Source organism: Archangium lansingense (assembly GCF_026626635.1).
Taxonomy (GTDB): Bacteria; Myxococcota; Myxococcia; order Myxococcales; family Myxococcaceae; genus Archangium; species Archangium lansingense.
The window spans coordinates 1,205,621-1,319,527 of record NZ_JAPNKA010000001.1 but is presented as its reverse complement, the minus strand read 5'-3'; the positions used below and the strand labels follow the sequence as shown (position 1 = coordinate 1,319,527).

Annotated in this window: 97 protein-coding genes and 1 pseudogene (2 of these 98 only partly in view); 47 read left to right on the top strand and 51 right to left on the bottom strand. The window is 68.5% G+C overall.

The features are described 5' to 3' along the window. Both dnaJ and OV287_RS05390 read right to left on the bottom strand, forming a co-directional pair. Nucleotides 1-540: the beginning of a molecular chaperone DnaJ gene (gene dnaJ, locus OV287_RS05395; RefSeq protein ID WP_267532900.1), read on the bottom strand. 588 nt of this gene lie to the left of the window's left edge; only the first 540 of its 1,128 coding nucleotides appear in the window; it begins with the start codon at nucleotides 538-540; the stop codon falls past the left edge of the window. A 121-nt stretch (nucleotides 541-661) separates the two neighbouring features. After that, the gene (locus tag OV287_RS05390; protein WP_267532899.1) at nucleotides 662-1,105 is read right to left on the bottom strand and encodes a hypothetical protein; all 444 of its coding nucleotides are present in this window, start codon (nucleotides 1,103-1,105) and stop codon (nucleotides 662-664) included. 139 nt (nucleotides 1,106-1,244) lie between these two features. Between OV287_RS05390 and OV287_RS05385 the strand changes: the two genes are divergently transcribed. After that, a complete protein-coding gene (locus OV287_RS05385; protein ID WP_267532898.1) occupies nucleotides 1,245-3,008 on the top strand; it encodes an ABC transporter ATP-binding protein in 1,764 nt (587 codons plus the stop codon). Between the two features lie 127 nt (nucleotides 3,009-3,135). On the opposite strand, the gene OV287_RS05380 is transcribed toward OV287_RS05385, so the two are convergent. Next, nucleotides 3,136-3,792, bottom strand: coding sequence for a hypothetical protein (locus tag OV287_RS05380; RefSeq protein WP_267532897.1), 657 nt, complete (start codon nucleotides 3,790-3,792; stop codon nucleotides 3,136-3,138). A 178-nt stretch (nucleotides 3,793-3,970) separates the two neighbouring features. On the opposite strand from OV287_RS05380, the gene OV287_RS05375 reads away from it, so the two are divergent. From OV287_RS05375 to OV287_RS05365, 3 genes are read left to right on the top strand one after another with little or no spacing between them, the layout of a single operon-like run. Beyond that, nucleotides 3,971-4,210 carry a hypothetical protein gene (locus tag OV287_RS05375; RefSeq protein WP_267532896.1) on the top strand — a complete coding sequence of 80 codons (240 nt, stop codon included), beginning with the start codon at nucleotides 3,971-3,973 and terminating at the stop codon, nucleotides 4,208-4,210. 43 nt (nucleotides 4,211-4,253) lie between these two features. Further along, complete coding sequence (locus OV287_RS05370) at nucleotides 4,254-5,018, top strand: hypothetical protein (RefSeq protein WP_267532895.1); 765 nt, start codon at nucleotides 4,254-4,256, stop codon at nucleotides 5,016-5,018. A 3-nt stretch (nucleotides 5,019-5,021) separates the two neighbouring features. Beyond that, nucleotides 5,022-5,594 carry a hypothetical protein gene (locus OV287_RS05365; RefSeq protein WP_267532894.1) on the top strand — a complete coding sequence of 191 codons (573 nt, stop codon included), beginning with the start codon at nucleotides 5,022-5,024 and terminating at the stop codon, nucleotides 5,592-5,594. A gap of 295 nt (nucleotides 5,595-5,889) precedes the next feature. On the opposite strand, the gene OV287_RS05360 is transcribed toward OV287_RS05365, so the two are convergent. The 4 genes from OV287_RS05360 to OV287_RS05345 all read right to left on the bottom strand — a co-directional run bounded on the left by OV287_RS05360 (nucleotide 5,890) and on the right by OV287_RS05345 (nucleotide 12,850). After that, nucleotides 5,890-6,453: an imm11 family protein gene (locus tag OV287_RS05360; RefSeq protein WP_267532893.1), complete on the bottom strand. Its 564-nt coding sequence runs from the start codon at nucleotides 6,451-6,453 to the stop codon at nucleotides 5,890-5,892. Nucleotides 6,454-6,473: 20 nt separating this feature from the next. After that, on the bottom strand, nucleotides 6,474-7,784 hold the full coding sequence (locus OV287_RS05355; RefSeq protein ID WP_444546327.1) for an AHH domain-containing protein: 1,311 nt from the start codon (nucleotides 7,782-7,784) through the stop codon (nucleotides 6,474-6,476). Between the two features lie 113 nt (nucleotides 7,785-7,897). Next, complete coding sequence (locus OV287_RS05350) at nucleotides 7,898-9,400, bottom strand: sensor histidine kinase (RefSeq protein WP_267532891.1); 1,503 nt, start codon at nucleotides 9,398-9,400, stop codon at nucleotides 7,898-7,900. 411 nt (nucleotides 9,401-9,811) lie between these two features. Further along, the gene (locus OV287_RS05345; RefSeq protein ID WP_267532890.1) at nucleotides 9,812-12,850 is read right to left on the bottom strand and encodes a helicase-related protein; all 3,039 of its coding nucleotides are present in this window, start codon (nucleotides 12,848-12,850) and stop codon (nucleotides 9,812-9,814) included. 234 nt (nucleotides 12,851-13,084) lie between these two features. Between OV287_RS05345 and OV287_RS05340 the strand changes: the two genes are divergently transcribed. From OV287_RS05340 to OV287_RS05300, 9 genes are all read left to right on the top strand, one after another. Beyond that, nucleotides 13,085-14,047 (top strand): sensor histidine kinase, encoded by a 963-nt coding sequence (locus OV287_RS05340; RefSeq protein ID WP_267532889.1) that lies wholly within the window; start codon nucleotides 13,085-13,087, stop codon nucleotides 14,045-14,047. 298 nt (nucleotides 14,048-14,345) lie between these two features. Continuing rightward, nucleotides 14,346-16,160: a cytochrome c3 family protein gene (locus tag OV287_RS05335; protein WP_267532888.1), complete on the top strand. Its 1,815-nt coding sequence runs from the start codon at nucleotides 14,346-14,348 to the stop codon at nucleotides 16,158-16,160. A 29-nt stretch (nucleotides 16,161-16,189) separates the two neighbouring features. Next, on the top strand, nucleotides 16,190-17,353 hold the full coding sequence (locus OV287_RS05330; RefSeq protein WP_267532887.1) for an FIST signal transduction protein: 1,164 nt from the start codon (nucleotides 16,190-16,192) through the stop codon (nucleotides 17,351-17,353). Nucleotides 17,354-17,356: 3 nt separating this feature from the next. Next, complete coding sequence (locus OV287_RS05325; RefSeq protein WP_267532886.1) at nucleotides 17,357-20,284, top strand: response regulator; 2,928 nt, start codon at nucleotides 17,357-17,359, stop codon at nucleotides 20,282-20,284. Beyond that, nucleotides 20,277-20,675 (top strand): response regulator, encoded by a 399-nt coding sequence (locus tag OV287_RS05320; protein WP_373371804.1) that lies wholly within the window; start codon nucleotides 20,277-20,279, stop codon nucleotides 20,673-20,675. The genes OV287_RS05325 and OV287_RS05320 overlap by 8 nt, the downstream gene beginning before the upstream one ends. Before the next feature lie 50 nt (nucleotides 20,676-20,725). After that, complete coding sequence (locus OV287_RS05315; protein WP_267532885.1) at nucleotides 20,726-21,580, top strand: tryptophan 2,3-dioxygenase family protein; 855 nt, start codon at nucleotides 20,726-20,728, stop codon at nucleotides 21,578-21,580. Further along, nucleotides 21,577-22,599, top strand: a complete 1,023-nt coding sequence (locus OV287_RS05310; RefSeq protein WP_267532884.1) for a methyltransferase — start codon at nucleotides 21,577-21,579, stop codon at nucleotides 22,597-22,599. Before OV287_RS05315 ends, OV287_RS05310 begins: the two co-directional genes overlap by 4 nt. A gap of 169 nt (nucleotides 22,600-22,768) precedes the next feature. After that, on the top strand, nucleotides 22,769-24,733 hold the full coding sequence (locus OV287_RS05305) for a sensor histidine kinase (protein WP_267532883.1): 1,965 nt from the start codon (nucleotides 22,769-22,771) through the stop codon (nucleotides 24,731-24,733). A gap of 213 nt (nucleotides 24,734-24,946) precedes the next feature. Continuing rightward, on the top strand, nucleotides 24,947-25,354 hold the full coding sequence (locus OV287_RS05300; protein WP_267532882.1) for a response regulator: 408 nt from the start codon (nucleotides 24,947-24,949) through the stop codon (nucleotides 25,352-25,354). A 19-nt stretch (nucleotides 25,355-25,373) separates the two neighbouring features. On the opposite strand, the gene OV287_RS05295 is transcribed toward OV287_RS05300, so the two are convergent. The 4 genes from OV287_RS05295 to OV287_RS05280 all read right to left on the bottom strand — a co-directional run bounded on the left by OV287_RS05295 (nucleotide 25,374) and on the right by OV287_RS05280 (nucleotide 29,434). After that, nucleotides 25,374-26,684: an ABC1 kinase family protein gene (locus OV287_RS05295; protein WP_267532881.1), complete on the bottom strand. Its 1,311-nt coding sequence runs from the start codon at nucleotides 26,682-26,684 to the stop codon at nucleotides 25,374-25,376. Between the two features lie 14 nt (nucleotides 26,685-26,698). Continuing rightward, nucleotides 26,699-28,510, bottom strand: a complete 1,812-nt coding sequence (locus tag OV287_RS05290; RefSeq protein WP_267532880.1) for a protein kinase domain-containing protein — start codon at nucleotides 28,508-28,510, stop codon at nucleotides 26,699-26,701. A 457-nt stretch (nucleotides 28,511-28,967) separates the two neighbouring features. Then, nucleotides 28,968-29,096 (bottom strand): hypothetical protein, encoded by a 129-nt coding sequence (locus OV287_RS05285; protein ID WP_267532879.1) that lies wholly within the window; start codon nucleotides 29,094-29,096, stop codon nucleotides 28,968-28,970. Between the two features lie 65 nt (nucleotides 29,097-29,161). Continuing rightward, nucleotides 29,162-29,434: a type II toxin-antitoxin system RelE family toxin gene (locus OV287_RS05280; protein WP_267532878.1), complete on the bottom strand. Its 273-nt coding sequence runs from the start codon at nucleotides 29,432-29,434 to the stop codon at nucleotides 29,162-29,164. A gap of 296 nt (nucleotides 29,435-29,730) precedes the next feature. Here OV287_RS05280 and OV287_RS05275 point away from each other — a divergent pair, with 296 nt between their 5' ends. The 3 genes from OV287_RS05275 to OV287_RS05265 all read left to right on the top strand — a co-directional run bounded on the left by OV287_RS05275 (nucleotide 29,731) and on the right by OV287_RS05265 (nucleotide 34,579). Next, the gene (locus OV287_RS05275; RefSeq protein WP_267532877.1) at nucleotides 29,731-31,071 is read left to right on the top strand and encodes a short-chain fatty acid transporter; all 1,341 of its coding nucleotides are present in this window, start codon (nucleotides 29,731-29,733) and stop codon (nucleotides 31,069-31,071) included. Nucleotides 31,072-31,138: 67 nt separating this feature from the next. Next, on the top strand, nucleotides 31,139-31,651 hold the full coding sequence (locus tag OV287_RS05270) for a hypothetical protein (protein ID WP_267532876.1): 513 nt from the start codon (nucleotides 31,139-31,141) through the stop codon (nucleotides 31,649-31,651). 426 nt (nucleotides 31,652-32,077) lie between these two features. Next, the gene (locus OV287_RS05265; RefSeq protein WP_267532875.1) at nucleotides 32,078-34,579 is read left to right on the top strand and encodes a sodium-translocating pyrophosphatase; all 2,502 of its coding nucleotides are present in this window, start codon (nucleotides 32,078-32,080) and stop codon (nucleotides 34,577-34,579) included. A gap of 108 nt (nucleotides 34,580-34,687) precedes the next feature. Here the strand turns inward: OV287_RS05265 and OV287_RS05260 are convergent, their stop codons facing one another. Then, the gene (locus OV287_RS05260) at nucleotides 34,688-35,008 is read right to left on the bottom strand and encodes a transcriptional regulator (protein ID WP_267532874.1); all 321 of its coding nucleotides are present in this window, start codon (nucleotides 35,006-35,008) and stop codon (nucleotides 34,688-34,690) included. 196 nt (nucleotides 35,009-35,204) lie between these two features. On the opposite strand from OV287_RS05260, the gene OV287_RS05255 reads away from it, so the two are divergent. From OV287_RS05255 to OV287_RS05245, 3 genes are all read left to right on the top strand, one after another. Then, complete coding sequence (locus OV287_RS05255; protein ID WP_267532873.1) at nucleotides 35,205-36,119, top strand: fatty acid desaturase family protein; 915 nt, start codon at nucleotides 35,205-35,207, stop codon at nucleotides 36,117-36,119. Between the two features lie 118 nt (nucleotides 36,120-36,237). Continuing rightward, a complete protein-coding gene (locus OV287_RS05250) occupies nucleotides 36,238-36,444 on the top strand; it encodes a cold-shock protein (RefSeq protein ID WP_047854950.1) in 207 nt (68 codons plus the stop codon). 69 nt (nucleotides 36,445-36,513) lie between these two features. Then, nucleotides 36,514-37,080, top strand: a complete 567-nt coding sequence (locus OV287_RS05245) for an endonuclease dU (protein ID WP_267532872.1) — start codon at nucleotides 36,514-36,516, stop codon at nucleotides 37,078-37,080. A 5-nt stretch (nucleotides 37,081-37,085) separates the two neighbouring features. Here OV287_RS05245 and OV287_RS05240 read toward each other — a convergent pair whose 3' ends face one another. Together OV287_RS05240 and OV287_RS05235 are read right to left on the bottom strand one after the other, a co-directional pair. Further along, nucleotides 37,086-37,574, bottom strand: a complete 489-nt coding sequence (locus OV287_RS05240; RefSeq protein ID WP_267532871.1) for a hypothetical protein — start codon at nucleotides 37,572-37,574, stop codon at nucleotides 37,086-37,088. Beyond that, nucleotides 37,571-38,128 (bottom strand): DUF2378 family protein, encoded by a 558-nt coding sequence (locus tag OV287_RS05235; RefSeq protein WP_267532870.1) that lies wholly within the window; start codon nucleotides 38,126-38,128, stop codon nucleotides 37,571-37,573. The genes OV287_RS05240 and OV287_RS05235 overlap by 4 nt, the downstream gene beginning before the upstream one ends. Before the next feature lie 36 nt (nucleotides 38,129-38,164). On the opposite strand from OV287_RS05235, the gene OV287_RS05230 reads away from it, so the two are divergent. Further along, on the top strand, nucleotides 38,165-38,917 hold the full coding sequence (locus OV287_RS05230; protein ID WP_267532869.1) for a hypothetical protein: 753 nt from the start codon (nucleotides 38,165-38,167) through the stop codon (nucleotides 38,915-38,917). A 46-nt stretch (nucleotides 38,918-38,963) separates the two neighbouring features. Here the strand turns inward: OV287_RS05230 and OV287_RS05225 are convergent, their stop codons facing one another. Genes OV287_RS05225 through OV287_RS05210 form a run of 4 tightly spaced genes read right to left on the bottom strand, consistent with a single transcriptional unit; the run spans nucleotide 38,964 to nucleotide 45,456 of the window. Next, the gene (locus tag OV287_RS05225; RefSeq protein WP_267532868.1) at nucleotides 38,964-40,400 is read right to left on the bottom strand and encodes a TolC family protein; all 1,437 of its coding nucleotides are present in this window, start codon (nucleotides 40,398-40,400) and stop codon (nucleotides 38,964-38,966) included. A gap of 53 nt (nucleotides 40,401-40,453) precedes the next feature. Continuing rightward, entirely contained in the window at nucleotides 40,454-43,570 is a 3,117-nt protein-coding gene (locus OV287_RS05220) for an efflux RND transporter permease subunit (RefSeq protein ID WP_267532867.1), read from the bottom strand. Between the two features lie 30 nt (nucleotides 43,571-43,600). Next, a complete protein-coding gene (locus tag OV287_RS05215; RefSeq protein WP_267532866.1) occupies nucleotides 43,601-44,704 on the bottom strand; it encodes an efflux RND transporter periplasmic adaptor subunit in 1,104 nt (367 codons plus the stop codon). Beyond that, nucleotides 44,701-45,456: a TetR family transcriptional regulator gene (locus OV287_RS05210; protein WP_267532865.1), complete on the bottom strand. Its 756-nt coding sequence runs from the start codon at nucleotides 45,454-45,456 to the stop codon at nucleotides 44,701-44,703. The genes OV287_RS05215 and OV287_RS05210 overlap by 4 nt, the downstream gene beginning before the upstream one ends. Nucleotides 45,457-45,670: 214 nt before the next feature. Between OV287_RS05210 and OV287_RS56360 the strand changes: the two genes are divergently transcribed. Continuing rightward, the gene (locus tag OV287_RS56360) at nucleotides 45,671-46,069 is read left to right on the top strand and encodes a hypothetical protein (protein ID WP_373371803.1); all 399 of its coding nucleotides are present in this window, start codon (nucleotides 45,671-45,673) and stop codon (nucleotides 46,067-46,069) included. Nucleotides 46,070-46,075: 6 nt separating this feature from the next. Beyond that, the gene (locus tag OV287_RS05205) at nucleotides 46,076-46,558 is read left to right on the top strand and encodes a DUF6714 family protein (RefSeq protein WP_267532864.1); all 483 of its coding nucleotides are present in this window, start codon (nucleotides 46,076-46,078) and stop codon (nucleotides 46,556-46,558) included. 27 nt (nucleotides 46,559-46,585) lie between these two features. Here the strand turns inward: OV287_RS05205 and OV287_RS05200 are convergent, their stop codons facing one another. Then, nucleotides 46,586-47,278: a DUF2293 domain-containing protein gene (locus OV287_RS05200; RefSeq protein WP_267532863.1), complete on the bottom strand. Its 693-nt coding sequence runs from the start codon at nucleotides 47,276-47,278 to the stop codon at nucleotides 46,586-46,588. A 136-nt stretch (nucleotides 47,279-47,414) separates the two neighbouring features. Between OV287_RS05200 and rnz the strand changes: the two genes are divergently transcribed. Then, on the top strand, nucleotides 47,415-48,338 hold the full coding sequence (gene rnz, locus OV287_RS05195; RefSeq protein ID WP_267532862.1) for a ribonuclease Z: 924 nt from the start codon (nucleotides 47,415-47,417) through the stop codon (nucleotides 48,336-48,338). Between the two features lie 18 nt (nucleotides 48,339-48,356). On the opposite strand, the gene OV287_RS05190 is transcribed toward rnz, so the two are convergent. Continuing rightward, nucleotides 48,357-48,872 (bottom strand): hypothetical protein, encoded by a 516-nt coding sequence (locus OV287_RS05190; protein WP_267532861.1) that lies wholly within the window; start codon nucleotides 48,870-48,872, stop codon nucleotides 48,357-48,359. Between the two features lie 190 nt (nucleotides 48,873-49,062). Between OV287_RS05190 and OV287_RS05185 the strand changes: the two genes are divergently transcribed. The 7 genes from OV287_RS05185 to OV287_RS05155 all read left to right on the top strand — a co-directional run bounded on the left by OV287_RS05185 (nucleotide 49,063) and on the right by OV287_RS05155 (nucleotide 60,490). Further along, entirely contained in the window at nucleotides 49,063-49,584 is a 522-nt protein-coding gene (locus tag OV287_RS05185) for a YkgJ family cysteine cluster protein (RefSeq protein WP_267532860.1), read from the top strand. 84 nt (nucleotides 49,585-49,668) lie between these two features. Continuing rightward, a complete protein-coding gene (locus tag OV287_RS05180) occupies nucleotides 49,669-50,436 on the top strand; it encodes a rhomboid family intramembrane serine protease (RefSeq protein ID WP_267532859.1) in 768 nt (255 codons plus the stop codon). A 162-nt stretch (nucleotides 50,437-50,598) separates the two neighbouring features. Beyond that, the gene (locus tag OV287_RS05175; protein WP_267532858.1) at nucleotides 50,599-52,329 is read left to right on the top strand and encodes a hypothetical protein; all 1,731 of its coding nucleotides are present in this window, start codon (nucleotides 50,599-50,601) and stop codon (nucleotides 52,327-52,329) included. Between the two features lie 120 nt (nucleotides 52,330-52,449). Further along, on the top strand, nucleotides 52,450-52,836 hold the full coding sequence (locus OV287_RS05170) for a BlaI/MecI/CopY family transcriptional regulator (RefSeq protein WP_267532857.1): 387 nt from the start codon (nucleotides 52,450-52,452) through the stop codon (nucleotides 52,834-52,836). Then, on the top strand, nucleotides 52,833-54,860 hold the full coding sequence (locus OV287_RS05165) for a M56 family metallopeptidase (RefSeq protein ID WP_267532856.1): 2,028 nt from the start codon (nucleotides 52,833-52,835) through the stop codon (nucleotides 54,858-54,860). Before OV287_RS05170 ends, OV287_RS05165 begins: the two co-directional genes overlap by 4 nt. Before the next feature lie 89 nt (nucleotides 54,861-54,949). Further along, nucleotides 54,950-56,638: an amidohydrolase gene (locus tag OV287_RS05160; protein WP_267532855.1), complete on the top strand. Its 1,689-nt coding sequence runs from the start codon at nucleotides 54,950-54,952 to the stop codon at nucleotides 56,636-56,638. A gap of 129 nt (nucleotides 56,639-56,767) precedes the next feature. Beyond that, nucleotides 56,768-60,490, top strand: coding sequence for a serine/threonine-protein kinase (locus OV287_RS05155; RefSeq protein WP_267532854.1), 3,723 nt, complete (start codon nucleotides 56,768-56,770; stop codon nucleotides 60,488-60,490). A gap of 37 nt (nucleotides 60,491-60,527) precedes the next feature. Here OV287_RS05155 and OV287_RS05150 read toward each other — a convergent pair whose 3' ends face one another. The 3 genes from OV287_RS05150 to OV287_RS05140 form a co-directional block, all read right to left on the bottom strand. After that, nucleotides 60,528-60,692: a hypothetical protein gene (locus tag OV287_RS05150; protein WP_267532853.1), complete on the bottom strand. Its 165-nt coding sequence runs from the start codon at nucleotides 60,690-60,692 to the stop codon at nucleotides 60,528-60,530. A gap of 251 nt (nucleotides 60,693-60,943) precedes the next feature. Next, a complete protein-coding gene (locus OV287_RS05145) occupies nucleotides 60,944-62,566 on the bottom strand; it encodes a sigma 54-interacting transcriptional regulator (RefSeq protein WP_267532852.1) in 1,623 nt (540 codons plus the stop codon). Nucleotides 62,567-62,623: 57 nt separating this feature from the next. Beyond that, nucleotides 62,624-62,914, bottom strand: a complete 291-nt coding sequence (locus OV287_RS05140; RefSeq protein WP_267532851.1) for a hypothetical protein — start codon at nucleotides 62,912-62,914, stop codon at nucleotides 62,624-62,626. A gap of 115 nt (nucleotides 62,915-63,029) precedes the next feature. Here OV287_RS05140 and OV287_RS05135 point away from each other — a divergent pair, with 115 nt between their 5' ends. From OV287_RS05135 to OV287_RS05115, 5 genes are all read left to right on the top strand, one after another. Further along, nucleotides 63,030-63,380, top strand: coding sequence for a DUF4286 family protein (locus tag OV287_RS05135; protein WP_267532850.1), 351 nt, complete (start codon nucleotides 63,030-63,032; stop codon nucleotides 63,378-63,380). A 125-nt stretch (nucleotides 63,381-63,505) separates the two neighbouring features. After that, nucleotides 63,506-63,913 (top strand): immunoglobulin-like domain-containing protein, encoded by a 408-nt coding sequence (locus OV287_RS05130; protein ID WP_267532849.1) that lies wholly within the window; start codon nucleotides 63,506-63,508, stop codon nucleotides 63,911-63,913. Nucleotides 63,914-63,922: 9 nt separating this feature from the next. After that, on the top strand, nucleotides 63,923-64,096 hold the full coding sequence (locus OV287_RS05125) for a hypothetical protein (RefSeq protein WP_267532848.1): 174 nt from the start codon (nucleotides 63,923-63,925) through the stop codon (nucleotides 64,094-64,096). 222 nt (nucleotides 64,097-64,318) lie between these two features. Next, a complete protein-coding gene (locus OV287_RS05120) occupies nucleotides 64,319-65,512 on the top strand; it encodes an alpha-hydroxy acid oxidase (protein ID WP_267532847.1) in 1,194 nt (397 codons plus the stop codon). 39 nt (nucleotides 65,513-65,551) lie between these two features. Further along, nucleotides 65,552-66,982 carry a serine hydrolase domain-containing protein gene (locus OV287_RS05115; RefSeq protein ID WP_267532846.1) on the top strand — a complete coding sequence of 477 codons (1,431 nt, stop codon included), beginning with the start codon at nucleotides 65,552-65,554 and terminating at the stop codon, nucleotides 66,980-66,982. Nucleotides 66,983-67,148: 166 nt separating this feature from the next. Here OV287_RS05115 and OV287_RS05110 read toward each other — a convergent pair whose 3' ends face one another. From OV287_RS05110 to OV287_RS05085, 6 genes are all read right to left on the bottom strand, one after another. Continuing rightward, the gene (locus OV287_RS05110) at nucleotides 67,149-67,589 is read right to left on the bottom strand and encodes an organic hydroperoxide resistance protein (protein WP_267532845.1); all 441 of its coding nucleotides are present in this window, start codon (nucleotides 67,587-67,589) and stop codon (nucleotides 67,149-67,151) included. A gap of 109 nt (nucleotides 67,590-67,698) precedes the next feature. Next, nucleotides 67,699-68,562: an SDR family oxidoreductase gene (locus OV287_RS05105; protein WP_267532844.1), complete on the bottom strand. Its 864-nt coding sequence runs from the start codon at nucleotides 68,560-68,562 to the stop codon at nucleotides 67,699-67,701. Between the two features lie 71 nt (nucleotides 68,563-68,633). Continuing rightward, nucleotides 68,634-69,833: a vWA domain-containing protein gene (locus OV287_RS05100; protein WP_267532843.1), complete on the bottom strand. Its 1,200-nt coding sequence runs from the start codon at nucleotides 69,831-69,833 to the stop codon at nucleotides 68,634-68,636. A 13-nt stretch (nucleotides 69,834-69,846) separates the two neighbouring features. Beyond that, a complete protein-coding gene (locus OV287_RS05095; RefSeq protein WP_267532842.1) occupies nucleotides 69,847-70,689 on the bottom strand; it encodes an AAA family ATPase in 843 nt (280 codons plus the stop codon). A 138-nt stretch (nucleotides 70,690-70,827) separates the two neighbouring features. Further along, nucleotides 70,828-73,839, bottom strand: a complete 3,012-nt coding sequence (locus OV287_RS05090; protein ID WP_267532841.1) for an HYR domain-containing protein — start codon at nucleotides 73,837-73,839, stop codon at nucleotides 70,828-70,830. A gap of 381 nt (nucleotides 73,840-74,220) precedes the next feature. Next, nucleotides 74,221-74,766, bottom strand: a complete 546-nt coding sequence (locus OV287_RS05085) for a hypothetical protein (RefSeq protein ID WP_267532840.1) — start codon at nucleotides 74,764-74,766, stop codon at nucleotides 74,221-74,223. Nucleotides 74,767-74,955: 189 nt separating this feature from the next. Here OV287_RS05085 and OV287_RS05080 point away from each other — a divergent pair, with 189 nt between their 5' ends. After that, on the top strand, nucleotides 74,956-75,945 hold the full coding sequence (locus tag OV287_RS05080; protein WP_267532839.1) for an endonuclease/exonuclease/phosphatase family protein: 990 nt from the start codon (nucleotides 74,956-74,958) through the stop codon (nucleotides 75,943-75,945). A 1-nt stretch (nucleotide 75,946) separates the two neighbouring features. Here OV287_RS05080 and OV287_RS05075 read toward each other — a convergent pair whose 3' ends face one another. Beyond that, complete coding sequence (locus tag OV287_RS05075; RefSeq protein WP_267532838.1) at nucleotides 75,947-76,444, bottom strand: DUF421 domain-containing protein; 498 nt, start codon at nucleotides 76,442-76,444, stop codon at nucleotides 75,947-75,949. 206 nt (nucleotides 76,445-76,650) lie between these two features. Between OV287_RS05075 and OV287_RS05070 the strand changes: the two genes are divergently transcribed. Then, complete coding sequence (locus OV287_RS05070; protein WP_267532837.1) at nucleotides 76,651-78,219, top strand: sensor histidine kinase; 1,569 nt, start codon at nucleotides 76,651-76,653, stop codon at nucleotides 78,217-78,219. A 72-nt stretch (nucleotides 78,220-78,291) separates the two neighbouring features. On the opposite strand, the gene agmC is transcribed toward OV287_RS05070, so the two are convergent. Together agmC and OV287_RS05060 are read right to left on the bottom strand one after the other, a co-directional pair. Further along, the gene (gene agmC / locus OV287_RS05065; RefSeq protein WP_267532836.1) at nucleotides 78,292-81,882 is read right to left on the bottom strand and encodes an adventurous gliding motility protein AgmC; all 3,591 of its coding nucleotides are present in this window, start codon (nucleotides 81,880-81,882) and stop codon (nucleotides 78,292-78,294) included. 18 nt (nucleotides 81,883-81,900) lie between these two features. Then, entirely contained in the window at nucleotides 81,901-83,754 is a 1,854-nt protein-coding gene (locus tag OV287_RS05060) for a thrombospondin type 3 repeat-containing protein (RefSeq protein WP_267532835.1), read from the bottom strand. 256 nt (nucleotides 83,755-84,010) lie between these two features. On the opposite strand from OV287_RS05060, the gene OV287_RS05055 reads away from it, so the two are divergent. Beyond that, nucleotides 84,011-86,395: an ATP-binding protein gene (locus tag OV287_RS05055; RefSeq protein ID WP_267532834.1), complete on the top strand. Its 2,385-nt coding sequence runs from the start codon at nucleotides 84,011-84,013 to the stop codon at nucleotides 86,393-86,395. Between the two features lie 15 nt (nucleotides 86,396-86,410). Here OV287_RS05055 and OV287_RS05050 read toward each other — a convergent pair whose 3' ends face one another. The 3 genes from OV287_RS05050 to OV287_RS05040 form a co-directional block, all read right to left on the bottom strand. Next, complete coding sequence (locus tag OV287_RS05050) at nucleotides 86,411-87,064, bottom strand: hypothetical protein (protein ID WP_267532833.1); 654 nt, start codon at nucleotides 87,062-87,064, stop codon at nucleotides 86,411-86,413. An 11-nt stretch (nucleotides 87,065-87,075) separates the two neighbouring features. Continuing rightward, nucleotides 87,076-88,497: a hypothetical protein gene (locus tag OV287_RS05045; RefSeq protein ID WP_267532832.1), complete on the bottom strand. Its 1,422-nt coding sequence runs from the start codon at nucleotides 88,495-88,497 to the stop codon at nucleotides 87,076-87,078. Nucleotides 88,498-88,768: 271 nt separating this feature from the next. Beyond that, nucleotides 88,769-90,982 carry a methyltransferase domain-containing protein gene (locus tag OV287_RS05040; protein ID WP_267532831.1) on the bottom strand — a complete coding sequence of 738 codons (2,214 nt, stop codon included), beginning with the start codon at nucleotides 90,980-90,982 and terminating at the stop codon, nucleotides 88,769-88,771. 58 nt (nucleotides 90,983-91,040) lie between these two features. Between OV287_RS05040 and OV287_RS05035 the strand changes: the two genes are divergently transcribed. Continuing rightward, the gene (locus tag OV287_RS05035) at nucleotides 91,041-92,318 is read left to right on the top strand and encodes an alpha/beta hydrolase family protein (RefSeq protein WP_267532830.1); all 1,278 of its coding nucleotides are present in this window, start codon (nucleotides 91,041-91,043) and stop codon (nucleotides 92,316-92,318) included. Then, a complete protein-coding gene (locus tag OV287_RS05030) occupies nucleotides 92,213-92,992 on the top strand; it encodes a M50 family metallopeptidase (RefSeq protein ID WP_267532829.1) in 780 nt (259 codons plus the stop codon). Before OV287_RS05035 ends, OV287_RS05030 begins: the two co-directional genes overlap by 106 nt. 13 nt (nucleotides 92,993-93,005) lie before the next feature. Here OV287_RS05030 and OV287_RS05025 read toward each other — a convergent pair whose 3' ends face one another. From OV287_RS05025 to OV287_RS05005, 6 genes are all read right to left on the bottom strand, one after another. Then, complete coding sequence (locus OV287_RS05025) at nucleotides 93,006-93,560, bottom strand: hypothetical protein (RefSeq protein WP_267532828.1); 555 nt, start codon at nucleotides 93,558-93,560, stop codon at nucleotides 93,006-93,008. Next, nucleotides 93,557-93,997 (bottom strand): restriction endonuclease, encoded by a 441-nt coding sequence (locus tag OV287_RS56355; protein WP_373371802.1) that lies wholly within the window; start codon nucleotides 93,995-93,997, stop codon nucleotides 93,557-93,559. The genes OV287_RS05025 and OV287_RS56355 overlap by 4 nt, the downstream gene beginning before the upstream one ends. A 142-nt stretch (nucleotides 93,998-94,139) precedes the next feature. Continuing rightward, the gene (locus OV287_RS05020; protein WP_267532827.1) at nucleotides 94,140-95,060 is read right to left on the bottom strand and encodes an MBL fold metallo-hydrolase; all 921 of its coding nucleotides are present in this window, start codon (nucleotides 95,058-95,060) and stop codon (nucleotides 94,140-94,142) included. Nucleotides 95,061-95,204: 144 nt separating this feature from the next. Then, on the bottom strand, nucleotides 95,205-98,777 hold the full coding sequence (locus OV287_RS05015; protein ID WP_267532826.1) for a M1 family aminopeptidase: 3,573 nt from the start codon (nucleotides 98,775-98,777) through the stop codon (nucleotides 95,205-95,207). Nucleotides 98,778-98,790: 13 nt separating this feature from the next. Continuing rightward, nucleotides 98,791-99,702 carry an ABC transporter ATP-binding protein gene (locus tag OV287_RS05010; RefSeq protein WP_267532825.1) on the bottom strand — a complete coding sequence of 304 codons (912 nt, stop codon included), beginning with the start codon at nucleotides 99,700-99,702 and terminating at the stop codon, nucleotides 98,791-98,793. 34 nt (nucleotides 99,703-99,736) lie between these two features. After that, entirely contained in the window at nucleotides 99,737-100,267 is a 531-nt protein-coding gene (locus OV287_RS05005; RefSeq protein ID WP_267532824.1) for a TspO/MBR family protein, read from the bottom strand. 109 nt (nucleotides 100,268-100,376) lie between these two features. Between OV287_RS05005 and OV287_RS05000 the strand changes: the two genes are divergently transcribed. Further along, nucleotides 100,377-100,958, top strand: coding sequence for a DUF924 family protein (locus OV287_RS05000; protein ID WP_267532823.1), 582 nt, complete (start codon nucleotides 100,377-100,379; stop codon nucleotides 100,956-100,958). Nucleotides 100,959-100,961: 3 nt separating this feature from the next. Here the strand turns inward: OV287_RS05000 and OV287_RS04995 are convergent, their stop codons facing one another. From OV287_RS04995 to OV287_RS04970, 6 genes are all read right to left on the bottom strand, one after another. Then, the gene (locus tag OV287_RS04995; RefSeq protein WP_267532822.1) at nucleotides 100,962-101,717 is read right to left on the bottom strand and encodes a ferritin-like domain-containing protein; all 756 of its coding nucleotides are present in this window, start codon (nucleotides 101,715-101,717) and stop codon (nucleotides 100,962-100,964) included. Next, a complete protein-coding gene (locus tag OV287_RS04990) occupies nucleotides 101,717-102,913 on the bottom strand; it encodes a hypothetical protein (protein WP_267532821.1) in 1,197 nt (398 codons plus the stop codon). Before OV287_RS04990 ends, OV287_RS04995 begins: the two co-directional genes overlap by 1 nt. A gap of 216 nt (nucleotides 102,914-103,129) precedes the next feature. Then, the gene (locus OV287_RS04985) at nucleotides 103,130-104,179 is read right to left on the bottom strand and encodes an extensin-like protein (RefSeq protein ID WP_267532820.1); all 1,050 of its coding nucleotides are present in this window, start codon (nucleotides 104,177-104,179) and stop codon (nucleotides 103,130-103,132) included. A gap of 36 nt (nucleotides 104,180-104,215) precedes the next feature. Then, complete coding sequence (locus OV287_RS04980) at nucleotides 104,216-105,175, bottom strand: ParA family protein (protein WP_267532819.1); 960 nt, start codon at nucleotides 105,173-105,175, stop codon at nucleotides 104,216-104,218. A gap of 40 nt (nucleotides 105,176-105,215) precedes the next feature. After that, nucleotides 105,216-106,949 carry a HEAT repeat domain-containing protein gene (locus OV287_RS04975; RefSeq protein WP_267532818.1) on the bottom strand — a complete coding sequence of 578 codons (1,734 nt, stop codon included), beginning with the start codon at nucleotides 106,947-106,949 and terminating at the stop codon, nucleotides 105,216-105,218. Nucleotides 106,950-107,160: 211 nt separating this feature from the next. Continuing rightward, the gene (locus OV287_RS04970; RefSeq protein ID WP_267532817.1) at nucleotides 107,161-107,322 is read right to left on the bottom strand and encodes a DUF5953 family protein; all 162 of its coding nucleotides are present in this window, start codon (nucleotides 107,320-107,322) and stop codon (nucleotides 107,161-107,163) included. A gap of 150 nt (nucleotides 107,323-107,472) precedes the next feature. On the opposite strand from OV287_RS04970, the gene OV287_RS04965 reads away from it, so the two are divergent. The 4 genes from OV287_RS04965 (at nucleotide 107,473) to OV287_RS04950 (ending at nucleotide 110,879) form a co-directional block, all read left to right on the top strand. Further along, nucleotides 107,473-108,225: a hypothetical protein gene (locus tag OV287_RS04965; protein WP_267532816.1), complete on the top strand. Its 753-nt coding sequence runs from the start codon at nucleotides 107,473-107,475 to the stop codon at nucleotides 108,223-108,225. Between the two features lie 389 nt (nucleotides 108,226-108,614). Next, a complete protein-coding gene (locus tag OV287_RS04960; RefSeq protein WP_308809547.1) occupies nucleotides 108,615-109,109 on the top strand; it encodes a helix-turn-helix domain-containing protein in 495 nt (164 codons plus the stop codon). Nucleotides 109,110-109,329: 220 nt separating this feature from the next. Then, the gene (locus OV287_RS04955) at nucleotides 109,330-110,121 is read left to right on the top strand and encodes a fatty acid desaturase family protein (RefSeq protein WP_267532815.1); all 792 of its coding nucleotides are present in this window, start codon (nucleotides 109,330-109,332) and stop codon (nucleotides 110,119-110,121) included. Between the two features lie 80 nt (nucleotides 110,122-110,201). After that, nucleotides 110,202-110,879 (top strand): helix-turn-helix domain-containing protein, encoded by a 678-nt coding sequence (locus OV287_RS04950; RefSeq protein WP_267542293.1) that lies wholly within the window; start codon nucleotides 110,202-110,204, stop codon nucleotides 110,877-110,879. Between the two features lie 26 nt (nucleotides 110,880-110,905). Here the strand turns inward: OV287_RS04950 and OV287_RS04945 are convergent, their stop codons facing one another. The 3 genes and pseudogenes from OV287_RS04945 to OV287_RS56350 all read right to left on the bottom strand — a co-directional run. Continuing rightward, on the bottom strand, nucleotides 110,906-111,430 hold the full coding sequence (locus tag OV287_RS04945; RefSeq protein ID WP_267532814.1) for a DUF1993 domain-containing protein: 525 nt from the start codon (nucleotides 111,428-111,430) through the stop codon (nucleotides 110,906-110,908). Nucleotides 111,431-111,729: 299 nt separating this feature from the next. Beyond that, on the bottom strand, nucleotides 111,730-113,043 hold the full coding sequence (locus tag OV287_RS04940) for a WD40 repeat domain-containing protein (protein ID WP_267532813.1): 1,314 nt from the start codon (nucleotides 113,041-113,043) through the stop codon (nucleotides 111,730-111,732). Nucleotides 113,044-113,046: 3 nt separating this feature from the next. After that, nucleotides 113,047-113,196, bottom strand: a pseudogene (locus OV287_RS56350) (hypothetical protein); the annotation flags it as partial. 24 nt (nucleotides 113,197-113,220) lie between these two features. On the opposite strand from OV287_RS56350, the gene OV287_RS04935 reads away from it, so the two are divergent. Both OV287_RS04935 and OV287_RS04930 read left to right on the top strand, forming a co-directional pair. Next, complete coding sequence (locus tag OV287_RS04935; protein WP_267532812.1) at nucleotides 113,221-113,571, top strand: DUF8817 family protein; 351 nt, start codon at nucleotides 113,221-113,223, stop codon at nucleotides 113,569-113,571. 9 nt (nucleotides 113,572-113,580) lie between these two features. Then, on the top strand, nucleotides 113,581-113,775 hold the full coding sequence (locus OV287_RS04930) for a hypothetical protein (RefSeq protein ID WP_267532811.1): 195 nt from the start codon (nucleotides 113,581-113,583) through the stop codon (nucleotides 113,773-113,775). 81 nt (nucleotides 113,776-113,856) lie between these two features. Here OV287_RS04930 and OV287_RS56790 read toward each other — a convergent pair whose 3' ends face one another. After that, nucleotides 113,857-113,907: the final stretch of a DUF5372 family protein gene (locus OV287_RS56790; protein WP_506344821.1), read on the bottom strand. The gene runs 300 nt beyond the window's last position; 51 of the gene's 351 nt are visible here — the last part of the coding sequence; its start codon lies beyond the right edge, outside the window; its stop codon occupies nucleotides 113,857-113,859.

Below are 113,907 nucleotides of genomic sequence, written 5' to 3'. Positions count from 1 at the left end.
GGTGAAGCGCAGCTCGCCCGTGCCACCGCACGTGCCGCACGCCTTGGGCGCCGAGCCGCTCTTGCTCCCCGAGCCGCTGCACAGGTCGCACTTCTTCGGGCGCGGAATCGGCACCTTCGGCCGGCAGCCGAACGCCGCCTCCTCGAAGGAAATCTCCAGGTTGAAGCGCAGGTCCGCGCCGCGGTTGCTCACCCGGCCTCGGCCACCCCGCCCACCGAAGATGTCTCCGAAAATCTCCCCGAAGATGTCGTTGATGTTGACGCCCTGGAACCCGCTGAATGGGTCTCCCCCGGCGGCGCCACCCACGCCCGCGTGGCCGAACCGGTCGTACCGGGCCCGGCGCTCGGGATCGCTCAGCACCTCATAGGCTTCCGAGGCCTCCTTGAACTTCTCCTCGGCATCCGTGTTCCCGGGGTTCCGGTCCGGGTGGTACTGCAGGGCCACCTTGCGGAACGCGCTCTTGAGCTCCTGCCCCGAGACGCTCTTCTGGACCCCCAGTACCTCGTAGTAGTCGCGCTTCTGGCCCGCAGCCGCTGGCATTGCGTTCAAACCCCTGGATTTATTGGACTTTCTACGCTCGCGTAGTCTTCGAAATCACTATAACGCAGGCGAGAGGTCCGGCAATCCGCGCCCGCCCCATCTCTGGGGCGGGCGCTGGGGCTCAAACCGTCCAAACCCGGTTGGCCGTCAGCTCCATCCGGGCCAACCGCCGTTTGAGCACGGGGTCGACCGCTCCCCTGGGAGCCCACTTGGGGACCACGAAGTGCAGCTCCGCGTTGTAGAGCTTGGCGGCGCTGGACAGCAGGCTCCAGCGGTTCTCCGTGGTGGGGTCTTCCACCATGCCCGGCGTGACAATCTCCAGGATGATGGGGGTGCGAGCTGAATCGGACTGACGGCACGTGAAGTCTGGCCGATGGTCCTCGATGGTGCCCGAAAGAATGGGCGGTGGCATGAAGCCGGGCAGCCGGGCCTTGAGGTCCGTGCAGCCGATGGTGCGGAAGTACTCCGCCATCAGCCACAGGAGCCGGCGGCGCTCTTCATCCTCGACCACCGGCTCACAGCCCGGACTGAACAGCGCCTCTTTCCCCGTGTTGGTGTTGTCCATGGCTAGCGAAAAGCTGTCCGCCGCTTCCCGCCGGGGCAATGAAAGGGCCTACATGGACCGAGTGCCGGGCAGCACGGCAGGCGGGCGGACGCGGGGCTTTGCCCGGGGCGCTTGACGGTGAGAGAGTGAGCGCTCCGCCGTGGCCCCCCGTCCTTCTCCGAACGTCTATCGCCGCCTGCTGGGCTACCTCCGTCCCTACCGGCGGCTGCTGCTGTGCGGCATGAGCGCCTCTCTGGCCGCCGCGGCTGCCACCTCGGGTTACGCATGGTTGGTGGGGCCGTTGCTGCACGCTGTCCTCACTGGAACACCGGTAAAGCTCGCGGGATTCACGCTGCCGGGCGAGCAGCTGCTCCGTGTGCTGCCCCTGCTGGTGGTGGCCATGGCGGCGGTCAAGGCCACGGCTGGCTTCCTCCAGGGCGGGTGGATGCAGCGGCTGGGGCAGCGGGTGATGGCAGACCTGCGGGCCTACCTCTACGCCAGGCTGCTCTCCCAGCCGCCAGCCTTCTTCGAGCGGCAGCACTCGGGCGAGCTGCTCACCCGCTTCACCGCGGACGTGCCGCTGGTGGAGTTCTCCGTGACGCAGGCGCTCTCCTCCTATGTGAAGGACGGGCTGCAGATTCTGGCGCTGCTCGTCTCGTGCCTGCTCATCGACGCGAAGCTCTTCCTCATCACCTTCGTGGTGATGCCGCTGACGGTGTTGCCAGTGCGCAGCTTCGCCCGCTCGCTGAAGAAGGTGGCCAACCGCTCTCAGACGAGCCTGGGCGCCCTCACGGCGCTCACCGCGGAGCAGCTGCAGGCCCTGCCCGTGGTGCAGGCCTATGGAGGCACGTCCCGAGCGCTGGAGTCCTTCGAGGCCGAGTCGGAGCGCTACCTCGGGCAGATGCGCCGCTCGCTCTTCCTGCGCGGGGCGTACAGCCCCACGGTGGAGGTGATGGGGATTGTCGGCGTGGCGCTCGCGGTGGCGTGGGGCGCGCGGGCCATCTCCGCGGACCCGTCGCTCTCCGGGCGTCTGCTGTCCTTCCTCGCCGCGGTGCTGCTCCTCTACCAGCCGGTGAAGTCACTCAGCGGCACGCTCTCCCAGGTGCTCATCGGACTGGTGGCCGCCGAGCGCCTCTTCGCGCTGGCGGACGTGCCGGTGCCACCGGACGAGGGCGAGCAGGCCGCTCCCCTCACCCGCGCGCTGACGCTCGAGGGCGTGCGCGCCACCTACCCGGACGGCCGCGAGGCACTGCGCGGGGTGGACCTCACGGTGCCCGCGGGGGCCCGGGTGGCATTGGTGGGAGCCTCGGGGGCGGGCAAGACGACGCTCTTCTCCGTGCTGCTGGGCTTCGTGCCCCCGAGCGGCGGCGCAGTGACGTGGGACGGCATGCCGATGTCCCAGCTGAAGCCCTCCAGCGTACGCGCGCAGATGGCGTGGGTACCGCAGGAGCCGGTGCTCTTCTCGGGCAGCGTGCGGCACAACCTGCTGCTGGGACGACCTGAGGCCACCGACGCAGAACTGTGGGAGGCCCTGCGCTTGGCGCACGCGGAGGACTTCGTGGGCGCCCTACCGGGTGGCCTGGACGAGCCGGTGGGTGAGCGTGGGGCGCGGCTGTCGGGTGGACAGAGGCAGCGGCTCGCCCTGGCCCGAGCCTTCCTGTGCCGGCCTTCGGTGCTGCTGCTGGATGAGCCCACCAGTGCGCTGGACGCGCAGAGCGAGGCCGCGGTGGGGGCGGGGCTGGCGGCGCTGATGAAGGGACGCACGGTGCTCGTCATTGCGCACCGCCTGTCCACGGTCAGGGACGCGGACCTCATCGTCGTCATGGACGCCGGCCAGGTGGTGGAGGCGGGCACCCATGCGGAGCTCACCGCCCGAGGTGGCCGCTATGCCCAGTTGCTCGGAGAGGGCGCTGTCGCCGCCTGAGTTGCGCATGCCCCCTCTCCCTCTGGGAGAGGGCGGGGGGTGAGGGTAGTCGCCCGAGCATTCCCTCGTCACAGCGAGGCAAACCCTCACCCTGACCCTCTCCCAGAGGGAGAGGGGATGTCGACGGTCACAAGAGCCAGTACAGCAGCAGCACGCTGAACAGCAGACCCATGCCGAGGACAATGAGCATCGTCAGGCCCTCCGTCTTCTGCCTGCGCAGCATGACGGGGTCGATGGCGGGAACCTGCAGCGGCAGCGGAGACGGAGCCGTGGGCACCGGCCCCTGAGCCTTGAGAGCCGGTACAGCAGACGCAGAAGCCACCGGCGCGGAGGCCACCGGGGCAGCCGGCCCGGGCGCGGGGTTGGCGCCTCCAGCGAGCACGAGGCCCTGGCGCGCGAGCGCGAGCACGCGCTGGATATGGAGGATGTAACGGTCCTCACCCTGGTAGTGCTCGAGGGCGAGCGCGGCACGCAACAGCCGGGCGGGGACGGGCTGGGCATCCGGGTGGACGACGCTCGTCTCGGTGCGCACGGCCCCGTCCTGTTCCACCCGTCCGGTGCGCAGGCCCACGCCGCTGGACCACACACAGTGCTCATCCAGCAACGTCAGCTCCTGGCGCTGGACGCGGCCCTCGGGGTCCACGAAGGAGAGCAGCTCCGCCCCCTGGGTGGACAGGTGCCAGACGGAGCGCTGGCCGTCGTCACCGGGAGGCCCTTCCACCGGGCGCGCCTGGTACAGCGCCAGCACCGCGGCCTTCAATCTCTCCGACGACAGTTCGCTCATGGACGGGGCGTCAGCCTAGGGTCGGAGGGGCGGAAACGGAAGGTGCAAAGGGGGTGAGCCGGGTCTCGTCCAGGACAGGACGGGTCGGGCATGCCGCTGGCTCCCCGGCCGGTCTCCCCAGGGCGACCCGGGCCACCTGCCGGAATCATCCCTATGGTTGGGCGGGAGGAGTCTGCTCATGGCGATCATCAAATCCGATAAACCCATCGAGGCCCCCTTCGTGGTGCCCCCCAACCGCCCGGAGATAACGGACGAGCCAGAGCCGTACAACGCGAGCCACGATCCGCGCTTCCCGGACGTGAGCTGGATCGGCTCGGCCCAGCAGGGCGGGGGCCACGTGCCCGAGGACTACGAATGGCCCACCAACCCCAAGCAACGCCAGGACGATTTGATGGGCGAGTGGGAAGAGCCGCATTGAGCCGCGTGCCTCCCCGCCGTCCGGGCGCTACGGTGTGCACCTCATGAGTCGCTCCCGATCCAAACAGATGGAATTCGTCCACCACTTCGAGGGTGCGCAGGTGCTCGACGGGCTGCTGGAGCTCGCAGGCACTTCGCACGACAGCCTCACGGTGCTGACCCACATGCGGCAGGCCCACGCCGAGGGACGCCCCTCGCAGGAGGTGATTCCCAGCCTCTTCAGCCAGGAGCCGCGCTTCGAGTCCCCCGAGCTGGCCCGCCGCCTCTTCCAGAACCTGCTGGGGTTGTGGGACCTGGTGCAGGAAGGCAAGCAGGTGAGGCTGGAGGACGGGCCCCGCCCCCCGCGCCCGAAGAAGCAGAAGACAGAGCCCCCCAGGCCCTTTGCCCCGGACGAGCCGGACACGGCATTCGTGGAGGCGGCCTGGCGTTACCTGGAAGACGACGAAAAGGCGCGCACCCGCCTGCACGATGCGTTCGAAAACAAGCAGGACGCCCTGCTGGGTGTGCTTGACGCCGCGGGGCTGACGGACGAAGGATACGGCGTTGCCCGCCACCTGCTCTTCGAGCTGCATGCCATGCTGGAGCTCGGTTGGCCGCAGGGGCTGGCGAGCGTGGCTCCGGCGGCACTGGAGACACCGGGCATGGAGACTTCGCCAGTGCCCACGGCCCTGGCCGCGTACGCGGACGAGGCGCTGTTCGAGGCGGAGCAGGACGAGGAGCACCCCCTGTCACCCGAGGAGCTTGCGAAGGTACGCACCCTGGTGAAGCGCGGACTGGCGGCGCTGTGGAGTGCTCGGAAGGGAAAGTGACGAATGGCACGTGACAAGGACGACGATCGGGGCGGCGGGGGCTTCTCCGGCAAACGGACGAAGAGCTGGCGGGAGATCGACGCTTCGCGCGGCAAGGGCCGGGGCCCCACCTCCCGGCAGGATGATCCGGCGCAGCAGCGCATCGAGCGCAGCGCGTCCTACCAGAAGTACAAGGCGGCCGCCGACGCGCTCTTCACCGGCGGCGAGCTGCCCGAGGGCCTGGCGAAGGCCTTCGACCCCGAGGGCAAGCGCAAGGCGCAGAAGCAGGCGATGCAGAAGCTGATGGAGTCCGCCGAGGACCCGCGGGCCTGGGCCCAGGGCGTGCTGGACTACCTGGAGAAGTATCCCGAGCTGCCCGAGGACCCGTACTTCCTGGACAGCCTGCTGGGCCATCCGCGCGAGCGCATCGTCGACAAGGCGCTGGCCAGGCTGGAGGGGCTGGAGGCCGAGGGCAAGCTGGTGAAGACGAAGGTGCCCAAGAGCATGGATCAGCGGCTGAAGGGCATCGAGCTCACCAGCCTGGATCCGGACATGCAGAGCCGGGCCAAGGCGCTGCGCGAGAAGCTGCGAGTCTGAGCCGAATCCTCCCCTCTCCCGCCGGGAGAGGGACGGGGTGAGGGTGCCCGTCACCCGGGTTGGCCCCTGTGTGCTCTCTCTCCCTCTGGGAGAGGGTTGGGGTGAGGGTCTACCCTTAGGCTCTCTTGGATAATCAGCGCGTACACTGACTATGAGCGAGATACCCTTACGCTACCCGCGAGAAGCCCTGCGAGACTGGTGGCAGCAGAAGAACCACGGGAAGCCACCCAGCGAGGCGGAGCTCCATCCCCTCGGAGAACTCGCCGATACACTCTTCTTCGCCAGTTTAGCCAAGTCAGGCCTCGACGTACTTCATACCGGTGATACCTTCCTGCTCCAGGGCCTGCTTGAGCGTGTCAGAGACGATGATGGCCACGTCCCATCCCCATGGGCGAAAGATGTGCGCGTCCCCTACTTTCGTCGGGTCCACCTTCAGCCCGTGTATGTAACTGTACTGGCCTATCTTCTCTGGCTGCCCATCCTCCGGCTTCCAGTATTCCACCTCGCCGCACCGCGCATCATCGATACAACGAATGATGCGAAGGACGTTGAGGATGAACCAAGGCTCCGTCTGGCCTTCCACCCTGGCCGGAAGCAACTGCACATCCTGAATGGCCAGGCGCCCGAGGATGGCAGCCACTCGACCATGGACCACGGGGACCCCTAGACCCGTCTGGCTGAAGTCGACAGCGCCCCCAACATGGGACAAGGTGAAGCGCGGTACGCATTCCAGTTCTATCCGCTGGCCGTTGCCAAACTGCCAGGAGTCGAGCTCGGTGCCTTGCTCGTCGAAAGGGCCGTCCAGCACCCAACGTCCTGGAATGCTCATGTGGTCACGAAGCTTGAAGTACCTGGACATGTCCGCTCGCGTTCCCGGTGCTACGACTTCTTCGTAAGAAGTTCGTGGAGTTTTGAGCCGGGGGTGCAGATCCTACCCGCCAGTTTGTCGAGCGCCCCCTCCAGCATGCGCCGACACCCGACCTGGTCCTGACAGCCCTTCATCGCTCGCCGGAGCACCTCGAAGATCTCCGCATGGTATTCCTCTGGATGAGGGCCCTTGTGGCCTTGGAGATAGATGCGATTCGCCGAGTCGTCGAGGCTCATGCCCGCCTGCTCGAAGAGCTTCTTGAACACCGGAGTCCACGGGCCTCCACGGAGCTCGCAGGTGTCATTCTTGTTGGTGGCGATGTGATGCCAGTGGCCATCCTTCTTCGAGCCATCCCCACAGGCTCCGGTCACGCGCGCCGCCACAGGTGCCGTGCCCACCGACGCCCCCATCAGCACCACTGTGCCGTCCGCCACGGCCTGAGCAGTGGTTGACGTGCTCATCGTCAGACCCCCGGGCAATGCGTACCGGCGGGGCGCCAACATCCGCCACAGCCCGCCTTCGGGCACTTTCGGCAACCCCTTGCCCACACCCGCGCTCGCCACCATCACCAGCGCCCTCAGCGCCGTTCCGCCCATCGCCTTGCCGAAGCGCTCGGCCACCGCCTCCAGTTCCTCCGGCGTGCTGGCCTTCTCCGCCTCCTCGTATAGCCGCAGGCAGGCCAACCCCAGATTGCGGAGCTCCACCACTCCAAAGGCCAGCACCAGCCCTACCGTCACCGTCGCCGCGAAGGACTTGCTGAACAGGGGCTCGGGTACGGCCCAGGCCAGGAAGTAGGCCACCACCGACGTAGAAACTCCCGCCAGGAAGAGCGGATCGCTGAACAGCTCGGCCGCTGCTTCCCGTACTCCCGCCTTCATATAACGCGGAGACAGTCGCAGGACCTCTGCCAAGCGCCAGTACCCAAGCTGCAGTGGCAGCTTCACCTTCGGTTCGCCATACCGTGAGAGGTATTCCTCGCGCAGCACCGTCTCCCGGCTCGCCGCAGGACAACCGCCCACTCCCGCCAGAGCCAATACAGGTCCCGATTCCCCAGCACATGGCCGAACAGAGCGCAGCTGGCCAAAGTCTTCTCGGAAGATGTCAAGCACGAGCCTCGCGTCCTCCAAGGTCAGCCTGTCCATTTCCGGTGATCGTGCCAGCGGAGCGAAGACAAGCTCGAGCCCTCTTCCTGGCAGCTCACGCACCTCGACGGACCCACTCGGCTGCCTTGCACCGAATGCTTCCGCCGGTGCCGCACGCAGCACGAGGGTGACCACCGCCACCAACAGGAACCGGAAGCCGAGAGACCCTTTCAGGAGCATGAGCTCTCTCCTACCTCCCAGCGAACCGCTGCCAGCAGCGACGGGCAGTGCGGCTCGCTCGCCTGATCGTGTACCCGGCGAGCTTGATGGACTTCCGAGTGGTGTTTCGAGCCTCACGTGGGCAGGCGCACCGTGAAGCGCGCCCCGCCCTCCGCCAGGTTCTCCACCGAGATGTGTCCACCGTGGGCCTGGACGATCTCCCGGGTCACGTACAGCCCCAGGCCCAGCCCGCCGTAGTGATTGATGGACGCGGCGCGCTCGAACCTGTTGAACAACCGAGACAGGGCGCTCTCCGGAATGCCGGGCCCCTTGTCCCGGATGACGAGGAGCGCGTCCGAGCCCTCCCGCGAGACCGAGAGCTCGACCGGGCTTCCCGCCGCGTATTTGAACGCGTTGGACAGCAGGTTGATGACGACCTGCTCAATGCGGAGGCGATCCCAGGTCCCCTCGACAGGCGTCCCCTCCTGGAAGAGGACCTGACAGTCCGCATGGGCCGCCGCCTCGTGCAGCCGATCGATCACATCCCTCACCGTGGCGCACAGCTCCATCCGTTCCGGCTTGAGCGTGAGCTGGCCAGTGCTGAGCCGCGAGACGTCGAGCAACGTCTCGATGAGGCCCGCCAGCCGCTCGGTGCTGTGCACCGCACGGTCGAGCTTCGAGGTGACTCCGGGCTCGAGCGGCCCACCTCGCAACTTCAGGCTCTGGAGCTGGAGTTGGAGCGCTGTGAGCGGCGTCTTCAGCTCGTGCGAGGCAATGGCGAGGAACTCATCACGCAGCCGGACGGCCTCCTCGGCCTGGGCGAGTCGCAGGCGCTCCGCCTCGGCCCGCTGACGCTCGGTGAGATCTCTCGTCACCTTGGCGTAGCCTCGAAGCTGCCCGCGCTCATCGCGCACGGCGGTGATGACCACGTCCGCCCAGAAGAGCGACCCGTCCTTGCGCACGCGCCAGCCCTCGTCCTCGACGCGGCCCACCTCCGCCGCCTCGCGCAGCAGCGCCCACGGCTTGCCATGGGCCACCGCCTCCTCCGGGTAGAAGCGCGTGATGGGCTCGCCGATGATCTCCCCAGCCTCGTAGCCCTTCATGCGCTGAGCCCCCGCGTTCCAGCTCTGCACACGCCCATCCGGCCCCACCATGAAGATGGCGTAGTCCTTCACGCTCGTGACCAGCAGCCGGAAGCGCTCCTCGCTGTGCCGGAGCCGCTCCTCCGTCTTGCGGCGCTCGGTGAGATCCCTCGTCACCTTGGCGAACCCGACAACCTGACCCGCGGCGTCGCGCATCGCGGTGAGGACCACGTTGGCCCAGTAGCGCTCGCCGTTCTTGCGGACGCGCCAGCCCTCCTCCTCGAAGCGGCCCTCCGTCTCGGCGGTCTGCAGCTCGCGCTCGCACCTGCCGTCGATGATGTCCCCGGGTGGGTAGAAGATGGAGAAGTGCTTCCCGAGGATCTCCTCCCGGGAGTAGCCGTTGACGCGCTCCGCACCACGGTTCCAGCTCCGCACCCGCCCCGTGAGGTCGAGCATGAAGATGGCGTAGTCCTGGATGCTGTCGAGAAGGGTCCGAGCCTGATCATCCTGCGGCTCCACCATCTCCAGGACTGCCTGCGAGTTCTGTTCGAACATGGTGTCTCCCCGGCTCAGTTCCCGGCGCTCGCGCCAGAGCGGGAAGAAGCGCTCGGCAGGCCGCGGCCACTGGAGCGGGTGTGCTGCTCAACGATGTCGTGACTCAGTGGAGGGGCGTGCATGGTGCGGTTCTAGAGAGATGTATCGCCGCGGAGGCTCGCGGAAACTGGGATTAAAAGGACTCGTTTTTGTCCCAACAGATACGCCTCCGATCACGAGTCTCTTCCATGAGTCTCGCAGCGCCAGCAAGCGGCCAGGCACTCGGTAGTCCGTTTGAATTTTCCAATCCCGCGGCACGGGGGAGGAGCACGGGGACTCGATACCCTCACCCCGTCCCTCTCCCGGAGGGAGAGGGGAAATCGGTGTCTGGGAATGGCTGTCCGCGAATGGGCTGGGGGGAGGCGAGCGAGCTCAGCGGTTGATGACGAAGCCGCAGGCCGAGTCCAGCACCACCTTCGCCCCCGCCAACGCCGTCAGCAGCCGCTCATAGTGCGTGCGCTCCGCCGAGAGTTGGGACTCCACCGCATCCGCTTCCAGCCCCTGGTGTGTCAGCGACAGCTTCATCCGCTCCAGCGCAGCGTCCCGCTCTGCTTCAATCGCCTTGCGCGCCCGCGCCTGCAGCTTCGCCAGCTCCGCCTCGGCCGCCTTCTGCGCCACCGGCACGCCATTGTCCACGAACGCCCCGAAGCCCGGGAACACGCGCAGCACCTCGTCTCCCTTCAACCCCTTGCCCTCGGCCTCCAGCGCCGGCAGCACTGACGTGTCCGCCTTCGGGCCCGTGGGGCTCTCCACCACCGCCACGTGCACCAGCGTGCGCTCCAGGAAGCGGGCGATCTGCCGGCTCGGCACTCGCGCTCCTGGCGAGGTGTCCTCGGGCTCCGGCATCTGCACGTGGTAGAGCAGCTCCACGCCCTTGGCCTTCATCGGCCCGCGTTTCTCGATGAAGCGCGCTCCACTGCGCCCGTACGGCCCGTCCCTCAGGAAGCCAAACAGCGCCTCGACAATCGGGTGGCCCGTCGCGAAGTACTCCAGCTCCTCCGCCTCCACCGCCGTGTCCCGCCAGAAGGTGCCCAGCACCGTCCGGTCCTCGTTGATGTCGATGCCCGGCAGGCCCTCCACCTTCAGCGCATGGCCGAACTGGAACGCGCACTGGAAGGCATCCACCTGCTCGTCCGTGTCCACGCCAATGCCCACCCGGCGCGCCAGCTCCGTCACCGTCTCCTCGAGCTTCTCATCGAGGTCTCTCGCCACGCTCCACAGGCCCTCCTCGAGGCTCTGCTCCTCCTCCTCGTCGGCCTCCACGCCCATGCGCTCCTGCGCCCGCGTCACCAGCCGCGCCACCGCGTCCTTGTCGAACGAGCGGATGTCCAGCAGCGGATCATACGCGCGCTTCACCTGCGCCCGCGCCGCCTCCACCCGCGCCTTCAGCTCCGAGGCGTACGCCACCCGCGACTCGCGCGGCAGCAGCGCCATCTCCGTGAGCCGCTCCTCCACCTCCTCCAGCACCGCGTCCAGGCCACCCACCGTCTCGCCAAACACGCCCACCGCGTCCGCCAGCAGCATCAGCACGTCCGACGCCAGCGTCCCCGCGGGGTCGAAGACGTGGATCTCCACCGGGTGGTTCTGGCCAATGCGGTCCAGGCGTCCAATCCGCTGCTCCACCGTGGACGGGCTCCACGGCAGGTCGTAGTGCACCAGGTGGTGCGAGAACTGGAAGTTGCGGCCCTCGCCGCCCACCTCCGTGCACAGCAGCATCTTGGGGCCCTCCGGGTCCCGGAAGCGCGCCACCTGCCGGTCCCGCTCCACCATGGGCAGGTCTCCATGGTAGGCGAGCGCCTCCACGCCCTCACGGCCCAGCTCCGTACGCAGCGCCTCCAGCGTGTCCCGGCTCTCCGTGAAGACGAGCACCTTCGCGTTGGGCTCCGCACTCCAGATGCGGCCGCGCAGCACCTCCAGGAAGGCGCCGAACTTCGCATCGCGCGTGGGCAGCTTGAGGCTCCCCGCCACGCTCGCCAACGCCTTGTTGGTGCGCAGCGCCTCGCCAAAGGCCGCGGGGCTGGACTCCAGCCGGCGCAGCAGGTTGCCCAGCGGCGCGCCGCGCAGGTTGCTCTCCGCCAGCGCCTCCAGCGCCGCATCCCGCGTCTTCAGCTCCTCGCCCGACAGCTTCACCGGGTGCCGGTGCAGACGCCGCGTGGAGAAGCCTCCCACCACCGCGCGCCGGTTGCGCACCAGCCGGTCCGACAGGCTGTACGTCTCCGCCAGGTGCTGCATCAGCGCGTCGCGATCCTTCAGCCCCTTCAGCTTCGGATCATCCGGGAAGCGCGCCGCCAGGGCCTTCACCGCCCCCGCCGCGTCCTTGCCCTCCAGCAGCCCGCGCACCGCGGCGCTCAGCTCCTCCTGACGCGCCAGCCGCTGCTCGAAGCCCTTCACCGTGGGCGCCGTCGTCGCGTCGATGAGCGTCAGCAGCCCGTGGTACTCGGCCGGGTCCAACTGCATGGGCGTGGCCGTCAGCAGCAGCAGGCCCCAGCTATTGCCCGCCAGCGCCTCGGCCGCCTCGAAGGCCTTCTCGCCCTTGAGGTGGTGCGCCTCGTCGATGATGACCAGGTCCCAGAAGGCGTCCTCGCCCGCCACCGCCCGCCGGTGCTCCTCGCCTCGCGCGAGCATCTCCAGGCTCGTCACCACCAGCGGGAAGCGCGCCCACGGCGACACTCCCGGCATCTCCTTGAGCGACTGGGCGTAGCGCTCCGAGTCCATCAGCGTGAAGAGCTGGTTGAACTTGTGGAAGAGCTCCACCAACCACTGCACCGTCAGGTGGCTGGGGGCCACCACCAGCACGCGCCTCGCCAGGCCCGACAGACGCAGGGCGCTGAACACCATGCCCGCCTCGATCGTCTTGCCCAGACCCACCTCGTCGGCGAGCACGAAGCGCGGCCGGCGAGCGCTCAGCACACGCTGCACCACGCCCACCTGGTGCGGCTTCACCATCACCCGGCTGGCCAGCAGCGCGCCCAGCGCGTCACACCGCCGCTCGTCGTCCAGCACCAGCGCCTGCTTGCGCAGCGAGAAGGCCCGCGAGTCCCCCACCCGGCCCTCGCGCAGCGTGGACAGCAGATCCGAGCGCGGGGCGAGCGCGTGCACCTCGGACTCGGGCATCTCGTCCTCCTCGCCCGTGTCCGTGTAGCGGATGACATAGCGGCGCAGGCCCCGTCCGCCCTCCTCCTCGCCCAGCACCGTGGCGCGCCGGCCCTTGGTCGTCTGCACGGGCTCGCCCTTCATCAGCGCGTAGTGCACCAGCGCCCCACCCTTGGTGGATACCAGCACCGGCTCCCCCGTCCGGGCGGGAAAGAGGACGAGCGCCTTGGCGCCCTCATCCTGCAGAGACAGGAGATGCCCCACGCCCCACTCGGGCTGGGGGAGATAGCGGACCTTGTTGCCAGGGACGAAAGACATGGTCGAAAACGGACCCTCGAAGTGAAAAGGGGGTTCGCTCATAACCCCGCAACGCCCCCGCAGCCATCCCGCGAACCCCTCGAATTCAGGACCGGCCTCGTACCCCGGGGTGATGCCGCTGTCATCCATTGGACAGGGCCCTGCCCACCAGGGCGATTTCTCCACCCCCCCGCTCCAGGCAAGGTGGCGCGACCTGCGGGCCAGGAGTCCAGGGCCGCTGGGGGGGAGAGCCACATGCTGCCGCGTCATCCGACGACCGCACCGCGCGCGGGCGTGAACCTGTTTGCCTTCGCCCTGCTCCTGCTGACCCTGGTGGGGTACGTGCTCCTGGCGCCGGGGCCCCTGCCCACCCTGGAGGGGGTGACGCGCGGGCCGCGGCTGCTGGTGATGATGATGGGCTTCGTCGGGCTGGCCATGGGGTGCGCCCTGGGCTGGACGCTGCGCCAGACGTTCCACCCCGAAGCGCCGGACTCCAAGCTGGACGCCCTGGCCCGGGAGAACGCGCGCCTGCGCGCCCAGGTGCAGGGGGCCTTCGAGCTGGTGGGCGTGGCCGCGCATGACCTGGGCAACCCCCTGCTGGCGCTCCAGCTCCGCCTGCAGCGGCTGCGCGCCCAGACACGGCAGGATGCCCGCGCCCAGGAGGGACTCACCCTCGTCGAGCGCGAAGCGCGCCGCATGAGCGTGCTGGTGCATGACCTGTTGGACCTCTCGCGACTGTCCGCCGGCCGACTCCCCCTGGACCTCGAGGAGCTGGACCTCACCGCCCTCACCCGCGAGGTGGCCGAGCGCTTCTCGGACCAGGCCACCGCAGCCGGCAGCTCCCTGGTGGTGCACGCCCAGGGTCCGGTGCGCGGCCGGTGGGATCGCCAACGCCTGGACCGCGTGGCCACCAACCTGCTGAGCAACGCCCTCAAGTTTGGCCAGGGCCATCCCATCGAGGTGCACGTGCTCGCCGACGGGGACCGGGCCCGCCTCGCGGTGAAGGACCACGGCGTGGGCCTGCCTCCCGATGCCCAGGAGCGTCTCTTCGGCCGCTTCGAGCGACTGGGCGACACCGGACGCCCCGGCTCTGGGCTCGGCCTCTACATCGTCCACCAGCTCGTCGAGGCCCACGGCGGCACCATCCACGTCTCCAGCCGCCCAGGCCACGGGGCCACTTTCACCGTGGAGCTGCCCTCCTCTCACCTTCCGTGCTGAACGTGGTGGGGGAACGCGACACGTCTTCTCACCCTACCCTCCACGTCACCCACAAGTGCTCACACAAACCGCCAAAAGTGGACTTAGCGGGAAGGTGAATAATTCCTCTAGAAGTTGAAATTCCAGGTCGAATCACTTTATTCTGTCGTAGCTCAAATCGAGCAGTTCCCTGCCGTACAGGGGAGCGCTCGCCGAAGCATCGGCTCCGACCTGACAGGTAGGGAACGGTAGCCGGTGACGAGAAACAGGGCCGGGCGGGACCTCGCCCAGCGCCCAATCGAAAAGAGGAGGGGCCGCCATGAGCGGAATGGGAGCACTCTGTGTGCCGTCGCAGTCGTCTGTCCGCACTCCGAGCCGGATGAAGGGGGTGTGGTTCGCGGCACTCGCCCTGCTCGCTGGAGGCTGCGCGGAGCCCGAGGCCGCTGCGACGGCGCCGGCGGCCACCCTGGCCCAGCACCTGTCCGACGCCGCAGAGGCGCGCCCGACCCCCGCCCCCGCTCCGGTGGGACTGGCACTGGAGGTGGATGGAGGGACGGGCATCCCGCTGAAGGTGAAGGCCGGGCAGACCTTCTTCATCAACCAGATTGATCTCCGGGCCTCCATCACCGCCACCAAGGACGAGGGCGTGGACGGCCTGCGGCGCGCGGGGGACTTCGCGCAGATTCCCTGGCAGGGCGTGCGGCTGGTGGACGCGGAGCCCGTTGCCAATCCGGACGGCACCTTCACCCGCCGCCGTTTCTACCGGGACGCCCAGTGGATGGAGCAGCCGAGTGTCTTCACCGTGCAGCCGGTGGATGCCCGAGGCCGCCCCACCGGCCGGGCCATCTCCATGCACATCGGCAAGGATGACCGGTTCAAGTCCAACGACGACTTCTTCATCCGCCGCCTGCGCGCCATCCAATGGGGCTACAACTGCCGCAGCGGCACGGACTGCACCAACACGCAGAGCTTCTCCGAGGAGGCGCTCGTCGAGGTGCGCAACGCCCGTACCGGCGCCACCCCCTTCACCCTCTCGGCGGACACCCGCGCCCTGCAGCTGAGCTGGTCGCTGCGCCCCAGCGCCCCCTACACCATCCCCGTCGAGCAGGTGGCCCAGCCCACCTACGCGTATGGCTTCTCCATCGACGTGAAGGCCGTCACCCCGCCGCGTGCGGATGGTACTTACGCGCCCGGCACGGCGGTGACGTTCCAGCTCGCTCTGCGTGACGGGGCCGGCAAGCGCCTCCACCCGGAGGGCAGCCTGCCCTCCTACAACGAGGTCACTTTCGGGCAGAATGAGCCAGGCTTTCAGTACTACCGCGCCTTTGCCTTCATCGACCCCTCCACTACGTACTACCGCCGCAAGCACCGTGAGCGCATGCTGATGACGCAGATCATCGGACCCGCCCAGCGCATCCAGCCCATCCGCAGCATCGTGGAACTGGCGGCGTTCCTGGGCCCCGACGACGTGCAGACCATCGCCACGTTCGAGCGCGACGGCGTCTACGCGCAGTTCCAGACCTTCCCGCCATCCAACAAGCTCTTCGGTGGCGCCTTCTTCCCGGAGACGAAGGGCTGGGATGCGGCGGTGAGCACCTCTTGGACGTACCAGCTCCCGGCCAACGCCGAGCCCGGCACCTACCTGGTGACGGTGAAGGGCCGCCGCACGTACATGGGCGAGGACATCCCCGCCAGCCGCACCATCGAAATCCAGGTGGGTACCCGCCAGCACACCGAGGCGAAGCTCACCACCGGCGGCTGCAAGACGTGCCACACCGAGGGCGGCGAGTTCACCCAGGTGCTGCACGGCAATGACAACCGCGCCGCGTGCGCCGCCTGTCATGCCCCGCTGGGCTTCGAGCTGGAGGGCCCCATCGTGGTGCGCACCCACTTCCTCCACTCGCGCTCGGACCGCTTCGACGCTCCCAAGCAGCAGTGCGCCACCTGCCACCTGACGCAGGAGAGCACCCAGCGCACCAGCCAGGCCGCCTGCCTCTCGTGCCACAAGAGCTACCCCGAGTCGCACGTGGCCCGGTTCGGCCCCATCGAGAGCATGTATGTCGGCGGGGCTCGCGAGTCCTTCCAGCAGTGCACCGGCGCCTGCCACAAAACCCACCCGGGGAGCGGCTTCTAGACCGCTGCCCCTCATCCCGGAGGTCTTCCTTGGCTCGAGTGAAGATGCAGACGGCACGTACCACGCAGTCTGATCCCGTCGCAGCCGCGGAGGACCTCATCCGGCAGTTGCAGGGCGGCGAGACTCCCAAGCTCATCACCCTGTTCGCCTCGCGGGACCGAGACCAACTGGCCCTCAACCGCGCCGTGCGCGAGCGGCTGCCCCAGGGCACGCGCCTGGTGGGAGCCACCACCGCGGGTGAGCTGGACAACCAGGGCATCTACTCGGGCAGCGTGGTGCTGGGCGCGCTCTCCGGCGACTTCGAGGTGGGCCTGGGCCTGGGCAGCGGCCTGTCCGTGGACGCCGTGGGCGCCGGTGCCGCCGCCATCAAGCGCGCCGCGCAGGACCTGGGCGTGCGCCAGTCGGACATCGACCCGCGCCAGTACGTGGGCCTCGTGATCGACGACGGCTTCCGCTACAAGAAAGAGGAGCTGCTGCTCGGCATCCTCGAGAAGAACCAGACGCTGGTGCTGGTGGGCGGTGGCGCCGCTGACCACGAGCAGGACCCGACGAAGCAGTCCGCCCTGCTCCACGTGGACGGAGAGGTGGCCACTGACGCCGTGCTGGTGGCCCTCTTCAAGACGAGCGCGCCCTGGGCCGCCCTGCGCTCCCACTGGTACCTGCCCACCGGCGAGCGCATCACCATCACCCGCGTGGACGAGAGCGCCACCCGCGCCCTGGAGATCGACGGCAAGCCGGCGGCCCAGCGCTACGCCGAGCTGCTCGGCGTACCCGTGGACGAGCTGGAATTCGGCAAGCCCCATGGCTTCGCCGTCCACCCCACCGCCCTCAAGGTGGGCCGCGAGTACTTCATCCGCTCTCCCTGGAAGCCCCTGCCCGATGGCTCCATCCTCTTCGCCAACCTCCTGGAGGAGGGCACCGAGCTGGAGCTGATGAAGATGGGAGACATGGCCAGCCTCACGCGCGCCTTCTTCCAGGAGGAGCTCCCGCGTCGCGTGCAGAACCCGCAGGCCACCCTGCTTTTCCATTGCAGTGGACGCATGTGGTACGCCAGCGCGACCGGTACCGTCCCCCAGCTCGCCGAGACCTTGCGCCATGCACCCTCGGCGGCTGGAATGAATGTGCACTTCGAGATCTACTCGGGGTTCCACATCAACACGACGCTGACGGTCCTGGCGTTTGGGGGAAACTGACAGATGAGCACGGCTCCGGCGGTGCCAGGCAATGAGACGCCCCGGTTGCTCCTGGTGGGCGGTGAGGGGGAGTGCGCGCGTGTGATGGAGGCGCTACGGCGCGCAGACCTGAAGGTGTTCGCGCAGCGCGTGTCTTCCCGTGAGGAGCTGGCGGCGGCTCTGGACAAACCGTGGGAGCTGGCCGTGTGCGGCTCGGAGCAGCCGGGACTGAGCTTCCGCGAGGCCGCGCCGCAGCTGCGCGAGAAGGCCCCTCAGCTCTCCTACCTCGTCCTCTCCTCGAAGTGGGACGACGCGGAGATGAGCGTGGCCATGGAGGAGGCCAGCGCCTGCAGCTACATCGACCCGGATCGGCTGTCGGTGCTCGTGCCCGTCATCCGCCGCGAGCTCAAGCGCGTCATCGAGCGCCGCCAGCACCAGGAGGCCGAGAAGCAGCGGGAGCGCTCGCGCTGGCTGCTGGAGCGCATCGTCGACAGCCTCCCCTTCGTCCTCTTCGTGAAGGACGCCGAGGAGCGCCGGCTGCAGGTGGCCAACAAGACCTTCGCGGACGCCTTCGGAGTCACCAAGGAGTGGCTGCTCGGCAAGCTGGACCACGACTACTTCCCCCAGGAGCAGGCCGACTCCTTCGTGGCCATCGACACGGAAATCCTCGAGACGAAGAAGCTCAAGGCCTTCGAGGAGGTGGCGCGCACCAGTGGGGTGGACCGCATCTACGCCACCCGCAAGCTGCCGCTGCTGGATGAGTCCGGCGAGGCCCGCTACGTGCTGGGCATCACCGAGGACATCACCGAGCGCAAGGCCGCCGAGGAGGCGCTGCGCAAGTCCAAGGCCGAGCTAGAGGAGTCCAACAAACGCCTGGCGGAGAACCTGGAGGAGCTCAAGAAGAGCCGCGCCGTGTCCGCGCGCACGCTGGCCAGCTACCAGCAGCGGGCCTTGCAGATGGAGATCATCCGCCAGCAGAACGAGGACCTGGACCGGCTGGCCACGGAGCTGTCCTCCGCCAAGCGCAACGAGGAGGAGCGGGCCCGCGAGGCGGAGGCCGCCGCCCGGCTCAAGAGCGAGTTCCTGGCCAACTTCAGCCATGAAATCCGCACGCCGCTCAACGGCATCATCGGCTACTGCGACCTGCTGATGCGCGAGGAGGGCAGCCGGCTCACGCCACATGGCCGGCGCGACCTCAACGTGGTGAAGAAGAACGCGCAGACGCTGCTGGCGCTCATCAACGACATCCTCGACCTGTCCAAGATTGAAGCGGGCCGGGTGGAAGTCGTTGTGGAGCGGGTGGACATGCAGGAGCTGGCCGAGGAGTGCACGGCCACGGTGAAGGAGTACCTCAAGGGCAAGGACGTCGAGCTGCGCACGGACATCGACGAGCGCGTGGCGTACGTGCGCACGGACGCGCTGAAGCTGCGTCAAATCCTGCTCAACCTGCTGTCCAACGCGGCCAAGTTCACCGAGTCCGGCGAGGTGTCGCTCACCGCGCGCGCGGAGGGCAACGAGGCCGTCTTCATCGTCGAGGACACGGGCATCGGCATTCCGCCGGACCAGCTGCCCTTCATCTTCGAGAAGTTCCGTCAGGTGGACGGCTCCGCCACGCGCAAGGTGGGCGGCACCGGGCTGGGGCTGGCCATCGTCAAGGAGCTGAGCAAGGTCATGGGCGGCGGTGTGGAGGTGCAGAGCACCCTGGGCCGCGGCACCACCTTCACGGTGCGGCTGGCCGGCATCCTCGAGGGGGAGGCGTTGGGCGCCTCGCGCGAGCTGGACAAGCCGGTGGCTCCCCAGGGCATGGGAGCGACGCTCTCGCCCGTGCAGGGCGGCACCGTGCTGGTGGTGGATGATGATCCGCTCGTCCAGCACCTGGTGGCCGGACAGCTCGGGCCCGCGGGCTTCACCGTGATAACGGCCTCGGACGGCCTGGAGGCACTCAAGAAGGCACGCGAGCTTCGCCCGCACGCCATCGTGCTCGACCTCTACCTGCCACGCCTGGACGGCTGGAGCGTGCTGTCCACCCTCAAGAGCGAGCCGGACCTGGCGCGCATCCCCGTCATCATCATCTCCGTGGAGGAGCAGCGCGCGCGAGGCTTCTCCCTGGGCGCATGTGAGTACCTCATCAAACCCGTCGAGCCCGACCACCTGGTGGACGTGGTGCGCCGCAACATCGGCGGAGCCACCAGCGCGGGCGAGGTGCTGGTGGTGGATGACGACGCCACCACCCGCGAGCTCGTCAGCCGCTCCCTGCGCCGCGCGGGCTTCTCCACCAGCGAGGCCCACAGCGGAGAGGAGGCCCTCCTCAAGGCCCGCGTCTCCCCACCCACCCTGGTGGTGCTGGACTTGATGATGCCCAACCTGGACGGCTTCGAGGTGCTGCGCCGCCTGCGCGCCGAGAAGCTCAACGTCCCGGTGGTGGTGCTCACCGGAAAGACGCTCACCAGCGAGGAACAGTCCGTGCTGCGCGACGGCTTCGCCGGCTTCGTCCAGAAGGGCGGCCATGCCCTGGAGGATGTCATCGGCCAGGCCAAGGGGCTGCTCCTCAAGCAGAGCGCCCAACGCGCCAGCCGCCTGCCGCGCATCCTCTATATCGAGGACAACCCGCAGAACCGAGACATCGTCCGGCGCTACCTCGGCGGCCTCTTCGAGGTGCTGGAGGCCGAGGACGGTGAGCTTGGCGTGGAGCGCGCCGCCAAGGAGACGCCGGACCTCATCCTGATGGACTTGTCCCTGCCCCGCCTGGACGGCTGGGAGGCCACGCGGCGCCTGCGGCAAATGCCCTCGGCAGCCTCCATCCCCGTCATCGCCGTCACCGCCCATGCCGGGCGTGAGTACCAGGAGAAGGCCTCGGCCGCCGGCTGCAACGGCTACCTCACCAAGCCTCTCGACCGCGACCAGCTGCTCGAGACCATCCGCAAGCACCTGGGGAGAAGCAGTCATGGTTGATGTGACAGCCCCCAAAGTCCGGGTCCTCGTGGTGGACGACGACCCGGACCTGCTGGAGCTCGTCCGCCGCACCCTGACTCCTCACTTCGAGGTGCAGACGCACCGCTCGGCGCTGGGTGTGTCCAACCTGGTGCGCAACGGAGAGCCGGACCTGGTGCTGCTGGATGTGAATTTCCCGGCGCTCAAGGGGGACCAGGTGGTGAGCCTGGCCCGCCGGTATGCGCCACGCACCACCAAGTTCATCCTCTACTCGGCGGAGGATGAGTCCAAGCTGCGCTCGCTCGCGCGGGCCTCCGGCGCGGATGGCTACCTCTCCAAGAGCGTCCAGGGCACTGAGCTCATCCAGAAGCTCACCGCGTTCCGCGACAAGGACCAGACCGTCCCCGCCTGAGTCCGCCGCTTCCCGAGGTCCCCTCACGCAGTCAGCCCTCAGGAGGACCCATGGAGCACATCCACCCCTACAGTTACGCCGAGCGTCTGCGGCGTCAGTTGCAGGGCCCGTGGCTCAACCCGCTGCTGAAGAAATGGGTCGGCCGGGGAGAGCTGGACTACGAGAAGTATGTACGTACGCCCGAGTTGCTCGCGCTGCAGACGCCGCCCGAGGAGCGGGTGTCGGACGACGAGCTGCTCTTCCAGGTGGCGCACCAGACGCAGGAGCTGTGGCTGAAGCTGCTGTCCCACGAGTCCGTGGAGGCGGTATCGGAGCTGGACCGGGACGCGCTGTGGGAGGCCTCGGCGCGACTGGAGCGCATGCTGCGGGTGGCGCGGTGCATGGCCTCGGAGCTGGGCGTGTTGGAGACGCTCACCCCGGACACCTACCAGGTCATCCGCCGCAGCCTGGGCAATGGCAGCGGACAGGAATCACCAGGCTACAACGCGGTGCGCATGGCGGCCGAGGGTCTGGAGGGCGCACTGGAGCGGCTGCTGCAGCGACGGGGCGTGACACTGGTCGCCCTCTACACGGGGCCGGCGGTAGCGGCGGACCTCAAGCGGCTGTGTGAGCAACTCGTCGACTACGACGAGGCCTTCCAGAACTGGCTCTACGCGCACTTCCAACTGGTGCGCCGCACCATCGGCGTGGACGCCACGGTGAAGGCGCTGGATGGGCTGCCCACGCGGGTGCTGTCCGGACGCATGACAAAGCCTCTCTTCCCCGCGCTGTGGCAGGTGCGGGTGGAGCTGACCGCGTGCTGGCGGCGCGAGGGCGGCTACGCACCAGGAGCGCCCCGAGGAGAAACGGAGACCGCCGGGGACACACCTCCGGCTGTCATGGCCTCCGGGACAGGCACGCCATGAGCGAGGCCAGCTCCTCGCCTCGCGCCCTCCTCCACCTCCTCTTCAACGGGGCGCGGGCGGTGGACGTGGTGGAGACGGCGCTGCGCCTGGGACTGCTGGACGCGCTGGAGCCGGGCCCGGTGACGTTGGGTGCGCTGAGCGAGCGCTTCGGCCTGGTGCCTGGGCGTCTCTACAAGTTCCTCGACTGTCTGGAGAGCCTCGGGCTGGTGCGGCGCGAGCAGCCCACGGACGCGTTGGTGGAGGCCCGCTACAGCGCGGTGCCCGGCCTGCGCGCCGCGGCCGAGGCCGTGCTGGGACCGCATTCATTGGAGCGCGACAGGGAGGGGTATGCCTGGCGCGAGCTGCACGGCCACCTGCCCGAGGTGTTGTGCGGCGAGCGGAGCATGCCCGCCAAGTCCTTCGACTGGCCTCCGCGCACCCCCGCCCAGGTGGCGGGCTTCGAGGCCAGCATGGCCGCGGGGCTCGGCCCCATCTTGGAGACGTTCCGCGCGCATGCGCCACATCTCCTCGAGCCAGGCACTCAGCTGCTGGACGTGGGCGGCGGAGACGGCACGCTCGCCGCGCACCTGCTGGAGTGGAACGCTGGCCTCCACGCGGACGTGTACAACCTGCCCGCCTGCGAGCCGCTGGTGGCGCGCACCCGGCAATCGCGCGGCCTCGAGGGGAGGCTCGGCTTCGTGGCCGGGGACTTCCTGCGCGAGCCCCTGCCCCGCGGCTACCGCGCCCTCTCCTTCGTCCGAGTGCTGCATGACTGGCCCGCGGACACCGCCCGCGCCCTGCTGCATGCCGCCTTCGACGCCCTTCCCTCCGGCGGCCGAGTCCTCATCTGCGAGGAGTTCCGCACCCCGGAGCGACTCGCCGCCCAGTTCTTCTGGTCCTACTTCCTCATGGGCGTGGACTCGTGCGTCAGCTGCTTGCGCGAGGCCGGGTTCTACACCCAAGCCCTCACTGCACTCGGCTTCCGGGAGGTGCGCGTGCTGCCCGGCCCCTTCGAGCTCATCACCGCCCTGCGGCCTTGAGTCCCGCCCGGGGCAGGTGGCGGATGCAGCCCTTCTCCACCCCGGTCTGTCCTCCAGGCATCATCGAAATGATGGAGGTGCTCGAGCGCTCCCGCGCTCTTCTGCGTACTGCGCCACGTGGCCTGAGCCGCGTTGCAAGCCAGCCGCCGCCGTGTCTAGCTGCACTCTCATGGGTGCACTGGCCGACCTTCTCGCCACACGGCGCGAGGACATCCTCCAGCGGTTCGAGCACGAGGTGCGGGCCCATTTCTCCATGGAGCAGCTGCCGCGCTCCGCCATCCTCGACACCGTCCCCGTCCTGCTCGAGGAGTTGTACGAGCTCCTCCGCACCACCTCCAGCGGTGAGACGGCCTCTGCGGTCGACAACAGCGTGCGCCAGACGGCACGCACGCACCGCATCCAACGGCGAGCGCTTGGCTACGACGTCACGCAGATTGTCCGCGAGTACGGACTCCTGCGCGACTGCATCCTCGCGCTGCTGGAGGAGGCCGGTGACGCACTCGTCATCGCCGAGCAGCGCCTTCTGCACCGCGGCCTGGACGTCGCCATGGCCGATGCCGTCGCCGACTCCGAGCACGGCCAGGACGAGGAGCGCCAGAAGGCGGAGCAGGACAGGGCGGCCCTACTGGAGCGCGAGCGCACCGCCCGGTCCGAGGCCGAGCAGCAGCGGGCCCTGCTCGAGGGCGTCATCGCGCAGAGCGGCGATGCCATCATCGTGGCGGATGCCCAGGGCGTGCTGCGCCTCTTCAACCCGGAGGCCGAGCGCCAGCATGGCGTGCCCTTGAGGGAGGTGGGCCCGCGGCAATGGGTGCAGACGTATGGGCTGTCCGATGAGGAGGGCCATCCGCTACCCCTGGAGCGGGTGCCGCTCTACCGCGCGCTCCAGGGCGAGCACGTGAGTGACGAGCAGCTGTGGATCCGCCGGCCGGATGGCACGCGGCTGCCCATCTCCGTCACGGCCCGGCCCCTGGTCCGGCCCGACGGCACTCCCGATGGGGCGGTGTTCACCGCGCGGGACATTGCGCTGCGGCGAGCGCTGGCGCAGGAGCGCGAGGAGGCCCTGGCGCTGCTGGACACGCTGCTGGCCACCGTCCCGGTGGGCATCTCCTGCCTGGACAGGGATTTACGCTACGTCCGCATCAACCCGACGCTCGCCGCCATCAACGGCGTCTCCGTGGAGCAGACGCTCGGGCGAACCCTGGGGGAGGTCATCCCGGACCTCGCCTCCATCATCGAGCCCCACTACCTGCGGGTCTTCGAGACCGGCGAGCCGGAGCGCAACATGGAGGTCTCCGTCCCCCCACCGAGACAGGGAGGGGCAATCGGCCACTACCTGTTGAGCTACGCCCCAGTGAAGGACCGCGAGGGCCGCACCCTCATGGTGGCCTCGGCGGTGGTGGACATCACCGACCTCAAGCGCTTCGAGGAGCAGCTGCGTCAGACGGCCGAGTTCCGCGAGCGCTTCCTCGGCATCGTCAGCCATGACCTGCGCAACCCCCTGGGCATCATCAACCTGTCGGCCACCCTGATGCTGCGCCAGGAGGCGCTGCCAGAGCGGGGCCTGCGGCTGGCCCAGCGCATCGCCCTCAACGCGGAGCAGATGGCGCGGATGATCGGAGATCTGCTGGACCTGACGCGCGGGCGGCTGGGCGGCGGCATCCCCATTGAGCCGGCCCCCTGCGACCTGGGCCCGCTGGGCCGCCGCGTGGTGAGCGAGCTGGAGGTGGCCCACCCCACACGTGAGCTGCGGCTGGAGGCGCGCGGCAATCTCCAGGGCGAGTGGGATCAGGATCGGCTGGCCCAGCTCCTTGGCAACCTGCTGCGCAACGCCGTCGACTACAGCCCCGAGGACACGCCCATCACCCTGGCCCTCCACGACGAGGGAGCGCAGGTGCGTCTCGAGGTGCGCAACCAGGGCGAGCCCATTCCCGCTGGACTGGTGCCCGACCTGTTCGAGCCCTTCCGCCAGGGAGAGCTGCGCGGGACCCGGCCCACGTCCGGACTGGGGTTGGGGCTCTACATCGTCCAGCAGATCGCCGTCGCGCACGGGGGCAGTGTCGAGGTGCGCTCGACACGCGAGGGGGGCACGGTGTTCACCGTCCGACTGCCTCGGGTGACCTCCCGACGTGCGTGAGCACCCCGGCCCTGGTGCTGCGATGTTGTCTTTCTGGCTTTGCCCATCTCGCTGGACCCACGTCCATGGGCTCTTACCGGCTTTGCACATCTCCCCGAGCTATAGACGGCAAAATTGTGATCTCGGCGTCTTCTGGAGAGGGGGGTGGGCCTCCCAGTCACAGGCCGAGGCGATATCCTGGAGATCATCTTGCCAAGCCTCCAAGGGGAGCCCATGTCCGAGAGCGAGAACAAGATTCGTGTCCTCGTGGTGGACGATGATGTGGATCAGCTGATGCTGTTGGAGCGGTCGTTGCATGCCTACGGTTTCGAGGTTCGCACCCACCGCTCGTCGCTGGGCGTGTCCAACCTGGTGCGCCATGCGATACCGGACCTGGTGCTGCTGGACGTGAACATCCCCGCGCTCAGTGGCGACAAGGTGCTGGCGCTGGCGCGCAACCAGGCGCCGGCCACCACGCGGTTCATCCTCTATTCCGCCTCGGACGAATCCAAGCTGCGCTCGCTCGCGCTGGCCTCGGGAGCCGACGGCTATATTTCCAAGAGTGTTCAGGGCGAGTCGTTGGCCCGCAAGCTCATCAGCATCTACAAGAAGAGCCGGCTGCCAGCGTCAGGCACCCGCTAGCGCTCCGAGAAGGCCTCGCTCACAGGAGCGAGGCAACCTCCTGGAAGACGCCGCGGAAGTCGCCCTGGGCCGCAATCAGGCGCAGGTTCTGCGCCAGTCCCCCAGTCGAGCGGAAGAACATCACGGCCTCAGCGGGCGGACGAATCTTCAGGAAGCGGGGAGCGTTGCGCGCGAAGTGCAGCTTCATGTCTCGGGTGATGGAGCACGAGGCGTAGTCGTAGGGCGAGGAGCGCATGGGCCGCCCGGCGATGTGCAGCACCTCTTGGATGAGGGGGGTGGCCTCCTCATCCGGCAGCTCCGAAGTGAAGCCCACCTCGCGGCTCAAGCCCATCACGTCCATGGACTCGAGCCGCACTGCGTGCAGGAACATGCGCCGGTTGGCGTCCACGAAGCGAGGGCTGAAGCGCTTGATGGAGCCGAAGTCGAGCACTCCCAACCGCCCGTCCTCGAGCACCATGAAGTTGCCCGGGTGCGGATCGGCGTGCATCTGCCCGTGGGTGAAGAAGGGCGCGTAGATGGCGAAGATGAGCTGGCGCGCCACGCGGAAGCGCTCCTCGGCGGAGGGCTCGGAGACGACCCAGTCCTTGAGGGTGCGGCCCTGGAGCAGCTCCAGGGTGAGCACGCGCCGGGAGGTGCGCTCGGCGATGACCTCGGGCACCCGGAGGTCCGGCAGGGCCGCAGTGGCCCGGGCGAAGTCGGAGCACAGCGCGGCCTCGCGCAGGTAGTCCGTCTCCAACAGCATCTCCTCGCGCAGCTCCTGGAAGTAGGCGGTGCCATCGGCGAGGCGCGAGGCCTTGGAGACGGTCTTCACCACCAGGCCCAGGTTGTCCATGTCGCCCGAGAGCGTCTCGGCGATGCCGGGGTACTGCACCTTCACCGCCACCTCGCGGCCGTCATGCAGCACGGCGCGGTGCACCTGGCCCAGTGAGGCGGCGGCGAGCGGCTTTGGGTCGAACTCGCGGAAGAGCGCCTCTGGGGTGTCCCCGAGCTCCTCGCGCAGGACGCGGACCACCACCTCCTGGGGCATGGACGGGGCCTCGTTCTGCAGGCGGGCGATGACCTGGCGCACCTCGGGGCTGAGGAACTCCGTGTCCATGGAGACGACCTGGCCGAACTTCATGGCCGCGCCCTTGAGCTCTCCCAGGGTGGAGACGAGCTTCTCGGCGGCGGCCTTGCTCAGGAGCTCCGGCTCCTGGCCGACGAGCCGCTTCGCCCCGCTCTTGAGGACGTCCGCGCTGATCTGAGCGGAGAGACCGGCCAGCTTGCGGAAGCGGTTGAAGCGCCCCTGAAGGGGGAGCTTGTCATCGAGGTCAGAGGGGTCGGAGGCCATGCGCGCGGCCCATACTAACGGGGGGGCGCGGGGGACGCATGACCGCGCATCCTCGCTCGGAGGGCATGCCAGCGCTTGAGGGCTTCGAGGTGGAGAGGATCCACGCGGAGGGCAGCCTCGTAGGCGGAGAGGGCCTCGGACAGGCGGCCGGCGGAGCGGAAGGCGTCTCCGGAGGCCAGGTGCAGCAGCGAGTGGCCCTCGGTCTCCGGGTGGCGGGTGAGGTAGCGCCGGCGGCACGTCTCCAGGGCGGTGACGGTGAGGCCGGCGGCGAGGCAGCGCACCACGCCGTCCAGGTTGCGCAGCTCCGCGTCGTACTCCACGCGCCGCTCCAGGTGGCCAAGCACGAGGAGCGCCTCGGCCACCTTGCCGAGAGCGCGCTGAACGAGGGCGCGCTGGCCGGGAGACAGGGGGAGCGCGAGCAGGGGCTCGAGTCGGTTGCGAGAGTCGCGGGCGCTGGCGCGCACCATGTCGGCGTCCGCGTCCCGGGGCACGCTCAGCACCGTGTAATGGTTCCCGGAGAGCCGCTGGCGGAACTCGCGCAGCACGGGCTCGGCGCGGGCGTCATCCTGGGGAGCGGTGGGAGGCGTGGTCTCTGGGGGTTTCTCCCCCGCGAGCAGCCGGGTGAAGGTCTGTTGGAAGGCGGCGGTGGCGTCGCGCAGCTCCACGCCAAAGCCTGGCACCATGTTCCACGCCCGGGCCTGCTCGCCCGTCACGTGGCGCACCACCTGGCCGGTGCAGGGCAGCTCGCCCCCGGGCAGCCGCAGCAGCAGCGACACGTCCGAGAGGAGCGGCGGTGGCTCGTCGCCGGTGCGCACGAAGAGGCCGGTACGGCCCACGCGCTCACAGGGGTACTCGCGCATGCCCAGCGAGCCATGCACGGGCACACGCGCGAAGAAGCCGGACAGAGGCAGCGGCACGGGCGTGCGCGCCGGAGTGATGGAGGCCTCCAGGGCGGCGCGCAGCTCGGCGGCGGTGGCGAAGCGCGCCTCGGGCCGCTTGGCGAGCGCGCGCAACAGCACCGCGGAGAGCGCGGACGGAATCCCCGGGCGCACCTCGTGCGGTGGGCGCGGGGCCTGTTGCAGGTGGGCCACGAGGATTTCGGCGGCGTTGCTGCCGCTGAAGGGCGTGGTGCCAGTGAGCAGCAGATAGCCGAGCACCCCCACGGCGTAGAGGTCGGTGCGTGGATCCACGTCCGAGCCGCCACACTGCTCGGGGGCCATGAACTCGGGAGTGCCCATGAGCACGCCGGTGCGAGTGGGAGTCTCCCCTTCCAGCCGGACGAGTCGCTTGGCGATGCCAAAGTCGAGCAGCTTCACCCGGTGGCGCCCGTTGGGGCCCGTCACGAGGAAGAGGTTGGCGGGCTTGAGATCTCGGTGGACGATGCCGCGCGCGTGAGCGGCCCCGAGCGCGTCGCACACCTGGGCGAGCAGCTCCACGGCAAGCGGCGGCTCGAGCGGCCCGCGTGCGAAGGCGGCGAGGCTCTGGCCCTCCAGGTACTCCATGACGAAGTAGGGGTGGCCTTCGCGCGTGTCGAGGTCGTAGACGGTGACGACATTCTCGTGCTGCACGAGGCTCATCGCCCGCGCCTCGGCGAGGAAGCGGGAGACGAGCTCCGGCTCGTCGGCAAGGTGGGGGTGGAGCACCTTCACCGCGACGCGCTTGGGGATGAGGACGTGCTCGGCGAGCAGCACCGTGCCCATGCCACCGCGGCCCAGCTCGCATAGGGACATGAAGCTGCCGAAGCGCTGGCCCACGAGCTTCTCGGCCCGCCCGCCCGAAGGCGGCAGGGTCACCGAGCTCGGCGTGCAGGCCACAGGGGCCCGCACGACGGTGGGGCACTCCGCCAGTTCCGTGTGCGGAGTGTGGCAGGCGCAATTCGGGCGGGAGTCGGGTTCCACAGCGCCCTGGAGCCATGCCATGTTCGTGCCGCCGCGCCCGACGAGGGCTCGCGCACTTGGTATGTCGCGAAGTGGTTGAAGAACCCTGCCTGTAGGCCACTATCGGCGCGCATCCCCTCATTCGCTGGTACAGGGTGACGCCCGAGGGCCTGTAAAAAGCACCATAACCGGGCTGAAACTTCTACCGCTCCTCCGCCCGTTTCCAGTCCCCTCGGGTTGATCCGCTGCCGCTGCGCGGAGCCTCCTGAGCAGGCAGCGCCTTGGCCGCGCGCATCACCAACTGGTCCGACCATCGGACCAGTTGCTCGAATTCGGGCCCGGCAGGTGCTCCTGGTTCGGCGGCGCGAAGTGCGCGGAACAGTGGTGACTCACGCGAGGTGGAGGATCAGCGGGCACCGCGGATGGCGGCGGGGGGCTTCGCGAGCGAGGTGCTGGAGGGCGGGGAGAAACCAGCCAGAGTGCGGGGCATCATCGCCGAGGGGGGATCGATGACGGCGTACAGCCTCCTGCGCACCGGGTGAAGCCACATCTCCTCTCCCCGAAGGGGTGAGGTTGCAACGGGCGACGGGGGGAGCCGCGTCAGTGACGGCCGTTGGCGGCCAGGAGATCCAAGGACAGCGAGGCCTCTTCGGTCTCCTCCTGCTCGACGTCGAGCACGGAGACGGTGCGGCAGGACTCGTCGACCTCGTAGAGGAGGGCGTACCCATCCACAATGCAGCGCAGCAAGGGCCGGTCCGTGGCGCCGAGCTTGAACCAGAGCGGGTTGAGGGGAGGAGCCACCTCGGCCAGCTGGGCGATGTCGTCGATGCGCCGATGCACGCGTTCGACGAGTCCGGGTGGAAGCGCTTTCAAGGTGCTCCACAGCTCCACAGGGATATGGACGCGGTAGGCCATGAGGGGGCAGATGGCCATTGCACTTCAGAGCGACAAGTGGGGGGCTGCGCATTCCCTGACATGTGGGGCCGTCCCACGAGGACTTTCCGATGGAATCCAGACACTCGGAGGGCCTGGAGTGTGCGCCAGTCGTCACCGAAGTGGCCGCTGAGCCGTGACGGGGTCACGCCGGTTTTCTCGGAAGGCGTGCTGCTCCGTGTTCAGATGCGCCGAGGGAAGGTACGACCTCCCCCCTCATTGGAGCCCGACGTCCCGTGGAAACACTCGTTCGCATCGCGGAGGCCCTTGGCCGTTTCTCCGCGCGCTTCGTGCCCAGCTCGTTCGCCATCGCGGTGCTGCTCTCGCTGCTCACCATGGGGCTGGCGATGGGCTGGGCGGACACGCCGTCTGGGCGGGTGGTGGACGCCTGGGGAAGCGGCTTCTGGGAGCTGCTCACCTTCTCCATGCAGATGGCGCTGGTGATGTTCACCGGGTACCTGCTGGCGCTCACCCGTCCGGTGCGTGGGCTGCTGGAGCACCTGGCGGGGCTGGCGCGCAGCCCTCGGGGCGCGGTGGTGCTCATGGCCTCGGTGTCCATGGGCCTGGCCTACATCAACTGGGGCCTGTCCCTGGTGGCCAGCGCCATGCTGGTGCGCTTCGTGGTGCGACGACAGCCGGACGTGGACTACCGCTTGCTGGTGGCCTGTGCGTACTTCGGCCTGGGCGCCACCTGGCACGCCGGCCTGTCCGCCTCCGCCCCGCTGCTGGTGGCCACCCCCGGCCACTTCCTGGAGAAGCAGCTCGGCATCATCCCCATCGACCGGACACTCTTCTCCCCCTTCAACCTCGGGCTCACCGTGGCGGTGGTGGGCGGCCTCACGCTGCTGGCGTGGGCTCTGCACCCGCGGCCCGAGCGCGCCGTGCGGGTGAACCCGGCCATCCTCGAGCAGCTCAAGGACTTCGAGCCGCCCGTGCGCCCGAGCGAGAAGAGCGCCGCCGTGTGGATGGACTACTCGCCGCTGCTCAACGTCGTCTTCGGCGTGCTGGGCCTCGTCTGGTTCGGGCGCCACCTGTGGCTCAACGGCGGCTGGAAGGCCATCAACCTCAACGTGGTGAACTTCCTCTTCCTCACGCTGGCGGTGCTGCTGCACGGCACGCCCGCGCGGCTGCTCAAGGCCAGCGAGGAGGCCGCCAGCGTGCTGCACGGCATCGTGCTGCAGTTCCCGCTCTACGCGGGCATCTACGGCATCTTCAAGGCCACCGGCCTCACCGAGCGCATCGGCCAGCTCTTCGTTTCCCTCTCCACGACCCAGACGTTCCCCGCCATCGTCTATCTCTACAGCGGTGTGGTGAATTACTTCGTGCCCTCGGGCGGCTCCAAGTGGGCCATCGAAGCACCCTACCTGCTGCAGGCGGCCCAGACGCTCGGAGTGGCACCCGAGAAGGTGGTGCTCGCGTACGCCTGGGGGGACATGGCCACCGACCTCATCCAGCCCTTCTGGGCCCTGCCCTTGCTGGCGGTGGCGCGGCTCGACTTCAAGGACATTCTCGGCTTCCTGCTGGTGGCCTTCTTCGTCTACTTGCCGCTCGTCACCCTCGCCTTCTTCCTGTGGTAGACACCTGCTCCCAGCGGGCCGGCGGTCCTGGCTGGCCCTGCTCAGCCCGAATCGAGGGGGAAACATCATGGCAAGCAATCTGAAGAAGCTGGCGATGTGCGCGGTGGTGGCGTTCGGTGGCGTGGCGATGGCTCAGGAGGCGGAGCCGAGCGCCGCCCCGGCGCAAGAGCCCGTGAAGGCCCCGTCCGCCGACGCGGTGAAGACCACCTGGGAGTACTTCTACAAGGGCCAGGGCCAGGGCCCCGTGCTGGTGGACGCCAAGCTGTGCACCGAGGTCGCCAAGGATGGCCCCAACAAGTTCGAGTGCACCGTCGAGGCCAACCCCGACAGCATCAAGGCCGGCACCAGCATCATGCTGTGGCAGTCCTACCTGGTTCCCCAGGGCGACAGCATCGAGGACCTGATGGTCCAGGTGAAGCAGGGCACCGTGGTGCGCGAGACCAAGGACGTGAAGATCAAGGGCGAGGGCTGGCGCTCCCGCCAGTGGACTGGCGTGCGCATGAACAAGCCCGGCGAGTGGACCGTCAGCATCCTTCGCGGCGATCAGGAGCTGAAGAGCATCAAGGTAAAGGTGCTCTGAGACGTACTCCCTCTCCCTCTGGGAGAGGGTGGGGGTGAGGGTCTTTACGAGAAGCCTACCTTACCTGTGGGATAAGGCCCGGAGCGGCCCGGGCGCGCCGGAACACCCTCACCCTGTCCCTCTCCCAGAGGGAGAGGGTTGAACTCGGGAACCGCTATACCCTCACCCCGTCCCTCTCCCGAGGGGAGAGGGGATGTTGCAACACTTGCTCTTACGGGAATTCGACTTCCCTACCGGGGCCGTGGTACACGCGGGCCGCCTTCAGGCGTGCTCTCCGGCCCTGAAGGGCGAGGCTGTGCTGAAGCGTCGGCGTGCGGTCCCCCCGCCCGCAGGCGGCCAACCCCTCGACACCCCCTCTTCTTCCCGGCGTGCGGAGGCCGAGAGCGCCGCCGCCACAGATGATGAGCTTTTGAGGAGTTGAACCCCATGAACCCCACTTCACGGATGGACGCTCTCCGCGCGAGCGTCACCGGAACCGCCGTCAGGGTCCTCGGACTCCTGGCCGTGCTGGCCTCCGGCTCCGCCCGCGCCAGCGAGGCGGACCTCGTCCTCCCTGACTTCAGCCAGATCACCTTCGTCGGTGGTCTCAACGGCCGCGCCCTGCTGATGGCGGGCATCGCCGTCTCCATCTTCGGCCTCGTGTTCGGCTTCATGCAGTACACGGCGCTGCGCAACCTGCCGGTCCACAAGTCGATGCTCGAGATCTCCGAGCTCATCTACGAGACCTGCAAGACGTACCTCGTCACCCAGGGCAAGTTCATCCTCATCCTCGAGGTGCTCATCGGCGCCGTGATGGTGGTGTACTTCGGCTTCCTGCAGCACATGGCGCCCGTCAAGGTCGTCACCATCCTGGTGTTCAGCCTCATCGGCATCGCGGGCAGCTACGGCGTGGCCTGGTTCGGCATCCGGGTGAACACCTTCGCCAACAGCCGCACCGCCTTCGCCTCGCTGCGCGGCAAGCCCTACCCCACCTACGCCATCCCCCTGCAGGCCGGTATGTCCATCGGCATGGTGCTCATCTCCACCGAGCTCCTGCTGATGCTCATCATCCTCCTGTTCGTCCCGCGCGACTTCGCGGGTCCCTGCTTCATCGGCTTCGCCATCGGTGAGTCGCTCGGCGCCTCGGTGCTGCGCATCGCCGGCGGTATCTTCACGAAGATCGCCGACATCGGCTCCGACCTGATGAAGATCGTCTTCAAGATCAAGGAAGACGACGCGCGCAACCCGGGCGTGATCGCCGACTGCACCGGTGACAACGCCGGTGACTCGGTGGGCCCCTCGGCCGACGGCTTCGAGACCTACGGCGTGACGGGCGTGGCGCTCATCACCTTCATCCTCCTGGCGGTGCCGGAGGCGTTCCAGGTCCAGCTGCTCGTCTGGATTTTCATGATGCGCATCGTGATGGTGCTGGCCTCGCTCGGCTCCTACGGCCTCAACGGCATCATCCAGGGCGGCAAGTACAAGAACGCGGACCACATGAACTTCGAGCACCCGCTCACGTTCCTGGTGTGGCTGACCTCCATTGTGTCCGTGGCGCTGACGTTCCTGGTCTCCTACCTGCTCATCCCCAACCTGGCCGGTGACGGCACCCTGTGGTGGAAGATGTCGGCCATCATCACCTGTGGCACCCTGGCCGGCGCCATCATCCCCGAGGCCATCAAGGTCTTCACCTCCACCGAGAGCCGCCACGTGCGCGAGGTCGTCACGGCCTCCCGCGAGGGTGGTGCGTCCCTCAACGTCATCTCGGGCCTGGTGGCTGGTAACTTCTCCGCCTACTGGATGGGCATCATCATCGCGGGCCTGATGGGCGGCGCCTACTTCTTCAGCATGGACATCCCCAGCACGCTGATGATCGCCCCGGCGGTGTTCGCCTTCGGTCTGGTGGCCTTCGGCTTCCTGGGCATGGGTCCGGTCACCATCGCGGTGGACTCGTACGGCCCCGTGACGGACAACGCGCAGAGCGTGTACGAGCTGTCCCTCATCGAGAACGTCCCCAACGTGAAGGAGGAGGTCAAGAAGGACTTCGGCTTCACTCCGGACTTCGAGAAGGGCAAGGAGTACCTCGAGGAGAACGACGGCGCGGGCAACACCTTCAAGGCCACCGCCAAGCCGGTGCTCATCGGCACCGCCGTGGTGGGCGCCACCACGATGATCTTCTCCATCATCGTCATCCTCATCGGGAACAAGACGGCCACGGGCAACGTGGTGCTGGACGCGACCAAGCAGGGCTATCTCAGCCTGCTGCACGCCCCGTTCCTGCTCGGCCTCGTGACGGGCGGCGCGGTCATCTACTGGTTCTCCGGCGCCTCGATGCAGGCGGTGTCCACCGGCGCCTACCGCGCGGTGGAGTTCATCAAGGCCAACATCAAGCTGGAGGGCGTGGAGAAGGCGAGCGTGGAGGACTCCAAGCGCGTGGTGGAGATCTGCACCCAGTACGCGCAGAAGGGCATGCTCAACATCTTCCTGGGTGTGTTCTTCAGCACCCTGGCCTTCGCGTTCCTCGAGCCGTACTTCTTCGTGGGCTACCTCATCTCCATCGCCATCTTCGGTCTGTACCAGGCCGTCTTCATGGCCAACGCCGGTGGCGCGTGGGACAACGCGAAGAAGCTGGTGGAGACGGAGCTGAAGGCCAAGGGCACGGATCTGCACGCGGCCACGGTCGTGGGCGACACGGTCGGCGACCCGTTCAAGGACACCTCGTCCGTGGCGCTCAACCCGGTCATCAAGTTCACCACCCTCTTCGGCCTGCTCGCCGTGGAGCTGGCGGTGGAGCTGAACGCGTCCGGCCAGGGCACCCTCACCACGGTGCTCGCGTGCGCCTTCTTCGTCGCCTCGATGGTGTTCGTGTACCGCTCCTTCTACGGCATGCGCATCGAGACCCCGATGGCCGCCATCGCCGAGGGCAAGCCGGGCGTGAAGCCGGCCTAGTCACTCGCGGCCCCCACGGGCTGAAGTGACACGAGCGGCGGGAGGCCTTGGGCTTCCCGCCGCTTCGCTTTTGCGGGCCCCTTCCGGCGAGCCCCTGACACGAGCCTCTCAGCGGATGCGGAACGCGGGCGGCTCGATGCGGGTGGAGCGGCACTCGGGGCAGGAGCCGGGCCGGGTCAGGCGCTTGCGATCCTTGAAGACGAAGCCGCAGGCGAGACACTCGGAGGGAATCACCTCCAGCGCGGCGCCCCCGGCGCGCAGGGACTTCTCCAGGTGCTCCAGGTGTCCGGCCACGTCCTTCTCGGAGATGCCCACCCGCGCGGAGAGCTCCTTCGCGGTAAGGCCCGTCTCCGGTGCCGAGGACAGCTCGGCCTCCAGCGCGCCGCGCACCGTGGCGCCTCGAGGTTGGGGAACAGGGCTGGGATTCATACGCCGCTACCTCCCACGTTGAGAGTAGTCACGCTCCGCCGCTGGCGCTCACGCACCATGCCCGCTCGGCCAGCGCGAGGCGTGTTCCCTTCCTGAAACGGCTCTAGGTGTCCCATACTGGGTCGGTTATAGCCCCGGGACAACCATGACTCCTCGCTATGCAGCCGACTACCGAACCCTTCTCTGGTGTCTCTTCATGCCGGTCGTCGCCCTGGCGCAGTACGCCAGGCCCGAGCTTATTCCGTACCTCAGCCCGCTCGGCTGCTATCTGGCCTTGGCCGCGGGTGTCATTGCGCACAATCACAACCACTGCCCCACCTTCAAGAACCGGCGCCTCAACACGCTGATGGGCCTGTGGATTTCGCACTTCTACGGCTACCCCACCTTCGCCTGGGTGCCGACGCACAACCTCAACCACCACAAGCTGGTGAACAAGGCGGGCGACGCCACCATCACCTGGCGCCACACCAACAAGAACAACTGGCTGGTGGCCTTCACCTACTTCTTCGTCTCCTCCTACTGGCAGAGCGATCCCATCAAGCAGTACATCGCCAAGGCGCGCCGCTCCAACCCCGCGCTCTTCCGGCAGATCATCCTGCAGTACGTGGTGTGGGCGGGCGCGCATCTGGCGCTGCTGGGCGTGGCCATCGCGATGCACGGGCTGGGGCTCGGCTTCAAGGTGTGGACGTTCGCCTTCCTCATCCCGGCGCTCTTCGCGCTGTGGACCATCATGTTCTTCAACTACATCCAGCACGTCCACACGGACCCCTGGAGCGAGCATGACCACTCGCGCAGCTTCGATGGCAAGCTGATCAACTTCTTCCTCTTCAACAACGGCCTGCACACGGCCCACCACGAGATGGCGGGCGCGCACTGGAGCACCCTGCCCGAGCTGCACGCCAAGATTGCCCCGCACATCAACCCGGAGCTCATCCAGCGCAGCTTCTTCGGCTGGTGCATCAGCAACTACGTGCTGGCGCCCTTCTTCCCCAGCCTGGGCACGAAGCAGATTGGCCGCGCGCCCTTCGATCCGCCCACGGGCGAGTCCGTGCGGATGACCTCCGAGGACGTGGACGCACTGGAATCGGGCATCAACGCTGCTCGAAGCTGAACAATCGGGGGATTCCCCTCTCGACATTCAGAAATGAACGGACTACGCCTTACGCCCAGGCTCAAGTCCGAGTCCGAAAGGCGGCATGTTCCGCCTTGTAACGAAAGAAGAACGGTTCATGGCAACTGGTACTGTCAAGTGGTTCAACGACGCGAAGGGCTTCGGTTTCATCACGCAGGACGGCGGTGGTGAGGACGTGTTCTGCCACCACACGGCCATCAACATGGATGGCTTCCGCACCCTGGCCGAGGGTCAGCGCGTGGAGTTCGAGGTGACCAAGGGCCCGAAGGGCCTGCAGGCCCAGAACGTTCGCGCCGCCAGCTAATCCGCCCCCGCGGATGAGCCAAGGAGCCTGACCTCTTCAAGAGGTCGGGCTCTTTCTTTTTGGGTGACCATGCGCCTGCCGCCCCTGCCCCGAGTCGCGGGATTCGACGATGCCCCCTTCGCCAAGCGCCCCGGCGCGAAGGTGCCCCTGGTGGGAGTGGTGTGCGCGGGGACGCGCTTCGAGGGGCTCGTCTGGGGACGGGTGCGTAAGGACGGGTGGACGGCGACGGACGAGGTGTGCCGGCTGCTGGTGGGAGGCAAGTTCCTGCCGCAGCTTCACCTGGTGCTGCTGGACGGCATCGCCTTCGGGGGCTTCAACGTGGTGGACCTGCCGCGGCTGGCGCAGACGCTGGGCAAGCCGTGCGTGACGGTGATGAGGAAGCTGCCGGACCTGGAGGCGATGGAGCGCGCGCTGCGCCACCTGCCGCGGCCGGAGAAACGGCTGGAGCTGCTGAGGAGGGCAGGCCCCATCCACCAGCGAGGAGGCTTCACGTTCCAGGTGCAGGGAGCAGAGCCAGCGTGGGTGGAGGAAGCGCTGAAGCGCCTGACGGACCGGGGGAACGTGCCGGAGGCGCTGCGGCTGGCGCACCTGATCGGCTCGGCGGTGATGACGGGAGAGAGCTCCAAGAGGGCCTGAGGCCCCTACCTGCGGACCTCGGGAGGAACCTGTTCCAACCAGCCCACCTCCAGAGAGCCCCACAACCCGAGCAACACAGCCTCGGCGGCATCATGCCGGAGAGACGTAGGCCGGGGCGCACCGGACCACTCAATCACCCGGCGAGCGAGCACATCGGCCGCATCCTTCGCCAGACCGCCACTGCGCTGCTCACGGGCATACAGGAGCCGGGCGCGCCAGTCCTGGGCGGACACGCGGAGCACGGGAAGCGCGCGCCGCAGGGCCTCGCGCTCCCACACCTCGGCGATGGGCCCGCCGCCCTCGAGCACCAGCCACGCGAGCGGACCGGCCGAGTGCAGGACGGAGGGCACCGCGCGCTTGAGGCGAGACTGGCTGCCGAAGTTCTGCGAGCGGTACCAGCGCAGCCGCCCGTTGGGGCCGTAGAGCGCCAGCCCCGAGCGCAACCCGAGGTCCACCGCGAGCAGCGCCGGCCCCTCGGGCGACTCCGGGCTCACGGCTCGCCCGTCCAGGACACCCGGAGGGAGACACCCTCGGCGGTGAAGTCGAGCACGTCCACGCCCACGCCCTCGTCTCCGGGCCGGGAGGCACGCAGCGTCGCGAGCATGGCTCCCTGGACGATATAGCGGGTGGGCCCAGGCTCGTTCACCCACAGCTCCACCTCGCTGAGCCCCTCGTCCGTCTGGCGGACCTCGGTGTAGTTGTTGCCCGAACGGAAGTTCTGCTCGGTGCGCGCGGCCAGGCGGCGCGGGCTCAGCAACTGGAGGACGCGGAACATCATCCGCCCGGTGAAGGTGTCCCGGTAGCCATCCACCATCCGCTCGCCCAGGAGCCGGTAGGAGACCTCCTCGGGCTCGCCGGGGTAGAGCGACTCGGCGACGATGGCGACACACCGGACCCAGGTCTCGAAGGGGTAGGCCGGGAGCAGCTTACGCTCCAGGTCCAGCCCGGCCCGGCGCAGCCGCTCCTTCACCGCCGGAGAAATCCGGCCGGCAAGCCCCCGCACGAAGAGGCCCTCGAAGGTATGTTCGTAGACGAGCCGCTCCGGCATGGCCGGGGAGTCTACAGTGGACGGGAGAGACACTTCATGGGACTACAAAAAGAGTTGGCGACGCTGGCCATGCGCGCCACCCCGTTGCCCGGCGGGGGTGACAATTTCATGGCCGCCGCCAACATCCCCACGCCAGTGCCAGAGCTGCCGGGCTCCATCGGCGCGGTGGCGCACGAGCCCTTCATGGCCCGCGAGACGCGGCGCTCGTTTGATCTGCTGGTCGCCTTCACCATCGGCGACTTCGCCGACACGACGGGGTGCTCCGAGTACTACAACCCGCACAGCCCCTGGTACAACGTGTTCTACGGTGCCTACGGGCTGCGCTCGTACGAGCCGGACGGGAGCGCCTGGGGCTTCCACGCGGACGGGAGCCCCAACATCCCCGAGATGCTCCAGGTACCAGAGCTCGACTACAACTGGCTCACCGCGGGCGCGCTCGGGTGCCCGCCGCCGCGCATGTGCTTCCGCACCGAGGAGCTGAAGCCGGGCCGGCACCGCTCCTGGCACGTGCTGGACGTGACGGCGACCATCCCCAGCGGGCTGCACTACCTGCGGGACGCCGTGTCGCCGGACCTCCGCTACTACGCCGTCTTCGGTCTGCCCCACGGCGACTTCATGGCGGGCGGGCGCCAGAGCTACGAGCCGGTGAAGATGCGCGGGAGGATGATCTACAAGCAGGTGGGCTCCAACCTCACGCTCGCCTGGGGCGGGCTGTGCCCGGACACGTCCGAGGGCCGGCAGCTGCTCTCGAACGTGCTGGACGTGATGGACCCGCTCTACCCGGGGTGAGTGTCCGGCAAGCGCTCCCTCTCCCTCTGGGAGAGGGGACCTCTCACTACTGCTTCGCCTGCTCCGACTCCTCGACCGAAGCGGCGATGCGGCCCGCGGCGCCAGCCAGCTCCACGCGGCGGATTTCGAGCGTGGCACGGGCCTGGGCCGCAGCGCTGGCGGCGAGGAAGCGCCGCGTGTCCGCGTCCGACATCTCCAGGCTGGTGGACATGCCGGCCCGGAAGGCCGCCGCCACCTGCTGCTGCACCCGAGCTGCGAGATGTGCCTGGGACTCAGCCTGAGCCAGCGCGGCCTCGGCGGCCTGGATGTTGGCCTTGGCCGCCACCCAGTTGGCGTGGGCCCTGGCGCGCGCCGACTCGTACTGCGCCTTGGCCTGCGCCAGCCGAGCCCGGTCCTCGTGCAGCGCCGCGTAGCGCTGCCCGCGGTCGTACAGCGGCATGGAGGCGGCGACGGACAGCTCGTAGGTGAGGTTCTGTCCGGTGAAGCCAGAGTTGGAGTTGTAGAGGCCGCGGGCCTGGGCCACCACGCTGGGCAGCCACGAGAAGAGGTCGTACGTCACCTTGCCCTCGTTGGCCTTCACCGCCAGGGAGGCCGAGCGCACCGCGTAGGTGTCCTCCCAGGGGCTCTGGTCCTCGGCAGGGATGAGCCAGCGGGGGCCGCCGGAGGCCTCGAACGGAGCGGGCTGCACCGACTCGCCTACCAGCGCGCCCAGGAGCGCCACGAGCTGCGCATACTGGCCAGAGAGCTGCGCGAGCTGCACGCGGGCCTGGGCCGTCTCCGACTGAGCGCGCAGCAGCGCCGCCTCCACCGTCATGCCCACGCCGAGCTGCGCCTTGGCCTCGCCCTCGCGCTGGAGGGCCACCGACTCAGCCTCACGCGCCGCGTCCATCATCTGCTGGATGCCCTGCAGCCCCAGGAAGGTGCGCGCCACCGCCAGCAGCACCTGCTCGCGAGCCTCCAAGGCGCCCAGCTCCGCCGCCTCCGCGCCCGCCTTCGCCGGGCCGAGCAGGAAGACGCCAGCCGGGGTGAAGAGGGGCTGGGAGATCTGCGCCGACGCGTAGCGCGAGTTCCTCGCCGTGATGACGACGGGCTCCGGGACCATCTGCGGATTGACCGGGGGAATCTGGAACACGCCGGCCACCAGCCCGACGAAACTGCCGAGGTCGAGCAGGGCCTCCGCGCTGGCGTGGACGAACTGGCCGCCGACCGTCACCTCGGGCTGCCAGGCCGTCCAGGCGCGACGAACACCGGCAGCGGCCACGGCGGCCTGAGCGCGGGCAGCGGCCACGTCCGGGCTCTGCACCGCGGCCAGGGAGAGCGCCTCCTTCAGCGTCACCGTGCGCAGCGAGGCGGGAGCAGGAGCCCCCACCGTCGCGGGCTGCGAGGCGGGAGCCTGGGCGAGCGCACCCAGCGGTGAAAGGGCGGCGAGGAGAACGAGCGACAGGGGGCGCCGGGAGGACCCGGCAGCGAATCGGATGAACATGGGCAGAGAGAAGCGAAGGAGGATGGGGGGGAGGGGCAGCGCGCCCGGGCCACTCAGGCGGCGCGCTGCTCCTTGGACTCCTGGACGGGGACGGGCAGGGCCTCGTCCTTCTTCGGGGCGCGCTTGGAGAAGCCGATGCGCTCCATGGCCGCGAACACCACCGGCACCACCAGCAGTGTGAGGAAGGTGGAGGTGATGACACCGCCGATGACGGCGATGGCCATGGGGGCGCGGAACTCGGAGCCCACGCCCTTGCCGATGGCGGTGGGCACCATGCCGATGGCCATGGCGGCGCTCGTCATGAGGATGGGACGCAGCCGGCGCGGGCCTGCCTTCATGAGCGCCTCGTCCACCGTGGCGCCTTCGCGCAGGTACTGCAGCGCTCCGTCCACCAGGAGGATGGCGTTCTTCGTCACCAGGCCCATCAGCAGGATGATGCCGATCATCGCGCCCATGGACACGTGGTAGCCGCCAAAGACGAGGCCCAGCAGCGCGCCCACGAGCGCGAGCGGCAGCGACACCATGATGGTGAAGGGGTGCTTGAGCGACTCGAACTGGCTGGCGAGCACCATGTAGATGAAGACGAAGGCCAGCAGGAACGCGGTGCTGAAGGCATCGTTCTGCTCGGACATCATCTTGATCTGCCCGTCGTAGATGAGCGAGTAGCCCGGAGGCAGCGGCTTCTCGGTCATCGCCTGCTTGAGCTTCGCCGCCACCTCACCCAGGGGGGCACCATTGAGCTGGGAGTAGATGGCGATCTGCCGCTGGCGGTTCTCGTGCTCGATGACGCTGGGGCCATCGCGCAGCTCCACCTTCGCCACGTCCGACACCGGGACGAGCCCCTTGGGCGTGGCGAGCATGATCTGCCGCACGCGCTCGGGGGTGCCGCGGTCGCGCTCGCTCAGCCGCACGCGGATCTCCGTCTCGTCGATGCCCTCGCGCAGCTTGGCGGACACGTCACCGCCAATGGACAGGCGCATCTGCATGGCGATGGCCGCGGCGCTCACACCCAGGTCCTTGGCACGAGCCCGGTCCACCTCGATGGCCAGCTCCGGCTTGGGCGGGTTGAAGTCCACGCGAACGTCCGCGGTGCCTGGAATGTCGCGCAGGATTTGAGCGATGCGCTCGGCCTCCTCGCGGATGGTCGCCAGCTCCGGGCCGGTGACGCGCACCATGACGGGGAAGAAGTCGCCGCCCAGGCCGTCGATGATGGGCAGGTCCTGCAGGTTGACGCGGGTGGCGGGCAGCGCCGGAGTGAGCAGCTCGCGCGCCTCCTCCTTGATGGCCTGGATGCCCCGCTGGCGCGACTTCTTGTCCGTGGTGATGACGCGCAGGCGCGCCTTGTTCACGTCACCGTTGTCACCAACGATGGCGTAGATGTCCGTCACCTCGGGGATGCTCTTGAGGACCTTCTCGGCCTGCGCCACGCGCGTGCCCGTCTGCTCCAAGCTGGAGGCATCGGGCAGGATGAGCTGCACGATGAACTGAGAGCGGTCCTCGGCCGAAAGGAACTCCATGCCCAGGCGGCTGGCGGCCCCGAAGGACACCACCATCACCAGCACGGTGATGCCCGTGGTGAGCCACTTGTGGTCGAGCACCCAGCGCAGGATGTTCGAGTAGACGCGCTCGCTGCCATCCAGGAAGCGGCGGATGGCGCTGGCCACCGCGTTCTCCTGGTGGTGCTCGCCTGGCTTGCGCTGCTTCGCCAGCCGCGCGGACAGCATCGGGTCCAGCGTGAAGGAGATGAAGAGGGAGATGAGCACCGCCACCGAGATGGTGATGCCGAACTGCTGGAGGAACTGGCCCACCATGCCCGGCATGAAGGCCACCGGGACGAACACCGCCACCAGCGCGAACGTGGTCGCGAGCACCGCCAGGCCTACGTCCTTGGTGCCGTTGGAGGCCGCGCTCACCGGATCCTCGCCCTGCTCCAGGCGGTGGGTGATGGCCTCGCGCACCACCACCGCGTCGTCGATGAGCAGACCGATGGCCAGCGACAACGCCAGCAGCGTCATCTGGTTGAGCGAGTAGTTCAGCAGGTACATCACGAAGAACGTGCCGACGACGGAGGTGGGCAGCGCCAGCGAGGAGATGAAGGTGCCGCGCGGATCCAACAGGAACATCAGGATGATGAGCACCGCCATCGCGCCGCCGAAGAGCAGGGCGATCCACACCTCGTGGGCGTTCTCGCGGATGTCCACCGACTGGTCGATGAGCAACCGCGTCTGGAAGTCGTGCCCCAGGGTGGGAATGATCTTCGCCATCGCCGTCTTCACCGCATCGCTCACCGCCACCGTGTTGGAGCCGGGCTGCTTGACGACCTCCAGGATGACGGCGTCCACCCCATTGAGGCGTGCCGTGGTGCGCCGCTCGGCCGCGCCGTCGGTGATGGTGGCGATCTCCTCCAGCCGCACCTGGGCACCCGTGCGGCTCTGGGCCACCGGGAGCTGGCGCAGCTCGTCCACACTCTTGAACTGGCCCAGCGAGCGCACCGTCAGCTCCGTGGGACCGAGCTGCAACCGGCCCGCAGGCAGGTCCAGGTTCTCCGAGCCAATCCGCTGGGCGATGTCCATCTGCGACACCCCCACCGCGCGCGCCTTGTCCAGGTCCACGTCCACCTGGATCTCCCGCACGTCACCGCCCTGGATGCTCACGTCGGCCACGCCTTCGATCTGCGCCAGGGCGGGCTTGAGCTTGTCCTCGATGATTTTGCGCACCGTGCGCGAGTCCGCCTGCGCGCTCGCCGCGTAGGTGAGGACGGGCACCGCGGAGATGTCCACGCGGCCCACCATCGGCGCATCCGCGTCCTGCGGCAGCTTGTTGACGATGGCCGAGACCTTGTCGCGCACCTCCTGCGCCGACCGGTCCAGGTTGGCCGACAGCTTGAACTGCACCACCACCGTGCCGACGTTCTCTCGGCTCCAGGAGTGAATCTTGTCCACGCCGCTGATGCCCGCGACGGCATCCTCGATGGGCTTGATGACCTGGGTCTCGATCTCACCCGGGCCGGCGCCCTTGTAGACGGTGCTTACCACCACCACTGGGATGGAGATGTCGGGGAAGAGATCGGTTCCCAGCCGGGTGTAGCCCATCACCCCGAGGACGATGAGGCAGAGGGACATCATGGCCGTGAAGATCGGCCGGCGAATGGAGACGTCGCTGAGGAGCATGGGGGACGCCCTGAAATCGTGCGGCGGGGATTACTTCACGGAGACGCGCGTACCCTCGGTGAGGGACGGCGTGGGGAACTCGACGACCTTGTCCAGCGGGGAGGCGGCCTTCACCACCACCTCGCGCAAGCCGCGCTCGATGACCTGGACGTCCACGCGGCGCACCTCGCCGGTGGAGGCCACCACGTAGACGTGGTCGCCGCCCGAGGAGGACAGCGCGGAGCTGGGCAGGGCCTGCGCCTCCTGCGAGTCGCTCAGCGGGAGGATGACGCGCGCCAGGGTGTTGGCCACGAAGCGGCCATCCTTGTTGGGCACCAGGACGTCCACCGGGATGCGGCGCGTGGCCGCGTCCGCCGAGGGGATGATGGTGCGAATGGTGGCCTCGTCCGTCGAGGCGCCGCCACCGATGACCTCCACGCGCACCTTCGTGCCCGGCTTGAGGCGGGCGCGCATGGACTCGGCCACCGTCGTCTTCAGCAGCAGGGTGCCCAGGTTCTCCACCGAGAACATGGGGACGCCCGGGCCCACGATGGCGCCCACCTGCTCGGGCGCGTCCACGACGGTGCCGGAGAAGGGCACCTTGAGGTCGTGCTTGCGCCGGCCCGCCTGCGCCTGCGCGAGCTGCGCCTTGGCGGCGAGCAGCTGCGCCTCGGCCTGCTTCGCCTGGGTGGTGGAGGTGAGGTTCTGCAGGTCGCTCACGTTGCCCTGCTCCTGCAGCTTCGCGTTGCGACCGGCCACGTCGGCGGCCATGGCGGCGCTCACCTCGGCGGCGGCCACCGCGGCCTGGGCCTGGGCGAGCTGGGCGTCCGAAATCTCGGCGTTGAGCTGCGCGAGCACCTGGCCCTCCTGCACCGCCTGGCCCTTCTTCACGCGCACCTTGTCCAGGCGGCCTCCCACCTCGAAGCCCACCTGCAGGGCCTGGGCGGGGAAGAGCGTGCCCGTCACCTCCTCGCGCAGCGAGGTCGTCACCGAGCGCGGGGTGGTGAGCGTCACCGAGGGCAGCTCCGAGGCAGCGGCCTTGGTGGGGGCGGCGGGCGAAGCTGCGTCAGCCTTGCAGCCCGAGAGGGGAAGCACGGTGGCAGCCATGCCCACGGCGGCGAGCCCGGCGACGAGCGGCGTCCTGGAGAGTTTCACGGTCCTGACCTCGAGGTGCTACGGGTACGAGAGAGAGCGCGGGCCTTGGGCCGGCGCGGGGAAGTCTTCTTCTTGGGCGCGGCCGGAGCCGGCGTGACACAACCCGGGGGCATGCTGCCCTCGCGGATGAGTCGATGGATGGAGCGGGCCCACTCCTCCAGGTCCGGCTTTTGCGCCATCTGGCTCATCTGCTGCGCCAGCAGCACGTAGGTGCCAACGATGAGCGAGCCGATGACGGTGGGAGGCACGTCCGCGCGGCTCACGTGGTCCGCCTGCAGGCGCTGGAACTCCTGCGACACCCGCGTCACCTCACGGTCCACCACGCCCCACATCAGCGACTCGAACTCGGTGCCCTGACTGCCGCGCATGAGCACGTGCACCACGTCGCGGTAGGCCCACATCAGCTCCAGCGTGCCCAGGTCCGCCTCGGTGTTCATCTCCACCAGGCGCTCGTAGCGCTCGGAGCGCTCGGCCACGTCGCGAGCCTCCAGCGGGCCATGCTCGGCGAAGAAGCATTCCATCTGCTTCATCCGCCGCTCGATGAGCTCGTCCATCGCCGATGAGAACTCGGTCACCACCTCGGCGAAGAGGGCATCCTTGGAGGCGGCGTGCAGATAGAAGGCGCCTTTGGAGAGGCCACAGGCGGCGGTGATGTCCTCGATGCGCGCCCCACGCAGACCCTTCTTCACGAACTCCGCTCGCGCGGCTGCGATGAGGGCTGCACGAGCATGCGGATCCGCGGGACGAGCCATGACGAGCGCATAACTAACCCGCCGGTCAGAAACTCCGCCAGGGGGTTACTGAATCTCGGGTCAGAAACCACCCAACGTACTTATCGAACACATCAGAGTCACTAATTCACCACCATGCACGTACTCAGCACGCCAAGAGCAATGAGCATCCACCGTTGCATCCCTGGCACGCGGTGTCTCAAGCATCGCCGTCCAGTCTCCGGCGTTATCATGCATGCCCATGCGGCCTGCGCCCCTTGCTCGATGCATCCGAGGCACGTGCTCATTCCTGCTGATTGGGGCCCTCTGCACCTTCTCTGGCCCACTGAATGCCGAGCAGCCGCTCCGTTCCCCCGGCGATTGCTCCGAGGCGGAACACAAGCTGTTGAAGGAAGAGGTGGGACGGGCCTGCAAGGCCACAAGCATGAAGTGCCACGAGCATCAGGGCTGTGCCGAGTTGCTCGCGAACTGGCTGAAGTATCAGCGCTGCATCAGCGCCAGGGTGGCCATCATGGACAAATGCTTCCGCGGAGGGGATGAGAACCATCGCAGGGAGGTCGAGAACTATCGAAGCGGCGCCTCCGAATGCTCACGGCTCATGGCTCTGCAACGCTGCTCGGAACAGTGCCGGTGAATCAGGATGCTGAATTCCAGGCGTGAAGCCATCCGGCAGCAGCTCGAAGCCGCTTTCGCCGACGCGCCCTATCCCGGGGACGATCACATCGGCTACGACACCGAGGACTGGGAGAGTGCCGAACTGGTCCGCGCCTTCAAGGGGAAGCACTGGAAGGAACTGACCCCTGCCGAGCTTCAGTATCACTCCAGCTCGTTCCTGAGCTCGGAGGGCTTCAGGTACTACCTCCCCGCCTACCTGCTCGCCGCGTTGGAGGACCACGGGAACCTGATGCCCCATACCGTCTATGGGCTGACCCTTCCAGCGGGGTCCTCCTCCGGAGAGCAGCGTCTTCGGGCCTGGCAGCTCGAACGCTTCGAACAGCTATCTCCCGCCCAGAAACATGCTGTCCGCGCATTCCTGGAGTACGCCAGGGACAAGGCGTCGCACTACTTCTCGCAAGGGCAGGAGCCCCGCCTCGCGCTCACGAGGTATTGGAGGCTGAAATAGATTCCGCCGATACTGGAACCGGGGCCACTACGGAGCGGGAGCACCAAGCCGGCCCAGCGCGGTGCACAAGGGGCACGCGGCCGGGGCGTGGGGCGCGTCGCGGCGATGCAGGTCCAACACCGCACGGGACACCTCGGCCAGCTCGCGGCGCACCTCGCGGCGGGCCCCCTTCACCCGGGCGATGGAGAGGTTGTCGTAGGCAGTAGTCTGATGGCGCATCCAGGCGATGACGGCGGCCTCGGCGCGGCGCTCGATGGGGATGCGCTCGGTGCGAGCCACGGTGCCACTGCCCACCGGGGTGGCATGGGCCGCCACCGCCACCGCCAGCTTCTTTGCCTGGGCGGTGAAAACAGGTGCGAAGGCGAGGAAGCGCAGCACGGAGTTGGCGAAATCCACCTCGTACTCGGCCTGCTCCCGCTCGCGGCGGCGCACATCCGCCTCGCGGCGCTTGGCATAGGCGGGGGTAGCGCGCTCGACGTCCAGGACGGCCCGGGCGGCGGTGATGTGGGCCTCGGGCGCCCACACCCCCTGGGAGAAGACCTTGCGGCCCTTCTTCTCCACCACCGTCCAGCTCGGGCCGGCGGCCTTCACCCGACGCGTGAGCCCCGCGTCGCCCGGGGGCAGCAGGGCCCAGCCGGGGGGCACGGAGAGGATGGAGCCGTCGGCCGCGCGCACGCGGCGCGGGTCACTCGTGGGGGAGACTGTGAGGGAGTCGCTCATGTTCGGGGGCTGGCGCCTATACCGCAAGCGGCGTCAGAGGGGGAAGCACCCCCGCGTCAACCTCTGGTAGTAGATGGGGCATGTCGCCAGCGCTCGGATGCTGCGCGGGAGGGTCTCCATCGTGGGCAGCGCCGGTATGTCCATTCTCAGGCTCACGTTCCTCGGCACCTCGGCCGCACAGCCGACGCTGCACCGCAACCTGTCCGGGCTGGCGGTGAAAGCGGATTCGGACCTGCTGCTCTTCGACTGTGGCGAGGGCAGCCAGCGGCAGATGGTGCGCTTCGGCACCGGCTTCACCGTGGATGCCGTCTTCTTCACCCACTTCCACGCGGACCACTACCTGGGAATCATCGGCTTCCTGCGCACGCTGGGGATGATGGGGAGGGACTCGCCCGTGCAGCTCTACGGCCCGCCCCCGGCCCGGCGGCTGCTGCACCAGGCGGTGCACCTGGGCGTGGAGACGCTGTCCTTCCCCGTCGAGTTCCACGAGCTGCGCGACGGCGACAAGGTGGAGCGGCGCGGCTACACCGTGCAGGCCGTGGGGGTGGACCACCGCATCAACGCGCTCGGCTACGTGCTGCAGGAGGACGAGCGTCCGGGGAAGTTCAACCTGGAGAAGGCCAAGGCGATGGGGATTCCCTCGGGGCCCATCTACGGCCAGCTCCAGCGGGGCGAGACGGTGACGCTGCCAGACGGCCGCACCATCCGTCCCGAGGAGGTGGTGGGGGACGCGCGGCCCGGGCGACGGCTGGTCATCTCCGGAGACACCCGCCCGTGCCAGTCGCTGGTGCGCGCGGCGAAGGAGGCGGACCTGCTCATCCACGAGTCCACCTTCTCCGACGACGAGCAGGAGCGCGCGCATGAGACGCGGCACTCGACGGCTCGCGAGGCGGCGCAGGTGGCGCGCGATGCGGGAGCCAAGCGGCTCATCCTCACGCACCTGTCCAGCCGCCATGACACCGACCCCTCGCGGCTGCTCTCGCAGGCGCGCGAGGAGTTCAAGGGGCCCGTCGAGGTGGCGTACGACGGGCTCACCGTGGAGCTGCCCCTGCGCGACTGAGCGCGCGGGGCCGTGCCCCTACTTGATGGTCTTCTCGGCCTCATCACGCAGCGCCTTGGCCGCGTCCGGGTCCACGCGCTGCAGCAGCTCCCACTCCATCTCCATGTCGCGCACCATGTTGGTGGTGTCCGTGCCGAGCTCCCGACGCTGGCCCGTCGTCGCGTCCACGGGGCCCGGGCCGGACTCGGTGCGGTTCTGCTTGAAGATCTCCACCATGCACATGGCCGGGGTCGGCTGCTTGCCGCGCACCAGGTAGCGCACGTAGTTGGTGCCCAGCGTCGAGGGCGCGCCAACCATGTGCCAGTCGGTGCTGATCTCATACCCGCCCTGAGCCTCGCGCACCGGCAGCTCCTTCTCCTTCAGCAGCATCCGCACCTGCGGCCACACCTCGGCGATGGGCTTGCGGTACGTGTGCTGGGCCGCCTTGTCCTGGATATAGGCCTCGCGGCGGCTGGCCGCGCAGCCGGTGGCGAGCGAGGCAACGGCGAGCAGCACCAATGACAGAGACCACGGCGAGCGCTTCGACGGATTCATCGGGTTCTTCCCCACGAGCAGTTGAAGATGCGGTGTAGATTTGAACCACGAGCCCTCGCTCGCGCCAAGTCACCGCAGGTGAACGCATCCAGGTGGCAAACACTATTCAGCCAACCTGCAACCCAGCAGCTTGCCTGCAACCCATCCGGGAGGCCATGGAAGCGTCGCGCCCGGGTAGAGTGACGCCTCCATGAAGGACGGGCCCATCCGCCGTGCCATCAAACGGCTAGCGCTGATGCGCTACACCATCGACCTGTGGCTCACGCGCCTGCTGCTGCGGGCCCGGGGAGAGCCGCGCTACCGGCTGACGGGAGCCTGCAACGGCTGCGGCCGCTGCTGCGAGACGCCCGTCATCCCGGTGAGCCGGCCCGTCTTCTTCCTACGCTCGCTGCGCTGGCTCACGCTGACGTGGCACCGGGTCATCAACGGCTTCGAGTACGTGAGCGACGACCGGCGGGCCAGGCTCCTCGTCTTCCGCTGCACGCACTACGATCCGGTGACGAAGCAGTGCGACGCCTACGACAGCCGGCCGGGCATGTGCCGGGACTACCCGCGAAACCTCGTCTACTCGGCGCTGCCGGAGTTCTTCCCCGAGTGCGGCTACTCGGCCTCGTACAAGAAGGGCGCGCAGCTCCGGCAGGCGCTGCTGAAGGCCAACCTCCCGCCGGAGAAGTACGAGGAACTGGTGCGCAAGCTGCACATCAAGGAGTGAGCCGGAACGTCCGTCCGCCGCCATACACGTGGGACGCGACTCCCCTGCCCCACCCCCTCGCCGTGGACATCTTGGAGCCGCCCGATGATTCCCCTCAGCGACGACAACCCCACACTCCGCACGCCGATCGTCACCTACCTGCTGCTCGGTGCCATCGGGGCCACCTGGGTCTTCGTGCAGGGCGCCGGCCTGGACGCGAAAGTCCTGTCCGCCAGCGTATGCAACCTCGGGCTCGTCCCAGGAGAGCTCACCGGGCTGGCCCCCCCAGGCCTCGCGGTGCCTCTCGGACCGGGGCTGGACTGCGTCGTCGGCAACGAGGCGATCAACCGCTTCACGCCCATCACCTCCATGTTCCTCCACGCGGGCTGGGGCCACATCCTGGGCAACTGCCTCTTCTTCTGGGTGTTCGGCAACAACGTCGAGGACAGCATGGGCCGGCTGCGCTTCCTCCTCTTCTACCTGGTGTGCGGCCTGGCGGCGGCGGCGGCACAGGTGGTGGTGGACCCGGCCTCGCCCATCCCCGTGGTAGGAGCCTCGGGCGCCATCTCCGGAGTGATGGGTGCCTACCTCATCCTCTACCCGCGGGTACGGGTGAACATGCTCTTCATCATCTTCATCATCATCCGCGTCATCCCCCTGCCCGCCTGGGTGGTGCTGCTGTGGTGGTTCGGCATCCAGGTCATCACCGGCCTGCCCCAGCTCAACCAGCTCAAGCCCGAGGGAGGTGTCGCCGTGTGGGCCCACGTAGGTGGCTTCATCGCGGGGTTGGTGCTGGTGAAACTCTTCGAGAATCGTGCGCTCACCTCCCAGCGCACCGGGTGGCGGCACCGGCTGCATCCGGACCATCCGTGAAGACGGGGTGAAAGGGGGAGGCGGCGTCGGGAACAGCGGCGCCGGGGCGTCGGTTGGGGTGCGCGTCAGGGGCACGAGGTTTGCTCTAGGACTCGGCAGGGCTTCGAACCGCGGCCCGGGGGACTCGGCTCCCTCGGAAGCCGCTCATGAGGGTGTGGCACGATGCGTTGGGGGAGGACGTTCCGGTCTTGCATTCCGCGGCATCCAGCGCTCGCGCTGACGCTGCTGGTCCTGTTGCTGCTGGACTCGCCCCAGAGCGCGTCCGCCCAGTCCGAGACGGATCCTTTGATTCCCAACGGCTCCCAGACTCTCACGCTGCGTGTGCCTCCCCTCCAGACGGTGAACGAGGAGGAGGTGCTGCGCGTCACCGTGGAGCTCGAGGGCGCGCGGGGAGACACCCGCATCTTCGTGGATGGGCTGCCCCCCGGGGCCCGCTGGGATGAGCCCTCTCGCACGCTCACCTTCCAGCCGGACTTCATCCAGGGCGGGTGGCGCCACGAGGTGACCTTCACCGCTCGGGACAGCCAGAGCACGGCCACGGCGCGGATGACGATCGCCGTGCGCGACACCGTGCGCCCGCCCGAGCCGCGCATCCTCCAGAGCGAGGAGCTGCACGGCACGCTGCGCCTGACGCTGGAGCAGCCCACGGACGCGTGGCTGGACAGCCCCGGGTATGCCGGGCGCACCTTCCCCGCGGTGGTGTCGGTGCCGCTGTCGGCCTCGGCTGGCTACCCCATGCCGGTGACGGTGCGCCTGCACGGCGTGGGCAACTGGCCGCCCCAGGCCCAGGTGTCCCCGGACCGCTTCGTCATCGAGCCGAGCGATCCAAACCTCACGTACTGGTGGGGCTACTCCGCGAGCCTGCCCCGGAGCTCGGCCATGGCCAGCGCCGTGCCGCCGTACACCGTGCGCCGGGTGCTGGCGCTGCTGGAGTGGGTGCTGCGCAGCTACCCGGGAGCCGACCCCGAGCGCGTCTTCGTGGAGGGAGACTCCATGGGCGGCGCGGGCGCGCTGGCGCTCGGCCTGCTGGAGGCGCGGCACTTCGCGGGGGTGTTCGCCAAGCATGCGCAGCCGGTGGCGCGGTCCCACCGCCCCTGGCGGCTGGCACAGCTCGCCTCGTTGTGGGGCATGCCCGAGGAGGAAGTGCCGGACGCGGACGGCCTGGGCGTCTGGAGCCGCCTGGACCTGACGAGGGCCCTGCGCGACGAGTCCGGGGCCCGTTCGCAGTTCCTCTTCCTGGAGCACGGCAAGGATGACCCCATCATCCACTTCGGCTCCGTGGTGGGGCCCAGCAGCCTCACCGGCGTTTCCTTCTACGAGATGCTGCAGACGCAGCACATCGGCCACGTCGCCGTTTGGGACGAGGGCGGACACGTCGAGTCAGACCCCTGGCTGGGCCCGCCCTGGTGGACCCGGGGCTGGAACCCTCGCTCGGACGAGCAGACGCTGCTGCGGCGCGACCTGGCCTTCCCGGCCTTCAGCCGCTCCTCGTGGGACGGACACCCGGGCAGCGCGAGCAACGGACGCCAACCCTGGCGCAACGACTCCGGCTACGCGGGAGACCCGAAGGTGGCCGGTGACACGGGCTGGGATGGAGACGTGGCGGGCATGCTCAACCGCTCGCTGCGCTGGGACACCCGCCAGCTGGTGGACACGCACGGGCGCTTCGCGCTGCCGCTGCGCGCGGTGATTGGCCCCGGCGTCACCGAGCCGCCCGTGGTGGACGTGACGCCTCGGCGCGTGCAGCGCTTCCGGTGCCTGCCCGGCGAGCGCATCCGCTGGACCTTCGGCTCCGCCAGCGGCACCGTCGCCGCCGCCGCGGACGGCAGCGTCACCGTGCCCCGCCTGCGCCTGGGCGGGGACTGGACGCAGCTCGTGCTCGAGCGCACCTGAGCCCCTCCCCCAGCCCTCCTTCCCCCCACCGGACGGAGCGGCGCCCCATCGACTTGACTACAACCGTAGTCACGGCTACCTTGCTTCGTGACGACACTTGTAGTCACGCGGATGGAGCGCATGAAGAAGCCGGTGGGAGACCAGGAGCTGGTGGTGCTGCGCTGGGTGGCGGAGCACGGCCCCGCGACCGTGGGTGAGGTGGCGGAGAAGTTCGGCGAGCCGCAGGGGCTGGCGCGCTCGACCATCCTCACGGTGATGGAGCGGCTGCGCAGCAAGGGGCACCTCACGCGGCACAAGGTGGAGGGCGTCTACCAGTACAGCTCGAGCGTGCCGCTGGCGGAGCTGCTGCGGGGCGTGGTGGGGGACTTCGTGCAGAAGTCGCTGGCGGGCTCGCTGTCGCCCTTCGCCACGTGGCTGTCCCAGGCCGATGAGGTCAGTGACGAGGAGCTGCGCCAGCTGGAGGAAGCCGTGGCCCGGCTCAAGTCGAAGAAGGAGGGGGAGGAATGAGCGCCATGGACGTGCACACGGTGATGGAGCACGGGCTCGGTGTGCTGCGGACGCTGCTGCAGGTGACGTGGCAGGGAGCACTCTGGGCGCTGGTGGTGTGGGCCATTACGCGCCTGCTGCCGAAGCTCCCCGCTTCCGTGCGGACCACCCTCTGGTGGCTCGTGGGGCTCAAGTGCCTGGTGGGGCTGTGCATGCCCGGAGCGGTGCGCCTGCCGCTGCTGCCCGCGTCCGAGGTGCCCGTGGCCATCGTGAAGACGGAGGCCCCCGCCGTGGCCCTCGAGGGCACGAGGCCCATGGCCAGCAACAAGGGGGGCACGCCTACTCCAGAAGTGCACGCACCCGAGGCTCGCGAGACGCGCAGGGACTGGCGGCCGCTGCTGCTGGGAGCGCTGCTCCTGTGGCTCGGGGGCATTGCATGGCAGGGCCGCGAGCTGCTTCGGGGGCTCGTGCAGCTTCGCCGCATCCGGCGTGAGGCCCGGCCCCTGGAGGAGTCCACCCTGCAACAGGCGGCGGAGGTCCTCGGGCGCGAGCTGGGCCTCACACGCATCCCCCGGCTGCTCGTCTCCGAGCACGCGCCCAGCCCGCTCGCGATGGGCCTGCTGCGCCCCGAGGTCATCTTCCCGCGCCGAGCGCTGGAGACGCTGTCCCCGCTGGAGCAGCGCATGGCGCTGGCACACGAGCTCGCCCACGTGCGGCGCGGGGACCTGTGGCTCGGCTGGGTGCCGGCGCTCGCGCAGGTGGCCTTCTTCTTCCATCCACTCGTGCGGCGGGCGTGCCGTGAGTACGCGCTCGCCCGAGAGGAGGCCTGTGACGCCGCCGCGCTCCAGGCCACCGGTGCCGCGCCCCGCGAGTACGGGCGGCTGCTCCTCGTCTTTGGTGTCGCCCGCGCTCCGGCTGCCGCGGCGATGCCTGGTGCCTCGTCACACCTCGCAGCCCTGAAACGGAGAATCGCCATGCTGGAACACGCGAGTACTGATTCGAAGCAGCGCCGTCAGTGGATTCGCTGGACCCTGGGAGGACTCGCCGTGGTGGCACTCGTCCCCTTCCAGGTGGTGGCCCGGGAGACGCCCGCCACCGCCACCGCCGCGCCCCCGGTCGCCCTGGCGCCGGCCGCGGTCACTCCGCCCGCCGTGCCCGTGAAGCCCTCGGAGCCCGCCCTGGCCATCCCCGCGAAGGCTCCGGCCGCCCTGCCCCGACTCGCCCTCGCGGCGCCCCCGGCCGCCCCGCCGAAGCCCCCCGCTGCCCCGAGCACGCAGGTCATCGACGTCCAGGGGGACGAGGACGAGGACCTGTTCTCCTATGTCCTCCTGCGCTCGTCCGACAGCGCGTCGATGTCCGGCTCGATGCGCGACCTGCGCCGGGCCCGCGCCCTCGCGGCGGGTGGGAACCAGCCCCTCCTTTATATGCGCCAGGATGAGCAGGAGTACCTCATCCGGGATGCGGCGACGCTGAAGACCTTCGAGAGCCTCTTCGCGCCCATGGAGGAGATCGGCAAGAAGCAGCAGGAGCTGGGCAAGAAGCAGGAGGAGATTGGCCGGAAGATGTCGGAGCTCGGAAACAAGCAGTCCGGAGTCGGCGACAAGCAGTCGGAGGTCGGCGAGCGGATGGGCGCGCTCGGGAAGAAGCAGGGCGAGCTCGGCGAGAAGATGGGGGAGATCGGGCTGAAGCTGGCGGAGGTCTCCCTCGCGCAGCGCCGCTACGAGCGGGAGCACGACAAGGAGTCCCCGGAGCTCGAGCGCCAGGAGGAGCAACTGGAGCGCGAGCAGGACGCCCTCGAGAAGCAGATGGACGAGCTCGGCCGGCAGATGGATGCGCTCGGCGACGAGATGGACAAGCACAACGAGCCGATGGAGGAGTTCGGCCGGCAGATGGATGCGCTCGGCAAGGAGATGGAGAAGTACAGCGAGCCGATGGAGGAGCTCGGCGAGCAGATGGAGAAGGCCAACCGCGAGGCCCAGCAGAAGGCGCGGGCCCTCCTGGATGACGCGGTGCGGAAGGGGGTGGCCGAGCCCGTCAAGCGCTAGCAGTCCCCACGCATTTCCCAGTCACGCGCGAGTGCGCCAGAGTGCAGCGCCACCGACCCCGGCAACCGGGGCAGTCTGAAAGGTGAGCGATGCACGGTATGAAGTCCCTCCTTGGCGCGGTGCTCCTCGTCGCGTGCGTGGCCGGATGTGCCCGGCACTCGCCGGAGACGCAGCAGGCCTCCTCTTTTTCCACCACCACCGTGTATGTGGCGCGGCGCGTGCGGACGCTCGATGCGGAGCGACCCATGGCCGAAGCGCTCTCCGTGCGCGCGGGGAAGGTGCTCGCGGTGGGCACCCGAGACGAGGTGCTCGCCGCGGCAGGAGCGGGAGCGCGGGTGGTGGACCTGGGAGACGCAACGGTGGTGCCCGGCCTCATCGACGCGCACGGGCACCTGGCGGGCCTCGGCGGCAGTCTCGCCGGGGTGCGGCTGGAGGGCACGGCTTCGCGTGACGAAGTGCTGTCGCGCGTGGCCTCCGCTCCCACCACGGCCTGGCAGGGGGACTGGCTGATCGGCCAGGGCTGGGACCAGAACGACTGGCCGGAGAAGAGCTTCCCCGGCCGGACGGAGCTGGATGCGAAGCTGCCGAAGACGCCCGTGGTGCTCGAGCGCATTGACGGCCACGCGCTGTGGGTGAATGGCGAGGCGCTGCGGCGCGCGAAGATTACGAAGGACACGCCGGACCCGGAGGGAGGCCGCATCCTGCGCGGTCCGGACGGCGAGCCCACGGGCATCCTCGTGGACAACGCGATGAACCTGGTGACCGCGGTGCTGCCGCCGCTCACGGGCGCGCAGCACGAGGCACAGCTCGCCGCGGCACTCGCACGCTGCGCCGAGGTGGGGCTGACGGGCGTGCACGACGCGGGCATGGATCTGCGCACCTTCCGGCTGCTGCAGCGCTGGGACAAGGAGGGCCGGCTGCCGGTGCGCGTCTACGTGATGGCGGATGGCATGGGAGTGGCCCGCGAGACGTACCTGCGCGACGGCCCCTTCCAGGGCCGGATGCTGACGCTGCGCTCGGTGAAGCTGAGCATGGACGGGGCGCTGGGGAGCCGGGGCGCGGCGCTGCACGCACCGTACAGCGACGAGCCGGGCCACCGCGGGCTGCTGCTGCTGACGCCCGAGGAGTATGAGGCGCGGGCGAAGGCCTTCATGGCGCGCGGCTTCCAGGTGGCCACGCACGCGATTGGAGACCGGGCGAACACGCTGGTGCTGGAGACGCTGCTGCGCCAGGCCGAGGCCACCGGGACGCGCCACCTGCGGCACCGGGTGGAGCACGCGCAGGTGATGCGGCTGGAGGACATCGTCCGGATGGGCCAGGCCGGCTTCGTGGCGAGCATGCAGCCCACACACGCGACGAGCGACATGCCCTGGGCGGAGACGCGCGTGGGGCCCGAGCGCATCCAGGGTGCGTACGCGTGGCGCAAGCTGAAGGAGTCGGGGGCGCCGCTGGCGTTTGGCAGCGACTTCCCGGTGGAGCGTCCGGACGTGCTGCTGGGGCTGTATGCGGCGCGCACGCGGCAGGACGCCGAGGGCCAGCCCCTCAACGGGTGGTTTCCCACGCAGCGGCTGAGCGGCGAGGAGGCCCTGGAGGGCTTCACGGTGGGCGCGGCCTACGCCGCTTTCGCGGAAAACGAGAGGGGCCGATTGAAGCCGGGCATGGACGCGGACTTCGTGGCGTTCTCGGTGGATCCGGTAGAGGCGCCCCCTGCGGAACTGCTCCAGGCCCAGGTGAAACTCACAGTGGTGGCCGGCGCCGAGGTCCACCAGGCCCGCTGAGTTACCTTTCCGACACGTCGGAGCAGGCAACCGACGTGTCGGCTCCGCCGAAGTCCTGGGAACTCCAAGGGCCGGACGTTGGCGTGTCCCTTGCTGAGGGGCCTCCATCCGCTCGGAGGTGGCGGTAACATGGCGCTCTCACGCTGGGAGTCTTCCGTGCCCGATGGGTTTGACTCGGAGCTGCGCATGGCCGTGGCCGAGGGCCTTCTCTCCAAAAAGGAGGCGGAGGCTTTGCACTCGGAGGCGCTCCGCTTGGGGCGGCCTCCGCTGGAGCTGCTCGTGGAGCAGGGGCGGCTGTCCGCGGACTCGCTCGCCTCGCTGCGCAGGGAGTACCAGGAGGAGCCGACCCGGACCTCGATACTCCCGGCGGGAGCCCCTCCGCACGACGACACCATGACGGTGAAGCCTCCCTCGCGCGAGCTGCCCGCCGTGGGGGCCATGGAGTTTCCGGTGCCTGGCTGGGAGCGCTATCAGCCCATCCGCCTGCTCGGCCAGGGCGGCATGGGCCGAGTCTTCCTCGCGCATGATCCGCGGTTGCGCCGCGACGTCGCCCTCAAGTTCGTCCGCGACGATGACCCCGACTCCGCCCGCCGCTTCGTCTTCGAGGCCCGCGCCCAGGCCCGCGTGGTGCACGAGCGCGTCTGTCAGGTGTACGAGGTCGGCGAGGTCGAGGGGAAGACGTACATCGCCATGCAGTACATCGACGGGAAGCCGTTGAACCTGCTGGCGAAGCAGCTCACCGTCGAGCAGAAGGCGATGGTGCTCCGGGACGTCGCCGAGGGCGTGCACGAGGCCCACCGCGCCGGCCTCATCCATCGGGATCTCAAGCCCTCCAACATCATGGTGGCACGCTCCCAGGACGGGAAGCTCGAGCCCTACGTGGTGGACTTCGGGCTGGCGCGCGACTGGAAGGAGGGAGTGACGGCCACCGGCTCCGTGGTGGGCACGCCCCACTACATGGCGCCCGAGCAAGCCCGGGGAGAGGTGTCGCGGCTGGACAGGCGCGCGGACGTCTACAGCCTGGGCGCCACGCTCTACCACCTGCTGACCGGCAGCCACCCCGTCCAGGGCAGCAACCACCTGGAAGTGCTCAGCAACATCTCCACCGTGGAGCCCCGGCCCCTGCGCGCGCTCGACGCGGACATCCCGGCGGATTTGGAGGCCATCGTCCTCAAGTGCCTGGAGAAGGAGCGCTCGGCCCGCTACGACTCGGCGCGCGCCCTGGCCGAGGACCTGAGCCGCTTCCTCAATGGCGAGCTGGTGCACGCACGTCCCACCGGAACCTGGTACCGCCTGCGCAAGAAGGTCCGCAAGCACCGGGCCGCCGTGGCCATGGGCTCGGGGGCGCTCGTCCTGGTGACACTCGCCCTGGGGCAGGCCGCCCTGGAGCGCAGCGAGGCCTCCGAGCGCGCGCGCCTGGCCAGTCGATTCACCGCGAAGGTGAAGGACATCGAGAGCCACGCGCTCCAGTCCCACCTGTCGCCCGCGCATGACACCCGCCCGGACCGGGAGAGCATCCGCGCGTGGATGCGCGAGCTGGAGGCCGACATGCGCGAGGCCGGCAACCTGGGCCAGGGGCCGGGCCACTACGCCCTGGGGCAGGGCTACCTCGCGCTCGGAGACACGGCGAAAGCCCGGGAGCACCTGGACGCCGCGTGGGCGCGGGGTTACCACGAGCCCCGGGCCGCCTATGCGCTGGCCCTCGTGCTGGGGAACCTCTACCAGCAACAGCTCCTGGAGGCCGAGCGCCAATACCAGCAGCTGCGCGCGAAGACGGGCCCCGGCGACACCTCTCCCCTGCAGCAACTCGAGGCCCGGAAGCGTGAGCTCGAGCGTCACTTCAGGGACCCGGCCCTGGGCTTCCTCCGGCGGAGCGAGGGCGCGCCCGTGCCGCCCGACTACGTGGCGGCGCTGATCGCCTTCTTCGAGGGACGCCACGATGAGGCCCTGGCGCGCCTGGACGCGCTGGGCAACGGGCCTCCCGGTTTCTACGCGGCCCCCATGCTCCGGGGAGACATCTTCCTGGCGTCGGCCACCCGGCATTGGAGCCAGGGCAGGTACGAGCAGGCCCGGGCCGCTTTTGGCGCCAGCCGCCGGAGCTACGAGCGGGCCGCGGACATCGGCCGGAGCGACCCGGCCGTCCACCATGCGCTGGCGCAGCTCGAGCGCGCCGAGCTGGAGATGGAGCTGTATGGACAGGGGAACATCGAGCCCCCCCTGCAGCGCGGTCTCCAGGCAGTGGCTCGCGCGCTCACGGTGGCGCCCGATCATTACGAATCCCGCGTCCTGGAGGCGCGCTTCCACCGCCGTCTGGCGGAGCACCACGCCACCCGGGGCGCGGAGGCCCGGGAGCACCTCCAGAAGGCACTGGCCGCCGCGCAGGAGGCCTGGGAGTCCGCCCCCGCGCGGCCCGAAGCGAGGCTGGAGCTGGGCGCGCTCTTCCTGCATTGGGGCCGGCTCCGCCAGAAGGACAACCTGGAGCCCTACGCGCAGCTCCAGAAGGCCGCCGAGCTCCTCGAGGGAATCGCCCCGGAGGATCAGGATGGCGAGGTCCACCTGATGCGCGGGCTCGTCTACATGACGTGGGCGAAGCACCAGCAGCAGAGCGGCCTGGACTCCCTGCCCATGCTCGGCAGGGCGATCGACGCCTTCCGCCTGGCCATCCGGCTGGACGAGAGCCAGTTGCACGCCCGGATCGACCTCGTGAACGCGTACCTCCTGCGCGCCTCGCTTCCGCGCGGCCCGGAGCCGGAGGGAGACCTGGAGCAGGCCGGCGGCGTGCTGGACGAGGTCCGGACGCGCAATCCCCGCTACGTCCTGCGCTACTTCTACGAAGGGCAGCTCCACGAGCACCTGGCCAGGCACGTCAGGGCACGGGGCGAGGATGCCCGGCCCGAGCTGGAGAAGGCACTCGCTCGGTATCAGGAAGGGCTCGCCATCGACGCCGGGCTCACCTACCTGCTCAACGCCACGGGCCTGGTCCTGGTCCAGCTCGCCCACGAGACGTGGGACCACGGGGGCGACCCCTTCCCACGGCTCGACCAGGCCCAGCGCACCTTCGAGCGGGCCATCGCCCTGGCTCCGCGGGGTGTGAACGCCTACAACAACCTCGGCTGGGTGCATGCGCGACGCGCCACCTACCTGTCCGCCCGCGGAGAGGAACCGAGCCCCAGCGTGCATGCGGCCGAGGCAGCCTTCCAGCAGGCCATCGACCGCGCTCCAGAGCACCACACGCCCTGGGCCAATCTGAGCCTGGCCCACTACACCCGGGCGGCTTTCGAGTTGGAGCACGAACGCGACCCACGCAGGAGCCTCGAGCGGGCGTCGGAGGCGGTCCTCCAGGCACTGAACCGGACTCCCAGCGATTCCGACAACTCCCTGAACCTGGGACGGGTGCGTGAGCTCCAGGCCCGGTGGAAGGCCCAGCGGGGACAGGCGCGCGACGAGGACTTCGAGGAAGCCGCGCGAGCCTTCCGAAGGGCTCTCGACCTGGACCCGGCCAACCAGGACTCGCGGCTGGCCTTCGGCCACTTCCATCGGGAGTGGGCCTTCTGGAAGAGGAAGAGCGGCGAGGACCCCGCGCCCGTGCTGGCCCAGGGGCTCACACTGGCCGAGGACGTGCTGCGGGCACGTCCTCGCTGGCCCCAGGCCCGGCTCCTGCGCGCGAGCCTCCTGCTGGAGCAGGCGGAGGACTCCGCCGCCGGACAACAGGGGCTCTTGAACCAGGCCCGGGAGGAGCTCACCCAGGCGCTGAAGGACAACCCCCACCTGGCGCGGGAATGGGAGCCGCGGCTCCCGCGCATGCGGCAACTGCTCGACGGCTCCCGTTCACTCGCGCGGCATGAGGACTGAGCCAGCGACGGAGCGCCGGCTCATGGCGCCCGGATGCTCACGTCCCCACGGGCGGATCATTCATCCCGCCATTGCCCGCCATGGCCATGGCGGTGGGGGCCGGGTTGAGCGACTTCTGGACCCCGTCCTGACTGAGCAGCATGTCCGTCGAGGCCTCGGGCTTCGGCTCCTCGAGCACTTCCGTCTGATTTTTCGACAGCATGGATTCCCCTCCGATTCCGCGGATTGTAGCGGGAGCTTGGGAACTTGCCGAAACCAGGGCCAAGCCCCCCTCCTCTCGTACCCTGCTTCGGCTGCGCGTGCCCTAGCAACGTGCATGCCACACCTACGAAAACGTGCGGTCAGCACACATCGTCCCCCCGAAAGGCTCGAACACGAGCGCTGGGAAGCCGTTCGACACGTCGAGAAGTGTCGAAACCCGGGCCCGGGTGCGTTGTCGACACGTCGACAGAGCTAGGAGTCGAGTCCCAGCTCGTTGATGCGGCGGCGCAGCGCCCGCTTGGAGACCTCCAGACGCCGCACCATGGCGTCCAGGTCGCCCTCGCACTCGCGGTAGCAGTGGGAGATCTCCTCCGGGGTGAGGTCTCCCGCCGTCCGGATGTTCGGGCTCTTGTCGATGAGATCGTAGATGGAGGGCCGAGGAATCCCGAGGTGGTCGGCCGCGCGCTTGAGGTCCCAGGCCTGTGCGCGCAGCACCGTGAGCAGCTCCTGCTCGGTGATGTCCGAGGGCTTGCGACGGGGCGTGGCCCTCGGCTCCGAGTCGGGCGCAACGGCCCTCGGCTCCAGCGATTCCGCGACGCGCAGGGGACGTCCAGAGGGGGTCGCACCTGAGCCCAGCTCCTTCTCGAGCTGAGGATCCACGCGGAGCTGCGGCTGGCCCCGGTTGGCGATGACGAGCTGGCGCGTGAGGTTGCGCAGCTGGCGGATGTTGCCGGGCCAGGAGTAGCGGACGAGGCGGGCCGCGAGCGCCGCGGGCAACCACGGCTCGGCCTGGGGGTCCTCGGGCTCCAGGCGCCACGCCTCTCCGAGCGCCTCGAGGGCCTCCCGGGCGAAGTGGAAGAAGAGCAGGCCGATGTCCTCGCGGCGCTCGCGCAGGGGCGGCAGACGGATTTCATAGCCGGCCAGCCGGTGCATCAGCGGCGCCTTGAAGCGCCCGTCGCGGATCTGCTCCTCGAGGTTGGCATCCGTCGCGGCAACGAGGCGCACGTTGGTGGGGATGGGGGTGTGCCCGCCCACGGGGTACATCTCCCGCGACTCCAGCACGCGCAGCAGCATCACCTGCACCTCGGGAGAGGCCTCGCCCACCTCGTCGAGGAACAGGGTGCCGCCCTGGGCGGCGCGGAAGAAGCCCTCGCGGTCGCGCGTGGCGCCGGTGAAGGCATCCTTCTTCACGCCGAAGAGCTCAGCGGTGGCCAGCTCCTTGGGGATGGCGCCCAGGTTGACGCTGACGAAACGCTCGTCGCGGCGCGTGCTGTGCTGGTGGATGGCCTGGGCCACCAGCTCCTTGCCCGTCCCCGTCTCACCGCGGATGAGCACGGGCTCCTGTAGCTCGGCGACCTTCTGGATGTGCATGCGCACGCGGCGGATGCTCGGGCTCTGCCCCACCATGCCCAGCGAGTCCTGGGGACCATCCGTCTCGGGCTCCACCAGGTGAAGCAGCAACACCACGCGCTCGGCAAGCTCCAGCGGAATGCCCGAGGCCAGCTCCTCGGGACCGAACTCCCGGCCTCCGACAATGGGCTCGCCCGCCACCACCTGCGTGCCGCCCTCCTCGACGCGCAGCCGAACCCGGCCCCCTTCCCCAGGTGCGAAGACGATGGGCTTGCGGCTCACACAGGGGTCCGCGAGCGGCGTGCCCTGGGACTCGCCGGCCCGGAGGAACTCAGGGGCCTTGCGCGACAGCGGCACCTCCCTGCCAGCGAGCAGTTCCTCCAGCAGGAGCCGCTCGCCCACCCGCTGGGTGACGGGGTGGGAGATGAGGGTCAGCGCCGGCACGAGGCGAGGCGCCCGTTCTCCGGCCCCCCGCTTCTTCGGCAGGGAGACCGTACTCTCATCATCCAACAGACCGTCACGCATGGCCCGCGAATCTACACCGCCCGGTGGCGAGGATGCGCTCCATGGACCCGGAGCGGACTACCCCTTGCTCCCGTCGCGCCCCTGCCCCTTGTCGGCCGGCGGCGTGCCCAAATCCGCGGTGAAGGACAGCGCCTGGACCCTGTCGAGTACCTCCTTCTGCGCGGCCTTCTGCTCGCGCACCACTCGCTCCAGCTCCCGGGCAATTGTCTCCAACCGATCCTCCTGCTCGTTGAGCTTCGTCACGAAGCGCTCGGCCAGCTCCCGCTGGGAAACCCCGCTCTTGAGCGAATCGACGTTGGCCCGGATGCGCTCCTGGTCTTTGAAGAGCTGCTCCCGCTCTCCGGTCAACCGCGTCTCCTCGTCAGCTCGAGAGGACGACGCGGCGGATGGGCAGGGACGGGGACATGCGCGCGGCTCCGACGAAATATGGGAGTGAAAACCCCCTCGGTGTATCAAGTCTCATATGCAAATGCGCCCATCCTCCGCGCCCCTGAAGCCGGCCCTCTACGTCGTCACCATCGAGGTCGCGCCCGGGTCCGAGCAGGCGTGGAACCGCTGGCACGAGGAGGTCCACGTCCCCGAGGTGCTGCGCCAGCCCGGCTTCCTGCGCTGCCGTAAGTGGAAGGACACCAACAACGCCCCGGACGGCTGGGGGCGCTACGTGTGCCACTACGAGCTGACGGGCCTGGAGGCCGTGGAGCGCTACGTGGCCAGTGACGCCGCGAAGCACCTGCGCGCCGAGTCGGACAAACACTTCGGCTACGTGACGCGACCCTCACGCGCCGTGCTCACCGAGGTGGCCAGCTTCGGTTGAGATAACCGAGTCGAGGAGACACTTGCGCTCTCCGGCCCTCACTCCTGCTGGCTCTCCCCCTGCGTTCTCCGTATCATCCTGGCCACGAGGCTCGGGCCGGCGGGCAGCGATGGGGAGTAGGCAATATGTCTCGTTGGAACATGCTTCTTGGCGGTGCGGTGCTCTGGCTGTCGGCCTGTGGTGCGCCCCTGGAGGGGCAGGCGGTCCTGAGGACAGACCAGGAACACTACGCACCCGGCTCCGAGCTGAAGCTTCAGCTCCAGAACGTGTCGCTCCAGTCACTCGGTTACAATCTCTGCTTCGCCACGCTGCAGCGTCAGGCGGAAGAGACCTGGACGGAGGTTCCGCGCCCCGACGGCACGGTCTGCGCGGCGTACCAGGACCGTCTGCTGCCCGGCAAAAGCTCCGAGGAGCTCCAACCCCTCGATGCGAGCCTCCCGGAGGGAACGTATCGCTACGTCATCAGTGTGGAATGGGATGATGAGCGAGAGGCGGTCGTGTCCAACTCCTTCAGCGTGGCGCACGTGAACTAGACCCGCCCCATGTCTGGCTACTTGTTCACCTCGAAGCATCACGGCCTGGACGTCGAGGTCGATCTGTCCTCGCAGGTCCTCGAGCTCGAGGTGGACGAGCAGGAGTCCTTCTTGGCCCTCTTGGGGGCAACGCCACCGGCGACAGCGGCGCGTCATCAAGGGAGCAGCGGGCAAAGACACTGAGCTCGAGGTTCTGGACACCTCGAGCCCCATTGAGCCCTACCTGCACCCGACACTGCCCGGCATCCAGTGTGAATGGGCATGGGCACCGGCAACGGCCTTCGCGCTCAAGGCCAAGGCCTTCGATCAACCCGCCTGCCCGCCTGCCCTCCGTCCCCCTAGATTTGCCGACTCACCGGCTTTCGCTGGTATCCTGCTGGCGTCGCGTCCACGGAAGCCCCCAACATGATCATCAATCTCGAAGACCTTCGACAGCGAGCTCGCCGCCGGCTTCCCCGAACCATCTTCGACTACGTAGAGGGAGGCGCTGAGGACGAGTACACCGTGAACGCCAACCGGCGCGGCTTCGAGCGCTACCTCTTCCGCGCGCGCACGCTGGTAGACGTCAGCGCGAGGGACCAGTCGACCACGCTGCTGGGCGAGAAGCTGTCCACGCCCATCATCCTGGGGCCGACCGGACTCGCGGGGCTGGTGGCACCCTGGGGCGAGGTGCTCGCCGCGAAGGCCGCGGCCAACCGGGGCAGCCTCTTCACGCTGAGCACCATGTCCATCTGCACCATCGAGGAGGTGGCCGCCGCGGCGCCCTCTCCCCTGTGGTTCCAGCTCTACGTCTGGAAGGACCGGGGCGTCACGCGCTCGCTGGTCGAGCGGGCCCGAGCGGCCGGCTACCGCGCGCTCTGCCTCACGGTGGACGTCCAGGAGATGGGCAACCGGGAGCGGGACCGGCGCAATGGCTTCACCCTCCCGCCTCGCGTCACCTTCACCAACCTCTTGGATGTCTTCCGGCACCTCGGCTGGGTGCTGCGGATGTCATCCAGTCCCCGCGCCACCTTCGGCAACTTCATCGAGACCGGTGACTTGGCCAAGAAGGACGCCGTCTCCGTCGCGGGCTTCACCAACAAGCAGTTCGATCCTTCCGTCTCCTGGAAGGACATCGAGTGGCTGCGCTCCATCTGGTCGGGGCCGCTGGTCCTCAAGGGCATCACCTGCGCCGAGGACGCCCGGCTGGCGGTGGAGCACGGCGTGCAGGCCATCATCGTGTCCAATCACGGTGGCCGGCAGCTCGACTTCCTCCCGGCGGGCACCGACGTCCTGCCCGAGGTCGTCGATGCGGTGCAGGGCCGCGCCGAGGTCGTCCTGGACGGTGGCATCCGCCGCGGCTCCGACGTGGTCAAGGCCATCGCCCTGGGAGCCCGGGCTTGCATGATCGGCCGGCCCTTCCTCTACGGGCTGGCCGCGGACGGACAGGCCGGCGTGGAGCTCACCCTGGACATCCTCTCCAAGGAGATCGATCGGACCCTCGCCCTGCTCGGCCGGCCCCGGCTGGCAGACCTCGACCGGTCCGCGCTCCGAATGGAGCCGCAACCCGCCGCCGAGCCTCGCGCCCCTGCCCTGCGCGTTCTCGACGGGGCGGCCTGAGACCGGGGCTGGAATAACGGGGGTGGTAGTGTCCGCGGGATGCCAACCAGGAGTCCCCACCTGCGCCCCTCATCCCGCCCTCTAGCGATCTCCGCTGTCCTCCTGTTGCTGGGGCTCGCCGCCGTTCCCACTGCCGCCGCACAAGGCTCGATCCAGAAACGGGTCGACACCTTCGTGCGTGAGGAGATGGAGCGCCAGAAGGTGCCCGGTGTCGCCATCGGCATCGTGCGGCAGGGAAAGGTCGTGCTGGCCAAGGGATACGGCTTCGCCAACCTCGAGCATCAAGTCCCGGTGCGCCCCGAGACCATCTTCCAGTCCGGGTCCGTGGGAAAGCAGTTCACCGCCATGGCGGTGATGCTGCAGGTGGAGGCGGGCAAGCTCTCGCTGTCCGATCCCCTGACGAAGTTCTTTCCCGAGGCCCCCGCTACGTGGAGTGGCATCACCGTGCGCCACCTGCTGACGCACACCTCTGGCATGCCCGATCTCGAGGGCACGCTCGACTACCGCAAGGACTACACCGATGAGGAGCTCGCGCGCTTCTGCTACGCGCTGCCCCTCGAGTTCCCCCCCGGCTCTCGCTGGAGCTACAGCAACAGCGGCTATGTCCTGCTGGGAATCATCGTGAACCGTGTTGCCGGCACCTTCTATGGCGACATCCTCCGCGAGAAGGTCTTCAAGCCCGCGGGCATGACGACGGCGCGGACCATCAACGAGGAGGATGTGATTCCCCACCGCGCGGCCGGCTACCGCCTGGTCAAGGGTGAGGTGAAGAACCAGGAGTGGGTCTCGCCCTCGCTCAACACCACGGGAGACGGCTCGCTCTACCTCTCCTTGAAGGACATGATCGCCTGGGATGCCGCGGTCCAGGCCCGCGCCATCCTCACCCCGGCGAGCTGGCAGGAGATCCTGACGCCCGTGAAGCTCTCCAGCGGCGCCACCTATCCGTATGGCTTCGGGTGGGCGATCGACGAGCGCGGTGGCAAGCCGGCGCACCAGCACGGAGGCGCATGGCAGGGCTTCACGACGCACTACTCTCGATTCCTCGGAGACTCCCTCTCCATCATCGTGCTGACCAACTCCGCCAACGGGAGGCCCTCCCGCTTCACGGACGGCATCGCCACGATGATGAACCCCGCGCTCGCCTCGCCGATCTCCAAGCCCATCACGGACGCGGAGCCCCAGGTCACCGAGAAGCTGGCGGCGCTGCTCGAGAAGGTGCGGAGCGGGGCGCTCACGCCGGCCGACTTCGCGTACCTGCGAAAGGGATTCTTCCCGGAAGGCGCCAAGGCATATCAGGAGATGCTCAGCACCCTGGAGCCCGCGGGGAAGCTGGTGCTGGTCCAGCGGCGCACCCTGGGCGATGACCGGCTCTACACGTACGAGGTGCCGTTCGGGACCAGGACCTTCCTCTACTCCGTGGGGCTGGCCCCGGACGAGCGGTTGACGTTCTTGGGCTTGCGGCCGAAGTAATCCCAACCCTCCGGGCCAGGGCACGGGTTCAACCCCCTGCCCACTCTGAGTGTCACGGATTGAAGAACGGGCTCGGCTACCCTCACCCCGACCCTCTCCCGACGGGAGAGGGGACATCCATCGTCGAGGTGGCAGAGCCCCCTTCCCCGCTCTAGCCCGAAGTGGCTCAGGCCGCCTCGGCCGAGAGCTTCACGTCGATGTTGCCCTGGGTGGCCAGCGAGTACGGACACACCTTGTGCGCGGCGTGCATCAGCTCATCCGCCTCGGCCTGCGAGACGCCCTCGATCTTGCCGTGCAGCACCACCGCCAGACCGAAGCCGCCCGCCTCCGTCTTCCCGATGGTCACCTTCGCCGTGATGTGCGCGTCCTTGATCTGCTTCTTCATCTTCCCGGCCACCAGCCGCAGCGCGCCCTCGAAGCAGGCCGAATAGCCCGCCGCGAAGAGCTGCTCGGGATTGGTGGAACCCGCCGTCTCAGGACCGCCCAGCGCCTTGGGCATGGTGAGCGCCATGTCGATCGTCCCGTTGTCCGAGCGGACGCGGCCGTTGCGGCCTCCGTGCGAGGTGGCGGTGGCGGTGTAGAGCGGCTGGATGGTGACAGGGGCCATGGGGAGACTCCTCTGGAGTGGACTGCGAGGTGAGCGGCCCTTCTAATCCGCTCGCCTCCCGCCCGCATGGTTTCCGGAGGAGTCCCGGCGCCTCACTGTCAGGGGCGCTTCACTTCCAAGCTGCGGCGTGCTGCCTGGCGAACGAGGCGAAGGTCATCGGCGCGCGGCCGGTAATCTTCTTCACCGCGTCCGTCACCTCGCCGGCATAGCCCGCCTTGTCGATGGCGTGCAGCTCCATCATCGCGTCCACCAACCCCGCCGGCATGCCCATGTCGAGCATGGCCTTCTGCGCGGCGGCCTCCGGCACGTCCACGTAGTTCGCCTTCTTGCCGGACACCTCGCCGATGGTGGCGGCGGCCTGGCCGATGGTGAAGGCCTCGGGGCCGGTGAGGTTGTAGGCCTTGTTCTCGTGAGCGCTCGAGGTCAGCGCGGCAACGGCCACCGCGGCGATGTCCGAGCCCGCGATGAAGCTGCACGCGCCCTGGCCCCAGGGCAGGTAGATGTTCCCGTCCTTGCCCGGGGGATAGAAGTTGATGAAGTTCTCCATGAAGTTGTTGGGCCGCAGGAAGGTGTACGTCAGCCCCGAGCCCGCGATGTAGCGCTCCAGGGTGCGGTGCCACCGGCCGAGCTGGATGCCAGGCTCGAAGTCCGCGCCCATGGCCGACAGCTTCACGATGTGCTTCACGCCCGCGGCCTTGGCGAAGTCAACGAGCCGCGCGCCCAGGTCCACCTGGTCCGGCGTGAAGGGCGTGACGAGGAAGAGCTTCTCCACGCCCGCCACGGCCTTCTGGATGAGCTCGGGCTTCGTGTACTCGAAATCGACGGGCGTCACGTTGGCGCCCTTGAGGGACTCGGCCTTGGCCGCGCTGCGGACGGCCGCGCGCACCGTCACGTCGTTGCGCCCCTTGAGCGCGGACACCACCTGAGAACCGATGGTGCCCGTGGCACCCGTCACCAGAATCGTCGTCGCCATCTCTGCTCCCCTGTTGGACTGAAAGCAGAGCGGACGTTACTCCGAAAATCTCACGACTTAAGAGAGCCCTCCTACCGGCGGCCTCGTACGGTGCGTCCCTTCGTCAGGTGCGCCACCGCGTCTCCCAGGCCCTCCAGCGTCAGAGGGAACATGTCGAAGACGTTCTTCACCGCCTGGATGGTGTTGCCCCGCCACGTCTGCGGAGGCTCCGGGTTGAGCCAGGCGCTGCGCTCGAAGTGCCGCGCCAGCTCCATCAGCCACACCAGCCCTTCCTTCCCATCCACAGGGTCGTAGCGGCCCTCCGAGTTCGTCCGCATCGACAGCTCGTACGGCGCCATCAACGCGTCGCCCACCACCACCAGCTTGTGGTGCCGCCCCACCTGCCCCAGCAAGTCCGGCACGCTGATGCCGCCCACCAGGTACGGCGAGTCGAACACGCGCCCGTAGACGCAGTTGTGGAAGTAGTACGTGCGCAGCTCCTTGAAGTGCGTGGCCTGCTTCGCCACCGAGAAGAGCCGGCTCACCAGGTGCGCGTATGGGTCCATGGACCCGCCCACGTCCATTATCAGCACCACACGCGTGTTCGGCCGGCGCTCCGGGCGCGTCACCACCTCCAGCTCGCCCGCGTTCTTCGCCGTGGCCGCGATGGTGCCATCCACGTCCAGCTCGTCCGGGACGCCCTCGCGCACGAAGGCCCGCAGCTTGCGCAGCGCCACCGCCATCTGCCGCGTGTCCAGCACCACGTCGCCCCGGTACCCCTGGTACTTGCGCGCTCCCGCGAGCTTCACCGCCATGCGGCCACCGCCGCCCTCACCGCCCACCCGGAAGCCCTCGCGCGGCATCCCCGAGTTCCCGAAGGGTGACGCGCCCCCCGTCCCAATCCACCGCGTCCCGCCGTCGTGCCGCTCGCGCTGCTCGTCCAACCGCTGCTGGAAGAGCTTCTCCAGCTCCTCCGTGTTGAACTGCTCCAGCAGCGCCCGCTCCTCCGGGGTGAGGTCGCGCCGCTCGCGCGCCTCCTTCAACCACTCCAGCAGCTCGTCCGTGAGCTGCTGCCCCGCGCCCTCCATGCCCTTGAAGTGCGCCAGGAAGGCCTGGTCAAAGGCATCCAGGTGCGTCTCCGCGTGCACCAGCAGCGCGCGCGCCACGTGGTAGAAGCCGTCCAGCGAGCTGTCGTGCAGCCCCGCCTTCAGCGCTCCCGCGAGCGCGATCGCCTCCTGCGCGCCCACCGGCACACCGCGCCGCCGCAATTCATAGAGGAAGGGCAGGAACATGGCTGGCTCCGACTCAGGCCTTCGTCCGGCGGCCTCGCCCGAAGGCCTCCGCCACCGCCATCAGGTCCTGCTCGCGCTTCAGCAGCGCACCCAGGAAGGGCAGGTTGTCGTCCAGCTTCACGTTCGTGACGCCGTTGGCCTTGAGCACGGCAATCCAATCCACCAGCTCGCTCGTGGACGGACGCTTGCGCAGCCGCGTGAAGTTGCGCAGCTCGTAGAAGACCTTGAGGGCCTGCTCCGTCAGCGACTCGTCCAGCCCGGGGTGGTGCACCGCAACAATCCGCCGCATCAGCTCCTGGTCCGGGAAGTCGATGAAGTGGAAGACGCACCGGCGCAGGAAGGCGTCCGGCAGCTCCTTCTCGTTGTTGCTGGTGATGATGACCACCGGGCGGTGCACGGCCGCCACGTCCTCGTTGGTCTCCGAGATGCGGAAGCGCATCCGGTCCAGCTCGTGGAGCAGGTCGTTGGGGAACTCCACGTCCGCCTTGTCCACCTCGTCGATGAGCAACACCACGCGCTCCTTCGAGGCGAAGGACTCACCCAGGGGGCCCATGCGGATGTAGCGGCGAATGTCGCGCACGTCCCCGTCGCCAAAGCGCGAGTCGTACAGGCGCTGCACGGTGTCGTAGACGTACAGGCCGTCCTGGGCGCGCGTGGTGCTCTTCACGTGCCAGGTGAGCAGGCGATGGCCCAGGCTCTCGGCGACTGCCTCGGCCAGCAGCGTCTTGCCCGTGCCGGGCTCTCCGCGCACCAGCAACGGGCGCTGGAGCGTCAGCGCGCAGTTGACGGCGGCCTGGAGGCCCTCGCTGGAGAGGTAGGAATCGGTTCCGCGAAAACGAGAAGAAGGGGACGTCATGGCTGTCCCCTCCTTTAACACCGACCGGCTCCCGCCGCCTGCCCGGCGATGGGGCTGCGCGCCTGGCTGGCGGTCCGGACAGGGTGATGGCCTCCGCCCCGGCAAGGCCCGCGGGCTTCGCCGGGGGAGGCCACCTGCTCACCGCGGGGACTCGCGGCGGCGCACGCAGGCCACCGCCAGCAGCGCCAGCAGGATCCAGAAGGCGCTCGCCCCGGGCCCGCCGGACGAGCACGCAAAACCCTCGGGCCTCGGCGCGGGTTCCGTCGGCTCCGTCTTCACCGTCACCTCGAAGGTGCAACTGCTGCGGTTGCCGGCCGAGTCCGTCGCCGTCACCGTCACCGCCGTGGTGCCCACCGGGAAGAGGCTGCCTGACGCCTGTCCATACTCGATGACGGGGGTGTCCCGGTCATCCGTGGCGGAGGCTGGGTTGTAGGACACCGCCATGCCGTTCGCGTCCGGCGCCGTGGAGGAGAGGGAGGCCGGACAGGTGAGGACCGGCGCGGTGGTATCGGGTGTAAGCCCCCACTGGAGGACGCGCGGCTCGTTGCCAACGAGGGGGTCCATCGCCGCGAAGACGAGCTTCCCTCCCAGGTACACGAGGTTCGAGGGCGTCGAGGAGCCCTCGCCGGGCACCAGGTCCTCCACCTGGCGGGTGCCCGCCGCGGTGCCGTCCGTCACCCAGAGCTCCTGCCCGCTCGAGGCCTCCGTGCCCATGAAGAAGGCGAGCCCCAGCTCCTCCACTCCCCACAGCGCCACCTCCCCCGTCCTGCTGTCGAAGCGCAGGGCGCTATCCGGACCGGGCCACACATCCGCGAGCAGCGCCGTGCCCGCCGGGGTTCCATCTGTCTTCCACAGCTCCGCGCCGTGGGCCGTGTCGCGCGCCAGGAAGAGCACCGTGTCACCCACGCGCGTGAAGCCCAGAGGAGACCCGCTGGCCTCCCCGGGTTTCACGTCCGCGAGCCGCACCGTCCCCGCCTCGGTGCCGTCACTCACCCAGGGCTCCAGGCCGTGCGCTTCGTCGTACAGGGAGAGGTAGAGCCGCCCGCCCACCGCCGTCATCCTCGAGAGCGAGTCCCAGGAACCGGGATTCACGTCCTTGACGAGCACCGTGCCCTCCACGGTGCCATCCGTCTTCCACAACTCCAGGCCGTGCGCGGTGTCCCTCGCGCCGAAGTAGAGCGTCCCATCGAGGACGGCCATCAGGGGCCGGCGCAGCTCGGACTCCCCAAGGCCGCTGGCCAGGCCCGGGGCGAACTCCTTGAACAGTACGGTGCCAGCTTCGGTGCCGTCGCTCGTCCACAGCTCGACCCCATGCGTGCCGTCATCCGCCCAGAAGAACAGCCGGTTGCCCAGGGCCGCCGCCTGCACGGGCTGGGAGCTGCCGGAGCCGGGCTTCACGTCCTTGACGAGCACCGTCCCCTCCGCGGTGCCGTCCGTCTTCCACAGCTCCACGCCGCGCGTCGAGTCACTGAGCGCCAGGAAGAGCGTGTCACCCACGAGCGCCAGCGGCCAGCCCTCCCCAAAGAAGCCATCGAGCTTCTTCAGCCGCGACGTGCCGGCCTCGGTGCCATCCGTCCGCCACAGGCTGCGCTGAAGCCATCCGCCAACGGGCAGCTCCGATGCGAAGAAGAAGGCCACGTCTCCCCGCACCACCCAGGGCTCGGGCGAATCCAAGGCCAGGAGCCCCGAGCCCTGGCGGAGGTCCTTCACCCGCACGGTGCCGGCCACGGTGCCGTCCGTCTTCCACAGCGTGTGCCCGTTTTCGCTGTCGTGGCTGGCGAAGATCGCCCCCCCTCCCAGCCGGGTCATCCGGTAGGGATTGGAGCCACGGGGCTCGGGCCGCGAGGACACGAGCCGCACGGTGCCCGCCGCCGTCCCGTCACTCACCCACAGCCGATCCTCATGGGTGAAGAAGAGCCGGCCGCCAGCGCTCGCCATGCTGTAGCTGGAGGAGGTGCGCTCGACAGGCAGCTCCGCCACCTTCACGGTGCCGGCCTCGGTGCCATCGGTCTTCCAGAGCTGGACGGCGCCCGCGGTGTCCTTGCCCATGAAGTACACGGTCCCCCCCAGGGCCGTCATGGCGCCCAGGGCACCGTTTCCTCCCGGCAAGAGGTCCTTCACGGGCCGAGTGCCAGACTCGGTTCCGTCCGTCGTCCACAGCTCCAGACCGCGGCTCGGGTCGCTGCCCAGGAAGAAGGCCTGACCACCCACCACGACCATCGAGGGACGCAACCGGTCGCGCGAGACCGCTTGAAGCCGGCGCGTGCCGCCAGCGGTGCCATCCGTGACCCACACCTCTTCTTCCATCCACAGCACCAGCTGGCCGCCGAGAACGGCGCGCTCCAGCACGACGTGGGGCAGGTCCACCACCTTCACGGTGCCCGCCGCCGTTCCGTCGCTCTTCCAGAGAGAGGACTCGGTGGAGGAGCTGGACATGACCTGCACGAGCAGCGAGCCGCCCACCTCATCCACGCCAATCACGCTGCCGGACGAGGGAGGCGACCACACCTGCACGGTGCCGGCCTCCGTGCCGTCCGACTTCCACAGGCCCGAGGAGGGGGGGGAGCCGCCCGAGGCCCTCGCGGAGAAGTACAGCGTGGAGCCCAGCGCCGTGAGGCTGGAGGGAATCGAGCCGACGTCGCCCGGGACGATGTCCTTCACCCGCACGGTGCCCGCCGGGGTTCCATCCGTCTTCCACAGCTCCTGGCTGCCGATGAAATGGGCGGAGAAGAAGAGCGTGCCACCCACGCGCGCCCACTCGGTGATGGACACCTCGGAGGAATCTCCCTCGTCGGGCACGGTGAACAGGCGCACGGTGCCGGTGGGGGTACCGTCCGTCTTCCACAGCTCGAGGCGCTGGGTACTTCCGCGGGCGGTGAAGAACAGCGAGCCCTCGAGCTCCCCGAACGTGTAAGGCGTCGAGCTGCCCGGGCCTGGCAGCACATCCTTCACGAGGACGGTGCCTCCCACGCTCCCGTCCGACTTCCACAGCTCCGAGCCCATCGATGCGCTCTCGCTGGAGAAGTACACCGTGTTGCCCACGGCGACGAGTGAACGGCAGGCGCTGGGGGTGTCGTCCTGTCCGGAACGGGCGTCCCGCAGCAGAGAGCTCCCTGCGGCGTGGGAAGGCAGTCCGAGCAAGACCGGCACGACAAGAGCGAGGCACGCCAACAGACGGCTCGCGTGGAGGCAAGAGGGGCGCAAGGAGGCTCCAGGGGGCATGACGAATGCGACCATAGGTTGGCTCCGGGGGTTGAAGTCCGCAGCCGAGGGACATGCGAAAAGCAACCGCGATGCCAGACGAGGATGCGCTCGTGTCACCGCCCGCGCCTGGGCGCCATGTGCATGCAACGACACAGCTCGCGTGAAGCTGTTCGTTCAGGGATGCACACGGAGAGTACCAGAAACGGATTGCCGCTGAACTCGAACTCGCCAGAGCCCAACGAGGTGGAGCCCGCTTTCGGCGACCCCACTCTCGCTGAGCTGCTCTCCGCTGGCCGCAGCGGCTTCACCGCCTCGATGGCGGACCGCTTAGTTGTTGGCCGTGTTGGAGACCACGAGCATCGGCTCAGCTTCCAGGCGGCGGCCCACGAAGGGCACCGAGGCCTCGCAGTTGGGGGCGCAGGCCGCGCTCCCGCTGCACACATAGCTCAGGGAGATGGTGCCCTGCGCGGTCTCCCCCAGCGAATCGAAGGTATAGGTGGCGCGGACGGTGCTGTTGGGATTGGTCTGGACCCGCTCGATGGTGAAGGTCGGCTTGTCCGCCTCCGTGCTCACGATGGCGTCCCCCTCGGTGATGGTCACCGAGGCATCTCCCAGCGGGTAGCTGATGGCACCCACCTGCAGGTACTTCTGGCCCTCGACCCCGTCCCAGATGATCCACTGTCCGACCTGGACGACGTTGTTCGTCTTGTCGTTGTCTTCAGGCACCGACCCCGAGCGGTAGCAGGAGGAAGGCACCTCAGCCAGGCGCGAGCTCTCGATGGCCACCCGGTAGTACCGCGGCTGCTCACCACAACCCAGCAGACCTCCCCCCACCACGGCGGCCACGACCCACAGCGTCGAACGCATGCTCATGCTTGTTTCTCTCCAGGCCCGCTGCCGGCCAGCGGGCGGTCTGTCTGCTTCCGGGGGAGCCAAGCAACCCCGGTAGCGGCGGAGTATCCGCGGCCAGGGGTGGTGCGCAAGGTCCAGGGTGCTCCCCGCTGACGAGGAGCGACAGTAACTTCCCCCTACCTTCCGCCTCCGCGCGGTGCATGAGCGAGCATGGCCCACACGCCTCTACGCATCGTCAGCTACAACGTCCGCTACTTCGGACATGCCTTGCGCGGGCTCGCCAGCACGCTGGGCCCCAAGCGGCGGGTCGCCGCGGCGCTGGCCTCGTTGGAGCCCTTGCCGGACGTCATCTGCCTGCAGGAGGTGGAGACGCAGTCCTTCCGCAGCAGCGTGGCCCACCGGCGCGCCCGCCCCGACGAGACACAGCTCGAGGCCTTCATGAGGCGCATGGAGGAGACGTTCGCCAACCTGCGCCGGCCCATGCCCTACGAGGCCTTCTATTTCCGCGCCCACCACTACAAGCTGGGCGAGTTCTCGCTCTACACCACCGGGCTGGCCATCCTCGTCAACACCCACCGGCTCGCCGTGGACACCCACAATGTGGACGCGCCCCACCACATCACCCACCACCATGTGCGGGCGCTGCGCGAGCGCAAGCAGAGCCGCATCTGCGCGCACATGCGCCTGCTGCGCAAAGAAGATGGAGTCCCCTTTCACATCTTCAACACCCACCTGAGCCTGCCCACCCCCTTCTCCCGCGCCTTCTGGGCCACCCGGGAGAAGATGGGCAACGGCATCAACCAGCTCCATGAGGCACGTGCCCTCGCCCAGCTGGTGCGTACCGGGTCAGCCGGGGAGCCCTTCCTCATCTGTGGAGACTTCAACTCTCCACCGGCCTCGCCCGTCTTCCACTACCTGTGTGACGAGGCCTGCTTCATCGACGCACAGGTGGCGGTGGGGCAGATCAACCCGCTGCTGCCGCGGGGCTTCCCCACCGCCGGCTTCATGCACATGCGCATGCACCTGGACCACATCTTCTCCGGCGGCGGGGTGCGCTGGCTGGACACCGCCGATACGGCTCCCTTCGGCGACCCACGCAGCCGCTTCCACGGCCTGTCGGACCACATGCCCCTCATCGCGCGCTTCGACCTGGAGCCGCCGGCCACGCACACCGAGCCGTCCGCCCCCACCGGGGCATGAGTCACTGCGGCGGCTCGCGGAAGAGGAACGTCACCCGGCCATTGGACTCGAGGAAGGCCGCACGCACGGACTTCAGGTCGTCCCGGCCATGGGAGCGCAGATGGCTCAGCAGCTCGCTGCGGGAGATGTGAGTCTTGCGGAGATTCTCGTGCAACAGCTCCCCCTCTCGCACCAGCTCCCGAGGCTCGCCCTCCAGCACCCGGGCCGCGCGGCGGTCGCGAAACGCCAGCCAGGAGAAGAGCCAGTCCCAGGCGCCCAGCGTGGCCAGGGCGATGAAGCCAGTGGTGAGGCTGTTGTCCTCGCCCACGAGTGTCCGGCGCAGGCACACCGTGAGGAGGAAGAGGAGTGCCAGGTCGAAGGTGGAGTAACGCCCTAGCTCCTTGCGCCCGAGCAACCGCAGGACGAGCTGCACGAAGAGGAACACCATCGAGACGCGGAGGACGACCTCCAGCGGATTCATCTCCGGAACCCACATGCCAGACCAGTCGATGGGTCTCATGGATGGAAGCTGTCCATGCAGCACAGCGCTGGCAGCCTCCTGCTCGCACCAACGCCCATCGGCCAGGCAGCCTCCGTCCTGGCCCGCCCCTCGCGCCTTGAGCAGGAGCGCGGCCCTCTGGTGCCCCCCCTGACAGGACTCACGGGGCAGAGCCGCCATCTCCAACCTGTAGGAATCAGGAGGCCAACCCTCTTCCCCGAGGAGACATGACCGGCGAGGACTTCAGGGAGCTGATGGACGCCATGGCGGATCCACTCGTGGCCTGTGACGGCGACGAGCGCGTCCTCTACCTGAATCCCGCGGCCGAGCGCATGCTCGGCTGGAAGCTGGAGGAGCTGAAGGGCCAGCCCTTCGCCCGCCTCCTTCCCGAGCGCATGCAGTCCTTCGACGGGCAATCCTTCCTGCGCTACCTCTTGGGCCGGCGGCGTGCGCTGGGCGGGCGGCCCGTCCGGGCGTTCCTACTATGCCACGAAGGGCCGGAGCTGGAGGCGGAGGTGACGGTGGGCACCTCCAAGGAAGGCAGCGAGGAGCGCATCACCCTGGTGCTGCGACGCCTGCCCGAGTTCCCCGACTACACCGACGAGCCCCTGGAGCGGTTGTTGTCCTCCGTTGCGCATCCGCGCGGTCCCTACCCGGGCGCCGCCGGGACGCGCGCCTACCAGCTCGTCTTCGAGAACGCCCCGCTGGGCCTCTTCCACTTCGACACCACGCCCATCCTCGTCGCGTGCAACGAGTATTTCGTGCGCATCATCGGCGCCTCCAAGCGGAGGCTCATCGGGCTCAACCTGTTCTCCCTGCAGGATGAGTCCATCACGCACTGCGTACGCGACGTGCTCGCCGGACGTCACGCCTACTACGAGGGGGACTACCACGCCGTCACCTCGGGCAAGGTCACTCCCGTGCGCACCCACTTCGCGCCCTGCTTCAATGAGAAAGGCCAGGTGGAGGGAGGTGTGGGCATCGTCGAGGACGTCACCGAGCAGCGCAGCGTGCAGGCTGAGCGCGACCGCCTCTTCCGCGAGGCCCAGGAGGCCATCCGCGTCCGCGATGACTTCCTCACCATCGCCTCGCACGAGCTGAAGACGCCGCTCACCCCACTGTCGCTGCGGCTGGCCAGCCTGGAGCGCCGGCTGGAGCGCAAGGAGCCCGTGGACCCCACCCTGCTGCGCCATGCGCGCCAGCACCTGGTCCGGCTGGCGGCACTCATCAATGACTTGCTGGATGCCTCGCGCATCGAGGCTGGCCGGCTCGCGCTGCATTTCGAGCCCACGCGGCAGGAGGCAATTGTGGAGCGCGCGCTGACCAGCATGGACTCCGAGCGCGGCCAGCACCGCATCGACTACTCACACCCGGCCGAGTCCGTGCGCATCCGCGGAGACCCGTACCGGCTGGAGCAGGTCTTCGCCAACCTGCTGGAGAACGCCCTCAAGTACAGCCCCGCGGACAGCACCGTGCGCGTGACGCTGGACGTGCGCGGCGACTTCGCGCTGCTGTCCGTGGCGGACGAGGGCATTGGCATTCCCCGCGACCAGCAGGAGCAGCTCTTCGAGCGCTACTTCCGCGCCCGGAACGTCTCCGTCACGTCCTACGGAGGGCTGGGGCTGGGCCTCTACATCAGCCGCGACATCGTCGAGCGCCACGGTGGCCGCATCTGGGTGGAGAGCGAGGTAGGCCGGGGCGCCACCTTCTACGTGGCCCTCCCGCTGCTGTCGGCGGCCAACCCCACACCGCCGGATCCACGCCCCGCCACGGGCTCGTCCCAACAGGTGCACTGAGCCCATGAAAAAGGCCGGGCCCCGCCTCCGCGAAGAGAGGGGAGCCCGGCCCGATTCACGACACTTGAGAGGTCAGCTCCGACGGCGGCGGCGAGCCAGCGTGAGGAACGTGCCCAGGCCCAGCACCAGCAGCGAGGCGTCACCGCCCGTGGCCGAGCAGCCGACACCATCACCCAGGAAGGCGATGTCCCCGCCCGACACGGTCCAAGTGCGAGTGGCCGGGGTGGCGTCCACGTTGCCAGCGGCATCACGGGCGCGCACCTGCAGGGTGTGCTCGCCCTCGGCCAGGTCGGAGAAGGTCACCGGCGACGTGCACGGCATGTAGGCGCCGCCGTCCAGGCTGCACTCGAAGGTGACACCCGGCTCGTTCGACTCGAGCGTGAACGTCGCGCTCCGCTCCGAGGTGGTGCCCGACGGGCCAGAGGTGATGGTCGTCTCCGGCGCCGAGGTGTCCTGAACGATGGTGAAGTCGCGCGGATCCGTGGTGGTGCTGACGTTGCCAGCCTCGTCCGTGGCACTGACCTGCACCTGGTGCGGGCCCGTCGTCAGCGGCGTGGTGGGCGTGTAGCTCCAGTTGCCGGCCGCATCCGTCTGGACGGTGCCCACCACCTGGCCGTCGATGATGATGGTGACGGTGCTGTTGGGCTCCGCCGAGCCGGTGATGGCCGGAGTGAGGGTGTCCACGATGCCGTTCTGCTCCGGGCTCGCCACGCCGGGCGCCACAGGCGGGGTGAGATCCACCGTCCAGGTGTAGCTGGCGGGAGTCGGGTCCACGTTGCCAGCGGCATCCCGCGCACGCACCTGCAGGGTGTGATCCCCCTGACCCAGGCCCGTGAAGGTCACCGGGTCCGTGCACGCGACGAAGGCACCGCCGTCCAGGCTGCACTCGAACGTCGCGCCCACCTCCGCGCTGAAATCGAACGTCGCGTCCGGCGAGTTGCCGAGCAGCACCGGGCCCGAGACGATGGTGGTGTCCGGCGGCGCGGTATCCACCGTCCAGGTGTAGACCGCCGGGGTCGGGTCCATGTTGCCCGCGACATCCACCGCACTCACCTCGAGCCGGTGTTCCCCATCACCCAGGCCCGTGAAGGTCTCGGGGTCCGAGCACGGAGTGAAGGACATGGCGCCCTCCAGCCGGCACACGTAGGTGGCACCCGCCTCCGAGCTGAAGTCGAACGCGGCGCTCGTCGAGCTGGTGGAGGCCGGCGGGCCCGAGACGATGGTGGTGTCCGGCGGCGTGAGATCCACCGTCCAGGTGTAGCTGGCGGGAGTCAGGTCCACATTGCCCGCGCCATCCCGCGCGCGCACCTCCAGGGTGTACGACTTCTCCGTCAGCCCGGTGAAGGTCACCGGGTCCGTGCACGCCGTGAAGCCAGCGCCATCCAGGTTGCACTCGTACGTCACGCCCACGTCCGCCACCTCCACGTCGAAGTCGAACGTGGCGCTCGTCGCGTTGGTGCGGTTCGGCGGACCCGAGACGATGACGGTATTGGGCGGCGTGAGGTCCACCATCCAGGTGTAGCTGGCCGGAGACGGGTCCACGTTGCCCAAGGCGTCCACAGCGCGCACCTCCAGGGTGTATGACTTCTCCGTCAGCCCGTTGAAGGTCACCGGGTCCGTGCACGCGGCGAAGGCACCGCCATCCAGGCGGCACTCATACGTCACGCCCGCCTCCGCCACCTCCACGTCGAAGTCGAACGTGGCGCTCGTCGCGTTGGTGCGGCTCGGGGGGTTCGCGACGATGCGGGTATTCGGCGCCGTGAGGTCCACCGTCCAGGTGTGGCTGGCCGGGGTGTCATCCACGTTCCCCGCGGCGTCAATGGCCCGCACCTGCAGGGTGTGCGAGCGCTCGGTGAGACCGGAGAAGGTCTCCGGGTCCTGACAGGAGGTGAAGGGAGCGCCGTTCAGGCTGCACTCGTACCGCACGCCCGTCTCGCTCGCGTTGAAGTCGAACGTAGCGCTCGTCGCGTTGGTGCTCGCAGGCGGGCCCGTGACGATGGAGGTGTCCGGCTTCGTGACGTCCACGGTGAAGGTGTTGGCCGCGCTCTTGGGGCTCTGCACGCCATCCACCTCGATGGCCGCCTGCACCGTATAGGTCTTCTCGGCCAGGTCCGCGGGCGGGGAGAAGACATAGGTGCCGGAAGAGTTGGACGTCGTCCGGCCCACCTCGACGCCATCCAGGTAGATAACGACCGTGGAGTTGGGCTGGGCCGTGCCCCGGATGTCGGGCCGGCGGTTGCTGGTCGAGGTGTTGTTGGCCGGCTCGCTCACCGTGGGAGCCGGCAGCGAGACGGGGAAGCCCGTGTTCAGCCGACCGAAGACACCCACCGCTCCCTGCTGCGCGCCGTAGGTGCCGCCCCCCGGCGCCCCCGTATCCTGCTGCGTGCCCGCGGCGGCACCGTTGACGTTGGAGAGACCGATGTTGCAGGTACCACTCGCCGACTGGAAGAGGATGCGGCCACCGCCACCACCGCCGCCCGGCCCGACCTGGACAAGGCCCGAGTTGCCACCGATGCCACCTCTCGCCGACACGCTGTTGGCATTGCACGCGGCCGACGTGGCGAAGCGCAGATAGAGCGTACCGCCCGCGCCACCGCCGCTGGAGGCATCGCTCGCGGCCACACTGACGGACTCACCACCCGAGGAGATGCTGCCCGTCCCGGTGAGCTGGTTGGCACGGATGAAGACGATGCCACCGCCCCGGCCTCCCGTCACATTGCTTCCAGAGTCCCCGTGGCCCGCGCCACCGCCACCGCCGAGCGTGAGGCGAGCGAAGAAGGTGCCATCAACCGCCGCGCCACCCAGGCCGCCCACGGGCCTGTTGCCATCACCCGAGTTGCCGCCATTACCACCCGCGCCACCATTGCCGCCGCCACCACCACCGGACTTGGAGCAGACGCCACCGCCACCACCGTTGGCCACGTTGCCACGCCCGGTGTGCGTGTCTCCGTAGCGGGTGAAGGCCAGACCCTCGCCCTTCTGCGCGCCCTGGGGAGCAGACTTGTCCAGCTCCGTCTCCAGGCAGCCCGCATCGCCGCTGCCGTCGTCGACGAACCGGCCTCCGCGGAACCCGATGGAGTTCGCGTTGACGGTTCCATTGTTGGTGAAAGTCTGCTGGGCCAGGAAGGCGATGACGCCCCCCGTGCTCCCGTTCCACGAGGGCGCGGTGATGCTGCGGGTCGCGTTGATGGTGACGCCCGTGTACTCAGGCACCCGGATGACCTGGGTCACGTTGGCGGCGTAGTCGTAGACGAGCGGCGCCGTCAGCGTCATCGCCGTCGGCGTCACGGAGGCCAGCCGCGCGAACTCCCAGCGGCCCACCTCCTTGTACCGGGTGTTGAGGTCGAGCAGGGTGGTGTCACCGGAGGCGGGCTCGGGCACCAGGCCCGTCGTCTGGAGCACCAGCACCAGGTCCCCCGCCGCGAAGCAGGACGCCTCACCCGTGCACGTGCCCACCGGGATGACGGTGTCCCCCGAGGCCAGCGGCCCCGTCACCGGGGCATAGCTGTTGATCCAGTTGGTACCGGCGGTCGACACCGTGAGCGTGCCGTTGCGCCCGGTGCCCAGGCCGAACGTATCCGGCTCGGCCAGCGCCGCCGTCGAACCGAGGGCCAGCGTGCACAGCGCCGCCGAAAGCAACTTCTTGAAGAGTCCGTTCTTCATGTTCTTGGATTCCTTCGGCTACTGCAGCTCGCGCTCGGGGGTGACGATGATGAACTCCACACGCCGGTTGACCGCACGGCCCTTCTCCGTCTTGTTCGACGCGATGGGCCGGTCGGGACCATAGCCCTTCGCCTCCAGGCGCGACGGCTCCACGCCCTTGCTCACGAGGTAGCCCTTCACCGCCTCGGCCCGCGCCAGCGACAGCTTGCGGTTGGCCTCCGCGTTGCCGCGGTCGTCGGTGTGGCCCTCGATGACCATCTTGTCCACCTCCGGGTGCTGCTGGAGGATCTTGGCCACCTGGTCCAGCATCTTGAAGGAGCGCTTCTGGATGATCGCCTTGCCGGTGGCGAAGAACACCTGCTCCTTGATCTCCAGCTTGCCCGTCTGGATGGCCACCATCTGCTTTTGCTGCGCCGGGCAGCCCGCGTTGGTGACCACGCCCTTCTCGGCGGGGCAGTTGTCCAGGTGGTCCGATACCGTGTCGCCGTCCGTGTCCTTCGCCGGGCAGCCGCGCAGCTCCGTCAGGCCAGCCTCCGCCGGGCAGGCATCCCGCTCGTCCACCACGCCGTCCTTGTCCGCGTCCCTCACCGGGCAACCCTGGCGCTCGGCCGGGCCCGCCTCCGTGGGGCACTTGTCCGCGGCGTCCTCGATGCCGTCCTGATCCGCGTCCTTCACCGGGCAGCCCTTGCGCTCGGCCGGGCCCGCCTCCGTGGGGCACGAGTCCTCGGCGTCCTCGATGCCGTCCTGGTCCGCGTCCCTCACCGGGCAGCCCTGGCGCTCGGCCAGGCCCGCCTCCGTGGGGCAGGAATCCAGGCGGTCCGCCACGCCGTCACCGTCCGTGTCCTTCACCGGGCAGCCCTGGTGCTCGGCCGGGCCCGCCTCGGCGGGGCACGCGTCCACGCTATTCTTCACGCCATCGCCATCGTCATCGCGGAGCGAGGTATCCACCCGCTCCCCGCCGCCCATGGCCAGGCCGAGCAGCACGCGGAAGGAGGGCGTGCCCGGCGCACTGCCGAAACCAGGACCGCCCAGCGCGTAGGCCTCGAGCGAGTCGCTCACGGGAAGCCGCAGGCCGGCCAGCAGCTCCAGCGACGCCGGCTGCTGGGTGAGCGGCACGGTGCCGCGCACGTTGAGCTCGCCGCGCAGACCCGGACCCGTGGTGGCCAGCACCGCGCCCAGACGCACCTCGTTGCCCAGCTCGTCCTGCACCTCGCCCGAGTCACCGAGGACGACGGCGGGACGGATCAGCGCCCCCGCCTCCACGCCCGCGCGCAGCAGGCCGAAGCTCCGGCCCACCATCACCTTGGGCGAGAGCCGGACGATGCCGTCGCGAGAGAGCGTGTCCACACTGCCCACGGGCAGTCCCACGCCCAGCTCGAGCGCCAGGTCCACCGGCGCCTCCCGCCGCTGCGCGAGCAGTCCCAGCCGCACGTGCGCCGTGGGCGTGGACAGTCCCGTGCTGGCCGGCGCCGCGACGCCCTGCGCGCTGAGGTCATCCCCGCTCTGCCAGGCCACCAGCGGAAGCTGCACACCCAGCTCCAGCCACTCCATCGGAGCCCAGGCCGCCAGCAGGTGCGCCGTCACCCGGTCCGCCACCACCGAGCCCAGCCGGTTGCCGTCCCGGTACATCACCAGCGGGTCATTCTCGTACTGCCCCGCGAGCGAGAGGCGGAAGCCGCCCTTGGGGAGCAGCTCGCCGGTGCCCATGAGCAGCGAGCCCCGGCCGTTGGGGTTGAGCTCCAGACGCTCCAGCTCGAACTGCGGCAGGCCCGCGGGCTGCGCGAGCGCGGCCGAGGCGAGCAGCAGGGTAGCAACAGCGGACAGGCGCGCGTATCCCGCCAGTCGCTTCGGCGGACGCTTGGTGTAGCTCATGAGGTCTCCGCATCCCAGGTGAAGAGCAGGAGAAGGAAGACTCCCCGTGCGGTCCCTGGATGACGCCGAGCGCATACAGACCCGACCCGCGGCGAGGTGTCCAGAGATCGTTCAGGGTATGGCACACGCCAGCCTGTCCTTCGAGGGACCGCGATTCTGGCTTCCAGCCCTGCTGGAGAAGTCTCGCGCCCGTCTGCTCTGTCCTTCAGTGAACCGGGCATTCGTACTCCCAGTACGTCCAGAGGGCAAAGAAACGTTGCCGTGCCCGCAGCAGGTGCGCACCCTGGGCACACGGATGAGCGTCCTGGGGCGAATCGGTTGCGGCCTCGGCCTCGGGCTACTTGGGTGGTTGCTGAACCTGGCGGCCCTGGAGGTATTGCCCGGGGTGCATCTACTGCTCGGGCCCCTGCTGGTGCTCATCGCCGCGGTGCTGTTCGGACCGATGGCCGGAGCGCTGGCGGGCGCCGTGTCCGGCGTGAGGACGCTGTGGCTGTGGGGCCACCCATGGGGTTGGCTCAACATCATCCTCGAGGGCTTCTTCGTGGGCGCGCTGCGCCGGCGCCTCACCCCGCTGGTGTCGGACGCGCTGTATTGGGCCCTCAGCCCGCTCTACTTCCTCGCCACCTACGTCCTGGTGGCAGGCATTCCCACCTCGGCCACCCTGGTGGCGGGGGTGAAGCAGGCGATGAATGGGCTGCTGGCGGCGCTCCTCCTCCAGGTGGTGCTGCTCATCCCCTGGGTGCGCAGGCGCCTGCGACCCCTGATTCCGCTGCCACTGACGGACATGTCGCTGGGCCGGGCCATCGGCACGGCGCTCACGCTGGGGGCCATCATCCCGCTGCTGGTGGTGGGCGGCGCCGAGGGCCGCGCGCGCTACATCTCCGAGGTGCGGCAGGTGGACGAGGCCAACCTGCATGCCGCGCGAGTGGTGGCCAATGAAATCGAGAACAGCCTCGCGCATGCACGCCATAGCGTCTCGCGACTGGCCCGCACGCTCTCGGCGAGCCTCTCGCCGGAGGGGGTGCTGCCGAGCTCCAACTTCCTGGAGGGGGAGCTGGACGCGCTCGTCACCTACTCGCCCGAGGTCCTCAACGCCTACGTGGGCAGTCCGGAGGGAGTGGCGCTCGCGTTCTCCCCACGCACCGACTCGGCGGGCCGTCCGCTGGCGGGCACCGACTTCTCGGACCGGACCTATGTGCGAGAGGTGCAGAGGATGCGCGAGCCGCTCGTGAGCGATGTCTTCCTCGGGCGAGGAGGCATCCACGGACCCCTGGTGGTGACCCTGGCCCCCATCCGCCGCGAGGAGCATTACGCCGGGTACGTGCTGGCGGCGGTGGATCTGCCGCGGCTGCGCCGGCATGCCCACGCGCAGATTGGAGATGGGCAGCGGCGCATCCTGGTCATCGACGCACGAGGCGGGCTCGTCTTCGACTCGGCGGAGGAAGGAGCGGGGCAGGTGCGCAGCATCATCAGCACCCCCTTGGCGCGAGCCTTGGAGGAGGTGGGCTCCAAAGGCACCGGCACCTACGAGGCCGAGCAGGATGGGTTGACCCTGGTGCGCGTGAGCACCCTCCAGCACTTCGGCGTGGTGGAGGTACCGCCGCTGGGCTGGCGGGTGGTGGTGCAGCAACCGGGCACGCGGCTGCAGCGGGACGTGGAGCGCTCGTACTTCGGCCTGCTGGGGACCATGGGGCTGGCCACGGTGTCGGCGGTGCTGCTGGCGCTGGCCTTCTCGCGCACCATCGTCGCGCCAGTGCAGGGCGTGTCTCACGCGGCAGCGCGGCTGGCGGCGGGGGAGCGCACGGCCCGCGCCTCCGAGGCGGCCAAGGACGCGCCGCGCGAGCTGAACCAACTGGCGGAGACCTTTGACCGGATGGCCTGGCAGCTCTCGCGGCAACTGGAGGCCATCGAGCGGACCAGCCGGGAGAAGGACGCCTTCCTCTCCATCGCCTCGCACGAGTTGAAGACGCCGCTCACGGCGCTCAAGGCCCAGGTGCAGCTCTTGCGGCGCAAGCTGGGGAGCGAGCACACGGAGCGGCTGGACAACGTGAGCCGGCAGGTGGACCGGGTGACGCGGCTGGTGAATCAGCTCTTGGATGCCTCGCAGCTGGGCCTGGAGCAGGTGCCCCTGCAGCGCACGCGGATGGACCTGAGCGAGGTGGTGCGGCGGGTGGCGGAGGCCCTGGTGAGCGCCTCACCGCTGCACGCGCTGGAGCTGGAGGCGCAGCCGCTGGTGGGCGAGTTCGACGAGCTGCGCATGGAGCAGGTGGTGCACAACCTGGTGTCCAACGCCATCAAGTACAGCCCGACGGGAGGCACCATCAAGGTGTGGACCCGGAGGCTGCCGAACGGGGAGGCGGAGTTCGTGGTGGCCGACCGCGGCATTGGCCTGCGGGTGGAGGACGAGGAGCAACTCTTCGGACGCTTCGAGCGGGGAGACCGGCGCGAGCTGACGGGCATCGCGGGCATCGGCGTGGGGCTGTACGTGTCGAGGGAGATCGTCCGCCGCCACGGGGGCCGCATCTCGCTGCGCCCGCGCGAGGGAGGCGGAGCCGTGGCCACGGTGCGGATACCTGCGGATGGGGAGCCGGAGCATGACCATCATGACCCCCATCCCCACCAGGAAGAGGGGCGGGGGTAGGAGTACCCCTTCCTCTCAGGCCGACTTCACCCGGGAGAGCCAACCCTGATACTCGTCCCCCAGGTTCATGATGAAATCGAAGCGCCCGGCGCCGAGCATCTCGACGAGCCGCCGGTCGCGGGCGATGAGTTCAGGCACCCCCGTAGGGAAGTCGACCCCTCGCATCCCATCGAGGCGATACCCCTCATCCTCCACCAGGATTTCCAGATAGCGCGAGAGCGTGTCGAGGAAGCGATCCACGTCCGAGGCCACGGGCAGCACATACCTCTCCGAATAGGCATTGATGTAGATGACCGGTTGCAGCCCCCGCTCGTCGGCCAGGCTCGGCACCACGGCGTAGTAGTAGGCGAGATCTGGGATGCAGCCGAAGGCCACAGAGGAGTGGAAGGGCTCCTGCGCGCCCCGTCTCCGCGCACCTGTCGCGAGAGTAAGCCCATCCACCTGATCATCAAAACGGTGCAGCAGGAATTCACCGTCGCTTCCCGAGATGTGCAGCCCCCCCATGCGCCTGTAGAGGGTGGCGAGAATCGGGTCGAAGGGATGGCCCGCGACGAGCGCACCTGCGGCTGGGATAGAGCGCCCCGGTGGCGACGACTCGACGGAGAACTCGTGCTTCCGACACACATCCAGCAACCGCTCGAGTCCCGGTAACGGCAATTCGGTGGCCATGAACACCTCTGCTACGGAATACGTGCCAGCAGCACCCGCACCTCCCGGAGAGCCGCTTTCTCGGCTTCCTCGAGCATGGTGTCGGAGGACTGATGGTAGACAGCGTCGTACCAACGCTGGAAGTGCCGGTCGACGATATCGGCCACCTGCCGCACGTCACCCGCAGACGCCTTGCTGCCCGCCGGCCGGAATGCCGTCCAGACATTGTTGACCCGCTCATGCACGGCGGAGTGCAGCGCCTTGAGGTTGACCGAACCGTTGATGTTCATCTCGGGAAAGCGGTGGGCGTGCTCCAGAGGAATCCGGTGATGCACTGGGTACTTACTCCCAGCCCCATCCACCAAGGTCTTCGCGAGGTCCGGACGCAGTTTGTAGAAGTCCGCATTCGCCTGACGTCGCAGTATCTTGCGCGCCTCCTCGTCCAATTTCGTATCGAGGAGCTTCTCGAAGCGCTCCATGAGCTTGTGGAGTTGGCTCTTCTCCGCGGCCGAGAGCCCCTCTGTCTGGGCTTTCATCCACAAGCGCTGGAACTTCTCCCTCTCCTGCGGGCGTATTCGTGCGAGAAAGGAGCGGAACCACGCCATGGCTTCCGAACCTCCACGAGCCAGGATGGGAGCCAAGCGGGGTGCCACCGCTTCGAAGAGCGCGAAGCCACCACGTAGAGCGAGACTGCCGATGAACCACGTCGCGAGGAACTCGGCACTGGAGATCCCCGCCTGCTGAAAGGAAGCCGCCGTTTCTTCCCGCCATTCGCGGAGGATCCGCTCGTAGAGCGCGTAGTGCTCGGTGGTGAGAGCGGGCGGACCCGGCACGTCAGGTCGCAGCGTTTCGGCCTCCATCACACGCCAACGGGCAGGGCTCTCCGCCCGATGAGAGTCCACCTCCAACCGCAGCCGCACCGTGCGCGGCCCTACACCTTGAGTGAACGGCAGGAGAGCCTGAGTGAGCTGAACAGCCAGGTTCGGCGGGGTGAGCCGGGCAGATGAGCCTCCCAGGGACTCGTAACGCACGGTCTCCGCCCCCAGGACCCGGTCGTCGTCCAGCAGTACCTCTACCAGGAGGGAGGCACTGCCCCCCTCAGGTACCTCCAGGCCACGGGTCAGCTGGGAGGCCACTGCGTGAGCCTGCGCGAGGGTATCCGCCGTCACGCCTGTGCGCCGCACCGGTAACGTCTTGGCCTCCAGCGGTCTGGTACCCTCCATCCTGGTGAAGGAATGCAGGCGCCAACCCTGTCCCTCGCGACGCAAGGTGAGAACAACCTCTCCCATGCGCGTTCCCACATAGACGGGCAGGTTGACATCAAGACTCGGAACCAATGAGGTCACGCCCTCGGAGTGGCCTGTTCCTCCGATGCGCCGCTTCCACGACAGCAGCGTCAGCGCACCATCCTGCGCCCAGAAGTGAAAGACCAATTCGCCCCCCACCTCATCCACGAGACTTGCCACTCCACGCATGCCCGCCAGAGCCGCTGCTACTTCAGCTCGGCGCGATTCCTCGTCCTGCTCACGACCACGTATCTCCCACGGTGGAGCCAGGTCTCCCGCGATCTCTTCGTCTGGAAGCGCATCCTCTCGGCCCATACCTCCGGCCGACCCCACCGTCGTACACGCCTGAAGCAGCAAGGACAGAAGACAAATCCACGCTGTTGGCCGAACCATCCCAGGTCCCATGAGAGAGAGCATGCGGCTCAATGGTAGGGGGAGGTCACCCCAGCACGCCCAGCGCGTGCGCCAGCCGCCATGCCACCACCAGCAGGTGCGCGTCCTGCACCGCATCCAACTGGCTCACGAGCACCTCCAGCGGTATCCAGCGCAGCCGCGAGTCGCAGGCCGCATCGGCCTCGACCTCCACGGCGAACGGCCACACCAGCTCGGGAGTGATGCCCGGGGTCGCATGGTACGAGCCACCGAGCTCCCAGGTGCGGCGCACCGTGACAGAGAACTCCTCGCGCAAACGCTCGGCGATGAAAGCGGGCACCTCGCTCAAGTCCGTGAGCGTCCGGGGCAACCGCCAGGCCGGTGTCACCGCGAGGTTCGCGCTCCCCGTGAAGTGCTGCACCACGGGTAGCTCCCTGTGCTCAATCCCCACCCGAATGCCCTCGCGCGTCCGCACCACCGGGAGCGCCACCGTGGTGTTGCGGCTGGCCTCGCGGGGCACGAGGTACTCACGCGGAACGCTCGCGAGCACACGCCCCTCCGCGTCGTGCTCAGAGAACGTGCCAGTGCACAGGTCCAGGTAGCCCACCGTCCCGTCCTCGTGCGTGGAGAACACCGCGCGCCGAGCGGGCGTCAGTGCATCGTCGGCCCACTTCGGTCCACCAGACTGCTCGGTGAGCTGGATGGAGGCACCAATCCACGGCCCGGGCGAGGTGCCCAGGTGGCGCAGCAGACGATGGATGTTGAGCTCCAACCGCGCATCCACCATGCCGCCCACGTGGCAGGCGCGGAGCACCTGCCGCGCGTCCAGCTCTCGCACCGAACCCGAGCTGGTGAACGAGCCATAATCGGGCGCTGGCAGTCCGGCGGCCAGAGCCACCTCCACCAGGTAAGCAGAGACACGCTCGCTCACCCCGCCGGGCGAGGTGAAGTAGTGCGCGGGCTCTCCCAGGGCGCGAATGCTGTCGGCCGGGAGCCCTGCCCGCTCATGCAGGATGCGCGCGATGGCCTTGTCCGGAGCCTCGCCTGCGTGAGTGATGGCGGCGAGGGGCTCGGTGACGTAGCCGGACAGCTCCGCGCCCCCGAGGTTGGGGTGGTCCGCGCACGCGTTGACGATGGGCCGCGGGAAACCCTTCTTGGCCAGCACGAACACCTGGCCGTCCTGACGGAACCAGGGCAGCAGATCCACCGTCCGCCCCGGGCGCTCCACCAGCTCCCAAACCTGGCCGGAGTCCGCATGGCGCCAGGCACTGAGGGACAGGAAACGCGGCGCCGCGAGCGGCTCGCTGTGCGCCTCGCGCAGCTCGACACCCGCTCCCGAGGGAACCTTCTCACCCACGATGAGGTAGTTGGTGGGTGGGTACGGCAGAGGCCGTCCGTCCAGCCCCGCCAGGTGGAACTGGCCCTCATAGCGGTTGGCGATGATCCACGGGTTGCGGATGGGCATCGAGCTGAGGATGCGCAACCCGCGGCGCCGGAAGGCGGCCTCGAACTGGGCCTGGGAGTAATAGGAGTACTCCTCGAGCAGCTCCACGTCCCAATCGGTGCGGTAGTCCTTGCGAAGGATGAACTCGTTGGCGGCGCGCAGAGCGAGCCGGTAGCGCACGTGCCCCGGGTGGGGCGAGTCGAGCCGCGTGTACGGCACCGGGCCGTCCCGGTTGACGCTGCAGCGGAAGTCGCGGGCGAAGCACTCGAAGAGCGCGGCGGTGGACAAACCCTGGACGGGGCCCTCGGCGGCACCATTCGTGGTGGGCAGATCGAGCCACACCTCCTCGGGCCCCTCGGGGACGAGGAAGTCGCGGATGATGATGATGCCACCGGTGCGCAGCGCGCGCACCTGGTTGTCCAGACACGTCTCCAGGCGAGCGAGCGAGAAGCCGTTGAAGCTGGTGACGTGGTGGAGCACTGACGAGTCGAGCACCCCATCCAGTGACTCCGGAGGGAAGACGGGGTCGGCGATATCGCCCACCACGAAGCGCAGGTTGGGGCGCTGGTAGGCGGAGGAGGCCATGTCCACGGACACCGGGTTGATGTCTACGCCCACCAGTTCCAGGCCGCCGTAGAGACAGGCCAGGTCGTAGGTGCCCCGGCCCGAGCCGCTCCCCATGTCCGCCACCCGGCCGCGCGTGGGGAAGTGCGCGGTGGTGAGGGCCACCTTCTGCTGCATGGACGCATCCATGCCCGCGAAATAGGTGGCGTAGTGGTCCGCATCGCCGCGGTGCTGGGCGGCGTACGTCTCGGCCGTGCTCGTCTTGGGCGCCATTGCCCCACACTCTATGACGAGGCCAACCTCCACGGTACGGGGGTGGCAAGATGCCGGAATGGCGAGGGTGAAGACACTCACGGCATCCGCGTGGCTCGGCGCCCTGCTGGGGCTGTGGATTTCAGGCTGTGCTCATACAGAGGTTCAGCGTCCGACCGCTCCGGCTCCGGTCCTGGGAGCGCATCCCGATGCGAACAGTCCGGGGTATGTCGGGTCAGCGCTCGTCACGGGCGACAGCTCCGCACAGGAGCTCTACGCGGCCTGGCCCAGGCGAGAGCCCGATCCGGGAATTGCCGCGCGGCTGGCCGAGATTCTCGCGGATGGAGGCAAGACCCTTCGCTGGAGTGCCTCTGGGAGCGTGGAGTCCTTCCAGAATGGCGACGTGACGATTCCCCTCGTCATCCGCATTCCGCCCCCATGCCAGGACACCGTCTGCCCCGTCATCGTCTTCTACAATGGAGCGTGCAACGGACCCCAGTACCACTGGAGGCCGGAGCTCTTCCTGCGGGCCGGGTACATCTTCGTCGAGCCCCATATCCGAGGAAACCGCTGCAATGAGGCCTGGGCGGACGCGGACAACGGCCCCAAAAAACCCGAGGCGCAGACGGACATCGAGGCCTGCGGCCGGTATGTCAGGACCCGCTTCACGCGGGATGGCAGGGCGCCGAAGGTCGGCATCCTCGGTTGGAGTTACGGCGGCAACCAGACGCTGCTCGGCATGACCCGGTTCGCCGGAACGTACGACGCGGGCTTCGCCCTGTCCGCGAAGACGGACCTCTACTCCTTCTTCAAGAACGCACCCGAGGACCTGCGGAAGGCCAGGGCGCGCGAGTACGGAGACCCAGACACCGAGCCCGAGCTGCTCCGGGCCATCTCTCCCATCACCTACGTGGACAGGCTCCAGGGCCCGCTCGCGCTCATGCTCGGAGGGCGCGACCCCAAGGTCTCCCTCTCCGATGCGGACGTGTTCGTCAGGAGGGCCCGGGCCCGCCACCAAGAGGTGTCGCTGATGATCGTCCCCGAGCACGGCCACCTCACGGAGCAACCCCACGAAATCGTCTTCGAACATGCCCACGTGCTTCAGTTCTTCGCGGACGCATGGGGCAGGCCCGTGGTGCTTCACTGGGAGAGAGGGCTTACTCCCCCACCGGCCGTCCCGGGGGGCCAGCGGAACGAAAGCCCCCGTGTTAGCGTCCAAGGGGTATGCGTCCCGCTCCCGAGCCGCCGCCGATGTCCACCCGCGCCCTCCTGGCGTGCCTGGTGCTCGCCGCCGCGGCCAGCGTCTTCCTCTGGCAGACGGTGTGGCTGTACCCCTTCCGGCTGCTGGTCACGCTGATGCACGAAAGCGGACACGCGCTCGCAGCCTGGGCCGTGGGCTCCCACGTGAGCAGCGTCACCATCAGCCCTGCCACGGGCGGGCTCACCTACCACTCCCTCACCGGCTCGCTCTGGAAGGAGCTGCTCATCGCCTCTGGCGGTTATGTGGGCTCGTCGCTGGCCGGGGCGCTGCTGCTGATGGCCGCCGGGCGCATGCGCAGCGGACGTGCGCTGCTGTGGGGCCTGGTGGTCTGGATGGTGGGTGTGGCCGTCCTATGGGTACCGCTGCTCCCGCCGGACCCGGGCCAGGCCCACGCGCTCGCCACCGGCTCCTCCCAATCGGACGGACTCTTCACCCTCGGCTTCATCGCCGGCATGGGAGCCCTCCTAGGAGTGGTGGCGTGGAAGGGGCCGGTGTGGATGAGACGCGGGCTCGTCGTGTGGATCGCCGCGCTCTCGTGCCTCCTGGCACTGCAGGACATCAAGGGCCTGTTCGGCTACGGCCTGGAGGTGGGTGTCTCTGACGCGCACGCCATGGCGCAGCTCACCTACCTGCCCGCGCCCTTCTGGGCAGCGGTGTGGATGGTGGTGTCGCTCGGGGCCATGTGGCTGGGCCTGCGCTCCATCCTCCGGCGTCGGAAGCTGGCGGCCTCTGGCAGCCCGATGATGATGGGACGGCTGTCCCCGCGCTAACCCACGCGGTGGCTCAGAGGCTCAATGTGGACCGTCCTTCGCGGTGGTCCCGGAAGAATTGCCGCACCTGCTGCACGGCGGGGTGCTCGGACAGACAGCTCACGTCCACTGTCTCCAGGCGCCGGCACAGCTCCTTGTCGAGGCGTATCTCCTTGAGCCCGAACACCTCCTCCAGAACGCGGAGGGGCTCGGTCTGACCGCGAGTCCACTCCTCCTCTGTCGGCTCCCGCCCGAGCACCTGACGCAGCACGTCCCGGTTCTGGAACAGCAGGATCTCCGTGTCTGGCACCACCAGGACCACCTTCCACAGGTCCGGGCATTCAATCTGGACCAACGCGTAGACGAGGAAGCGGTGCAGCTCTCGAATCCTCTGGAGCTCGGTGGACCGGGTATCGGCGACCAGGGCCACGATGGCCTTGCGATTGCTGAGAACGGACCTGGCCAGAGAGACACTCTCCGAGAAGAAGTCTGTTCCGAGCACCCGGAGCTCAGGCCCGAACTCCGGTTCGAGCAGCTTGCGAAGCACCAGGGCATTCGCCTCTCCTCGCACAACGAGACACGGAATCATCGCAGATCCTCCGCCTTGAGTTCGTAGTCCACCTGGGCTTCCTCCACGGCCTTTCGCCATTTGGCTCCGAGCGCCGCACGCATGCCGCCCCTCAGAGCTAGAGACACATCCCTGCCGTGCCACAGCAGGACATTTCGCAAGGGCTGCGCGTAGGACTCCCGCAGCGCGGGCTCCGTGAACCCGTTCACGCTGAACAGCAGACCGAGGGCGGCTGGAGGCCGCCGATCGATCCGGACCTTGAACTTAGCGATAGGGCTGAAGTCGACCGGCTCCCGCCAGTGCTTGCACTCGACAAGACACGAGAGACCATCGACGTAGACCGCCCCAGCAACCTGCTCCCACTGTCCCCCCCACCTCCCAACCACCGACCACGCCCTCACATACGCAAAGGCTAACGAGCCCCTCTGACACGCGTTGTGATCGCACCTCCCCGCCATTCATTGCCCACGCACCGGCCGTGCGCGTGCCGCGCAGACGAGTATCTGCCGCGATGACCCATCACGTCAAGTTGGCTTATCTACCTGTTCGGTTACGTCACCGCACGGCAGGATAGGAGCCGAGCATGGGACTCGATGCGTCCTACCGCAGTCCGTCCTGGACCAGTCCACGCTGGAGGAGCCCACGCATCTGCTCCTCGTCATGAGCCACCACGAGGTTCAGCTCCGGCGTGCTCTTGCGCAGCTCGTGGAGGTAGCGAAGCTGATTCGCCATGGCCGCTCCGTCCTCGCCGCCGAGCCAGTTCACGAGCCTCGGGTGCATGCGCGGCAGCAGAATGTTGTCCTGGTGCCACGCGATGTCTCCCACCAGGAGGAACTCCCGGCCGTCCGCCAGCCGCACGTAGAGCAGCTGCGTCCCCGGCGTGTGCCCCGGTGCCTTGATGAGCACGAGGCCCGGGCGCAGCAGGTGCATCCGCTCGTAACGCAGCGGCTTCAGCCGACTCACCACGTCCCCCGTGAAGCCAGCAAGCCCAGCCTGAGGCCCGTGGATCTGCTCCTCCGTCATCACCACGTGCGGAGCGATTTCATCGAAGTACGGAGAGTGCGCGATGCCTGAGCTGTGATCGAAGTGCTCGTGCGTGATGGCGATGGCGTCGGCTCGCCGCATCGCCTCCTGGAGCCGCGCGTAGTTGTCTGCCTGGAGGCGCGAGCCAGGGAGGTTGGCCTCCAGGGTCTGCGCATCGCACCCGGCGTCGAGGATGACGGTCCGCCCATCTCCGTAGATGACCTGGTGCGCCTGGAACACGAGCGGCTGCATCCCGAAGAACCGTCCTGCCACCACGGCGGCAGCCGGCATGGCGCCCTCGCCCACCACGATGCGCCGGAACTCCGTGGGCAGCGGCTCGCCCGTCGATGCCGCGAGCGCGCGGAGCTCCGAGAGCGACGGGCCAAACTCGGTGCGCTCGGGAATCGGCACGGGGGTGAGTGCGATAGAGAGAAACACCGCCAACACCGCGACCAACCCGAGCAGCACCTTCCAGACCCGACGCACTGGTTTCCTCATGGCGGGCAACCATGGCTCCAGAGCGGCTGGGGGTCAAAGGTCGAAACTCGGGGACCTCGATACCCTCACCCCGACCCTCTCCCGGTGGGAGAGGGAGGGATTCGCCGCTGGAGGGATTCGCCGCTGGAGGGATTTTGGCGAGGCTCAGAGCTTCTCTACCGCCACCGTGTTGTCGTCCGGCTTGCGGTCGATGAGCTTGTTGAGCGGATCCACTCCCGCCTTCGCCGGACGCTTGTCCACCCGCGCGGTGAACTCCACGTCCTCATTCGTCACCTGAATCTTCTCCAGGTAGAGCGGTTTGCCGTCCTCGTCGAGCACCCCCACGTCCACCCAGTCCGCGAGCTTCAGCGGCGACTCGGTGCCCGTGCCGGTGGCCTCCACCTTGCGCGCCTTCGCCGTGACCTTCACCTCGAACTTCCCGTCCGGCAGCTCGCTGTACGTGGCCTTGAGCGCCCGGTTCTCGTACAGCGTGATGCGCTCGAAGAAGTCATGCAGGACGTACTGCAGGTGCTCGGGCGTCACCGCGCGCAGCTCGGCGAGCAATTCCGGCGAGTGCGTGAACGGCGGCTGCTGGAAGGCCACCTTCTGGCGGTACTCGGACAGGGCCCGGTTGAGCTTCTCCTCGCCGAGGTAGTCCTGCAGCGCGTACATCACCAGGCTGCCCTTGTTGTAGTGGACGTATTGCTGGTTCTCCACGAGCAGCAGCGGCATCTCCTGCTTGCGCTCGAAGGCGCGCCCGCGCAGGTAGCTCTGCAGCTCGTAGCGCAGGAAGCGGCCCATCCGCGCCTCGCCGTACTTCTTCTTCATCACCATCAGCGCCGAGTACTGCGAGAGTGTCTCGGACAGGAGCGTGGAGCCCTGCACGTTGCCGCCGATGACCTGGTGGGCCCACCACTGGTGCGCCACCTCGTGGGCCGTCACGTAGTAGGGGAAGTCCACGTCCTCGGGGTCGTCCGGGTCCACCTTCGCGATGAAGCCGATGGCCTCCGAGTACGGAATCGTGTTGGGAAAGGCCTGGGCGAAGGTCGCGTACCGGGGGAACTCGAGGATGCGCACCTGCCGGTGCTGGTAGGGCCCGAAGTTCTTCGTGTAGTAGTCGAGCGAGTCCTTCACCGCTTGAATCATCCCGTCGACGTTGTACGCGTGGCCCGGGTGGTAGAGGACCTCGATGGCCACGTCGTTCCACTTGTCGCGCTTCACCTCGTAGCGCGCGGAGAGGAACGAGTAGAAGTTCAGGATGGGGCTGTCCATCGTGTAGTGGAAGTAACGCCGCCCGTTCTCCGTCCACTCACGCTGCAGGTAGCCGGGCGCCATGGCGATCTGATCCGGCGACGTGCTCACCGTGGCCTCGAAGGAGATCCAGTCCGAGTCCGAGGCGATGTACGTGTTGCGCCGGGCCTCCAGGTCGTTCACGTCCGCCATGCGAGCCTTGGGCGCGAGCCCCTGCTTCTTACGCGCCTCGTCGTCCCCCAGCTCGGCGTCCTCCAGGTATCCCAGCCTTGGGAAGAGGGTGCTGTGGAGGAAGGTGCCGTTCTCCACGAGCGTCGTCTGCGCGCCCTTGTTGAGGAAACCACGCGGCTCCAGGCCCAGCTCGAACTGGAGCTCGGCCGAGGCCCCCGGAGCCAGCGGCGTGGGCAGGGTGTACGTGAAGAAGCCCAGCCGCTTGTCGTGCTCGGACGGCGACTCCGCGCCCGCCACCACCATCCGGTACACCTTCAGGTTGGTGGGCAGGTTGACGTACACCGTCTTCACCGGCTCGGCCGTCTTGTTGACGAGCCCGAAGGTGCCCCGGGCCCGCATGCGCGGCTCCTCGGGGAAGAGATCCACCTGCACCTTCGCCGAAACGATGCGCGGCTGCGCCACCTTCGCGAGCGGCTTGTACTTCTTCTCGTAGTCGGCGGACTCCGTGTTCTGCTCGTGCTCCGTCTTGTAGGGATTGAGGCGGTTGGTGTTGTAGAAGATGAAGGCACCCGCGGCCACGGCTCCCATCACCGACAGGCCCAGGCCCACCCGCACCGGCCGCGAGGCCCGCGCGCCGGCCAGCCGCAGCCGCCACCCGGCCTCGCTCTCCGTGCCGCGCACCCAGAACAGGTGCGCCACGAAGGCGAGCGCCACCGCCACGAGCGCCCAGTACGCGCGGAACCACACCATCTGCGCGACGTACGGCCCGTAGCCATTCATGTCCGAGTAGATGTGCAAGGGCGCGCCGCCGTAATTGTAGAGGCCGTGCTCGAAGCCCATCGACGAGGCGAACGTACTGGCCAGCAGGTAGAGCACCATCACGAAGTGGCCCACGTACTTGTGGTTCACCAGCACGTGGACGACCACCGCGAGCACGCACAGCTGCCACAGGTCCAACAGCCGGAAGCCGAAGAGGTCCGTGAGGTAGAGGCCGAGCTCGAGGTGCGTATAACCCTTGAAGAGCTGCGCTAGCACACCGCAGACGAGCAGCACCGCGCTCAGCAGCACCTGCACCCCCATCAGCGCCAGCAGCTTGGAGAGGTAGGGCAGCCATCCGGGCACGGGGAGCGCATCCGAGAGCTGGCTCATTCGCGCGTCGCGCTCGCGCCAGATGAGCTCGCCCGAATAGAAGGTGATGATGATGACGTGGAAGAGGCTGAAGCCGCCGCCCACGAGCTCCACCACCAGGTACGTCACCGGGTAGACGGGGGTGCCGTACATCTCGCCGAGCTGCATCGTGGCGCCGAAGACCATGATGACGCCGGCCAGCACCATCACCAGGAAGTAGATGTTCTTCACCGTCTCCTTGAAGTCCAGCCAGGACAGGCGCGGGAGCAGCCGCAGGAAGGTGGTGCCCCGGAAGTCGCGCGTGACGGAGGGGGCCGTGAGCGGCGCCTGCGCGGCCGGGGACTCAGCAGGGGCCTCCGCACGGCCTCCCGCAAGCGAGTGGGTCCGCTGGAAACGCAGCAGCGTGAAGCCGAGCATGGCGACGCCCAGGCCCACCCAGAGGAGCCGATTGGCGAGGAGCCAACCCTCGAGCGGCACCAGGAGTGTGTTCTTCTCCGAGGCCGTCCAGTACTCCGTCGTCATGCGCACCGCGTTCATGGCGAACGGGTCCACCAGCGCGGCCAGCCACTTCGTGTCGAGCTTTGCCAACAGGTTGTTGCCCATGAGGTAGCCCACGAGCAGCACCACGCTGGTGACGTAGACGGGGAGGATGCGGCGGGTGAGCGCGGCCATTCCGAAGAAGAGCGCGCCGGCGAAGAAGAGGTTGGGCAGGATGCTGACGAAGTAGGGCCGCAGGTACGAGCCCGACACGGTGGGGCCCAACATGCTCTGGTCCAGAAAGGGCATGCTGGCGCCGAACCGGGCCCCCAGGCCGATGCTCGAGAAGATGATGACGAGCGTGAGGAAGCCGCCCAGGAAGCGGCCGAGCAGGTACCGGGCGCGGGAGATGGGCGCGGTGAAGAAGAGGGGGTGCGTGCCGTGGGCGAAGTCCTGGTAGACGGCCTGGCCCATCACGCCACCGGTGACGATGACGCCGGAGAGGCCGAGCAGGGTGAGCACCATGGTCAGCGTGTAGGGCGAGTTGGCGAACACCTTGCCGCCACTTCCCCCGCCGACCATGACGCTCTTGAAGGCACCTCCCGCGACGCACATGAACAGGGCGGCGAGCGAGAAGAAGACGGCGAAGTAGACCCAGGTGGACAGCAGCTTGAGCCGCTGGCGCAGCTCGAAGAGGGCAATGGAGAGCATGGTGGGTGGCTCCTCAGCCCGCGGTGGCCTGGAGGACGGGAGCCGCCTCCTGCGCGAGGTGTCCCTTGATGGCGGCGAAGTAGGCGTCCTCGAGGTCCGGCACGGCCGGGGTGAAGGAGCCGTCCGGAGCCCCCGCGCTGTAGACGTGGACGAGCGTGCGACCCATCAACAGCCGATGGGAGATGACGGGCAGCGCGGCCTGCAACGCTGGCAGCTCCGCCTTGTCCACGAACTTCTTCCAGATGCGGCCCTCCAGGCGGGAGATGATGTCCTCGGGCGCGCCGGTGAGCAGTACCCTGCCCCCGTTGAGCACGGCCATCTGCGGGCACAGGTCGCGCACGTCCGAGACGATGTGCGTGGAGAGGATGACGATGACGTCCTGGCCAATCTCGCTCAGCAGGTTGTGGAAGCGCACGCGCTCCTCGGGGTCGAGGCCCGCGGTGGGCTCGTCCACAATCAGCAGCTTGGGGTTGCCGAGCAGCGCCTGGGCAATGCCGAAGCGCTGGCGCATGCCTCCAGAGAAGCCGCCGAGCTGCTTGCGCCGGGCGTGGTGGAGGTTCGTCTGCTGCAACAGCGCGTCCACCACCTGCTTGCGCTCGCGCGCGCTGGAGATGCCCTTGAGGGTTGCCAGGTGGGTGAGCAGGTCCTCCGCCGTCACCTTCGGATAGAGGCCGAAGTCCTGGGGCAGGTAGCCGAGCACCCGGCGCACGGCGTCCTTGTCCTTCAGCACGTCGATGTCCCCGAGGAAGGCGCTGCCGCTGTCCGCCTCCTGGAGCGTGGCCAGCGTACGCATCAGCGTGGACTTGCCCGCGCCGTTGGGGCCGAGCAGCCCGAACATGCCGGGCTTGATGGTGAGCGTGACGTCCTGGAGCGCCTGGGTCCCGTTGGGATAGCGCTTGGACAGGTTCTGGATGCGGAGTTCCATGAAGCCCCCCGAAAGAGAGGAGGGCATCATGTCATCAAGGGTTGAGCCGGACGATTTCCTCGTTGAGCGCGCTGGCGAACCCCACCCAGGCCAGGTAGGGCGCCATCATCCACGCCGCTCCTCTGTCCACCCGGCTTGCCAACGTGGTGTACGCCGCGAGGCTCACTCCCAGTGCGGCAATGTCCGCGAGCGCCGCCCTCGGACGGTGCTTGCCGAAGAAGAGCGGGGACCAGAGCGCATTGAAACCGAGCTGCACTCCCCACAGCGCGAGCGCCCATGAGCGCTTGGGGCCCGCCGGCCGGTTCCACACGCGCCATGCGGAGAAGGACATCAACCCGTACAGCACCGTCCACGCCGGCCCGAAGACCCAGGACGGTGGGGTGAAGCCAGGCTTGCGCAACCGCCGGTACCAGCGCTGACTGCTGTTCGAGACGCCCCCTCCCAGCAGGGCCGAGCCCAGGGTGAGCACACCGAAGGTCCCCAGCGCCGCGAATGACTCCTTCCGCAGGGAAGGGTTGTTCAGATTCGTGAGGGACGGGTTGTCCAGATTGTATTGCTCCTGCATCGTCACCACCTCCGAGGGGGCATCTTCGTGGGAAGCTGTGCCCTCCCCTCTCCGGCGGCCACCCTCGTCTGACGACGGTTGCTGGAGAGACAACCTTCAGGAGGCAGCCATGGCCAGCGTGGACGACATCCTCACCTTCTGGTTCGGCCATCCGAGAGAGCCGGGCTACACGGAGCCTCGCGGACGCTGGTTCGAGCGGGATGCGGCCTTCGATGCCGAGTGCTCCCGCCGCTTCCTCGCCACCCACGAGAAGGCTGCCGCCGGTGAGCTCCAGGCCTGGCGCGACGAGCCGCGCAGCGCCCTGGCCCTCCTGCTCCTGTTGGATCAGTTCCCGCGCAACCTCTTCCGCGAATCGCCTCAAGCCTACGCCACCGACGCCTTGGCTCGCGAGGTGGCGCGTCATGCGCTCGCCCGCGGCCTCGATGTATCCCTGCCCCCTGTCTGGCGGTGGTTCTTCTACCTGCCCTTCGAGCACAGCGAAGACATCCACGACCAGCGCCTCGCAGTGTCCCTCTTCGAGGCGCTCGCCCCGCAGCGCCCGGCCTCCGGCGCCGGGGTGGTGGAGTACGCCCGGCGCCACCACGACATCATCGCGCGCTTCGGGCGCTTCCCTCACCGCAACGCCACACTGGGCCGGGAGTCGACTCCGGAGGAAGTCGCCTTCCTCCAGGAGCCGGGCTCTTCGTTCTAGCCACTACGCCGGAGCGCCCGCGGCCTCTTCACCGACCCGGGCCTCCAGCCGCGTCCCGGCTGCTATCCACGCCCGCACCAGCGCCAGGTGCTCCTGCTCCACGTCCAGTGCTCGCTGGAAGTCCTCGGCGATCTCCTGGTGCCCCAGCTCGCGCGCCAGCTCGATGAGCAGCTCCCAGCTCGCGTTGTCCACGAGCTCGGCCGTCAGCAGCCCGTCCAACGACTGCAGCAGGTTGACGCGCGGGTCCACCAGCATCTTCGGCACGCCCTCGGACATGTTGGCCTGCAGGTCCGCCGCGGGCGTGAGCGCCGTGGGGTCTCCCCCCAGCTTCTCGATGGTCCGCTTGACCAGCGCGAAGTGTGACAGCTCATCCTGGCGGATCTTCTCCAACTGCTCCCGCGAAGGCCCGCCGTCCCACGTGCCGAACACGTCCAGCTTGGACAGGGCCGCCTCGTACAGCCGCACCCCGGTGCGCTCGAAGCCGGCACGCTGGCCCAGCTTGTCCATGAGGACCGTGGCCCGGCCGCCCTTCAGCAGGGTCACCGCCGCCTTCGCCATCCCCTTCAGGTTGGGAGGTGGCACCGAGCCCAGCCCGCCCGCCTCGCTCGAGAACTCCTGGCGCACCTTCGCGATGGCCGAGGCATCTCCGGGGCTGCTCGGTGGCGCCTTGGCGGCGCCCTCGATGGCCTTCTTGCTGTGCACCAGGGAGGTCTTGATGCCCGTCCGGTTCATCCCCATCTCGCTCGCCTTGCGCTCCATTACTGCATCCTCCCTTCGGCCTGCGTGCCCAGGCGCTCGGCCTCATCCACCAGCTCCGTCCCCGGACGCCAGTGGTAGCCCGCGGCCACCGTCTCCGACGGCGAGCCCTCCGAGTTGAGCTGCTCGCGGTAGCGCAGCGTGCGCTCGGCCTCCTCGGTGCGCGGCACGAAGTCCGTGCCCTTGGCGCTCAGGTGCACCTCGTCGCGCAGCACCTGGCGCACGAACTCGCGGTGGCTGTCGAAGCGAATGGGCTCCGGCAGCTCCTTGGGCAACACCTCGGCTGGATCCCTCCCCTCCAACCGCTGGAAGAGCTCCATCACGTAGTGCAGGTGTCCCAGCTCGTAGTCCACGAACCGCTGCCACACTTCCTTGATGCGCGGGTTCGTCTCGTAGTGCAGGCAGCTGTAGTAGTTGTAGACCTCGACGGCCTCGTGAATCAGCCACTTCTCCAGCCACGACTCGCTCGGATCCATCAGCGACTCGTACTGCGTGACGTGCTGCTCCTCGATGGAGGCGATCTCCGCGTAGAGCTGACGCGCCACCGGGTCGGTGAACATGGGCCCGATGGTCATGTAGTAGTCGTGCGTCTGGTGCTCGGCCGCGGTGATGGTGAGGGCGTGAATCTTGGTGAGCGGCTCGGCGGTGCGCGCGTCATAGGGCCGGCGGATGTCATCCAGTGGGTGCCGGTGCTCGATGGCCGTGGGCCGCCCGGGAATGATGTCCGAGTAGCTCTGCACCAGGTAGTTGGGGTCCTTGCCCTCCAACCGGTCGTACAGCGCCGCGTAGCGGTACAGGTGGTCGAAGTCCTCCAGCATGCCGAAGCGATACGCCTGGGCCAGGTACGGGTCCGGCTCGTGCTGGGCCACGCTCGCCGTCACCTCGATGGCCACCTGCTCGAAGCCGAGGGTGGTCTCCACGGGAGACTGGTCCGGTGGGTTCATCCAGTTGACGAGCGTCTGCTGGTGTTGCTCCACGCGGCGGATGATGGCGAGAGGCTCACGCAGCTCCCGGTTCATTCGCGCACAGGCGTGGCTGAAGCGAAGGGCTTCCGACTCGATGCCGTTCATCAGGATGACGCGCACGCGGGTGAAGGCGTCGTCATCCAGCTTGCTGTAGGTGCGCCGCGTGAGGTCCTTCCAAGTGAACTTCTGGCGATCCAGCGGGACACCCTTCTCCTTGAAGAGGTCTAAAGCCACGTGTCACTCCTTTGAGCGGCTCGAAGGGCACGGTTGGCCGGCTGGCCCCCAGGCCCCCCCGGGTTCGCCGATAAAGCTCCGCTTCCACCTCGTGTGCGGCAACGCGACCCGGTCCCCTCGCCTGCTCACCATGCCCCCAGACGCAAGAAAGCCCGCGGGTCGCGAGGACCGGCGGGCTTCCAAAGGACGACATGGGAGCGCAGTGCGCCCCTTGGTTCAGCGCACCACGGCCTGGCTGAGGGCGCGGTGCACGGCCTCGAGCGCCTTGCGGGCTTCGAGCAACTCAGCGCGTTCCGCGGTGAGCGAGGCCACCTGCTGGGCCAGCACATCGCGCTCGCCCTGGAGCGTGTCCACCGCACGGCGCAGGGCGGAGGCCTCGTCCTTGGCGGTCTCCAGCTCGCCAGCGAGCCGCTCCTCCTCGGAGAGGCTGTCCGCGAGGGCCTTCTTGGCCTCGGCAACAGCGGACTCGAGAGTGGAGCGCTCGTGGGCGGCGGCCTGCATGGCCTGACGCGCCTCCTGCAACGACAGCAGGGCCTCGTCGCGCTCACCCTCCAGCGCGGCCAGCTCGCGCTCGAGGTCACCGAGCAGCTTCACCCGGCCCTCCATGTCGGTGGCGAGCCGGCGCGCCTCATCCATGCGCAGGCGGGCCTCCTCGGTGGCCTTCTCCGCCTGGCGCCGCGACACCTCCAGCTCCTGCGTGAGCGTGAGGTTGAGCGACTTCACCTTGGTGAGCTCGGACTGCAGCGCCGAGATGCGCTCCACCGCGCGCAGGCCCGCCTCGGCCACGCTGGCCGGCAGGGGCTCGGGACGCGGGTTCTCGCGCACCGCCTTGAGACGCTCCTTCAGCCGCTCGCGGCGGGCCTGGTTGTCCAGGTCCTCCTTGGGCGAGGCCGGCGTCTGCACCTCCACCTCGTGCTCGGGCGCCTCGACCCGCGCTACCGGAGCGGCATGAGTGTCGGCCACCTCCAGGGGCGCCTGGACAGCCGGGGCACGCAGGGCGGCGTCAATCACCTCGGCGGCCGTGGGGCGCGGCGCGCGGGCGCGCTCGACTCGGGCACGCACCTCGGCGGACAGGTCATGGGTGGCGGAGGGCGGCTCGGGAGCGGCCACCGGCTCGGGGGCCGGAGCTGGCTCGGGAACCTGAGCCAGGGCCTGCTCGGGCTCCTGGCCCTCCTCGGGCGCGGCGGGGTCGACGACGCCGGTGAATGCTCCCAGTCGGAGGCGCGGCTTGGCGCGGGACACGTTCTGTTCGAAGGCCTTCTTCATGGGCGAGCCTGAAAGCAGGAGAGGAGGGGTTATACGTCAACCGGCCTGCTGCGCACCGCTATCGCTACCGGGAGCCGCGCCCGCCCGCAAGCGCGGAAGTACATTCTGGATGAGGGCCTCGATATCGGTGGCCCCCTTGGAGCCCGGGTCTGCTACGAAGACGGGTCGACCTTCGCTGGAGGCCTGGGCGAACTTGGTGCACTGCCGGATGATGGTGGGCAGCAGGTACTCCGGGTAGTGCGTCTGGAGCGCCTCGAGCGCCTCCTTCGCCAGCTTGAAGGTGGCGTTGAAGGAGTTGACCACGATGAAGACGTGGTCCAGCACGTGGTTGAGGTCCTCCTCCAGGCTCTGCACCGTCTCGAAGAGCAGCTTGAGGCCGTGGAAGGAGAGGAAGTCGGCCAGCACCGGGACGAACAAGTCGTTGGCCGCCATCAACGCGTTGAGGTTGAGCAGGCCGAAGGAGGGCGGCGCGTCGAAGACGATGATGTCGTACTGGGCTTCGACTTCCTTCAGGGCATTGCGCAGCTTGAACTCGCGTCCCGCCATGGGCATCAGCGCCAGGTCCACCGTGGACATGGTGAGGTTGGAGGGGACGAAGTGCAGGTTGGGCAGGGAGGACTTCTGGATGACCTCCGACATGGGCGACTTGCGCACCAGGACGTTGAGCAGCGTCTTGTCGAAGTCCTCGCCCTCGAAGCCCAGGCACTTGGTGGCGTGGCCCTGGCTGTCGAGGTCGACGATGAGGACGTTGTAGCCCAGCTCCGCCAGGCGCCAGGCGTAGGAGGTGGACAGGGACGTCTTGCCCGTGCCGCCCTTGAAGTTGAGGAAGAGCTGCTTGCGGCGGCCGAGCTGCGGCGGGTACGCGTTGAGCTGCGCCCGCAGAGCCCACACCTCGGCGCCGGTATAGCTGTCCTGCTTCAGCGCCGAGGCGATGGACTTCGGTGGCAGGCCGAGCATCTCGGCCACCTGCTTGGAGCTGTACGTCGGCGCATCCATGGAAAACCCTTCGTCGAAACCTGGCGGCCCCTACCTTGCCTCAAGCGGCGAAGTATTTGTGACCCCGTCGAATAATCGCTCCCCTGGCCACCAGGAGGGTAAGCGCCTCCTCGGCCAGCTCGGGGGGCGCGGAGATGCCGGTAGCCAGCTCACCGAGCGAGCGGCCCCGGATGGCCACGCGAATCTCCGACATCAGGGGCCCGCACAGGGCCTCCACCGGGGAGGCCGACTGGCGCGCGGTGGGACGCGACACGGGCTGGGCCTGCGCGGGAGAAGCAGCGGCGGTCCGGACGGCCTGCTGAGCCACACCCCGGGCTGGAGCGGAGACCGCGGCCGGTACCGCCGCACGGTGGACGAGCGACGGGGCAGGCGCGGGACGGACAGAAGGCGCGGGTGGAGCAGCGGGCACTGAAGCCTGGACGACCGCCGGAGCCACGGGGGCGGGAGCGGCCACGGGGGCAGCGGCGCGCGCGGGCGGCTTCTGGAGGAGCGAGGCGCGCACCGGCTGCACGGGGAGCGCGGCGAGCCGGCGGATCTCCCGGCGCCGGCGGCCCTCGTCCATGTCCACCACCGCGGAGACGTCCTGGCCGAGGATGCGCGAGAGGCTCTGTGAGGCGGAGCGGCGGACCCGCACCTCGGAATCCTTGAGGGCCTCCAGCAGCAGCATGCGGGCGTGCTCCCCGCTGCCGGCCCCGAGTGCCAAAGCGGCGAGGCTGCGCACCTCCGCATCCGGGTCGTGAATGGCCTCCTCGCCCAGACGCCGCGCGCCCTCGCCTTCGAGGCCAAGCGCCAGCAACGAGGCCCGCCGACGCACGGAGCGGTCGGGGTCCTTCACTGCCTGGGCGAGGTGAGGCGCGGCCTCCTGGGGTGACAGGCTCAGCAGCGCCTTGAGGGAGGCGATGCGCACCTCGGGGACAGAGGAGGCCAGCAGGGGCGACACCACGAGGACGCCCTCCTCCTTGCCCACCTCGGCGAAGGCGGCGAGCAGAGCCACCTGGACGGTGGGGTCCTTCTCACCGTGCAGCGCGGTGGCCAGTGCGGGCGCGGCGGCCGGCTGACCCAGGGCCTTGAGGCGCTCGGCGGCGCGCACGCGCGAGGTCGCATCCGGTGCCGACAGCTCGCGCACGGAGAAGCCGAAGAGCGTCTCGTCGCCGCCACCGGACAGCTCCGCCATCTGCCCAGGGCTCACCGCCAGCCGCCCCTCCAGGAAGAGGCGCTGCGCGTGCTGCATCACCGGGGAGACATTCGCCGCGGACGCCGCCACCACCGCGAGCGCAGGGGCGGGAGCGACCTCCACCGCCTGGGAACGCTGCGGCTCGGACTGGGGCCAGGGGTAGGCGGGGACAGGCTGCGCGGGCACGGCCGCGACCTCCGCTGGACGCGCGAGCGCCTCGCTGCGGAGCTGGGAGATGAACGAAGCCAGGTCGATGCCCAGGCCGTCGTTGTCCTCCTCCTCGCGCGCGTCCGAGGCGCGGATGCGGCTGACCTCCAACAGCTTACCGAGCAGCTGGCTGCGCTCGGTGCGCAGGGCCTGGTTGAGGCGGGAGAGCTCGTCGCGCTCGGAGGCCATGCGGCCGACTCGCACTTCCAGCCCCGCCACCTCCCGGCGCAGCGCCAGCTCGCGATCCTCCGACAAGACCAGCTCACGCTTGAGGTGCTCTAGCTCCTCGCGCGTGGACGTCAGCTCATGGCTGAGCTGCTCGGCACGGGCCTCGAAGTAAACGATCTTTTCGAGTGCGCTCTTGAGCAGCGCGTCCGGACGCTCGTCGCTCACAGCCTGAACAGCCCTCCCTACCGGGGCACGCCAGAAGCCCTCCGCACCTGGGAACGCGGGGACTCCGGTACCCGGGAACCCCCGGGAGCGCGTCACCATATGTCAGACCCTCATGAGAGGTAAACCCCTGAAATGGTTGGGACTTTTCCGTCCTGGCCCACCTCGGGAGTTGACAATCGCGCTGGGGCCGATTTTTCGGGCCTCCGCGCGATCAGGGAGAGGTGCGTCCAGCGATCTCCGAGAAGCGTTCGTAGGCGTTCTGGAGCGCGGCGAGGTGCACGGGATCGTCGAGTTCGAGGAGCGTGGGGTGAGTTGGACGAGCCAGCCACCCGAGGGAGTGCGGCGCGCCCGGGCGAGCAGGTCTGCGTCGCATGGTTCCGTTCCCCTCCCCTACATGAGAGGTCGGGTTCAGCTCAGCTCGACGGCCCATCTTCCCCCATTGTGCCTTGAGGGCTCCCGCCACTTCTACCCGACTCGATTGGTCAGCCCGGTGTGTTAGGAGTCAGCTCCGGGAGGACACACCATGGACAAGGAAGACATCCCCCGAAGCGAAGTACCACCGGCGCCGTACCACGTGCTCAAACGCTACCGCGGCATCGGCGGAGGAGTGGGCCGGCTCTACGAGGTTCGCAACGACAAGACGGGCAACGCGGCCCTGGTGCTCATGCCCGGACCGAAAGGAGAGCTGCGGCCCCAAGAGGATTGGGAGGTGCGCCTCACCTCTCACGTGGCGCCGCCCTACCTCGCGCTGGAGGTGGAGCGCGCGCCCGTGGACGGACAACCGCAACAGCTCGCATGGATGCTCGACCGATGGGCCACGGCCCTGGTGCGCATCGAGGAACGGCCAGAGGCCCAGGCCCACCTCGCAGCTGGCGCCCAGAAGCCCCCACCCCCTCCGGAGACAGGGCACCGCTCCTTCGTGGGAACCGTGGCGATGGCCGCACTGCTGGCGCTCGGGGTGACTCCGGGGCCGAGCTCCACGCCAGAGCCCATTAGCCCCACCGCGCCACCAGCGCTGGCCGTGGACAAACAGATGCCGCCCGTCCAGCTCCTCACCGACGCGGTGCAAGCCATTGCCCTTCCCATGCCCCAGGGACCGTTCAAGGGGCAGAACCGCCCGCCCTGTAAGTCGAAACACGAGGTCGTCATCCGCGGTGGATGCTGGGTTGAAATCGCATCACGTCCGCCTTGTGGAGATGACGCCTTCGAGCACGAGGGCAAGTGCTACATGCCCGGCTACAGCGCCCCGCGTCCGCCGCAAGCCCTCAACCCCTGACGTAGGGTGCAGGTGACTTGACAGGTGGGTAGTCCAGACTCAAGCTGAGAGGTAACATGCGCAAGGCAAGCCTTCCGGGGGGCTCCGGATGGCTCGCGCAAGAGCACGGTGTATGGAGGCACCGCGCTGCTGCCTTCACAGATCCAGGCATCGTTCGAGGGAGGTGCTGCCTCTCCGTGATGCCTCGCGAGGCTCCCGGCACGTGGCCACCCCCACGCACCGGGAGCCTCTGTCGTTTCGTGCCTCATCTCCCGCGTGGCTCGAGCCGCTTCCTCCCAATCCCCGGAGGAGCCAGGGCGCGGTGTTGACCCGTAGCCAACTTCAAAAGTTAGCCGCTGACACATGACTTGCGAAGTCATATAACCCTGGAGTCAGGACGGAGCGGAGCCATGGCGTTGAAGACCACCTTTCCAGTTCCCCCCGAGCAGCCCCCCCTCATCCCCATTTCCCCCCCCCGCCGTCCCCCCCTGCCTGACAAGGAGGCGCCGCCACAGCGCCGGGTGAAGCGGGAGTCGAAACAGAAGCTGGCCAAGTCCCTGGGAGACGGGGCCCGCGCGGCCCGGCAGAAGGCGGGTTTGACGCAGGCGGACGTGGCCGAGCGCATCGGCGTGGCCACCGAGGTCTATGGCCGGCTGGAGCGAGGCCTGCTCATGCCGAGCGTCCCCACGCTGCGCCGGATATGTATGGCCCTGCACCTTCCCGCGGACTCACTGCTGGCACTCGGCACGGGCCAGCCCTCTGTCTGGGAGGAAGCCCCTCCCCCACCTCCAGCGCCCGAGGAGCCGGCGATGCGGCGGCTCATGCGCCACGTGCGCAAGCTGAGCCCCACGCAGATCCGCGCGCTCTCGCTGGTGGCCGCCACGCTCCGCCGCGAGGAGGACTGAGCAACCTCTGGGGTCAGGGGGCGCGAAACGTCCGGATTTGCGCGCTGGCGCAACCGATTGGCGCGCGCAATGAAGCAGTTCACACCTTGCGTGCGTACATCGAAAAGGTATGCCCCTCCGCCCCTCCTCTCCCCCCTCCCTCGATGTGCCCCACCTCGCCGTCCATGCCCTCTGGTGGGCCTGGCTTCCCACGCTGCTGCTGAGTTGGGACACCGGGTCCATGACGGGCCGCGTCACGCTGCTGGGGGTCGGCTACCTCCTGCTGTTCTGGAACTACGCCGTCCTCCACAACCACATGCACGTGCCCATCGCGCGCCCCCGAGCGCTGCACTGGCTGGTGTCCCGCTCGCTGGGCATGGCCTGTGGCTTTGCCTACCGCGGCTACCACACCCATCACTTCAACCATCACAAGTACAATGATGGAGAGGGAGACTGGGGCCGGCGCCGCGACGGCGAGGGCGCGCTCACCTATCTGGTGCGCTCCACCCTCACCCCCTGGTTCTGGCCCTACGGCCTGCTGGCCAAGGTGTGGAAGGTCGCCGGCCAGAAGAAGGGCCAGCGCGCGGAGCTGGTGCTCGACACCGTCCTGCTGCAGGGCTCGCTGGTGACTCTCGCCCTGTGGCGGCCCTGGCTGGCCCTCTCGTACTTCGGAATGGTGCTCCTGGGGCAGCTCTCCATCCACCTGCTCAACCTGGCCGCGCACCACGAGACGGATGCCACGCGGAAGGACTCACTGGGAGTGACCTCCACTTCTCGCCTGTACAATTTGCTGTGCTTCAACGCCGGCTACCACCAGGCCCACCACCTGCGCCCCCAGGAGCCCTGGCGCGAGCTGCCGGCCCTGACAGCCCGCCTGGCCACCGAGGGGATGCTTCGTCCAACACTGCAAACCCCCTTGGCCCCTATTCATCCTGCCTGGGTGGCTCGGCTCATCAGGAGCTATGCTCCCGCGCCGTGCGCTCCGCAGAAGGACTCGACGACTACCTCCGAGACCCCATCGGCCGCTATCTGACGGGGGAGAACTTCCTCCATTGGTATGCCACGCCCGAGCTGTGCGGATTCACCGTGTGGGGCCGGCCCGGAGAGTCGCAGATCCACCGGCTCACCCGGGTGCTGGATGTGGAGCTCGCCCCCGCGGTCCCCCACCTGTCCCTGGTGGATGCCAGCCGCGTGGAGGCCCCGGACGCCAACGGCCTGTCCGTGCTGGTGAAGTACATGATGCCGCGCATCCCCGACTTCTCCCAGACGGTGAAGCGCCAGGCGCTGGTGCGGCCCGAGGGCATGGCCGGCGCGGTGGTGGGCGGCTTCTACAGCCTCGTCAGCTCCGGCTACCCCACCCGCGCCTTCGCGGATCCTCTCGAGGCGCTCGCCTGGCTGGGCCGCCCCGAGAACGAAGCCCGCGCCCTGATGAACGAGCTGAATGACCTGGTGATGCAGCTCATGGGGCAGTCTCCGCTGCTCGGCGAGCTGCACCGGGTGCTGCGCTACCGGCTGGTGGAGGCCAATCTCGCGGATATTGCCCGGGAGCTGGGCATGTCCGAGCGCACGCTCCAGCGCCGCCTGCGCGAGGCCGGCACCTCCTTCCAGTCCGAGCTCAACACGGTGCAGGTGCGCACCGCGCAGGCGCTCCTGCTGGAGAGCGATGCCAAGCTCACCTCGGTGGCCGTGGAGGTGGGGTGCGCCTCGCTCCAGCACTTCAGCAGCCTGTTCCGCAAGATGACGGGCGAGTCCCCCAGCGCCTGGCGCGCCCGGCACCGCAAGACGTCCTGAGCCTGCCTCCACAACGAATTTCCGGCTTAGGCTGCTCTAGTGCGCAGCCGGCCTTCGTAATCACGCTTGCCGAGCGGTACACCGCGCGAGCGGAGGATGTCGTAGGCAGTGACGGCGTGGAAATGGAAGTTCGGCAGGGAAAACGAGAGAATGAACGTCTCCGACGTGAAGGCGAGCCTCCGCGGCCCGATCTGAAGGTCCAGGTCCTTGCCCGCGCATTGGTCGACCTCGTCGGGCGTGAACGCCTCCAGCGCCACTTCCGCTTTGCCGATCATCGCCTGCAGGTCGGCGAAAGGGACCGGTCCGACTAAGGCCGGCGGGGCGAACACACCGGTCTTAAGGGCTTCCACCCCCCACACGGAATGGTGCCATGTGGCTTCGACCTGAAAGTGGAAGGGCGCCATGTCGTCGAAAAGGCGCGCGTTCACGAAGTCGTCGGGATCAACACCCGTCTCAGCGCAGTGCTTGGCCGCACGGTCGAGAAAGCCTGCGACGGCCCTCACGGTCTGCAGGAAGGTGGGCACGCTGAGGTCGTAGAGTGATGTCGCCATCGGCTTTCCCTCGCTTTCTGGCGCTCGCGTTTCCGCCTTTTCAGCATGCGCCCGAACGACCACGACAGCAAGAACCGGGCGTTCGAAGCCGTCCGTGGCTTAGCCCGGATATCCGCAATCGCTCGAAAGCCGACATCCGTTCGGGCGTCACGAAATCCGCTTTGCCGGCTCAGTTGCTCTGAAGCGCTGGGTCCAAATTCCGGCCACTTGCTGGCATGGCGGTTTTGCGGCCTTTTCAGACACTCGTCGAAATCGTGCCTCTTCGAAAACGCGGTTCCTGTGGATCGCGATTCGAAGCGTCAGTCGGTCGGCAGCAACGCGAGCAGCCCGACAATGCCGTCGAGGATCCGCCGGGCGCTGAGATTGCCGTCGAGCCTCTCCCCGACACTGGGGTTCTCGGCGTTGAGGCCGAAGTCGAGGCCAAAGATGTCCGTATGCGCTTCCATGTCGCTCTCAACGCCGACATAGCCCTCGACGACCAGTTCGCCTCCGATGAAGACCTGCACCGGATGGGATTGGCCCCACGGCGGAGGCTTCGTGAGATCGTACTGTTGGAGGCGCCTGCAGAGCTCCATGTGCAGGCGGGCCGGATGCTCGGTGAGGCGAGGGCCGGGGTCGGACACGATGAATGGTGTGACCACCGTATCGGAAAGGGCGTCGCCTTCGGCCCGCTCGAGGTCGCCGTTCTCGTGCACCTTCAGCCACTGTCCCGTCCGGTTCCGCAATCTCAACAGGAGCGGGCTCCCGTTGCGAGAGCACGCGGCGATGCGCGGCACCGCCACGCGCGATTCGTGAATTGAATCGCCAAGGTCATATACAATCAGGTCACCATTCGAAGTCCCCACCGCGAGGAAACGGTCGTTCGGAGACAGGCTCAGGCAGGAAATGCCTGCCCCTGGCACCTCGAATGGCAGCACCCCGAACGCTCGCCCACTGCGCATCGAATGAAATGTCACGCCATCCTTGCTGGCGCTCGCGAGCCAGCGCTCGCTCCGGGCCATCGTCAGCAGCGACCCGTCAGGACTGATCCTCATGATTCCAGAGTTCCAGAGCGTCCTGCCGGACTCAAGGTTCCACTTGCGGAGGCGAGGCCGGACCGGCTCGTCATCGCGATTGAGAACCGAGACGACGGCAACAGCGCATCGCTCGGATGACAGCACGAAGCCGTCCCCAAGGTCCTCGCTTCGGCTTCCGCGGAACCGTGCGAGCTCCGCGCCTGTCTGCGTGTCGAACCCCACAAGGTCCCACTCGAAGAAGCACCACAGCTCCGCCCCGTCCCGGGAAAGCGACAAGCCGCATCGCTTCTCGAAAGTGAAAACCTCCTTCAGGAGCGGCTTCGGATTCTCGCCGGGGATCCACGACCAGAGAACGGCATCGCCGAAGAAGCCCGCCCAGTACACCCGAGCCGCGTCCGGAGACACGGCCAGCGCCACGGTGCGGCCGGTCTGATGCGCGCTCGCGCTCTTCTCACCGGAGGCGAGCTCGTACACACGAACGGTCATGTCGTCGAACGTCGCGGCAAGCCGGTCCCCGGTCGGGAACAGCCGCGCGAGGTTGACGCCCTTCGCGATCTTGATTCTCGACACGGCCTGCGCGGTTTCGACGTCCCACATGTGAACGGTGTCATCTCCCTGTGCAGCCGAGACAAGTCGGGACGAATCCGCGGACCAGTCCGCGGTAATGATGCGCGTGGAGTGTCCCGTGAGTTTCGTACTCGGCCTGTGAAGACGCTCCACCTGCGCAACCGCGCCCCTTGGTGTATTCATACGTCCTGAGAATACAGTCCTGGAATGCGTTCCCAAACCATGAGGGCGCTCGATGCGGCCGTCCACCTGCGCGACTACAAGGGAGACCTCGACGCGGCGGCCAAGGTGCTCGATGTGGCGCTGGCCCGGAAGGACCCCTCCACCGACGAGGAGCGTGCCCGGGTTCTCGCCACCCGCGCCGAACTGGCCGTGGACCTGGGTGACAAGGAGCGCGCATGGATCGCACCGTGGGACGCTGACGGGGAGCCCATGAGCCGCACGCCGAGCCGGCGCACAAGCCTTTCATCTCCAGCAGACACACGCCTGCCCAGCCCAGCCGCTTTCCCACGAGGGGCGCGGCAGGTGCCTGCTCCACGGAGGCCCGTGGGAGGCTGACGGTAGCGTGTGCCCTGGCGAGGTGCGGCTGGGGAGGGGCAGGTGGAGGAGCGCGGGTGGGCATACCGGCGGAGGCATCCGGAAGGGACGGTGCTGTACGAGGCGGTGAGGGACAATCTGGCCACACTGCTGGTGGACGTGTTCGTCTGCGTGAGGTGTGGAGGAAGGCTGCGGGTGCTGGCGTACGTGACGGCCTATTCATAATGCCCCACCTTCCTCCATACTTATTTGAGCCTGCCCGTAGTCACCTGACTCGTAGCGCTGGATTCTCTCGAACTTCATTGCTCATCGTTTCTCTGCTCGTCGCTTTCTTCTGAGCGAAGGGCTCCGTGCAGG

Bases quoted from the DNA above. Each gene is read 5' to 3' on its own strand.
- OV287_RS05390 (WP_267532899.1), bottom strand. From the start codon at position 1,105: ATGGACAACACCAACACGGGGAAAGAGGCGCTGTTCAGTCCGGGCTGT.
- OV287_RS05380 (WP_267532897.1), bottom strand. From the start codon at position 3,792: ATGAGCGAACTGTCGTCGGAGAGATTGAAGGCCGCGGTGCTGGCGCTG.
- OV287_RS05375 (WP_267532896.1), top strand. From the start codon at position 3,971: ATGGCGATCATCAAATCCGATAAACCCATCGAGGCCCCCTTCGTGGTG.
- OV287_RS05370 (WP_267532895.1), top strand. From the start codon at position 4,254: ATGAGTCGCTCCCGATCCAAACAGATGGAATTCGTCCACCACTTCGAG.
- OV287_RS05365 (WP_267532894.1), top strand. From the start codon at position 5,022: ATGGCACGTGACAAGGACGACGATCGGGGCGGCGGGGGCTTCTCCGGC.
- OV287_RS05360 (WP_267532893.1), bottom strand. From the start codon at position 6,453: ATGTCCAGGTACTTCAAGCTTCGTGACCACATGAGCATTCCAGGACGT.
- OV287_RS05355 (WP_444546327.1), bottom strand. From the start codon at position 7,784: ATGCTCCTGAAAGGGTCTCTCGGCTTCCGGTTCCTGTTGGTGGCGGTG.
- OV287_RS05350 (WP_267532891.1), bottom strand. From the start codon at position 9,400: ATGTTCGAACAGAACTCGCAGGCAGTCCTGGAGATGGTGGAGCCGCAG.
- OV287_RS05345 (WP_267532890.1), bottom strand. From the start codon at position 12,850: ATGTCTTTCGTCCCTGGCAACAAGGTCCGCTATCTCCCCCAGCCCGAG.
- OV287_RS05340 (WP_267532889.1), top strand. From the start codon at position 13,085: ATGCTGCCGCGTCATCCGACGACCGCACCGCGCGCGGGCGTGAACCTG.
- OV287_RS05335 (WP_267532888.1), top strand. From the start codon at position 14,346: ATGAGCGGAATGGGAGCACTCTGTGTGCCGTCGCAGTCGTCTGTCCGC.
- OV287_RS05325 (WP_267532886.1), top strand. From the start codon at position 17,357: ATGAGCACGGCTCCGGCGGTGCCAGGCAATGAGACGCCCCGGTTGCTC.
- OV287_RS05320 (WP_373371804.1), top strand. From the start codon at position 20,277: ATGGTTGATGTGACAGCCCCCAAAGTCCGGGTCCTCGTGGTGGACGAC.
- OV287_RS05315 (WP_267532885.1), top strand. From the start codon at position 20,726: ATGGAGCACATCCACCCCTACAGTTACGCCGAGCGTCTGCGGCGTCAG.
- OV287_RS05310 (WP_267532884.1), top strand. From the start codon at position 21,577: ATGAGCGAGGCCAGCTCCTCGCCTCGCGCCCTCCTCCACCTCCTCTTC.
- OV287_RS05305 (WP_267532883.1), top strand. From the start codon at position 22,769: ATGGGTGCACTGGCCGACCTTCTCGCCACACGGCGCGAGGACATCCTC.
- OV287_RS05300 (WP_267532882.1), top strand. From the start codon at position 24,947: ATGTCCGAGAGCGAGAACAAGATTCGTGTCCTCGTGGTGGACGATGAT.
- OV287_RS05295 (WP_267532881.1), bottom strand. From the start codon at position 26,684: ATGGCCTCCGACCCCTCTGACCTCGATGACAAGCTCCCCCTTCAGGGG.
- OV287_RS05270 (WP_267532876.1), top strand. From the start codon at position 31,139: ATGGCAAGCAATCTGAAGAAGCTGGCGATGTGCGCGGTGGTGGCGTTC.
- OV287_RS05265 (WP_267532875.1), top strand. From the start codon at position 32,078: ATGAACCCCACTTCACGGATGGACGCTCTCCGCGCGAGCGTCACCGGA.
- OV287_RS05260 (WP_267532874.1), bottom strand. From the start codon at position 35,008: ATGAATCCCAGCCCTGTTCCCCAACCTCGAGGCGCCACGGTGCGCGGC.
- OV287_RS05255 (WP_267532873.1), top strand. From the start codon at position 35,205: ATGCCGGTCGTCGCCCTGGCGCAGTACGCCAGGCCCGAGCTTATTCCG.
- OV287_RS05250 (WP_047854950.1), top strand. From the start codon at position 36,238: ATGGCAACTGGTACTGTCAAGTGGTTCAACGACGCGAAGGGCTTCGGT.
- OV287_RS05245 (WP_267532872.1), top strand. From the start codon at position 36,514: ATGCGCCTGCCGCCCCTGCCCCGAGTCGCGGGATTCGACGATGCCCCC.
- OV287_RS05235 (WP_267532870.1), bottom strand. From the start codon at position 38,128: ATGCCGGAGCGGCTCGTCTACGAACATACCTTCGAGGGCCTCTTCGTG.
- OV287_RS05230 (WP_267532869.1), top strand. From the start codon at position 38,165: ATGGGACTACAAAAAGAGTTGGCGACGCTGGCCATGCGCGCCACCCCG.
- OV287_RS05225 (WP_267532868.1), bottom strand. From the start codon at position 40,400: ATGTTCATCCGATTCGCTGCCGGGTCCTCCCGGCGCCCCCTGTCGCTC.
- OV287_RS05220 (WP_267532867.1), bottom strand. From the start codon at position 43,570: ATGCTCCTCAGCGACGTCTCCATTCGCCGGCCGATCTTCACGGCCATG.
- OV287_RS05210 (WP_267532865.1), bottom strand. From the start codon at position 45,456: ATGGCTCGTCCCGCGGATCCGCATGCTCGTGCAGCCCTCATCGCAGCC.
- OV287_RS56360 (WP_373371803.1), top strand. From the start codon at position 45,671: ATGCCCATGCGGCCTGCGCCCCTTGCTCGATGCATCCGAGGCACGTGC.
- OV287_RS05205 (WP_267532864.1), top strand. From the start codon at position 46,076: ATGCTGAATTCCAGGCGTGAAGCCATCCGGCAGCAGCTCGAAGCCGCT.
- OV287_RS05200 (WP_267532863.1), bottom strand. From the start codon at position 47,278: ATGAGCGACTCCCTCACAGTCTCCCCCACGAGTGACCCGCGCCGCGTG.
- rnz (WP_267532862.1), top strand. From the start codon at position 47,415: ATGTCCATTCTCAGGCTCACGTTCCTCGGCACCTCGGCCGCACAGCCG.
- OV287_RS05190 (WP_267532861.1), bottom strand. From the start codon at position 48,872: ATGAATCCGTCGAAGCGCTCGCCGTGGTCTCTGTCATTGGTGCTGCTC.
- OV287_RS05185 (WP_267532860.1), top strand. From the start codon at position 49,063: ATGAAGGACGGGCCCATCCGCCGTGCCATCAAACGGCTAGCGCTGATG.
- OV287_RS05180 (WP_267532859.1), top strand. From the start codon at position 49,669: ATGATTCCCCTCAGCGACGACAACCCCACACTCCGCACGCCGATCGTC.
- OV287_RS05175 (WP_267532858.1), top strand. From the start codon at position 50,599: ATGCGTTGGGGGAGGACGTTCCGGTCTTGCATTCCGCGGCATCCAGCG.
- OV287_RS05170 (WP_267532857.1), top strand. From the start codon at position 52,450: ATGAAGAAGCCGGTGGGAGACCAGGAGCTGGTGGTGCTGCGCTGGGTG.
- OV287_RS05165 (WP_267532856.1), top strand. From the start codon at position 52,833: ATGAGCGCCATGGACGTGCACACGGTGATGGAGCACGGGCTCGGTGTG.
- OV287_RS05160 (WP_267532855.1), top strand. From the start codon at position 54,950: ATGCACGGTATGAAGTCCCTCCTTGGCGCGGTGCTCCTCGTCGCGTGC.
- OV287_RS05155 (WP_267532854.1), top strand. From the start codon at position 56,768: ATGGCGCTCTCACGCTGGGAGTCTTCCGTGCCCGATGGGTTTGACTCG.
- OV287_RS05150 (WP_267532853.1), bottom strand. From the start codon at position 60,692: ATGCTGTCGAAAAATCAGACGGAAGTGCTCGAGGAGCCGAAGCCCGAG.
- OV287_RS05145 (WP_267532852.1), bottom strand. From the start codon at position 62,566: ATGCGTGACGGTCTGTTGGATGATGAGAGTACGGTCTCCCTGCCGAAG.
- OV287_RS05135 (WP_267532850.1), top strand. From the start codon at position 63,030: ATGCAAATGCGCCCATCCTCCGCGCCCCTGAAGCCGGCCCTCTACGTC.
- OV287_RS05130 (WP_267532849.1), top strand. From the start codon at position 63,506: ATGTCTCGTTGGAACATGCTTCTTGGCGGTGCGGTGCTCTGGCTGTCG.
- OV287_RS05125 (WP_267532848.1), top strand. From the start codon at position 63,923: ATGTCTGGCTACTTGTTCACCTCGAAGCATCACGGCCTGGACGTCGAG.
- OV287_RS05120 (WP_267532847.1), top strand. From the start codon at position 64,319: ATGATCATCAATCTCGAAGACCTTCGACAGCGAGCTCGCCGCCGGCTT.
- OV287_RS05115 (WP_267532846.1), top strand. From the start codon at position 65,552: ATGCCAACCAGGAGTCCCCACCTGCGCCCCTCATCCCGCCCTCTAGCG.
- OV287_RS05110 (WP_267532845.1), bottom strand. From the start codon at position 67,589: ATGGCCCCTGTCACCATCCAGCCGCTCTACACCGCCACCGCCACCTCG.
- OV287_RS05105 (WP_267532844.1), bottom strand. From the start codon at position 68,562: ATGGCGACGACGATTCTGGTGACGGGTGCCACGGGCACCATCGGTTCT.
- OV287_RS05100 (WP_267532843.1), bottom strand. From the start codon at position 69,833: ATGTTCCTGCCCTTCCTCTATGAATTGCGGCGGCGCGGTGTGCCGGTG.
- OV287_RS05095 (WP_267532842.1), bottom strand. From the start codon at position 70,689: ATGACGTCCCCTTCTTCTCGTTTTCGCGGAACCGATTCCTACCTCTCC.
- OV287_RS05085 (WP_267532840.1), bottom strand. From the start codon at position 74,766: ATGAGCATGCGTTCGACGCTGTGGGTCGTGGCCGCCGTGGTGGGGGGA.
- OV287_RS05080 (WP_267532839.1), top strand. From the start codon at position 74,956: ATGGCCCACACGCCTCTACGCATCGTCAGCTACAACGTCCGCTACTTC.
- OV287_RS05075 (WP_267532838.1), bottom strand. From the start codon at position 76,444: ATGAGACCCATCGACTGGTCTGGCATGTGGGTTCCGGAGATGAATCCG.
- OV287_RS05070 (WP_267532837.1), top strand. From the start codon at position 76,651: ATGACCGGCGAGGACTTCAGGGAGCTGATGGACGCCATGGCGGATCCA.
- agmC (WP_267532836.1), bottom strand. From the start codon at position 81,882: ATGAAGAACGGACTCTTCAAGAAGTTGCTTTCGGCGGCGCTGTGCACG.
- OV287_RS05060 (WP_267532835.1), bottom strand. From the start codon at position 83,754: ATGAGCTACACCAAGCGTCCGCCGAAGCGACTGGCGGGATACGCGCGC.
- OV287_RS05050 (WP_267532833.1), bottom strand. From the start codon at position 87,064: ATGGCCACCGAATTGCCGTTACCGGGACTCGAGCGGTTGCTGGATGTG.
- OV287_RS05040 (WP_267532831.1), bottom strand. From the start codon at position 90,982: ATGGCGCCCAAGACGAGCACGGCCGAGACGTACGCCGCCCAGCACCGC.
- OV287_RS05035 (WP_267532830.1), top strand. From the start codon at position 91,041: ATGGCGAGGGTGAAGACACTCACGGCATCCGCGTGGCTCGGCGCCCTG.
- OV287_RS05030 (WP_267532829.1), top strand. From the start codon at position 92,213: ATGTCCACCCGCGCCCTCCTGGCGTGCCTGGTGCTCGCCGCCGCGGCC.
- OV287_RS05025 (WP_267532828.1), bottom strand. From the start codon at position 93,560: ATGATTCCGTGTCTCGTTGTGCGAGGAGAGGCGAATGCCCTGGTGCTT.
- OV287_RS56355 (WP_373371802.1), bottom strand. From the start codon at position 93,997: ATGGCGGGGAGGTGCGATCACAACGCGTGTCAGAGGGGCTCGTTAGCC.
- OV287_RS05020 (WP_267532827.1), bottom strand. From the start codon at position 95,060: ATGAGGAAACCAGTGCGTCGGGTCTGGAAGGTGCTGCTCGGGTTGGTC.
- OV287_RS05015 (WP_267532826.1), bottom strand. From the start codon at position 98,777: ATGCTCTCCATTGCCCTCTTCGAGCTGCGCCAGCGGCTCAAGCTGCTG.
- OV287_RS05010 (WP_267532825.1), bottom strand. From the start codon at position 99,702: ATGGAACTCCGCATCCAGAACCTGTCCAAGCGCTATCCCAACGGGACC.
- OV287_RS05005 (WP_267532824.1), bottom strand. From the start codon at position 100,267: ATGCAGGAGCAATACAATCTGGACAACCCGTCCCTCACGAATCTGAAC.
- OV287_RS05000 (WP_267532823.1), top strand. From the start codon at position 100,377: ATGGCCAGCGTGGACGACATCCTCACCTTCTGGTTCGGCCATCCGAGA.
- OV287_RS04995 (WP_267532822.1), bottom strand. From the start codon at position 101,717: ATGGAGCGCAAGGCGAGCGAGATGGGGATGAACCGGACGGGCATCAAG.
- OV287_RS04985 (WP_267532820.1), bottom strand. From the start codon at position 104,179: ATGAAGAAGGCCTTCGAACAGAACGTGTCCCGCGCCAAGCCGCGCCTC.
- OV287_RS04980 (WP_267532819.1), bottom strand. From the start codon at position 105,175: ATGGATGCGCCGACGTACAGCTCCAAGCAGGTGGCCGAGATGCTCGGC.
- OV287_RS04970 (WP_267532817.1), bottom strand. From the start codon at position 107,322: ATGCGACGCAGACCTGCTCGCCCGGGCGCGCCGCACTCCCTCGGGTGG.
- OV287_RS04965 (WP_267532816.1), top strand. From the start codon at position 107,473: ATGGACAAGGAAGACATCCCCCGAAGCGAAGTACCACCGGCGCCGTAC.
- OV287_RS04960 (WP_308809547.1), top strand. From the start codon at position 108,615: ATGGCGTTGAAGACCACCTTTCCAGTTCCCCCCGAGCAGCCCCCCCTC.
- OV287_RS04955 (WP_267532815.1), top strand. From the start codon at position 109,330: ATGACGGGCCGCGTCACGCTGCTGGGGGTCGGCTACCTCCTGCTGTTC.
- OV287_RS04945 (WP_267532814.1), bottom strand. From the start codon at position 111,430: ATGGCGACATCACTCTACGACCTCAGCGTGCCCACCTTCCTGCAGACC.
- OV287_RS04940 (WP_267532813.1), bottom strand. From the start codon at position 113,043: ATGTGGGACGTCGAAACCGCGCAGGCCGTGTCGAGAATCAAGATCGCG.
- OV287_RS04935 (WP_267532812.1), top strand. From the start codon at position 113,221: ATGCGTTCCCAAACCATGAGGGCGCTCGATGCGGCCGTCCACCTGCGC.